General features: G+C 69.8%; 86 protein-coding genes and 1 pseudogene (1 of these 87 running past the window's edge). 36 read left to right on the forward strand and 51 right to left on the reverse strand.

Annotated features, from left to right (window positions below; all coding sequences use genetic code 11):
• Positions 1-116: 116 nt before the first annotated feature.
• From ACFQ6X_RS05285 to gmd, 3 genes are read right to left on the reverse strand one after another with little or no spacing between them, the layout of a single operon-like run.
• Positions 117-2,369, reverse strand: a complete 2,253-nt coding sequence (locus ACFQ6X_RS05285; RefSeq protein WP_383176193.1) for a LamG-like jellyroll fold domain-containing protein — start codon at positions 2,367-2,369, stop codon at positions 117-119.
• Complete coding sequence (locus ACFQ6X_RS05290; RefSeq protein WP_383176196.1) at positions 2,366-5,149, reverse strand: DNRLRE domain-containing protein; 2,784 nt, start codon at positions 5,147-5,149, stop codon at positions 2,366-2,368. The genes ACFQ6X_RS05285 and ACFQ6X_RS05290 overlap by 4 nt, the downstream gene beginning before the upstream one ends.
• Positions 5,146-6,159, reverse strand: coding sequence for a GDP-mannose 4,6-dehydratase (gene gmd / locus ACFQ6X_RS05295; RefSeq protein WP_383176199.1), 1,014 nt, complete (start codon positions 6,157-6,159; stop codon positions 5,146-5,148). The genes ACFQ6X_RS05290 and gmd overlap by 4 nt, the downstream gene beginning before the upstream one ends.
• A 113-nt stretch (positions 6,160-6,272) precedes the next feature.
• Between gmd and ACFQ6X_RS05300 the strand changes: the two genes are divergently transcribed.
• Complete coding sequence (locus ACFQ6X_RS05300; RefSeq protein WP_383176202.1) at positions 6,273-7,244, forward strand: GDP-L-fucose synthase family protein; 972 nt, start codon at positions 6,273-6,275, stop codon at positions 7,242-7,244.
• A gap of 50 nt (positions 7,245-7,294) precedes the next feature.
• Here the strand turns inward: ACFQ6X_RS05300 and ACFQ6X_RS05305 are convergent, their stop codons facing one another.
• The 4 genes from ACFQ6X_RS05305 to ACFQ6X_RS05320 all read right to left on the reverse strand — a co-directional run bounded on the left by ACFQ6X_RS05305 (position 7,295) and on the right by ACFQ6X_RS05320 (position 11,898).
• Complete coding sequence (locus ACFQ6X_RS05305) at positions 7,295-8,842, reverse strand: sugar transferase (RefSeq protein WP_383176205.1); 1,548 nt, start codon at positions 8,840-8,842, stop codon at positions 7,295-7,297.
• A 383-nt stretch (positions 8,843-9,225) separates the two neighbouring features.
• The gene (locus ACFQ6X_RS05310) at positions 9,226-9,774 is read right to left on the reverse strand and encodes a GNAT family N-acetyltransferase (protein WP_383176208.1); all 549 of its coding nucleotides are present in this window, start codon (positions 9,772-9,774) and stop codon (positions 9,226-9,228) included.
• A 92-nt stretch (positions 9,775-9,866) separates the two neighbouring features.
• On the reverse strand, positions 9,867-10,163 hold the full coding sequence (locus tag ACFQ6X_RS05315; RefSeq protein ID WP_383176211.1) for a DUF3303 family protein: 297 nt from the start codon (positions 10,161-10,163) through the stop codon (positions 9,867-9,869).
• 196 nt (positions 10,164-10,359) lie between these two features.
• Positions 10,360-11,898, reverse strand: a complete 1,539-nt coding sequence (locus ACFQ6X_RS05320) for a glycoside hydrolase family 43 protein (RefSeq protein ID WP_383176214.1) — start codon at positions 11,896-11,898, stop codon at positions 10,360-10,362.
• A gap of 618 nt (positions 11,899-12,516) precedes the next feature.
• On the opposite strand from ACFQ6X_RS05320, the gene ACFQ6X_RS05325 reads away from it, so the two are divergent.
• The 6 genes from ACFQ6X_RS05325 (at position 12,517) to ACFQ6X_RS05350 (ending at position 22,582) form a co-directional block, all read left to right on the forward strand.
• Entirely contained in the window at positions 12,517-12,966 is a 450-nt protein-coding gene (locus ACFQ6X_RS05325; RefSeq protein ID WP_383176217.1) for a hypothetical protein, read from the forward strand.
• A 102-nt stretch (positions 12,967-13,068) separates the two neighbouring features.
• Positions 13,069-17,769, forward strand: coding sequence for an RHS repeat-associated core domain-containing protein (locus ACFQ6X_RS05330; RefSeq protein WP_383176220.1), 4,701 nt, complete (start codon positions 13,069-13,071; stop codon positions 17,767-17,769).
• A complete protein-coding gene (locus ACFQ6X_RS05335) occupies positions 17,766-18,443 on the forward strand; it encodes a histone-like nucleoid-structuring protein Lsr2 (RefSeq protein WP_383176223.1) in 678 nt (225 codons plus the stop codon). Before ACFQ6X_RS05330 ends, ACFQ6X_RS05335 begins: the two co-directional genes overlap by 4 nt.
• A 939-nt stretch (positions 18,444-19,382) precedes the next feature.
• On the forward strand, positions 19,383-19,946 hold the full coding sequence (locus ACFQ6X_RS05340) for a dihydrofolate reductase family protein (RefSeq protein WP_383176226.1): 564 nt from the start codon (positions 19,383-19,385) through the stop codon (positions 19,944-19,946).
• A gap of 156 nt (positions 19,947-20,102) precedes the next feature.
• Positions 20,103-21,161, forward strand: a complete 1,059-nt coding sequence (locus tag ACFQ6X_RS05345) for a VWA domain-containing protein (RefSeq protein WP_383176229.1) — start codon at positions 20,103-20,105, stop codon at positions 21,159-21,161.
• Positions 21,162-21,364: 203 nt separating this feature from the next.
• Positions 21,365-22,582, forward strand: coding sequence for an FAD-dependent monooxygenase (locus ACFQ6X_RS05350; RefSeq protein WP_383176232.1), 1,218 nt, complete (start codon positions 21,365-21,367; stop codon positions 22,580-22,582).
• 60 nt (positions 22,583-22,642) lie between these two features.
• Here the strand turns inward: ACFQ6X_RS05350 and ACFQ6X_RS05355 are convergent, their stop codons facing one another.
• From ACFQ6X_RS05355 to ACFQ6X_RS05380, 6 genes are all read right to left on the reverse strand, one after another.
• On the reverse strand, positions 22,643-23,389 hold the full coding sequence (locus tag ACFQ6X_RS05355) for an ABC transporter ATP-binding protein (RefSeq protein WP_383176846.1): 747 nt from the start codon (positions 23,387-23,389) through the stop codon (positions 22,643-22,645).
• Between the two features lie 11 nt (positions 23,390-23,400).
• A complete protein-coding gene (locus ACFQ6X_RS05360; RefSeq protein ID WP_383176235.1) occupies positions 23,401-24,273 on the reverse strand; it encodes an ABC transporter ATP-binding protein in 873 nt (290 codons plus the stop codon).
• Positions 24,270-26,411 (reverse strand): ABC transporter permease, encoded by a 2,142-nt coding sequence (locus ACFQ6X_RS05365; RefSeq protein WP_383176238.1) that lies wholly within the window; start codon positions 26,409-26,411, stop codon positions 24,270-24,272. The genes ACFQ6X_RS05360 and ACFQ6X_RS05365 overlap by 4 nt, the downstream gene beginning before the upstream one ends.
• Before the next feature lies 1 nt (position 26,412).
• A complete protein-coding gene (locus ACFQ6X_RS05370; protein ID WP_383176241.1) occupies positions 26,413-27,615 on the reverse strand; it encodes an ABC transporter substrate-binding protein in 1,203 nt (400 codons plus the stop codon).
• Positions 27,616-27,761: 146 nt separating this feature from the next.
• Entirely contained in the window at positions 27,762-28,166 is a 405-nt protein-coding gene (locus tag ACFQ6X_RS05375) for a roadblock/LC7 domain-containing protein (protein ID WP_329206458.1), read from the reverse strand.
• A complete protein-coding gene (locus tag ACFQ6X_RS05380; RefSeq protein ID WP_383176245.1) occupies positions 28,163-30,661 on the reverse strand; it encodes a nitrate- and nitrite sensing domain-containing protein in 2,499 nt (832 codons plus the stop codon). The genes ACFQ6X_RS05375 and ACFQ6X_RS05380 overlap by 4 nt, the downstream gene beginning before the upstream one ends.
• An 861-nt stretch (positions 30,662-31,522) precedes the next feature.
• On the opposite strand from ACFQ6X_RS05380, the gene ACFQ6X_RS05385 reads away from it, so the two are divergent.
• The 4 genes from ACFQ6X_RS05385 (at position 31,523) to ACFQ6X_RS05400 (ending at position 34,828) form a co-directional block, all read left to right on the forward strand.
• Entirely contained in the window at positions 31,523-32,041 is a 519-nt protein-coding gene (locus tag ACFQ6X_RS05385) for a toxin-antitoxin system HicB family antitoxin (protein WP_383176248.1), read from the forward strand.
• Positions 32,042-32,121: 80 nt separating this feature from the next.
• Positions 32,122-32,964: a DUF4097 domain-containing protein gene (locus ACFQ6X_RS05390; protein WP_383176251.1), complete on the forward strand. Its 843-nt coding sequence runs from the start codon at positions 32,122-32,124 to the stop codon at positions 32,962-32,964.
• Between the two features lie 86 nt (positions 32,965-33,050).
• Positions 33,051-34,040 carry an ATP-binding cassette domain-containing protein gene (locus ACFQ6X_RS05395; protein ID WP_383176254.1) on the forward strand — a complete coding sequence of 330 codons (990 nt, stop codon included), beginning with the start codon at positions 33,051-33,053 and terminating at the stop codon, positions 34,038-34,040.
• Positions 34,037-34,828: an ABC transporter permease gene (locus tag ACFQ6X_RS05400; protein ID WP_383176257.1), complete on the forward strand. Its 792-nt coding sequence runs from the start codon at positions 34,037-34,039 to the stop codon at positions 34,826-34,828. Before ACFQ6X_RS05395 ends, ACFQ6X_RS05400 begins: the two co-directional genes overlap by 4 nt.
• A 153-nt stretch (positions 34,829-34,981) precedes the next feature.
• Here the strand turns inward: ACFQ6X_RS05400 and ACFQ6X_RS05405 are convergent, their stop codons facing one another.
• Positions 34,982-35,476: a DUF3237 domain-containing protein gene (locus ACFQ6X_RS05405; RefSeq protein WP_383176259.1), complete on the reverse strand. Its 495-nt coding sequence runs from the start codon at positions 35,474-35,476 to the stop codon at positions 34,982-34,984.
• Positions 35,473-35,937: an ester cyclase gene (locus ACFQ6X_RS05410; RefSeq protein WP_383176262.1), complete on the reverse strand. Its 465-nt coding sequence runs from the start codon at positions 35,935-35,937 to the stop codon at positions 35,473-35,475. Before ACFQ6X_RS05410 ends, ACFQ6X_RS05405 begins: the two co-directional genes overlap by 4 nt.
• An 89-nt stretch (positions 35,938-36,026) precedes the next feature.
• Between ACFQ6X_RS05410 and ACFQ6X_RS05415 the strand changes: the two genes are divergently transcribed.
• Both ACFQ6X_RS05415 and ACFQ6X_RS05420 read left to right on the forward strand, forming a co-directional pair.
• On the forward strand, positions 36,027-36,698 hold the full coding sequence (locus ACFQ6X_RS05415) for a TetR/AcrR family transcriptional regulator (RefSeq protein ID WP_383176265.1): 672 nt from the start codon (positions 36,027-36,029) through the stop codon (positions 36,696-36,698).
• 257 nt (positions 36,699-36,955) lie between these two features.
• Complete coding sequence (locus ACFQ6X_RS05420) at positions 36,956-41,059, forward strand: molybdopterin-dependent oxidoreductase (RefSeq protein ID WP_383176268.1); 4,104 nt, start codon at positions 36,956-36,958, stop codon at positions 41,057-41,059.
• Positions 41,060-41,072: 13 nt separating this feature from the next.
• Here ACFQ6X_RS05420 and ACFQ6X_RS05425 read toward each other — a convergent pair whose 3' ends face one another.
• From ACFQ6X_RS05425 to ACFQ6X_RS05435, 3 genes are all read right to left on the reverse strand, one after another.
• Positions 41,073-43,022 carry an ABC transporter permease gene (locus tag ACFQ6X_RS05425; protein WP_383176271.1) on the reverse strand — a complete coding sequence of 650 codons (1,950 nt, stop codon included), beginning with the start codon at positions 43,020-43,022 and terminating at the stop codon, positions 41,073-41,075.
• Between the two features lie 80 nt (positions 43,023-43,102).
• Entirely contained in the window at positions 43,103-43,903 is an 801-nt protein-coding gene (gene modA, locus ACFQ6X_RS05430) for a molybdate ABC transporter substrate-binding protein (RefSeq protein ID WP_383176274.1), read from the reverse strand.
• Between the two features lie 105 nt (positions 43,904-44,008).
• Positions 44,009-44,404 (reverse strand): helix-turn-helix transcriptional regulator, encoded by a 396-nt coding sequence (locus tag ACFQ6X_RS05435; RefSeq protein ID WP_329206439.1) that lies wholly within the window; start codon positions 44,402-44,404, stop codon positions 44,009-44,011.
• Positions 44,405-44,645: 241 nt separating this feature from the next.
• Between ACFQ6X_RS05435 and ACFQ6X_RS05440 the strand changes: the two genes are divergently transcribed.
• Positions 44,646-45,065: a molybdopterin-binding protein gene (locus ACFQ6X_RS05440; protein ID WP_383176277.1), complete on the forward strand. Its 420-nt coding sequence runs from the start codon at positions 44,646-44,648 to the stop codon at positions 45,063-45,065.
• 21 nt (positions 45,066-45,086) lie between these two features.
• On the opposite strand, the gene ACFQ6X_RS05445 is transcribed toward ACFQ6X_RS05440, so the two are convergent.
• Both ACFQ6X_RS05445 and ACFQ6X_RS05450 read right to left on the reverse strand, forming a co-directional pair.
• Positions 45,087-45,569 (reverse strand): molybdopterin-dependent oxidoreductase, encoded by a 483-nt coding sequence (locus ACFQ6X_RS05445; RefSeq protein WP_383176280.1) that lies wholly within the window; start codon positions 45,567-45,569, stop codon positions 45,087-45,089.
• A 155-nt stretch (positions 45,570-45,724) separates the two neighbouring features.
• Positions 45,725-46,132, reverse strand: a complete 408-nt coding sequence (locus tag ACFQ6X_RS05450) for a molybdopterin-binding protein (protein WP_383176282.1) — start codon at positions 46,130-46,132, stop codon at positions 45,725-45,727.
• A gap of 164 nt (positions 46,133-46,296) precedes the next feature.
• Between ACFQ6X_RS05450 and ACFQ6X_RS05455 the strand changes: the two genes are divergently transcribed.
• A complete protein-coding gene (locus ACFQ6X_RS05455; RefSeq protein WP_383176285.1) occupies positions 46,297-46,575 on the forward strand; it encodes a hypothetical protein in 279 nt (92 codons plus the stop codon).
• A 49-nt stretch (positions 46,576-46,624) separates the two neighbouring features.
• Here the strand turns inward: ACFQ6X_RS05455 and ACFQ6X_RS05460 are convergent, their stop codons facing one another.
• The 3 genes from ACFQ6X_RS05460 to ACFQ6X_RS05470 form a co-directional block, all read right to left on the reverse strand.
• Complete coding sequence (locus tag ACFQ6X_RS05460) at positions 46,625-46,798, reverse strand: hypothetical protein (RefSeq protein ID WP_351172512.1); 174 nt, start codon at positions 46,796-46,798, stop codon at positions 46,625-46,627.
• A gap of 478 nt (positions 46,799-47,276) precedes the next feature.
• A complete protein-coding gene (locus tag ACFQ6X_RS05465; protein ID WP_383176288.1) occupies positions 47,277-48,806 on the reverse strand; it encodes a helix-turn-helix domain-containing protein in 1,530 nt (509 codons plus the stop codon).
• Between the two features lie 218 nt (positions 48,807-49,024).
• Positions 49,025-49,222 carry a DUF4236 domain-containing protein gene (locus tag ACFQ6X_RS05470; protein WP_383176291.1) on the reverse strand — a complete coding sequence of 66 codons (198 nt, stop codon included), beginning with the start codon at positions 49,220-49,222 and terminating at the stop codon, positions 49,025-49,027.
• A 229-nt stretch (positions 49,223-49,451) separates the two neighbouring features.
• Between ACFQ6X_RS05470 and ACFQ6X_RS05475 the strand changes: the two genes are divergently transcribed.
• Positions 49,452-50,252 carry an aminoglycoside phosphotransferase family protein gene (locus ACFQ6X_RS05475; RefSeq protein ID WP_383176294.1) on the forward strand — a complete coding sequence of 267 codons (801 nt, stop codon included), beginning with the start codon at positions 49,452-49,454 and terminating at the stop codon, positions 50,250-50,252.
• A gap of 187 nt (positions 50,253-50,439) precedes the next feature.
• Here ACFQ6X_RS05475 and ACFQ6X_RS05480 read toward each other — a convergent pair whose 3' ends face one another.
• Positions 50,440-50,646 (reverse strand): hypothetical protein, encoded by a 207-nt coding sequence (locus tag ACFQ6X_RS05480; RefSeq protein WP_383176297.1) that lies wholly within the window; start codon positions 50,644-50,646, stop codon positions 50,440-50,442.
• Positions 50,647-50,950: 304 nt separating this feature from the next.
• On the opposite strand from ACFQ6X_RS05480, the gene acnA reads away from it, so the two are divergent.
• The 3 genes from acnA (at position 50,951) to ACFQ6X_RS05495 (ending at position 56,508) form a co-directional block, all read left to right on the forward strand.
• Positions 50,951-53,665 (forward strand): aconitate hydratase AcnA, encoded by a 2,715-nt coding sequence (acnA, locus tag ACFQ6X_RS05485; protein ID WP_383176300.1) that lies wholly within the window; start codon positions 50,951-50,953, stop codon positions 53,663-53,665.
• A 69-nt stretch (positions 53,666-53,734) separates the two neighbouring features.
• Positions 53,735-54,964 (forward strand): ROK family protein, encoded by a 1,230-nt coding sequence (locus ACFQ6X_RS05490; RefSeq protein ID WP_383176303.1) that lies wholly within the window; start codon positions 53,735-53,737, stop codon positions 54,962-54,964.
• A gap of 155 nt (positions 54,965-55,119) precedes the next feature.
• On the forward strand, positions 55,120-56,508 hold the full coding sequence (locus ACFQ6X_RS05495; RefSeq protein WP_383176306.1) for an alpha/beta hydrolase domain-containing protein: 1,389 nt from the start codon (positions 55,120-55,122) through the stop codon (positions 56,506-56,508).
• Between the two features lie 95 nt (positions 56,509-56,603).
• Here ACFQ6X_RS05495 and ACFQ6X_RS05500 read toward each other — a convergent pair whose 3' ends face one another.
• From ACFQ6X_RS05500 to xylA, 5 genes are all read right to left on the reverse strand, one after another.
• Positions 56,604-57,983: a GH1 family beta-glucosidase gene (locus tag ACFQ6X_RS05500; RefSeq protein ID WP_383176309.1), complete on the reverse strand. Its 1,380-nt coding sequence runs from the start codon at positions 57,981-57,983 to the stop codon at positions 56,604-56,606.
• 8 nt (positions 57,984-57,991) lie between these two features.
• Positions 57,992-58,846, reverse strand: a complete 855-nt coding sequence (locus tag ACFQ6X_RS05505; RefSeq protein WP_383176312.1) for a carbohydrate ABC transporter permease — start codon at positions 58,844-58,846, stop codon at positions 57,992-57,994.
• Between the two features lie 5 nt (positions 58,847-58,851).
• Entirely contained in the window at positions 58,852-59,823 is a 972-nt protein-coding gene (locus ACFQ6X_RS05510) for a carbohydrate ABC transporter permease (RefSeq protein WP_383176315.1), read from the reverse strand.
• An 11-nt stretch (positions 59,824-59,834) separates the two neighbouring features.
• Positions 59,835-61,097, reverse strand: a complete 1,263-nt coding sequence (locus tag ACFQ6X_RS05515) for an ABC transporter substrate-binding protein (protein ID WP_383176318.1) — start codon at positions 61,095-61,097, stop codon at positions 59,835-59,837.
• A gap of 138 nt (positions 61,098-61,235) precedes the next feature.
• Positions 61,236-62,405 (reverse strand): xylose isomerase, encoded by a 1,170-nt coding sequence (xylA, locus tag ACFQ6X_RS05520; RefSeq protein ID WP_383176321.1) that lies wholly within the window; start codon positions 62,403-62,405, stop codon positions 61,236-61,238.
• A 318-nt stretch (positions 62,406-62,723) separates the two neighbouring features.
• Here xylA and yicI point away from each other — a divergent pair, with 318 nt between their 5' ends.
• Positions 62,724-64,952, forward strand: a complete 2,229-nt coding sequence (gene yicI / locus ACFQ6X_RS05525) for an alpha-xylosidase (RefSeq protein WP_383176325.1) — start codon at positions 62,724-62,726, stop codon at positions 64,950-64,952.
• A gap of 54 nt (positions 64,953-65,006) precedes the next feature.
• The gene (locus ACFQ6X_RS05530) at positions 65,007-65,633 is read left to right on the forward strand and encodes a histidine phosphatase family protein (RefSeq protein ID WP_383176328.1); all 627 of its coding nucleotides are present in this window, start codon (positions 65,007-65,009) and stop codon (positions 65,631-65,633) included.
• A gap of 16 nt (positions 65,634-65,649) precedes the next feature.
• Here the strand turns inward: ACFQ6X_RS05530 and ACFQ6X_RS05535 are convergent.
• Positions 65,650-66,586, reverse strand: a pseudogene (locus tag ACFQ6X_RS05535) (LysR family transcriptional regulator).
• 134 nt (positions 66,587-66,720) lie between these two features.
• Between ACFQ6X_RS05535 and ACFQ6X_RS05540 the strand changes: the two are divergent.
• Positions 66,721-67,971: an MFS transporter gene (locus ACFQ6X_RS05540; protein WP_383176331.1), complete on the forward strand. Its 1,251-nt coding sequence runs from the start codon at positions 66,721-66,723 to the stop codon at positions 67,969-67,971.
• 19 nt (positions 67,972-67,990) lie between these two features.
• On the opposite strand, the gene ACFQ6X_RS05545 is transcribed toward ACFQ6X_RS05540, so the two are convergent.
• From ACFQ6X_RS05545 to ACFQ6X_RS05555, 3 genes are all read right to left on the reverse strand, one after another.
• A complete protein-coding gene (locus ACFQ6X_RS05545; RefSeq protein ID WP_383176334.1) occupies positions 67,991-68,197 on the reverse strand; it encodes a DUF397 domain-containing protein in 207 nt (68 codons plus the stop codon).
• Positions 68,181-69,026 carry a Scr1 family TA system antitoxin-like transcriptional regulator gene (locus ACFQ6X_RS05550; RefSeq protein WP_383176337.1) on the reverse strand — a complete coding sequence of 282 codons (846 nt, stop codon included), beginning with the start codon at positions 69,024-69,026 and terminating at the stop codon, positions 68,181-68,183. The genes ACFQ6X_RS05545 and ACFQ6X_RS05550 overlap by 17 nt, the downstream gene beginning before the upstream one ends.
• 125 nt (positions 69,027-69,151) lie before the next feature.
• The gene (locus ACFQ6X_RS05555; RefSeq protein WP_383176340.1) at positions 69,152-73,000 is read right to left on the reverse strand and encodes a GH92 family glycosyl hydrolase; all 3,849 of its coding nucleotides are present in this window, start codon (positions 72,998-73,000) and stop codon (positions 69,152-69,154) included.
• Positions 73,001-73,790: 790 nt separating this feature from the next.
• Here ACFQ6X_RS05555 and ngcE point away from each other — a divergent pair.
• The 9 genes from ngcE to ACFQ6X_RS05600 all read left to right on the forward strand — a co-directional run bounded on the left by ngcE (position 73,791) and on the right by ACFQ6X_RS05600 (position 85,966).
• Positions 73,791-75,197, forward strand: coding sequence for an N-acetylglucosamine/diacetylchitobiose ABC transporter substrate-binding protein (gene ngcE, locus ACFQ6X_RS05560; protein ID WP_383176343.1), 1,407 nt, complete (start codon positions 73,791-73,793; stop codon positions 75,195-75,197).
• A 7-nt stretch (positions 75,198-75,204) separates the two neighbouring features.
• The gene (locus tag ACFQ6X_RS05565) at positions 75,205-76,260 is read left to right on the forward strand and encodes a carbohydrate ABC transporter permease (protein ID WP_383176346.1); all 1,056 of its coding nucleotides are present in this window, start codon (positions 75,205-75,207) and stop codon (positions 76,258-76,260) included.
• Between the two features lie 53 nt (positions 76,261-76,313).
• Positions 76,314-77,129 (forward strand): carbohydrate ABC transporter permease, encoded by an 816-nt coding sequence (locus ACFQ6X_RS05570; RefSeq protein WP_383176848.1) that lies wholly within the window; start codon positions 76,314-76,316, stop codon positions 77,127-77,129.
• 266 nt (positions 77,130-77,395) lie between these two features.
• Complete coding sequence (locus ACFQ6X_RS05575) at positions 77,396-78,595, forward strand: ROK family protein (protein WP_383176349.1); 1,200 nt, start codon at positions 77,396-77,398, stop codon at positions 78,593-78,595.
• 119 nt (positions 78,596-78,714) lie between these two features.
• Entirely contained in the window at positions 78,715-79,827 is a 1,113-nt protein-coding gene (locus ACFQ6X_RS05580) for a sugar ABC transporter substrate-binding protein (protein ID WP_383176352.1), read from the forward strand.
• A gap of 192 nt (positions 79,828-80,019) precedes the next feature.
• A complete protein-coding gene (locus ACFQ6X_RS05585) occupies positions 80,020-80,808 on the forward strand; it encodes an ATP-binding cassette domain-containing protein (protein ID WP_329206364.1) in 789 nt (262 codons plus the stop codon).
• Entirely contained in the window at positions 80,805-82,082 is a 1,278-nt protein-coding gene (locus ACFQ6X_RS05590) for a sugar ABC transporter permease (protein ID WP_329206363.1), read from the forward strand. Before ACFQ6X_RS05585 ends, ACFQ6X_RS05590 begins: the two co-directional genes overlap by 4 nt.
• Before the next feature lie 217 nt (positions 82,083-82,299).
• Entirely contained in the window at positions 82,300-84,213 is a 1,914-nt protein-coding gene (gene dxs / locus ACFQ6X_RS05595) for a 1-deoxy-D-xylulose-5-phosphate synthase (protein WP_383176357.1), read from the forward strand.
• A 283-nt stretch (positions 84,214-84,496) separates the two neighbouring features.
• Positions 84,497-85,966, forward strand: a complete 1,470-nt coding sequence (locus ACFQ6X_RS05600; protein WP_383176851.1) for an amino acid permease — start codon at positions 84,497-84,499, stop codon at positions 85,964-85,966.
• A gap of 153 nt (positions 85,967-86,119) precedes the next feature.
• Here ACFQ6X_RS05600 and ACFQ6X_RS05605 read toward each other — a convergent pair whose 3' ends face one another.
• The gene (locus ACFQ6X_RS05605; RefSeq protein WP_383176360.1) at positions 86,120-87,217 is read right to left on the reverse strand and encodes an LCP family protein; all 1,098 of its coding nucleotides are present in this window, start codon (positions 87,215-87,217) and stop codon (positions 86,120-86,122) included.
• Between the two features lie 425 nt (positions 87,218-87,642).
• Between ACFQ6X_RS05605 and ACFQ6X_RS05610 the strand changes: the two genes are divergently transcribed.
• Complete coding sequence (locus ACFQ6X_RS05610) at positions 87,643-88,680, forward strand: hypothetical protein (protein ID WP_383176362.1); 1,038 nt, start codon at positions 87,643-87,645, stop codon at positions 88,678-88,680.
• Positions 88,681-88,758: 78 nt separating this feature from the next.
• Here ACFQ6X_RS05610 and ACFQ6X_RS05615 read toward each other — a convergent pair whose 3' ends face one another.
• The 10 genes from ACFQ6X_RS05615 to ACFQ6X_RS05660 form a co-directional block, all read right to left on the reverse strand.
• Positions 88,759-90,741, reverse strand: a complete 1,983-nt coding sequence (locus ACFQ6X_RS05615) for a glycosyltransferase (protein WP_383176365.1) — start codon at positions 90,739-90,741, stop codon at positions 88,759-88,761.
• Entirely contained in the window at positions 90,738-92,318 is a 1,581-nt protein-coding gene (locus tag ACFQ6X_RS05620) for a stealth family protein (RefSeq protein WP_383176368.1), read from the reverse strand. Before ACFQ6X_RS05620 ends, ACFQ6X_RS05615 begins: the two co-directional genes overlap by 4 nt.
• A gap of 146 nt (positions 92,319-92,464) precedes the next feature.
• Positions 92,465-93,487 (reverse strand): Gfo/Idh/MocA family protein, encoded by a 1,023-nt coding sequence (locus ACFQ6X_RS05625; RefSeq protein ID WP_383176371.1) that lies wholly within the window; start codon positions 93,485-93,487, stop codon positions 92,465-92,467.
• The gene (locus tag ACFQ6X_RS05630) at positions 93,484-94,611 is read right to left on the reverse strand and encodes a DegT/DnrJ/EryC1/StrS family aminotransferase (RefSeq protein ID WP_383176374.1); all 1,128 of its coding nucleotides are present in this window, start codon (positions 94,609-94,611) and stop codon (positions 93,484-93,486) included. Before ACFQ6X_RS05630 ends, ACFQ6X_RS05625 begins: the two co-directional genes overlap by 4 nt.
• On the reverse strand, positions 94,608-96,437 hold the full coding sequence (locus ACFQ6X_RS05635) for a stealth family protein (RefSeq protein WP_383176377.1): 1,830 nt from the start codon (positions 96,435-96,437) through the stop codon (positions 94,608-94,610). The genes ACFQ6X_RS05630 and ACFQ6X_RS05635 overlap by 4 nt, the downstream gene beginning before the upstream one ends.
• A gap of 310 nt (positions 96,438-96,747) precedes the next feature.
• Positions 96,748-98,877 carry a 3-hydroxyacyl-CoA dehydrogenase NAD-binding domain-containing protein gene (locus ACFQ6X_RS05640; RefSeq protein WP_383176380.1) on the reverse strand — a complete coding sequence of 710 codons (2,130 nt, stop codon included), beginning with the start codon at positions 98,875-98,877 and terminating at the stop codon, positions 96,748-96,750.
• Positions 98,874-100,094, reverse strand: a complete 1,221-nt coding sequence (locus ACFQ6X_RS05645; protein ID WP_351180318.1) for an acetyl-CoA C-acyltransferase — start codon at positions 100,092-100,094, stop codon at positions 98,874-98,876. Before ACFQ6X_RS05645 ends, ACFQ6X_RS05640 begins: the two co-directional genes overlap by 4 nt.
• 363 nt (positions 100,095-100,457) lie before the next feature.
• Positions 100,458-101,738, reverse strand: coding sequence for an HRDC domain-containing protein (locus ACFQ6X_RS05650; protein ID WP_383176383.1), 1,281 nt, complete (start codon positions 101,736-101,738; stop codon positions 100,458-100,460).
• 113 nt (positions 101,739-101,851) lie between these two features.
• Positions 101,852-102,514: a response regulator transcription factor gene (locus ACFQ6X_RS05655; protein WP_033300087.1), complete on the reverse strand. Its 663-nt coding sequence runs from the start codon at positions 102,512-102,514 to the stop codon at positions 101,852-101,854.
• 219 nt (positions 102,515-102,733) lie between these two features.
• The gene (locus ACFQ6X_RS05660) at positions 102,734-103,393 is read right to left on the reverse strand and encodes a DUF3000 domain-containing protein (protein WP_383176387.1); all 660 of its coding nucleotides are present in this window, start codon (positions 103,391-103,393) and stop codon (positions 102,734-102,736) included.
• A gap of 89 nt (positions 103,394-103,482) precedes the next feature.
• On the opposite strand from ACFQ6X_RS05660, the gene hemE reads away from it, so the two are divergent.
• Positions 103,483-104,553: a uroporphyrinogen decarboxylase gene (hemE, locus tag ACFQ6X_RS05665; RefSeq protein WP_383176390.1), complete on the forward strand. Its 1,071-nt coding sequence runs from the start codon at positions 103,483-103,485 to the stop codon at positions 104,551-104,553.
• A 52-nt stretch (positions 104,554-104,605) separates the two neighbouring features.
• On the opposite strand, the gene ACFQ6X_RS05670 is transcribed toward hemE, so the two are convergent.
• Positions 104,606-105,988 carry an FAD-dependent oxidoreductase gene (locus ACFQ6X_RS05670; protein ID WP_383176393.1) on the reverse strand — a complete coding sequence of 461 codons (1,383 nt, stop codon included), beginning with the start codon at positions 105,986-105,988 and terminating at the stop codon, positions 104,606-104,608.
• Positions 105,989-106,033: 45 nt separating this feature from the next.
• Positions 106,034-107,047 (reverse strand): DUF4349 domain-containing protein, encoded by a 1,014-nt coding sequence (locus ACFQ6X_RS05675; RefSeq protein ID WP_383176396.1) that lies wholly within the window; start codon positions 107,045-107,047, stop codon positions 106,034-106,036.
• Between the two features lie 127 nt (positions 107,048-107,174).
• Here ACFQ6X_RS05675 and hemG point away from each other — a divergent pair, with 127 nt between their 5' ends.
• Both hemG and hemQ read left to right on the forward strand, forming a co-directional pair.
• On the forward strand, positions 107,175-108,686 hold the full coding sequence (hemG, locus tag ACFQ6X_RS05680; RefSeq protein ID WP_383176399.1) for a protoporphyrinogen oxidase: 1,512 nt from the start codon (positions 107,175-107,177) through the stop codon (positions 108,684-108,686).
• A 4-nt stretch (positions 108,687-108,690) separates the two neighbouring features.
• Complete coding sequence (hemQ, locus tag ACFQ6X_RS05685) at positions 108,691-109,404, forward strand: hydrogen peroxide-dependent heme synthase (RefSeq protein ID WP_383176402.1); 714 nt, start codon at positions 108,691-108,693, stop codon at positions 109,402-109,404.
• A 228-nt stretch (positions 109,405-109,632) separates the two neighbouring features.
• Here hemQ and ACFQ6X_RS05690 read toward each other — a convergent pair whose 3' ends face one another.
• The 5 genes from ACFQ6X_RS05690 to ACFQ6X_RS05710 all read right to left on the reverse strand — a co-directional run bounded on the left by ACFQ6X_RS05690 (position 109,633) and on the right by ACFQ6X_RS05710 (position 114,600).
• Positions 109,633-110,415, reverse strand: coding sequence for a TIGR04222 domain-containing membrane protein (locus ACFQ6X_RS05690; RefSeq protein WP_383176405.1), 783 nt, complete (start codon positions 110,413-110,415; stop codon positions 109,633-109,635).
• A gap of 100 nt (positions 110,416-110,515) precedes the next feature.
• On the reverse strand, positions 110,516-111,559 hold the full coding sequence (locus ACFQ6X_RS05695) for a TIGR04222 domain-containing membrane protein (RefSeq protein WP_383176408.1): 1,044 nt from the start codon (positions 111,557-111,559) through the stop codon (positions 110,516-110,518).
• A 5-nt stretch (positions 111,560-111,564) separates the two neighbouring features.
• Entirely contained in the window at positions 111,565-112,857 is a 1,293-nt protein-coding gene (locus ACFQ6X_RS05700; protein WP_383176411.1) for a DUF692 domain-containing protein, read from the reverse strand.
• A 106-nt stretch (positions 112,858-112,963) separates the two neighbouring features.
• Positions 112,964-113,713: a DUF4142 domain-containing protein gene (locus tag ACFQ6X_RS05705; protein ID WP_351171123.1), complete on the reverse strand. Its 750-nt coding sequence runs from the start codon at positions 113,711-113,713 to the stop codon at positions 112,964-112,966.
• Between the two features lie 149 nt (positions 113,714-113,862).
• Positions 113,863-114,600, reverse strand: a complete 738-nt coding sequence (locus tag ACFQ6X_RS05710; RefSeq protein ID WP_383176414.1) for a peptidyl-tRNA hydrolase — start codon at positions 114,598-114,600, stop codon at positions 113,863-113,865.
• A gap of 72 nt (positions 114,601-114,672) precedes the next feature.
• Here ACFQ6X_RS05710 and ACFQ6X_RS05715 point away from each other — a divergent pair, with 72 nt between their 5' ends.
• On the forward strand, positions 114,673-115,343 hold the 5' portion of the coding sequence (locus ACFQ6X_RS05715; protein ID WP_383176417.1) for an AIM24 family protein. It continues 7 nt past the right edge of the window; the window shows 671 of its 678 coding nt (coding positions 1-671); the start codon lies at positions 114,673-114,675; its stop codon lies off the right edge, out of view.

Raw genomic sequence — 115,343 nt, forward strand, 5'->3', positions numbered from 1 at the left:
CGCGGGCGGCTTGCTGCCCGCGGCGGCCCCCTTGCTCCCGTCGGCGGACGAGCCGCAGGCGGCCAGCGCCGCCGTCGCGATGACGACGACGGCGCCGGCCAGGAACGGATACCTCATCAACCCGTCCTCAGGGCGTAGTGGGCGCTGACCTGCGAAGCGGCCAGCGCGGTCGGGTACACGGCGGTCTCGTCGATCTGCCCGGCGAAGAAGTTGCTGGTCGGGCGGTTGGGCCAGTTGTTCAGGTTGTCCCCGCCGACCCGCCAGTAGCCGGGGTAGTTCTCGTTGGTGGTGTAGAGGAAGTTGGACGCGCGCAGCTGTCCGTCGACGTACAGGGCCATGCCGCCGGGGCCCTGGGTGGCGACGACGTGGTGCCAGGCGCCGTTGTTGTAGGCGCCGGGCGTCGTGATGGTGCGGGTGCTGCCGTTGTGGATGCCGAAGACCAGCCGCCCGTCGTTGGTCATGTACACGTGCTTGTCGTACCGGGAGCTGTTCTGCATCGTCAGATTGCCGAACCCGATGATCTTTCCGCCCCGGACCGTGGTGGTCTTGATCCAGGTCTCCACGGAGAACCGGGTGGGCTGCGCATGGCGCTTGTTGCTGTACGCGTACTCGTCGGAGCCGTTGAAACCGATCGCGGTCGAGGCACCCGCGACGGCGGCGGGTGTCTGACGATAGGCGGGTGCGTTGCGCAGGAAGCCGCTGTTCAGCCCACCCGTGGTGTCGGCGGCGAAGGTGGACGTGCCCTCGTCGTAACGCCAGTAGAGCGAGGCGCCGTCGGCCAGCACACGCGCCGGATAGCTCTCCGTCGTCGCCGCCACGGTCGCGGACTGTGCCGGGGACTTGGCGCTGGTGTTGGTGCCGTCGCTCGCGGTGATGCGGTACGAGTGGGTCTCGCCCACCGCCACATCGGTGTCGGTCCACTTCAGCTGGGGCCGGTCCCAGAAGAGCGAGTACCCGGTCGTCGTGTGTACGGGTGTGCTCGCCCCGTCCTTGTAGATCCGGTAGGTGAGCTCACCGTCGTCGGTGTCGAAGCTGGTCTGCCAGTTGACGTCGATCTGCCCCGGAGCAAGCGTGGAGAGGCTGACGTTGGGCACCCACGGCGCCCCGGTGTCCGGGCCGTCGGCGAACCGGGTCAGGCCCTGCTGCGCGGCGCCGTTGACGGTGGTGAACTCCCCGCCCACCCACAGGTAGTGGCTGCCGCCCTTGTCGGTCTGGGCCATCACCCGCGGCCCGACGGGCTCGCCGATGCCGTCGTTCGTGTCCGGGAACCAGGGCAGCAGCTCCGGATCGTCGACGGACTGGGCGAGCAGATGCCTGCGCGGCTGGTCGGAGAACCCGCCCATGCTGGCGCAGTCATGGGCGTGGCTTCCGCTGTACAGCACGCCCGAGTGCACGAGGACGGCCTGGGTGGCTCCCAGGCAGGTGTCCCGCCACCGCTGTTGGAAGTCGTCCAGGTCGATGGCGATACGGCCGTCGAAGACACCGCCGCCGGTGCCCTCGTTGGCGGTGTACAGGCCGGTCGCGTCCGTCGTGAGGTCCTGCACCGTGGAGGTGTTGGGGATGAAGCCGGGGTAACTCCTGGTGAGTGCACCCGTGGTGGCGTCCACGACGGCCAGTGCGTGCGACGTGGTGCCGTTGACGGTGAAGAAGTCACCGCCGAGCACCACGTGCTGTCCGTCGGGAGTCACCTGGACGGCGCGGGCGACCTCGTCGGCGTCGGCCGCCCACGGCAGCAGGTCGGCGTCCGTGGTGACGGCGGCGAAACTGTTCCGGGTCTGCCCGCCCACACTGTTGAAGTCACCGCCCAGGTAGACGGTGTCCGCGGTGACGTCCAGGGCCCGCACGGTCGCCGAGACGGAGATCTTGAAGTCCTGGCGCGGAGTGCAGGTCGCGGTGTCGATGGCGGCGATATTGCTCACGCCTTCACCGTTCACCGCCCCGAACTGGCCTCCCGCGTACAGGGTCTGCCCGTCCGGCGACAGCGCCAGCGCGCGAACGGTGGCCGTGCCCGACGAGAGCGTGAACGACAGGCTGCACCCCGTCGGTGCGCCGGTCGCCGCGTCGAAGGCGGCGAAGTTGACCGCGGGCTGCTCGGAGGTGCCGGCCGCGGCGTCGGGCGGCCGGACGGTGGAGAAGGTGCCGCCGGCGTACACGACGCCGTCGGTCGCGGCCATCGACCAGACGATGCCGTTGGTCTGCCAGGTGGTGAGGTCGTCCGCGGTGAGAGACACCGGAGGTGTCAGTGCCGCCGTCGGGGATGCCCCGGCCGCCGCGGCGGTCAGGGCGCCGGCGAACAGGCAGAGAGCGGTGGAGACGGCCCGCACACGGCCGCGTCCTCCGGCTCTGTGCCCCGTACTTGCGTTCATCATTCAGCTCCGAAGGTGAGAACGAGCTGCGGCCGGTAGGCCGCGGTTCCTGCCTCGCTCGACCAGACGCGGAGACTGTCCGTCCCGCTGCTGGTGAGGGCGAGTGAGTAGACGGAGCCCAGGGCCCCGCCCAGTGCGGACGCGTTCAGCTCCACCGTGTCGTCGGTGGAGACCGAGGTCGCGCCTGTGATGGTCCCCAGCACGGTCGCGGCGAGCGCCGGCCGGGTGTTGTAGGTGACCGTCGACTCGGTCCACGTGCCGGTGACCGGCACGACGCTGTGGCTGTCCAGGGATCCCGCCGTCGAGTCCGACGACGTGCGGAAGGCGAGGCGGGCGCTCTTGAGCACCTGGCCGGACGGGGCCGGCGGAACGGTGAACCGCAGATAGCTCAGATAGGCCGTGGAGCCCCGGGAGGCGAGCTGGCTGTCGTTGTAGTTCGTGTTCGCCGACACGCTGTTGACGTACGCGTCCTCGTCCGGTGCGACGCTCAGCGTGGTGTCGCCGGGGCCGGGCGCGGTGTCCGCGAGCGCGTGGTGCGCGGCGACCTGGGCGGCGGTGAGCGCCGTCGGATAGACCGCGGTCTCGTCGACCTGTCCGGCGAAGTAGGTGCTCGTGGGCCGGTTCGGCCAGGCGTTGTTCATGGCGTCCCCGCCCACCCGCCAGTACCCGTTGTACGAGCGGTTGCCGGTGGCCGCGTTCGTGCCGACGGCCGCCCCGTCCACGTACAGGACCATGCCGGACGGCCCCTGGGTCGCGACGGCGTGGTGCCAGGAGCCGTCGTTGTACGTGCCCGCCGTGGTGATGGTGGGCCGGGTGCTGCTGTTGCCGGACTGGACGCCGAACGCGAGGCGCCCGTTGTCCGTCAGGTACAGCAGCTTGTCGGAGATGCTGCTGGTGTGGCCCTGCGCGGTACCGATGTTGTTGCCGTAGCCGATGATCCGTCCGCCCGTCGTCGAGGTGGTCCGGAACCATGTCTCGATCGAGTACGGCGTGGGCGAGGTGTACCGGTGCAGACGGTCGCTGTAGACGTACTCGTCGACGCCGTTGAGGGAGAGCGCCGCCGAGCCGGCCACCGCGGACGGCGTGGAGCGGTACGCGGGGGCGTTCGTGTACACCCCCGAGTTGTCGTCGGCCGAGGCGTCCGCCGCGAAGGCGCCGCCCGCCTCGTCGTAGCGCCAGTACAGGCCGGCCCCGTCGGCGAGCACCTTCTCCTGGTACGGGGAGGCCGAGGCGGCGGCCGTGACCGAGGCGGCGGCGGACAGCCCGCTGGTGTTGGTCCCGTCGCTCGCCGTGATCCGGTACGAGTACGTCCGGCCCGCCACCACGTTCGTGTCGGTGAAGGTCAGCTGCGGCCGGCTGAAGAACAGCGAGGAGCCGGTCGCCGTGTGTACGGGAGTCGCGCCGCCGTCGCGGTAGACCCGGTAGGTCAGCGCACTGTCGTCCAGGTCCAGGCTCGAACGCCAGCGGACCTTCACCTCGCCGGCCCGCGGTGCGGACACGCTCACGGCCGGAGCGGCGGGCGCACCCGTGTCGGGGGTGTTGGCGAACCGTGTCAGGGCCTGCTGGGACACCCCGTTGACCGTGGTGAACTCGCCGCCCACCCAGAGGAAGTCGCGGCCGCCGCGCGAGGCGACCGTCAGGGCCCGGGGCCCGACCGGCTCCCCGATGCCGTCGTTGGTGTCCGGGAGCCAGCCCAGCAGCGCCGGGTCGTCGACGGACTGGGCGGTGAGGTGTTTGCGGACCTGGTTGGGGAAGCCGCCCATGGACGAGCAGTCATGGACGTGGCTGCCCGCGTACAGGACACCCTGGTAGACCCGCAGCGCCTGGGTCGCACCCTGGCAGGTGTCCCGCCACCGCTGGTCGAAGTCGTCGAGGCCCATGGCGAGCCTGCCGTCGAACGACGAACCCCCGGCCCCTTCGCCCGCGACGTACCAACCGTCGGAGGCGGCGTCCGTGACGATGTCCTTGATCACCGCGGACGACGGGATGAAGTTGCCGGTGTAGGCGCGGGTCAGCGCACCCGACGATGCGCTCGTCACCGCGAGCGCGTGCGAGGCGGCGCCGCCGACGGTGAAGAACTCGCCGCCGATGAGCACACTCGCCCCGTCGGGGGTCACCTTCAGTGTCCGGCCGGGCTCGTCCGCGTCGGGGTTCCATGCGGTCAGGGCGCCCGTGGAGGTGACCGCGCCGAAGAAGCGCCGCGTCTGGCCGTTGACCGTCTGGAAGTCACCGCCCGCGTACACGGTGCCGTTCGCGGCGACGTCCAGGGCGCGCACCGTCGCGCCGAAGTCGGGCGAGAAGCCCGGACGCAGCTGACAGGTCGCGGTGTTGATCGCGACCAGGCCGTTCGCGGCTGTCCCGTTGACGGCATTGAAGTAGCCACCCGCGTACAGGGTGGACCTGTCCGCGGAGACCGCGAGGGCCCGGACCGTGGCCGTGCCGCTGCTGCGGGTGAACGAGAGCGAGCAGCCGGTGGGCGCTCCGGTGGCCGCGTCGAACGCCGCGAAGTTCACGGCGGGTCTCGTGTTGCTGCCCGCGGGGGAGCCCGCCGGGCGGACGTTGGAGAACGTGCCGCCCGCGTAGACCACTCCGTTCGCCTCGGCGAGCGACCAGACGATGCCGTTCGTCTGGTAGGTGGACAGGTGGTCGGCCGTGAAGGCGACCGGCGGAGTCAGTGCGGCGGCCGGGGGAGCGGTGCCCGCGCCGAGCGCGCCCGCACCGAGGGCGAGAACCGCGGCGAACACGGCGCTCCGGGTGCGTCTGAGGCGTCCTGGCCCTCTCATCGGTCCACCCGCACGGCCGCACCCGTGAGCTGGTCGGTCAGCAGCCGGATGTCCGCGTCGACCATGATCCTGGCCAGCTCCTGCGACGTCACCTCGGGCTTCCAGCCGAGCAGTTCCTCGGCCTTGGAGGCGTCACCGATCAGTGCGTCGACCTCGCTGGGACGCTCGTACTTGGGGTCGTAGCGCACGTACTCGGCCCAGTCGAGGCCCGCGTGCTCGAAGGCGTACTCGAGGAACTGCCGGACGCTGACCCCCACGCCGGTGGCCACCACGTAGTCGTCCGGGGTGTCGCACTGCAGCATCCGCCACATCGCTTCCACGTACTCGGGGGCGTACCCCCAGTCCCGTACGGCGTCGAGGTTGCCCAGATGCAGCCGGTCCTGGAGCCCGGCCTTGATGCGTGCCACCCCGCGGGTGATCTTGCGGGTCACGAAGGTCTCGCCGCGCCGCGGTGACTCGTGGTTGAACAGGATCCCGTTGACGGCGAACATGTCGTACGCCTCGCGGTAGTTGACCGTCGCCCAGTACCCGTACACCTTGGCCACGCTGTACGGGCTGCGCGGGTGGAAGGGAGTGCTCTCGTTCTGCGGGGGCGGGCTGGCGCCGAACATCTCGGACGACGAAGCCTGGTAGATGCGGGTGTCGATACCGCTGGCGCGAACCGCCTCCAGAAGCCGCATTGTGCCGAGACCCGTGACGTCCCCGGTGTACAGGGGCGCGTCGAACGAGACCCGGACGTGCGACTGCGCGCCCAGGTTGTAGACCTCGTCGGGACGGATGTCACGCAGCAGGTTCACCAGGGCGACGCCGTCGGACAGATCGGCGTGATGGAGCACGAACGAACGATTCGCCTCCTCGGGCCCCTGGTAGATGTGGTCTATTCGCTCCGTGTTGAAGCTCGACGATCTGCGTATCAGACCGTGGACCGTGTACCCCTTCTCGAGCAACAGCTCCGCCAGGTACGAACCGTCCTGACCGGTCACGCCGGTGATGAGTGCGGACTTCGCCATGACTCCCCCCTTCTGTGGTCGCCCGATGGGCGGTTGGTTCACCGAAATATCAACATCTGAGCGCTTTGGGCAAAAGCTCACCCGGACGCGGTGCTGCTGGCACAATCCGAGCCATGACGACCGATATCCCCGGCCCGCCCCAGGAATCCGTCCGCCCCCTCCTACGCCCCGGCTCCCGCATATTCGTCGCGGGGCACCGCGGTCTCGTCGGCTCGGCGCTGGTGCGCCGCCTCACCGCCGACGGCCACGAGGTGGTCACCCGTGACCGCGGCGACCTCGATCTGCGTGACGCGGCACCGACCGAGGCGTTCCTGCGCGACGCCCGTCCGGACGTCGTCGTACTGGCCGCCGCCAAAGTGGGCGGGATCATGGCCAACAGCACCTGGCCGGTGCAGTTCCTGGAGGACAACCTGCGCATCCAGCTCAGCGTGATCGCCGGAGCGCACGCGGCGGGGACGAAGCGGCTGCTCTTCCTCGGCTCGTCCTGCATCTACCCCAAGCACGCCCCGCAGCCGATCCACGAGGACTCGCTGCTCACCGGCCCCCTGGAGCCGACCAACGAGGCCTACGCGCTGGCCAAGATCGCCGGAATCGTGCAGGTCCAGTCCTACCGCCGGCAGTACGGCGCCTCGTTCATCAGCGCCATGCCCACCAACCTCTACGGTCCCGGTGACAACTTCGCCCTGGAGACCTCGCACGTCCTGCCCGCCCTGATCCGCCGGTTCCACGAGGCGAAGAGGGACGGTGCGCCCGAGGTCACCCTGTGGGGCTCCGGCACGCCCCGCCGTGAATTCCTGCACGTCGACGACCTTGCCGCGGCCTGTGTGCGACTGCTGGAGTCCTACGACGGGGACGCGCCGGTCAACATCGGCTGCGGCGAGGACCTGACCATCAGGGAACTCGCCGAGACCGTCCGGGACGTGACGGAGTATCACGGCAGCATCGGCTGGGACACCTCGAAGCCGGACGGCACCCCGCGCAAGCTCCTCGACGTGTCCCGGCTCTCCTCCCTCGGCTTCAAGCCGCAGATCCCCCTGCGCGACGGCATCGCCCGCACCTACGCCTGGTGGCTCGGGCAGGGCTGACCGCCCCGCCCGCCGCCCATGGGCTCCTCGTCCGAGTTCCTCCATCGCGATCAGTACGCTCCGCGGCCGTCGGTGACGGCGCGCACCGTACGGGCGAGGAGCCCCATGTCCGTGACCACCGACCAGTTGTCGACGTACCAGAGGTCCAACGACACGGTCTCCTGCCACGAGAGGTCCGAGCGCCCGCTGACCTGCCACAGGCCGGTCAGTCCCGGCTTCACCGCGAGCCGGCGCCGCTCACGTTCGTCGTAGCGCGACACCTCCTCGGGCAGCGGCGGACGTGGACCTACCAGGGACATGTCACCCCGTAGCACGTTGAGAAGCTGCGGGAGTTCGTCGATGGAGGTCCGGCGCAGCGCATGGCCGATCCGGGTCACCCTCGGGTCGCGGCGCATCTTGAACATCGGGCCTTCGCTCTCGTTCGCCCCGGTGAGCTGCGCCTTACGGGTCTCCGCATCCGCCACCATCGTGCGGAACTTCCACATGGTGAAGGGCCTGCTGTGCCGTCCGTGCCGGATCTGGCGGTGGAACACCGGGCCGGGTGACGAGAACCGGACCGCCAGGGCGACCACGAACAGCAGCGGGGCCAGCACCAGTAGTCCGAGCGCGGCACCGCTCCGGTCCACCACCGTCTTGAGCCAGGGCTGCGGACCGCGCCGCAGAGGCGGCGCGATGTGCAGCAGGGTCAGCCCGGCGGCGTCGGTGGGCCGCACGCGGCTCGCCGAGACGCCCGACAGCTCCGAGAGCACGCAGAGCGCGAGGCCGCTGTCGTGCAGGCCCCACGACAGCGGGCGCAGCCTCTCGTCGCCGAACTGCGGCCCGGGCACCACGAGTACGAGGTCCGCGTCATGGGCGAAGGCACCGCCGAGCACCGTGGACACGTCGTCGTCCGCCGGCTCCGGGTCGAGCCGTCCCGGTACCGGTGTGTCGCAGCTCAGCTGCGCGGGTCCCACCGGCACGGCGGCCGCCACGGTGTACAGGTGGTCCGCACGGGAGTTGAGCATTGTCACCGCCCGGTCCACCCCCGCGGCCCCGCCGACCACCAGCACCCGGCGTGACGCCTGCCGCTGGCGTGTGGAACCGGGTCTGCCCCGCAGACCCGAGGCGAGCACGGTCACGGCCAGGCCGGGCACCAGCGACAGGACCGCGGTCGCCGGGTCGAGGGATCCGCCCGCCGCCGCGCAGAGCACGGCGAGCAGTCCGACGAGCACCAGCCAGTCGCCGACGGCACCGGGCGCCCCACCGGAGTCCGCCGGCAGCCGGTCCGTGTACCGGCCGCGCGCCAGGCGCACCCCGGTCCAGACGAGTGTCACCAGGGCGCCGATGATCAGTGGTCGCGGCTGATCGTCGGCGCTCAGGACGAGCCAGGCCGGGATTCCGAGCCCCAGCGCGTCGGTCAGGACCAGGAACGGCAGGCGCCGGCCCGGCTTCTTCTTCGTCCGCGCGCGGTCCGCGTCGTCGCGCTGTGCGGTCGGAGCTCTCCACAACTGCTCGAGAGCCGCGGTGCGGTTCCGGGACGCAGCGGTACGCGGCCGTGGTGCGCCCGCCAGTCCCACCGGCCCGGATATGTCTGATTCAGGTATTTCGACATGCCCCATGAACCCCCCAGCCACAGTTGCATCCCCACAAACGGGACGCATCCGCCGATCCCATGGACTGACGGATGCGCCCTCGCTCGGTGCACGATATCCACACACGTGCCATTTCGCTGGAGTTCTCGTGAAGTTCAGACACCGGTGGAGCGCCCGGCTCCGCGGCATTCCGGACCGGATCTCGGGGTCTGTGCGCAGTTGTTCGGGTCTGATGGCTTTGGGCAAGCGCTTGCGACCGGGCGGGGATCAGGTCATATGCGCTTAGCCCACAGATATATGACGTTCTGTCAAATCTCTGCAATGGAAGGTGAGTTGACTGACCTTGCTTACCGGGCCTGCCACCGATCACGACCTCGCCACCCGATGCCGCTACTCCGGAACGGGCTCCTTCAGGGCGCGGCAGGGGGCTGGATGCGCCAGATCACGTTGATCCCCGACTCGCGCTGAGTCTCCGGCCCGCCGTGTACCGGTACGCGCTCGACCTCGGTGAAGCCCAGACGGCGGGGGACGGCTTCGCTCGCCCGGTTCGCGGCATCGTGGTGGATCTCTATCCGGTTGGTCTCCGCCAGGGCGAATCCCTGCCGGAGGAGGGCGGCAGCGGCCATGGTGGCGAGGCCCCGCCCGGTCCACCCGGGGTGGAGCCAGTACCCGATCTCCAGCCCGCCGGCGCCGATCCGTCGCATGAGGCCGCAACTGCCGATCACCGCGCCGTCCGAAGTGATCGCGTAGCTGTAGGCCCGGCCCGACTCCCACTCGCCCTCGCTCCGGGTCAGGTAGTCGGCGATCGTGGTGTGGTCGTAGGTGGACGCCCAGGGCATCCACGGAATCAGGTGGGGGAGCGATTCGGTGACCACCCGGTTCAAGGTCTCGACGTCGCTCGCGCGCCACCGGCGCAGTTCGACCTGGTCGAACACGAGGGTCTCAGCAGGCTGTTCCATGCACGGCATGCTTCCATCCCGATGCCGTTGAGGGCATCGGGACGGCCCGGGGCGGCGCTGCGGTACGCGCGGGCTGCCAGGGCGGAAGCGCCTCAGCCCCGCTTCACCGCGGCAAGACCCTTCTGCAGGTCCTCGCTGTTCATCACCGGCTGGATCTCGATCCTCGCGCCGAGTCCGTCGAAGAGCGGCTCCGCGATGCTGGGCAGCTGTGAGCTGTCCTGCATGTCGAAGACGAAGGTGCAGCACCGCCCGCCCTCGCCCGGGCCGAAGTAGGCCGCCTCCGGCTTGAGCTGTTCGGCCATCGACTGCATGATCTTCTGCAGGCTGCCGTTCTTGACGGCTTCGTTCGAGATCTGTGTGTCCATGTACGCCCGCAGCATGACCCTCATGGCATCGCTCCTTCCGTCCGCCGCGACCGGCGCGGGCCCGTCCGCGCTCTCTGGGACCCGGGGACATTCGGCTCAGCCTTTCCCCGAGTGATCGGGGCGGCAACATTTCGTCCGCCATCCGTGCCGCAGGCGTCCGGCGCCCCTGCGCGGCCCGGTCCCGCCGAGGCGGAAGCCGGGCCCCGCGGGGACCGGTCGGTCAGGCAGGCCGCAGCTCGAACCAGTCGAAGGCCGCACTGCCGTGGGTGGCGTACATGCCGATGACGCGGCCGGTGAAGCCTCCGGCGACCTCGGTGGTGAGGTAGCGGCCGTCGAGCTCGGCCAGGACCTCGAAGGCGCCGTCGGCGGTCTCGTACCCCAGACGAAGGGTGTCGGGGCCGCCGACGCGCAGGCCGGGCGGGACCGTGGCCTCCGGATCCGTGGGGCGCACGGTGACGGTGGGAGGCAGGACATCGGTGGTCGTGACATCGATCCGAAGGGTCACGGGGCCCGGTGCGAGGCTCCGTTCGGCGACGGTCTGTCGCAGCGGGCCGATCCTGGCGACGGCGCGGACCGTGCCGTCGCCGGTCTCCACCTGGTAGTGGTGAGCCTCGTCCAGGCGTACGGCGAGCCCGGCACGGCTGCCTTCGTCGACAGCGACCAGGGTGCGCGCGCTGAAGTCGGGATCGCGCTGCCGCTGTCCCACGAAGAGCGCACCGGGCTTGTCGAGACCGTCCGCGCGGGCGTGCAGCACGAGGTGGCCCGGCCGCTCGTCGAGGCGGACGGCGGCCGGGTCGTGCCGTCGGAGCGTCACCCAGCGGGGTGCGAGCGCGGAGGAGTCGAAGTCGTCCCGCTCCGGCTCGTGTTGCCAGGGGTGCGGCGGCAGCGCCGGAGCGGCGGCGTGCAGTTCCAGCGGCCCCGGCAGCGGCCACTCGTCCTCCCAGCGCACCGGGACCAGGAACGTCTCCCGGCCCATTCCGTGGTACATCGGTGTGTCACCGCGCGGCCGGGTGCCCAGCAGCACCATCCACCACGTGCCGTCCTGCGCCTGCACCAGGTCGCCGTGGCCGGTGTTCTGCACCGGGTGGCCGGTACTGCGGTGGGACAGCACGGGGTTGGCGGGGTGCGGCTCGAACGGCCCCTGCACCGTCCGGGACCGCGCCACCGACAGCGCGTGCCCGCGTTCCGTGCCGCCTTCCGACAGCAGCAGGTACCACCAGTCGCCGATCCGGTACAGGTGCGGCCCCTCCGGATACTGCAGACCGCTTCCCGACCACATCGCCACCGGTTCGCTCAGCAGCTCGCCGGTCTTCGGGTCGATGCGCACCCCGCGGATCCCCTCCGACGAGAACACGCACCAGCAGTTCCCCTCCTCGTCCCAGGCCAGGTCGGGGTCGATGCCCGGTATGCCGACCGGGACCGGGTCCGACCACGGCCCCGCGGGGTTCTGTGCGGTCACCAGGATGTTGCCCCCGCCGGCGACCACGGTCGTGATCATCCAGAACAGGCCGTCGTGGTGGCGGAGCGTGGGCGCGTACACCCCTGTCGAGGCAGGGGCGGTGTCGGGCAGGTCCAGCTGCGAGGGCCGGTCCAGCGCGTGCCCGATCAGCTTCCAGTGCACCAGGTCGCGGCTGTGCCACAGCGGCACTCCGGGTACGTACTCGAAGCTGGACGTCGCCACGTAGTAGTCGTCGCCGGCCCGGCAGATGCTCGGGTCCGGGCTGAAGCCGGGGATCACCGGATTGTCGAAGAACGTCATGCTCGTCCTGAGGGTCGGTCCGGGCAGGGAAGTTCCCTGTGGGGTTATGAAGTCCGCCGCGTCAGGGAGGCGACGTGCGGGTGCCAACGGTCGCGCATGACGGGTGTTTCCCACCAGTTGTTTGTCGGTGCGGTCATGATCGGAGTGAGCGGTCTCTCGGCGGCGCCCCGTAGCCGGGGCGCCGCCGAGCCCTGTCTCTGAATCCTTGACATCCCGGTGTCGGCGTCGAAGGGGAGGGCCGCCACCGTGGAGCCACCTGGTTGCCGTCAAGGTGATCAGGACGGCGGTGCTCGACGAGGACACCCGGGCGAGGTTCGTGTCCGAGGCCGACAGCCCCAAGGTGGTGTAAAGCCCGCTCGTCGCCGCGTTCGTTGCTGCCGATGCCCACGCCGAACACCCATGGCTCGCCGTCGAGTACGTCGCGGGACCCGACCTGCGTACGTACGTGACCGGACACGGGCCGCTGCCTCCGGCCGAGACCGTCGGCCTCGGCGCACTGCTCGCCGATGGTCCCGGCACCATTCATGAGGCGGGGCTGTTACACCGCACGCTCTGGGTGCCTCGCTGCTCTACGCGGAGACCGACCACTACCCCTACACGGGGCCCAGCCGGCAGGCGGTGGCGCTGCGCATCGAGGATCCGGCCGCCGAGCCCGATCTGGCGGGGCTGGAAACGGAGTTGAAGCCCGTGATCGCAGCCTTGCCGGCCAAGGACCCGGATCACCGGCCGGCACCGGAGAAGGTCACCCGGCAGCTCGTGGCCGTGATCCGGGGCTTCGGCCTCGCCCCGGGCGGGGCCATGCCCACGCTCACTGCCCGCACTTCGGCGGTGCCTCTCCCGGACATGCAACGGGAGCGGTTCCGGCCCGGCAGGCATGGTTGCGACAGCGCGCCACCGCACCGGAGTTTTCCGCAACTGAATGCACCGACGACGATCGTCGCCACGCCCGCCCTCTACGGCTGGTACCGGTGGCCCGACATCGCCGCGCACTGTGCGACCGACCCCGACGACGCTCTCGACCTCTACGGGACACGCCTGTGTTGTTACGCGGTAAAGCGCAGCTCGTGAACCTGAGGGCGGAGGGAGATTCTCCCATGATCACCTCGTGGCATGCTGGTCAATCGCATTATGGGTTGAGCTGATGAGCCGTGAACCGGGGGATGTTGCTTCGTGGGGTACACGATTCCTGAGGGCGTCGACACGATGCTCGATGTGGTCGGTGTGGGCTGGCCGAACGTCGATGAGGACGCGTACCGCGATATGGCGGACGCACTAAGGGAGTTCGGGGATGACGCGGACGACGACGCGTACGCGGCCTACCAGCACATCCAGAAGCTGCTCGCGAGCGGGCAGAGCGAGTCGCTGACCGCGCTGGACAAGCACTGGTCGAAGGTGCAGGGCAAGCACAAGGACCTGGCGAAGGCGGCGCGGCTCGTCGCCGGTGCGCTGGACAGGGTCGCCGACATCATCGTGGCCCGGAAGATAGCCGCCGTGGCTGAGCTGGCGGACCTGGTCGCGACCGTGGGAATCACCTTGGCGTTCGCCCCGGTGACGGCCGGTCTGTCGGCTCTCCTGGCCGGCGCGAAGATCGCGGCGACCCGTATCGCCTTCAAGCGCATCCTGAAGGAGATGGCTGAGGCTGCTGTGTCGGAGATTGTCGCGACGCTCACCGAGCCGGCGGTTGCCGCGATCGAGGACATCGTGGCGGACTTGGCTGTTCAGACGGCGCTGAACGTCGCGGGTGTGCAGGACGGTTACAACACCGGCCAGACGGTGCAGGCGGGCAAGGACGCGCTGCAGATCAACTCGGTGGGCGGGTCGGGCGGTCCGGGTCCGGGTGGCGGCCCGGTGATCGACCACGATGCGCACAGCAAGGCCGGTATGCACCTGGCCGGTGTGCAGATCACGATGCGTGAGAAGACAGGCGGCAAGCTCGGCAAGGCCAAGGGGCACCACGGCCGGGCCAAGGGCAAGGATTCCCTGACCGCTGTGCTCGACACCACGATCGAGGGGGTGGTGGAGAAGTTCGGTAAGGCGCTCGGTGACCTCGGCGACCACGTGGGCAAGACAGTGCCCAACGGCATTGCCAGGAGTTCCAGGACCCACAAGGATACCGACCACGATATTCGTGACGGACTGAACAAGGTCACCTCGGGCGACGGCAAGGGTGACGGCAAAGGCGAACGGCGTGTGGACGACGGAGGGGGACGTCGCCGCCCACCACCCTCGATGCGCAACGCACAGGAAGACCCGCGAAGCAATGCGGTCTCCCTGTCCAAACGGCGCTGCGCGACGGACCCCGTCGATGTCGCCAGTGGGCAGATGGTGCTGCCACAGACTGATCTGGCACTGCCCGGAGTTTTGCCGCTTGTGCTCCGGCGCACCCATATATCCGACTATCGCTACGGTCACTTCTTCGGAATCAGTTGGGCATCCACTCTGGACGAGCGTCTGGAACTTCTCGGCACGGGTGCCGCCTGGGCGCGCGAGGACGGTTCCGTACTCCTCTACCCGGCCCTGCCCGACGAGGACGCGGAGCTGTGTCCCGTCGAGGGGGAGAGGCTTCCGCTCACGCATGGGGGCACCACGGCGATGGGCGATACCACGTACGTGGTGACGGACCCGCTCACGGGGCTGATCCGCAGATTCGCCGGCAACCCCTACCGTGGCGGCTTGTACTGGTTGTGCGAAGTCGAAGACCGCAACGGCAACGCCATCCGGATTCACCGCGACGAGCACGGCCTGCCCGCTGCCGTGCTGCACGAGGGTGGCTATCGAGTGCGGGTCACTTCCGACTTGCAGCTCGGGCGCGTCACCGGTTTGTCGCTCCAAACTCCGCAGGGCCCTGTCCCCGTGGTGGCTTTCGGCTTCGATAGCGACGCAAGCCTGGAAACAGTCACAAACTCCTCAGGACTTCCCCTGAGTTTCACCTATGACCAGGACAAGCGGATCACTTCGTGGACCGACCGGAACGACTCGACCTATCGGTACGTCTATGACGATTCAGGACGTGTGATCCGCACGATCGGCCCCGAGGGGTTCCTGTCATCCTCCTTCGCCTACGGGTCCCGTACCGAGACCGGTGACCGGATCACCCAGTTCACGGACGCAACCGGTGCCACCGCGGCTTTCCACCTCAACGACCGCCACCAGGTCGTAGCCGAGACTGACGCCTTGGGGAACACCACCCAGTACGCCTTCGACTCCTACGACCGGATGCTGACGGTAACCGACCCGCTCGGCCACACGACGAGGCTCGATCGCGATGAGGCCGGCAACATTGTTGCCATGACCGCGCCGGACGGTGAACGCACCACTGCGGTCTACAACGAGCAGCGTCTGCCGATCGAAATCGTCGAGCGTGGCGGACGATGCTTCCGGTACGAGTACGACGCGGCAGGCAACCGCACCGCCGTCATCAACCCGGTCGGCGAGCGAACAGATTTCGTGTTCGACAGCACAGGCGCTGTTACCGAGGTCCGCCCAGAAGCAGGCGGAGCGGTCCTTGTCTCGAACAATGCGGCAGGTATACCGCTGGCTGTCACAGCGGCCACCGGGGCCACAGCCACCAGCACCCGGAACTGTTTCGGCCGCATCACCGCGGTCACTGACGCGGAGGGCGGCACCCTTCGCCAGGAATGGACCGTCGAAGGCCATCTGTCCTGCCGCGAACTGCCGGACGGCACCCGAGAGGAGTGGAGCTGGGACGGTGAGGGCAACCTTCGGACCCATACCGACCGCATGGGGCGCACCGTTACCCACAACTACACCCACTTCGATCTACCGGTCAGCTCCCGCAGCGGCGACGAGCCCGGCTACAACTTCACCCACGACAGTGAACTGCGTCTGACCAAGGTCACCGACACCCGCGGCCGGGAGTGGACCTACGTCTACAACCAGGCTGGACGGCTCGTGAGGGAGACCGACTTCGACGGACGCACGCTGACGTACCAGCACGACGCGGCCGGCCGCCTGACGAAGCGAACCAATATGGAAGGGCAGAGCCTTGTCTACCGACGTGACGCCCTCGGCCGAGTTGTCCAGGTGTCCCACGACGACAACGTGGTCTCCTCCTTCTCCTACGCGTCGACGGGCAGCCTCCAGGAAATAGCCAGTCCTGAGGCACGCATCACCCTCGAAACAGATGAAGCCGGCCGGATCGTTGCCGAGACGGTCAACGGGCGCACCTTCCGATATGCCTACGACGCACAGGGCCGACGCACGTGGCGGCGTGCCCCCAGCGGTGCCGAGAGCAGCCTTGAGTACGGGCTCGAAGGCCTCAGCGCCTTCACCGTCGGAGAGCACACCTTTCGCTTCCAACGCGACGCACTCGGCCGGGAAACCTCCCGAAGCCTGGACGATTCACTGGCTGCGCGGCAGGAGTGGGACGAGGTCGGACGGCTCACGCGGCACAGCGTCAGCATTCCCGAGGCTGAGATCCTCGAGAGAGTCTTCACCTACCAGCCCGACGGTGCACCGGTCGGTATCGACGACAGCATCACGGGCCGCCGCACATTCACCCTCGACATGGCCGGTCGAATCACAGGTGTGCAGGCCCGGGGTTGGAGCGAGCAGTACTCCTACAACATGGCCGGCGACCAGACCCGGGCCGATCTCCCCGCGCAGGCCCCTGGGCAGGACAGCGGCGGTGAACGTCGCTACGACGGCACCCGCCTGTCCCGATCGGGAAGAACTCACTACACCTACGACGCGCAGGGCCGACTGACCTCGCGCAGCGTGCGAACCCTCAGCGGAAAACTGCAGACCTGGACCTTTGAATGGGACGCCGAAGACCATCTGGTAAAGGTGCACACCCCCCAGGCAACTGTCTGGCGCTACTTCTACGACGGCCTCGGTCGCAGGATCGCCAAGGTGGCACAGGATCCGGACGGGGCTCTCCTCGAACGCATCGAATACAGCTGGGACGGCGCCCAACTGGCAGAGCAGCGGACCGGAAACACCGTACTGGTGTGGGACTACGCCGGCCTGTACCCGCTCGCGCAGCGTGAGACGAAGCACCACGGCGACAATCAGGAGGACGTGGACCGCCGCTTCTTCGCCATCGTCAACGATCTGACCGGCAGCCCGCACTACATGGTCTCCCCTGACGGAGCGGTGGCCTGGCGGGCGCGCTCCACGGTCTCGGGCGCCACACAGTGGAACAGCGACGCCACCGCGTACACACCTCTGCGGTTTCCGGGGCAGTACTTCGATCCGGAGACCGGACTCCACTACAACGTCCACCGCTATTACGACCCGCAGACAGGGCGCTACATCAGTCCGGACCCGCTGGGGCTGGCGCCGGCGGCGAACCACTATGCCTACGTACCCAACCCGTTCACCATGGCTGACCCCTTGGGGTTGGCGGGCTGCTCGCCGGACCACACTTGGGGCGGCAAAGTCGTATTCGCCCAGGACGAGCACGGTCGGCCGAACGAGATGCATGCGACCGTCACACGCGACATGCTGGATCAAGGCACCCATGCCAACAATGGGCTGAGGCCACCAGGCTTTCTCCACGGCAACGATTACAACCAGGCACGCGGGCACATGCTGGCTCGAATGCTGGGAGGCACCGGCGACAGCCTGGACAATCTGTTCACCATCACGCAGAACCCGACCAACAGTCCCCATATGCGTGACCTGGAGCAACAGATCTACGATGCTGTAGCCGGCGCCCCCTCTCAGGGCGTCGCCGGCCAGACGGTTCAGTACAGCGTCTACCTCGAGTACACCGACGACAAAGCGAACTCCGTGCCATCGCGCATCTACATGGCGGCCGATGGCTCCAACGGCTTCAGGCTCGACACCGACTTCGTCAACCCCGACCACGCGGCGCAACAATCCCGTCGTCGTCAAGGAATCCAATGACCGACCTCAACGACCTCACTCGGCTCTGTCCGCCCCCTGACCAGGCCGTCTCCATTCGCTGGGACAGGATTGAAGCCGACCTCGGCACGGCGCTGCCGCGGGACTACAAACAGCTCGCTGACCGCTACGGGCCGGGGGCGTTCAACGACTACCTTCGCCTCTTCCACCCCCACGGCGTGACCGAGTTCGTCAACATCACAGGCCCCATGCCGGGCCGTATCCGTGCGCAATTGCAGAAGGACCACGACCGGGGCACACACCCCGTCCCTTATGATCCCGATACGCTCTTCACCTGCGGCGCGACGGACAACGGCGAGTACCTCTTCTGGATCACCGACCCCGCAACCGAACCCGACCGCTGGCACATCGCGGTCAACGAGGCTCGTGGCCCCGGTTGGTTCACCTATGAGGGAAACGCCACAGCTTTCCTGGTCGCAGTTCTTGGCAGGCAACTTCAGGTGCCGCTGTTTCCGCCCAGTTTCGTCGAGGGCCCTGCGTACTTCACACCCTCACGGCCGACCCTCTGGAAGCCTCCACCCTTTTCCGACGCACAGCCCGTCGATACCGGAGCGATCCGATCCTGGGCACGTGCCAACGGCTACGACGTGCCGTCACGGGGACGGATCCCGCCCGAGATCCGCGAAGCCTGGGAACGGGCGACTTCGGGAGAATGAGGCTTTGACCTTGCGGTGATGGCTGACCGCGCTGCTCGGTTCAGGACGCCGAGCCGTTCACGCGCACCTGCGCATACGTACGCCCACCCACCGTACGGCTCGCTGATCCGGAGACCCGTACCGGACCGCGCCACCTTGGCCCCATGACAACCCCCGCCACCCCCACGGCGCCCAGTGACCGGCCACTGCGCGATGCCCACGCGTTCACCCAGCGCGTCACTCCACCCAGTGCGGAGCCCGGCTCGCCTGGAGTCTGGCCGTGCTCCGTCTCGGTGCTGACCGCGCTCCCGGGTCTGTCCCGCGGATCGAGGTGTCAGAGCGCGCGGTGAGCGGTGGCCGCCCGCACCGGGCAGCGTCGGCCGGTCCGGGGCCGCTGAGGACTCAGGCAGGGGGCTGCTCCTCGTGGAGGCACTGGTCGACCGGTGGTCGGTGCTCGACCGGGTGCCCGTGGGGAAGACCGTACGGGCGGAGATGGACCTGCCGCGCCGTCCATGGGGCGAGTTCGCCCCGTTCATCGAGGGGACGACGGACGCGTTCCACGCGTGCTTCCGGCGGGAGGAGCCGGGCATCGTCTTCGCCGGTCCGGACTCGGGCGTCGAGACCAGCGGGCGGCGCGACAGCGCGTCCATCCTCGACGAGGTGTGGGCGGCCGCTCCGTTCACCTCCCCGGGCCGCGTTCCGCGGGCTGCGCGTGCAGTCGGTGACGGCCCGCTGGGTGGGCGAGGGCCTGATGACAGCGGCCCAGAGCCGACGTGTCGAGGAGACGGCCGGGCGCGCCACCTTTGGAAGCGCCGGAGCCGCCAGCCGAGCCGCGCCGGTGGCCCTCGCCGTCGATCGCGTCCCGCATCGGGGTCGCCGTGGCGGAATCCCGCGAGCCGCGATGAGTTCTGCGGCGTCCGGCGGTCATACTGTCGAACCCGTTCCCGAGGAGGACCTCCTATGCGCAGCGTGACCTATGCGATGAACGTCTCACTCGACGGCTACATCGTCGGGCCGGACGGCACCTTCGACTGGTCGGCACCCGACGAGGACGTCTTTCGCTTCTGGACCGACGAGACCCGAAAGCTCGGCGTGCACCTGCTGGGGCGACGGCTGTACGAGACGATGCTGTACTGGGAGTCGGCCGAGCAGAACCCGTCGCTGGACGACGCGGACCGCGAGTGGACCGCGGTCTGGAATCGGCTCCCGAAGGTGGTGTTCTCCAGGACGCTGTCGGCGGTGCAGGGCAATGCCCGACTGGCCTCCGGTGGCCTGGCGGAGGAGATCGAGCGGTTGCGGGCCGAGCCGGGCGAGGGTGACATCGCGATCGGCGGCGCGACCCTCGCCGCCGAGGCCGCAGCGTCGGGGCTGATCGACGAGTACCGGGCGGTGGTCTACCCGGTGCTGGTCGGCGGCGGCATTCCGTTCTTTCCCCAGGGCGAGCGCCGGGTGGACCTCGAACTCGTCGAGACGCGCACCTTCAACTCGAAATTCGTCTACCTCCGCCACCGCGTGGCGCGCTAGCCGGCTCGGTTCGTACCGCCGCCGGGGGCGTTCCCGCGGTCCCGCTCGGGTGATCGTCCGACGTGGTTCACGGTGATCGTCCGTCAAACCCCGTTGTCAGTGCCTCCCCCTAGGTTGGAAGCATCAGTCGGGGAGCCTCGGAGGGGGAGTGGACGCGTGTCCGCCAACAAGATCCAGCACAAGGTCAATCACGTCGCGCTCGTAGTGGACTGCTCGGGTTCGATGCATCAGCACCAGAGTCAGCTCATCCGCGTGGTGGACGAGTTCGTGGCGGGTCTGAAGGCCGAGTCGGACAACCTCGGCCATGAGACCCGGATCAGCCTCTACTCCTTCGACCACAGGGTCGAGAACCTGGTGTGGGACATGGACGTGAAGCACCTGCCGTCCATGCGAGGTCTGTACAAGGTCAACAACGGCGCTACTGCCCTCATCGAGGCGTCCCTGAAGTCCCTGGACGACCTGGGGCACATCTGGGAGGAGTACGGCGAGCACAGCTTCCTCCAGATCGTCGTCACGGACGGCGAGGAGAACGCCTCCGGCGGCGACAGGCGGCACGACGGCGACATGACCATCCTCGGGCCCTGGCTCGACAGGATCGCTGCGAAGATGGGCGCGCTTCCGGGCCACTGGACCTCCGCGATCCTCGTCCCGAACTCCCTGGCGAAGCGCACCGCCCAGAACTACGGGTTCCCGGCCGGGAACATCGCCATCTGGGACGCGGATTCCAAGGAGGGCGTCGAGGAGGCGATCGGCACGGTGCGCGCTGCCGCCACCAGCTTCCTCCGGGGCCGTGAGCAGGGTGTGCGCGGCACGAAGAACCTGTTCGCCGTCGGTCAGGACATATCGGTCGACGACGTGCGGGCGAACCTCGAACCGGTCTCGGCCGACAAGTACCGGCTCCTGAAGGTCGACAAGGAGGTCGAGATCCGGGCCTTCGTCGATTCGCATCCGGGCGTCACCTACGAACGCGGTTCGTGCTACTACCAGTTGGGCAGCAGGGTCCAGGTTCAGCCCGACAAGGAAGTCATCGTTGTCGAGAGGGACACCGACCGCGCCTACACAGGTGAAGCCGCCCGCAGCCTCCTGTTCGGCACGGGTATCCACGGGACCGTCTCCGTGAAGGCCGGCAACAATCCCACGTTGGAGGTCTACGTGCAGAGCCGTTCGGTGAACAGGAAGCTCAAGGCGAATACGCGTCTGCTCATCATGCTCTGAGGGGCGGGGGTCGCCGGTGAGGTGCCCCGCATCCGTCCCGTGCGCCGTTCGTGGGCCGGGCGCTCCTCGATAGGGTTCCGTCCGGGTCCTGACCGCAGGGATCGGGACAACGGGCGCCGTTTCAGGCGGAGTTGTGGCCGGTCATGTCGGCGCGACAGCACCCGGAACGGCGCCCGGAGAACCGAGTGAGTGGAGAACCAGTCATGCGTGGAGGCAGCATCGCCGTGGTCGGCGGCAGCATAGCGGGGTGTGCCGCGGCCCTGGCCGCGTCCCGCGGCGGAGCCGAGAAGATCACCGTATTCGAGCGTGCCGACGCCCGACTCCGTGACAGGGGCGTGGGTATCGCCCTTCACAGCGACCGGTACGACGAACTGAGGGACGCCGGGTACGTGGCCCCGGAGATGCCCTGGGCGCCACTGACCCGGCGGGTATGGAGCGCACGCGACGGCGAGGCGGACCACGGACGGGCCATCGGCGAGCAGCCTTTCCCGTTCCGCGCCTACAGCTGGGGTTCCCTGTGGAGCGAGCTGCGCCGTCGGGTGCCGGAGGAGGTCTCCTACCGGTCCGGTGCGGTGGTCACCGGCGTGGAGCCGGACGCCGACGGCGTGACGCTGCGGCTCGCGGACGGATCCGAGGAGCACTTCGACCTCGTGATCGGGGCGGACGGGTACCGCTCCGTCGTCCGTGAGGCCATGTTTCCCGGCGCCGACGCGACGTACGCCGGCTACATCGGCTGGCGCGGTACGTCGAGGGACGTCGCCGATCTCCCCTCCGACGGCAACGACGCCTACAACATCGTGTTCCCGGGTGGCCACTGCATGATCTACCGCATCCCGGACGGAGTCGGCGGCCACCTGCTCAACTGGGTCCTCTACACCGCGCCCCCGCAGACCGAGGGCCTCCACCCGGACCTGCGGACCCCGACCTCCCTGCCGCCGGGCCGGCTCAACTCGGAGCTCACCGCGCACCTGCGCGCCCTCGTCTCCGACAACTTCCCGCCGTACTGGGCGGCCAGAGTGCTCCGTACACCCGCCGAGACCACGTTCATCCAGCCCATCTACGACCTCGAGGTACCGCAGTACACCTCGGGGCGGATGGTGCTCGTCGGCGACGCCGCCAGCGTCGCCCGGCCGCACATCGGCGGCGGCAGCGTGAAGGCGCTCCAGGATGCCACGGCACTGGAGGCCGCCTGGGTGGCCGGCGACAGCTGGAAGGAGGTCCTGGAGAAGTACGACGACCGACGCGGCAGTGTCGGGTCGGCCATGGTCGCGCTCGCCCGCAGGATGGGCAGCGCGCAGGTCGAGAACACACCCGACTGGTCGGCCATGGGCCAGCCGGAGTTCGACGTGTGGTGGCAGGACCAGAACAAGGGCTCCGACCGGCGCAGCGGCTTCGGCGGCCACAGCATCAAGGCCGGCTAGGGCAGTGCGGGAAAGGGCCGGTGACCGGCCGCCGCACCGGTCGGTCACCGCCCTCGCGTCTCAGGCCGGCGTCGCGTCCCAGGCCGCCGTCGGCGAGAGTTCGAGCGCGGCGTGCAGCGCGGTGGCATCGGCACGGGCGTCCGCGCCGTCCAGGCGCAGCGTCACCCGCCCCGAGGTGAGGACCGTGAGCGTACGGGCGCATTCGGCCGCCTGGGCCGGGCTGGGGGACACCAGGAGTACGGCGATGCCCTCGTTCGCCAGCGTGGTCACCAGCTCGTGGACCTGCCGGACGAGCACGGGGGCGAGCCCCTCGGTCGGCTCGTCGAGGAGCAGCACCCTGGGGGAGCCGAGCAGTGCGCGGGCCAGTGCCAGCATCTGCTGCTCGCCACCGGACAGGTCCGTACCCCGGTTGCCCCTGCGCTCGCCCAGCCGGGGCAGCAGCTCCAGGACGCGTGCGGGGGTCCAGACGCTGGGGCGCGTGGTGTCGCCGCGGCGCGGCGGACGGTAGGACAGCCGCAGGTGCTCGGTGACGGTGAGCCCGGCGAACACGCGGCGGCCCTGCGGTACGAGGCCGATTCCGGCACGGGCGATCCGGTGTGCGGGCTGCCCTGTCACGTCCCGGCCGTCAAGGCGTACGTTGCCGGCGTGCGGGCGCATCAGTCCGGCGACGGTGTGGACGAGAGTGGTCTTGCCCGCGCCGTTGTGGCCGACGACGGCGTGGACCGTGCCGGCCGGCACGGACAGGTCGAGGCCGTGGAGGACGGTGCCGCCGTGGTAGCCCGCGGTCAGGCCGGTGAGTTCGAGCATGGGGGCGTCGGTCATCCTCTCGCTTCGGTGCTGGACGGGTCTGCGGTGGACACGGCGACGTTCTCGATGCCGGCCTCCGGGACATCGGCCGCTGCCCCGGGCCTGCCGGCCGTCGCGCCGGTGGTGTGGTACGCGTCGCGAACCTCGGGGTGCGCGAGTGCCTCCTGGGTAGGACCGGTGACGAGCACCCGTCCGGCCGCCAACACCGTGACACTCGTCGCGAGTTGGGCGACGACCTCGACGTGGTGCTCGACCAGGATGATCGCGACGCTCTCCGGCAGGCCGCCGAGGATGCCGAGCAGCCGCCCGATGTCGCTGTCGGTCAGCCCGGCCGCCGGCTCGTCCAGGAGCAGCAGGCGCGGGTTGCCTGCCAACGCGGCGGCGAGGTCGAGCATGCGGCGCTGTCCGTGGGAGAGCGCGGAGGCCGGCCGGTGGGCGAGGTCCGCGAGGCCGACGGTCTCCAGATGACGGCTCGCGGCCTCGGTGTGCAGCCGGTAGCGGGACGGGCTGCGCCAGGCGCCCCGGCGCTTCGGGTGGTGCGGCCAGCCGGCCAGCACGACGTTGTCCAGCACCGTCAACTCGGATATGACCGATGGCTGTTGGAAGCTGCGGGCAATGCCCAGGCGGCTGCGCCTCGCGGTGGCCGTACGCGTGATGTCCGCTCCGTCCAGGGCGATGGTGCCGTGGTCGGGCCGGTCGGTTCCGGCGATGAGGTTGAGCAGGGTGGTCTTGCCCGCCCCGTTGGGGCCGATGACGGCGTGCCGGGCGCCGGCGGGGAGCCGCAGGCTGACGTCGTCGACGGCGGTGAGACTGCCGTACCTCCGGGTGAGGCGGGCGAGGTCCAGGACCGGGCGTGGCGCTGCGGCGGTCGGTGCGGGCGTCATGGGGAGACCTTCCCGGCGGTGGGCGGGGTGGGTGCGGAGGCGGGCGAGGCCGGGGGCCGCTCGTCCGGCCGGAACGGCACGTCGGACGCCGGCCCGTTCCGGCCGGGTCCGCCGCGCAGGCCGGCCAGACCCCGGGGCAGCAGGTACACGGCGGCGACGAACAGCGCACCGAGCAGGAGCGGCCCGTGGCCGGGCCATGAACTGGCGACCCAGTCCCGGGTGGTGACGATGAGACCCGCGCCCATCAGGGCGCCGATGACGGACGTCGTGCCGCCGATGACGGCCGCCAGCAGTGCGAACGCGGCGATCTCGAAGCCGACGTCGGCGGGGGAGAGGTACTGCTGGACGGTGACCATCAGCGAGCCGCCCACACCGGCCAGCGCGCCGGCGCAGATGTGCGCCACCAGCAGGTAGCGCCCCACCGGGTGTCCCGATGCGCGCATCCGCGCTTCGGCACCCCGGGTGCCGGTCAGCAGCTTCCCGGCCGGGGAGCGCAGCACGAGCAAGGTGATGGCGACGGCGATGACGGCGACGACGAGTGCGTAGGTGTAGAGCTCGCTCTCCTCGGACATCCCCTCCCCGCCCCACAGCGCCTGGGTGGCCGGGAAGCCGACGAGACCGTCGGCGCCGCCGGTGACGGACTTGATCTGATTGATGACCGCGCCGCTCAGCTCACCGATGGCGAGCGTGATCATCAGCACGGTGGTGCCACGGGCCCGGATCACCGCGGGCCCCGTCACCGCGGAGAAGACCGCGGCCGCGAGAGCCGAGAGGAGGATCTGGACCGGACCCGTCGTCCACCCGGCGTCCGCGAGATTCGCGGTGGCGTACGCGCCGACGGCGAACGGGGCGGTCTGGCCGAGCGTGGGCAGCCCGGCGTAGCCGGTGAGGATGGTGACACTGACCGCGAGCAGCCCCAGAGCCAGGGCGGAACCGGCCAGCGAGATGCTGTACGCGTCGAGTATCCCCGGCAGCGCGATCAGCACCGCGAGCAGCACGAGCAGCGGGGCGGCCTGCCGCCACGCGGTCCCGGGCGGAAGCCACCCGATGCCCGCGAGCGCGCCCCGGCCCTTTCCGGGGGAGAGCGCCGCACCGAACGAACGGCCGCTCTCCGGCGTGGACGTGATGCCGTCCGTCCCGTTCCCCGGGTGCCCGGGCGCCGTGGCGGCCCGGCCCGCCCCTGCCGACCCGTTCGCCCGCCGTCGCAGCCGCGCGGAGAGGTGGCGGCGCAGCCGGGCCACCGGGTCCGCGGCAGGGCCCTCGGCGCCGTGCGCGGTCGCCGGTTCCGAGAAGCGGGAGCGGAGCACCAGCACGGCCGCCATCGCGGCGAAGAGCAGGTACGGCGCCAGCTCGGGCGCCACCGAGATGCCCAGGGTCTGCACCTCGCCCACGGCCACCGCCGCCGCGAGCGTCGCCCACAGCGAGCGAAGCCCGCCGAGCACGACCACCACGAGGGACAGCATCAGTACGTTCTCCGACGTACCCGGCCCGGGACCGATGATCGGCGCCCCGAGCACGCCCGCGGCACCGGCCAGCGCACCCGCCGCCGCGAGCACACCGGTGTGCACCGCCCGGGGGTTGTGGCCGGTGGTCGCGAGCATCTGCGGGTCGTCGGCGGCGGCCCGTACCGCCGCACCCATACGGGTCCGGGTCAGCACCCACGTGCCGAACGACGCGAGCAGCACGGCCATCATGATGAAGCCGAGCCGGTACGCGGGGTACCGGTGGCCCAGCAGCGTCACCGAGGAGTCGAGCGCCTCGGGCACGCGTACCGGGAGCTCGTCCGCCCCGAAGAACTGGATGAGCAGGTCACCGCCGACCAGGGCGAGCCCGAACGTCAGCAGTGCTTGAGCCAGATGCCCACGCCTGGCGAGCGGGGCCGTCGCGGCGGACAGCCCCGCCCCGGCCACGCACGCCGCCGCCGTTCCGGCGGCCAGCCCGAGGGCGAGGCCGCCCCAGGTCCCGTCGCTCAGCTCGGCCCCCGTGTAGGCGCCGATCGCGTACAGCGTGCCGTGCGAAAGATTCAGCACGCCCGCGGTGCCGAAGGCGAGACTCAGACCGGCGGCGACCACGAACAGCAGCAGCCCGTAGGCCACCCCGTCCACCGCCGGTATGAGGTGGGCATCGAGGAGTCCCATGTCAGCCGCCGAGCGTGGCCAGGTCCTGGACCATGACGTTGGCCAGCTGGGCACCGTCCGGCCGTACCTGGCGCAGGTACCAGGTCTGCACCGGCGAGTGGGCCTTGTCGCCGAACTCCCAGGCGCCGCGCGGGCTGTCGATCTGGCCGAGGCCCGCGATGGCCTTGTTGATGGTCTCGGGCGTCACCTCTCCGCCCTTCACCGCATCGGCGATCGCCTTGTCCAGCACGGCGGCGGCGTCGTACGAGGCCATCGCGTACGTGGTGGGCTGCGTGTCGTGCTCGGCGGTCCAGTCGGCGGCGAACTTGCGGTTGGCCTCGTTGTCGAGGTCGGCCGCGTAGTTCAGGACCGAGTAGATGTCCTTCGCCGCGGGGCCCTGGGCCTGGAGCACACTGCCCTCGGTGACGAAGGCCGTGTACAGCGGCAGATCGGCGATGTCGGACTGGGCGTACTGCTTGGCGAAGTCGATCGCGGCCTTGCCGGCGTAGAAGCAGTACACCGCCTTGGCGTCGGTCTTGGCGATCTTGGCGAAGTACGGCATGAAGTTGGTGGTCTTCGGGAACGGCGTCCAGGTGGTCTTGCCGCCCGGGTTGGCGAGTTTGCCCTTGACCCGCTTGAACTCGTCCGTGAAGCCGCGCAGTTCGTCGTAGCCGCCCTGGTAGTCGGGGCCGATCGCGTAGACCGGTCCGTCGACCTTCTCCTTGACGTACGGGGCGATGGCCTTGCCCGGCTCGTCGGACAGGAAGCTCGTCGTCCACACGTACTCGAGGTCCTTGATGGGCGGCCGGCCGTTCGAACCCAGGAAGGGGATCTTGGCCTGGTTGACCAGTGGCAGCACCGCGTTGACCGAGCCACCGCTGACGAGACCCGTCAGCACGTCGACCTTGTCCTTCTTGACCAGCTTGGTGGCCGCGGGAACGGCGGTCGGCGGACCGTCGCCCTCGTCCGCCACGATGAGCTCGACCTTGCGTCCGCCCAGCTTGTTTCCGTGGGTGTTCAGGTAGAGCTCGAAGCCGGCCCGCAGCTCGGTGCCGACCGGCTCGTAGGTGCCGGACAGGGAGGCGACCAGGCCGACCTTCACGGTGTCGTCGTCGGCGCCGCTGTCACTGCTGCACCCGGTGACGGCGGCCAGGCCGAGGGCGAGGGCGGCGGCACCGGCCGGCCGGAATCTGCGGCGGCGGGGAGTGGATATGTCGAAGAACATGAGGGCTCTCATCAGGAGTATCGGGGGCATCGATCGGATCAGGTGGAACGGGCGGGGCCTGCAGTCGAGCGCGCCCGACGCGGGGGTGGCGCCGCCGGTCGTACGCGTGGTGCGGGCGGTGCGGTCGTACGGGAACGGCCCGGTGATCAGCGCGAGGGCGGCAGGCTCGGGTCGCGGACCTGGGGAGTCAGTGAGTCACCGACCTGGTTGATGAGTTCGGACATCATGTAACTGACCTCGCCGATGTCCGCGTCCCTGGTGGTGGTCACGAGCAGGGACGCGCCGCTGGAGACGGCCATCGAGAACATGTAGCCGCCCTCCATCGCGGTGAGGCTGTGCTCGACGGGATCGGTGTTCGTCAACTGGGCTGCGGCGGAAAGCAGGTTGACGACACCGGAGGCGATGGCGGCCAGCCGCTCGGCGTCGTCACGTTCCACACCGGTGTAAGCCAGTGCGAGCCCGTCCACGGACACGGCTATCGCCTGGGTGACTTCCGGGATGCGTCCGGCGAAGCCGCTCAGGATCCAGCTCAGGTCGTTGGGGGAGGTCATTTCTTGGTCCGTTCGGTGTCGTCGTCGGTGGCGGAGCGCCCACGGTTCGTGCTCCTGTTGATCCCCTGGGCGTAGGCCGCCAGGACGTCGGAGACTTGCCGGGAGTCCCGGCGGCGGGGCGACGGCCTCGGCGCCGTGGCGCCGGAACGCTGCTCTGTGCCGTCCCGTTTGCCCAAGGTGGGCCACTGCTGGGGCGTGTTGCGCTGCCGCAGGGGCAGTCCTGAGGAGCTGACTCCCGCGATGCGCGAAACCGGCTCGTCGTGCACGGGATGCGGGGCAGGCGCGGTTCCGCCGTCCCGCTCACGCGTGCCGGGCCCGGATCCGCCGCCGCGTGCCCTGTCGTCGCCGGGAGACACGCCCTGATGGCCACCACCCCGGTTCGCGCCCGGCGTGTAGTCACCGCCGGTGGGTGCGCCCCGCGTGCCGACACCCGCACCGACGGGGGCGCCGTGGCGGTCGGGCCACCCGCCCACTCCGGCCGGCTGCATGCGGGCGGACGGCCCGGGCCGTGTGACCGGACGGGGTGATTCGTAGCGAACATCGTTGTCATGGCTGTCGTTGCCGTGATCGTCGCCGAGCATCCCCGGCTGCGGCGGTGCGGCTTCCTCGGGGGCCGCGGCCAGCACCTTCGCGGGCAGGGTGACCTCCGCGATGGTGCCGGGGCCGGACGAGTCGCGCAGTTCGACGACGATGCCGTGGCGCGCGGCGAGCCGTGCCACCACGCGCAGACCCATGGACCGCACGTCTCCGATACCCGCCTGCGGTTCGAGCAGCGCGGCGTTGTGGACGGCGCGGCGTTCCGCGGTGATGCCCACGCCCTCGTCGACGATCTGCACGACGGCGCGGTCCCACAGCCGCCACACGGCGACCCCGACCTGCTTGTCGGGCGGCGAGAACCGGGTCGCGTTGTCGAGGAGTTCCGCCAGGATGTGCGCCACGTCGTGGACGGCGCGGGCGGTGACGCCGATACCGGATTCGACGACGCCGAGGGACACACGGTCGAAGCGTTCGATCTGCTGGGCCGCGGCCACGACGACTGTGGAACACCCGACGTCGGCCGTGCGCACCCGGGCATGCCCGTAACCACCCAGCACCAGAAGGTTGTTGGTGTTGCGCTCCATGCGGATGGCGAGGTGGTCGAGAGCGAAGAGGGTCCTCATCCGCACGGGGTCGGCCTCGTCGCGCTGCACCGTGTCCAGCTCGGACACCATGACAGCGGTCAACTGCGCGCCCCTTCGGGCGACACCGACCAGCGTCTCGGCGAACTGTTCGTGAATATGGGCCTGTTGGGCCGCCAGACGGACGGCCTCGTGGTGGACGGCGTTGAACGCCTCACCGACCTCGCCGATCTCGTCGTCGCCCGTGGTCCTCACCGGGTTGCCCGTACGCCGCGCCACCTGCTCGGGCGTCGCGCCGCTGAGGGCGCCGGGCTGGGACAGTTCGTTCATCACGGCGGGCAGCCCGGTGTGGGCGACCTCGTGCGCGGCGTTACGCAGATCACGCAGCCGCCTGATCATGACGCGGCCCAGGCGGATGGCGACGACGACGGCACCGACCAGGGTCAGCAGCACCAGGGCGACCTCGGCCCCGGCGAACCACATGAGCGTGGTGCGTGCGTCGGAGACCGTCGCGTAGACGGACTCGTCGATCCGTTTCTCCACGGAACGCAGCATCGTCTGGCGGTCGTCGGAAGCCTTCTGCCACTCCCGCGGAGTGACCGTGATGTCCTTGCCGGCTCCCGTACGCCCGATCTCGTCCTCGAGCCGTCGGGCCTCCAGCGCCCTGGCGCCGGAGAGGGTGCGTTCGAGCCAGGTCCGCCATTGGCCGGGTCCCAGGTCGAACAGGACACCGGTCGACTCGGTGTAGCCCAGCCGGCCGGCGTCGAACGTCCGTTGCGAAGCGGTGGTGAAGCCGCCCGCGGCCTGCGCCCTCATCACCGTGACCTGCTGCTGGGCGGTGTACTCGGCTGCCTCGGAAAGGGCGGCGGCGGCGCGGATCCGGTCCGCGATGTCGGCATCGACACCGTCTGCCTGCGCGATGCCGTCGCGGTAGCCGTTGAGGTCGGCGATCACGATCCGATAGCCGAAGGCGAGCGCGGAGATGGTGCTGCTGCCCGAGCGCACCTGGGCGCGTAAGGCGGGCATCTCGTCGATGAAGCGCTCGATACGGTCCAGGGCGCCCTGTGCGCTGCCGGGCACCTCGGACAGGTGCTCGATCTGACTGCGGAATCTGGTGATGCTCTTGTCGGTCGCGTCCGATGTTGCCCGGAACGCTTCCGCATCACCCTGTTTGGAGACCAGTGCGGTGGCCGCCGCACGCTCTCGCTGTAATTGGTGGGTTAACTCGCCTGCGCCGGTTGCGGCATCGACCATCGCGGTCAGCCGGTTCGCCTGCAGCGCCTGGTTGGTCGCGGGCGCGAGGGCCAGAACCGAGAAGGTGACGGCCACGGTGAGAGGCGCGGTGACGAGGAGGACGAGGCGACGATTGATTTTCACTGCGCGGCTCCATCGCCGGAACCGGTGCTGAGTATCGGTGACACGCAGATACCTGTTAACGGGTTGTGGGGGTGTCGTTGGGGACGTCGGCACATCGTCTGCACCGATGTGGATGGGACAGACGGGGCAGTTGGGGCAGGTGAGGCCCCAGTGGCGCGGCATGATCCTATGCCGTAGGGCGTGGCTACGGATGGGTACAACGTCGAAAATTGTGCGCAGCAACAGCACGGGAGCAGTCCAACTCGGTCACAACTGCTCTGAAAACAAAGGCTCTTGTGCGCGGGTTGCGGGTTCGGCGCGGCTTGAGGGGACCGCGCCTGACCAGCGGTCCGACGCGTGGCGGCAGGTCCGCCCGAGGTTCACGGACCGCTCGTGGAGGGCCCCGGCGCGCCGACTTGACCGCCCGCCCCATGCTCGAATGTCGTTGCGGAAAGGTTAGGTCCATTCGGCCACTGACGGCGGTGGCCGGTGGACTGTCAGTCACGGGTGGCGCCGGTACCGGCCCGGGACGCGCCTGACCTCGCGCACGGCAAGGACCTTTTCTGAAGGGGCAGTGGTGATCTGCGGCGGACGGGTCCGGGGCGCGCCGTGTCCTTGGTGTCTGTCATCCCTATCTGCCCTCGGGTGGCGCTACCTGGCACCGCATGGCACCACGTGGCGTCGCGCGGTGCGAAGTGGTGCCACTCGGCGCCACGCGGTGCCACTCCGTGCCCATGGGGGTGCGTGAACAGGTGTGGCGCCACAGCTGGCGCAACGGGTGCCCGTCTATCCATGCAGGTCAGAGTCGTTTTCGTAGGCGACGGGGGAAGGGGGTGGCCGCGTGGCTTGCGCGTGGCGCCATTGTGGTGCCATGATGGCGTCATGGACCTCACGCCTTATGTCGACACCCTCCGCCGTGAACTCGCGGTGGCCGCCGAAGCCGGCGGTGACGAAGCACGCGAGCTGGCAGAGAGGCTCACCGCCCCCCTGGAGTCGGCGACCCGGCTGACCCTGCTCAATGTGCTTTCCGCCGCCATGGACGAGGTCACCCGCGAACTCGCCCCCGGTTCGGTCGACGTGCGGCTGCGCGGGCTCGACCCCGACTTCGTGGTGACACTGCCGCCCACCGAGGGCGTCGCCGCCGCCGCGCCGGCCGGGCCCGTCGAACCGCTCAGCCCGCCGGCCCCGGCCGACGGCGACGAGGGCGGCACCGCCCGCATCAACCTGCGCGTGCCCGCCCACCTCAAGGCCCGCGCCGAGGAGGCCGCGAACCGTGAGGGCCTGTCGGTCAACGCATGGCTCGTACGCGCGGTGTCCGCGGCGGTCGACGGCGGCACCCGGCCGCGTACGACGGAGAAGACCCAGACCATCGGACAGAGCTTCACGGGCTGGGTGCGCTAGCCGCGCCCCGCCTGCACCACTCCACCCACACCACGTCCCACCTGCGGGGACGCCCAAAGACCCAAGAGGACGGGACAGCCATGCCTTCTTTCGACACCCCCGAACCGATCTCGGCCACGGCGCACGTGGAGGCCGGTTCCATCCAGTTCACCGCGGGCGACCGCGCCGACACCGTCGTCGGGGTGCGGCCCCGCGACGCGAAGAAGGACCAGGACGTACGGGCGGCCGACCAGACGGAGGTCACGTTCGCGAACGGCGCGCTGACCGTCAGGACGCCCAAGGCCAACCTGCTCGGCCGCACCGGCGCCGTCGACGTGACGGTCGAACTGCCCACGGGCTCGCGCATCGACATGACCGGCTCCTGGGCCCAGGTGCTCGGCGAGGGCAGGCTCGGCGAGGTCCGCGTGAAGACCTCGTCCGGTGACGTCCGCCTCGACACGACCGGCCCGCTGTACCTGACCGCTTCGCACGGCTCGATCACCGTGGACCGGGTCGAGGGCGCGGCCGAGATCACCACCAGCTCGGGCAGCCTCCGCGTCGGCCTCGTCGACGGCCCCGCCGTCCTGAAGAACTCGCACGGCACCACGACCGTCGGCGCCGTGACCGGCGAGCTGCGCGTGCGCGGCGCCAACGGCGACATCGAGATCCGGCGCGCCGAGGACTCGGTCACCGCAACCACCGCCCACGGCACCTTGCGCCTGGACGAAATCGCGCGCGGCACCGTCGAGTTGGACACCTCCTTCGGAGCCATCGACATCGGCGTCCGCGAGGGCACGGCCGCCTGGCTCGACGTCAAGTCCGGCCGCGGGCAGGTGCGCAACAGCCTCACCGCCTCCGAGACGCCGGAGGGGGCCGAGGACACCGTCAGGATCCGCGCCCGCACCCGCTGGGGCAACATCGACATCCGCCGCGCCAAGGTCTGACACCGGCACCACCGGACCGCCTCAACTCACCCACATCCCGAGCCACTTCAGATTTCGAATGGGAGGGCCCCGTGCCTTCGTCTGTCATGCCCGCATCAGGAAACGGTGGCGGCACCGACCAGTCCCCGGCTGCTGTCTCCACCGTCGGGTTGCGCAAGTCGTACGGCGACAAGCTCGTCCTCGACGGCATCGATCTGCGCATCCCGACCGGGTCCGTGTTCGCGCTGCTGGGGCCGAACGGCGCCGGCAAGACCACTGCGGTGAAGATCCTTTCCACGCTCATCACCGCCGACGGCGGGCAGGCCCAGGTAGGCGGCCACGACCTCGCGGCCGAGCCGCAGGCGGTACGTGCCGCGATCGGTGTCACCGGTCAGTTCTCCGCCGTGGACGGGCTGATCACCGGCGAGGAGAACATGCTCCTCATGGCGGACCTGCACCACCTGTCCAGGCAGGAGGGACGCCGGGTCGCCGCCGAGCTCCTGGAACGCTTCGACCTCGTCGAGGCCGCCAAGAAGCCCGCCTCCACCTACTCCGGCGGTATGAAGCGCCGCCTCGACATCGCGATGACCCTGGTCGGCAACCCGCGGATCATCTTCCTCGACGAGCCGACCACCGGCCTCGACCCCCGCTCCCGCCACAACATGTGGAAGATCATCCGCGAACTCGTCACGGGCGGCGTCACCGTCTTCCTCACCACCCAGTACCTGGAGGAGGCCGACGAACTCGCCGACCGCATCGCCGTGTTGAACGACGGCAGGATCGCCGCCGAAGGCACCGCCGAGGAGCTGAAGCGGCTCATCCCGGGCGGGCACGTCCGGCTCCGCTTCACGGACCCGGCCGCGTACCGGTCCGCGGCCCTCGCGCTGCGCGAGGTGACCCGCGACGACGAGGCGCTGTCCCTGCAGATCCCGAGCGACGGCAGCCAGCGCGAGCTGCGCTCCATCCTCGACTGGCTGGACTCGGCCGGCATCGAGGCGGACGAGCTGACCGTGCACACCCCCGACCTCGACGACGTGTTCTTCGCCCTGACCGACGGAACCACCGTCCCCGCCCCGTCCAAGGAGGCTGTCCGATGAGTGCCCTTTCCCTCGCCGTCCGCGACTCGTCGACGATGCTGCGCCGCAACCTCCTGCACGCGCGCCGCTATCCGTCCCTCACCCTGAACCTGCTGCTCACCCCGATCATGCTGCTCCTGCTCTTCGTCTACATCTTCGGCGACGCGATGAGCTCGGGCATCGGTGGCGGCGGGGCGGACCGCTCCGCGTACATCGCCTATGTCGTCCCCGGCCTGCTGCTGATGACCATCGGCTCCACCGTGGTCGGCACCGCGGTGTCCGTCTCCAACGACATGACCGAGGGCATCATCGCCCGCTTCCGCACGATGGCGATCCACCGTCCTTCGGTACTCGTCGGGCACGTCGTCGGCAGCGTGCTCCAATCGGTCATGAGCGTGGTCCTCGTGGGTGCCGTCGGCGTGGCCATCGGCTTCCGCTCCACGGACGCAACCGCCCTGGAGTGGCTGGCGGCCTTCGGGCTGCTCATTCTCTTCGCCACGGCGCTCACCTGGATCGCGGTCGGGATGGGCCTGGTCAGCCCGAACGCCGAAGCGGCCAGCAACAATGCGACGCCGCTGATCCTGCTGCCGCTCCTGTCCAGCGCCTTCACCCCGGTCGAATCCATGCCCGGCTGGTTCCGGCCGATCGCGGAGTACCAGCCCTTCACCCCCGCCATCGAAACCCTCCGCGGGCTGCTGCTCGGCAGCGAGATCGGCCACAACGGATGGCTCGCCGTCGCCTGGTGCCTGGGCCTCGTGGTGCTCGGCTACTTCTGGTCGACCTCGAAGTTCAACGAGGACCCGAAGTAACCGCCATGCCCACGCGGGCCGGTTCCCGCACCCCGTACCGCCCCAGGGCGGCGCACCCCGACACCGCGTCGGCGGGCGCCGCCCCGCCGGGGTTCGCCGGCGCTGACAGATGCGCAGGCAATTCAGGATGCGCGTGAGCGCCCTGAAGTCCCGTCACAGAACCCGCGAGACCTTGTAGGCGATGCCGCCCTCGACGAGGTATCCCGACCCGACACAGACCGTGCCGTTGAGCCAGGCGTAAGGCTCCGCCCCGGTCTCGAAGAGGGGGCCGGTCCGGAAGTAGTAGTGGGCCGGATCGGTCCGGTAGCGCTCGACGGGATCGGCCAGGGCGTCGCGCACCTCGGGCGGGGTGACCCAGCGGCCGCCGTAGGTCATGTGCAGGAGGGCGTCGTCGTGGGTGCGCAGGGTCAGGCGTACGTCCAGGGTCATTGTCCCGTCGGGGTCGAACAGTGCCCAGTCTCCGCCGCCGGGGAGGACGTCGCCGTGCAGTCGGGGGCCGTGGAACGTGCCGCCTGCCGCGCCGAAGAGGACGCGCCGGCCGAACGGGCCGCTGCCGATGGGCAGTCGGGGGTTCAGGTCGACGACCATGTCGAAGAGGTGCGCGGTCCGGATCTCGCCGACGTCCTTCACGCGTGGGTCCGCTGTCATGCTGCCTCGCCTCCGGCGAGTGCGGGGAACAGTCTCTGCCGGACCGCGTCCGTCGAGACACCCGACCGGGCGCACAGTGTCGCCAGGTCGAAGAAGAAGCGTTCGCCCGCGATCAGGTCGTCCTTGAAGGTGAACTGGATGAACACCGGTATCTCGGCCCGTTCCCCGTTGGGGGCGACGCCGAACCGGTTGCCTGTCATGGTCAGCCGCGCCGTACCCCAGCACACGAGCGTGTCGCCGTTGCTCGCGTGGCCCCGCAGGACGACGTCGTAGTCGGGGAACGAGGCGAAGAACCGCCGCAGCGCCTTCTCGTTCTCGGTCAGGCCCCGAGACGTCGTACCGAAGGCCGGGGTCTCGAGCACCATGTCCGGGTGGAAGAGCCGCAGGGCGGTGGGAACGTCCTGCCGGCTCTTGGCGACGGCGAGCGCGTGGGCCAGTTCGATCATGCGTTGTTCGTGCACGGATGCCTCCTCGATGGGCCGCTTCCAGCGTCAAACTAAACGTACGACCGGTCGTATGTTTTAAGCAAGCGCATGGCAGGATGGGAGCGATGAATGAGCGAGCGGAGAGCCAGGGGCGACAAACGGCCGAGTCCTCGGCGGAAGAGGCAGGCGCGACCGTGGAGGACCAGCGCCTCGTACGCGGTGCCCGGACCAGGCGCCGGATCGCGCGCCACGGCGTCGACGTCGCCTCGCTGGAAGGGCTCAACGGGCTCAGTATCGGCCGCCTGGCCACCGACCTGGGGCTGAGCAAGAGCGGTATCCAGACACTCTTCAGGACCAAGGAGAACCTGCAGCTCGCCGTCGCGGAGTCGGCGCGCGAAGAGTTCACCGAGGCGGTCGTCCGCCCCGCACGGACCGCTCCGCCGGGCAGCGCGCGGCTCCGGGCGCTGACGGAGCACTGGATCTCCTACGTCGAGGCGCCGCTCTTCGCCGGAGGGTGTTTCTGGGCGGCCAGCCTCCCCGACTTCGACAGCCGGCCCGGTGAGGTCCGGGACGCCCTGCTGCTCCACCGCCGCACCTGGCTCGCTCTCCTCGCCGGTGAGCTGCGCAACGCCGTCGACGCCGGCGAGATCGCCCGGCTCGACGTGGACCTCGCGGCATTTCAGATCGACGCGGTGCTCAACGCCGCAAACACCGCACTGCGCCTGGGCGAGGACGACGCGGTCCCCATGGTCCGCCGCGTCGTCGACGGGTTCCTGGCACCTGCCGCCTCCAGGTGATCCGACACCGGAGGGGCCGGGGCGGGCGGTCCCCGGTCGCGCGATCCGCAGATGCGATCTGTGTGGCGTACCGGCGCCGCACCTGCGATCACCCCTGAGGGCTTTCCTGGCACGTGGGTGGTTCCGCTCGGACCTCACAGTGCTGGTCGAGCGCATGTGTGACGGGTGTTACCACCCATGATCGGTCGAGGTCACACCGACGTAATGGGCGTTTCGTACCGTCAGGGGCACGCTTCGACCGACAGAGAGGCCCTTCGGTGCCCCCACAGGACTCGTCGACAGCCGTCTCCCCGATACGGACGGTCTGCTCGTACTGCGGGGTGGGCTGCGGCCTGGTGCTCGACATCGCCTCCGGCCCTGACGGTCGCCGCAAGGTCCTCAAGGCGTCGGGCGACAAGGCGCACCCGGCGAACTTCGGCCGGCTGTGCACCAAGGGCGTGACGACGGCCGACATGCTCGCCGCCCCCGGCCGGCTGACCACCGCACTGATGCGTCCCGAGCGAGGCGCCGAGCCCGTACCGACAGCTGTGGACGAGGCGATCACCGGTACGGCACGACGGCTGCGGACGATCATCGACGAGCACGGGGCGGACGCTGTCGCCTTCTACGTGTCCGGGCAGATGAGCCTGGAGGCGCAGTACCTGGCGAACAAGCTGGCCAAGGGCTTCGTGCGGACCAACCAGATCGAGTCCAACTCACGGCTGTGCATGGCGAGCGCGGGCAGCGGCTACAAGCTCTCCCTGGGCGCCGACGGCCCGCCCGGTTCGTACCAGGACTTCGAGAAGGCGGACGTCTTCCTCGTCATCGGCTCCAACATGGCCGACTGCCACCCGATCCTGTTCCTGCGCCTGATGGAACGGGTGAAGGCGGGAGCCAAGCTGATCGTCGTGGACCCGCGGCGCACCGCCACCGCCGACAAGGCCGACCTCTTCCTCCAGATCGAACCCGGAACCGACCTGGCCCTCCTCAACGGCCTGCTGCGCCTTCTCCACGAGAACGGGCACACGGACACCGCGTTCATCGACGCGCGCACGGAGGGCTGGGAGGCGATGCCGGAGTTCCTCGTTGACTACGCGCCCGACACCGTCGCAGGGATCACGGGCATCCCCGAGGCGGACATCCGCCGGGCGGCGCAGTGGATCGGCGGGGCGGGGGAGTGGATGAGCTGCTGGACCATGGGGCTCAACCAGTCCACGCACGGCACGTGGAACACCAACGCACTGATCAATCTGCATCTGGCCACCGGTGCGATCTGCCGCCCCGGCAGCGGCCCGTTCTCCCTCACCGGCCAGCCCAACGCCATGGGCGGTCGCGAGATGGGCTACATGGGGCCCGGTCTGCCCGGCCAGCGATCGGTGCTGGTGGACGAGGACCGCGCCTTCGTCGAAGGGCTCTGGGGCCTGGAACCCGGCACCGTACGCAAGGACGGGTCCGGCAAGGGAACCATCGACATGTTCCGGCGGATGGCGGACGGTGAGATCAAGGCCTGCTGGATCATCTGCACCAACCCCGTCGCCTCGGTCGCCCATCGCCGGACGGTCATCGAAGCCCTCGAAGCGGCCGAGCTCGTCATCACGCAGGACGTGTTCGCCGACACCGAGACCAACGCCTACGCCGACGTCGTGCTGCCCGGCGCACTGTGGAGCGAGAGCGAGGGCGTACTGATCAACAGCGAACGCAACCTCACGCTCGCCCGGCCGGCGGTGGAGCCGCCCGGTGAGGCGCTCGCGGACTGGCGGATCATCGCGCGCATCGCCTGCGAGATGGGATACGCCGACGCGTTCACCTACGGCAGCGCCGAGGAGATCTTCGAGGAGATCAAGGGCGCCGCGAATCCGAAGACCGGCTACGACCTGCGGGGCGTGACGTACGAGCGTCTGCGCACCACGTCCGTCCAGTGGCCCGCGCCGACGGCCGACGGCCCCGACCGCAACCCGATCCGCTACCTCGCCGAGGACGGCAGCCCGGTGTTCCCGACAGCGAGCGGACGAGCCGTCTTCTTCGCCCGTCCGCACGTTCCGGCCGCCGAAATGCCGGACGACGACTATCCGTTCGTCCTCAACACCGGCCGCCTGCAGCACCAGTGGCACACCCTCACCAAGACCGGCAAGGTCGCCAAGCTCAACAAGCTCGATCCGGCGCCGTTCGTCGAACTGCACCCCGAGGACGCGAGGCGGCTCGGGATCGAGGAGGGAGACTCCGTCGAGGTCGCCTCCCGGCGCGGCCGGGCCGTACTGCCCGCCGTGGTGACGGACCGGGTGCGGCCGGGCTGCTCCTTCGCGCCGTTCCACTGGAACGACCTGTTCGGCGAGTACCTGAGTGTCAACGCGGTGACCAGCGACGCCGTGGACCCGATCTCCTTCCAGCCCGGGTTCAAGATGTGTGCGGTGACCCTCACGAAGGTCGCCACCGCCGTCAGCATCTTTCCGGCACCCGTTGTCTCCGCCCCCGCCGCGGAACCGGTCGTGGTCGTGCCGGACACGCACCGGTCCGTCGCCGCAGCCGCGTTCGGGCTGCAGGACACACCGCCGCCCGTACTCGCCGAGCACGAACGCCAGTACCTGGTCGGATTCCTCGCCGGGCTGCCGTCGGGCATGCCCGGTGTCCCGGTGCTCCCGGCCGGTGCGCCGTTCACCACGGAGCACGCGCGATGGGTGAACGGGGTGCTCGCCGGCATGTACTCGCGTGCCCCGCAGACCGCGGACGAACCGGTGGCGCAGGCACCGTCGGGCCGTGACGTGGTCGTTCTGTGGGCCTCGCAGACAGGCAATGCCGAGGAGTTCGCCGCGGCCGCCGCGTCCCGGCTCGCCGAAACCGGACACCGGGCCCGGCTCGTCGGCATGGACGAGGCGGACCCGCGTACCCTCCCGCCCGCAGCCGACCTCCTGCTGATCACCAGCACGTTCGGGGACGGGGACGCGCCCGACAACGGCTCCGGGTTCTGGGAGGCGCTGACCGCTGCCGACCCCCCGCCCCTGGACGGCAGACGGTACGCGGTGCTGGCCTTCGGCGACTCCTCGTACGACGACTTCTGCGGGCACGGCCGGCGCCTGGACCAGCGCCTCGACGAACTGGGGGCCGTACGCCTCGCCCCGCGCACCGACTGCGAACCCGACTACGAGCCCTCCGCCCGTACCTGGCTGGACCAGGTTCTGGCCGGCCTCACCGCACAGCCGACGACCGCCGCGTCACCAGCCGCCACCCTCGCTGCCGCCCCCGTTGCCCCGCCCGTCCGCAGCGCCAGGCCCGTACCTGCCGCGGCGCGGCTGACCGGCAATCGGCTCCTCAGCCTCCCCGGCGCCGGCAAGGAGGTCCGCCGGTTCACCTTCGACACCCGGGACGCCGGCACCCCTCTCGTCTACGAGGCCGGTGACGCCCTCGGCGTACACCCCGTCAACAGCATGGATCTGGTGGCCGAATGGCTGGCCGTCACCGGTCTCGACGCCGCCACCGCCGTCGATGTCGCCGGCCTGGGCGAGATCCCGCTGGCCGACGCCCTGCACGGACACCTGGACATCACCCGGCTCACCCCGGCCCTGCTGGGCTTCATCACCGAACGCACCGGCGACCGTGCCCTGAAGAAGATGCTGCGGCCCGACAACAAGGGCGAACTCGCCCGCTGGTCCTGGGGCCGTCAAGCCGTCGACGTCCTCGCCGAGTACCCCGTCCGCGCCACACCGCAGGAGTGGGCCGGCATCCTCAAACGGCTGCAGCCCCGCCTGTACTCGATATCGTCCAGTCCGCTCACCGACCCCCACCAGGTGTCCCTGACCGTGTCCGTCGTCCGGTACGAGAACCTGCACGGCCGACCCCGCAACGGGGTGTGCTCGCCCTTCCTCGCGGATGCCGCCCCCGGCGCCCCGGTGTCGGTCTTCGTGCAGCGCGCCCCGCACTTCCGGCCGCCCGCCGGCCCCGACACCCCGATGGTGATGGTCGGACCGGGTACCGGAGTTGCTCCGTTCATCGGCTTCCTGGAGGAACGCCGCGCACACCGCCACCGCGGCCCCAACTGGCTGTTCTTCGGCGAACAGCACCGTGCCACCGATTTCTACTACGAGGAGGAGCTGACGGCCTTCCTCACCGACGGCACCCTCACCCGCCTGGACACCGCCTTCTCGCGCGACCAGCGCGCCAAGGTCTACGTACAGGACCGGATGCGCGAGCACGGCGCCAAGCTGTGGTCCTGGCTCCAGGACGGCGCCCACTTCTACGTCTGCGGCGACGCCGCGCGCATGGCGAAGGACGTCGACCAGGCGCTGCGCGACATAGCCGTCACCCACGGCGGACTCGACCACACAGGAGCGGCTCTGTACGTCAAGCAGCTCGCCGCCGACAAGCGGTACGTCCGCGACGTGTACTGACCGGCGGATCGCCTCACAGGGCGACGACGGTTGCCTCCGTGGCCTTGACGCTGGTCCAGACGGGAGTCCCTTCGGCGAGGCCCAGTTCGGCGACAGCCTGCGGGGTGATCTCGGCGACGAGGTCCGGTGCCCGGTCCGAAGTGATCAGGACACGCAGCCGGCTGCCGCTGGTGGTGATCTCCCGGACGGTGCCGGGCCAGACGTTGCGGGGGCTTCCGGTCGGCCTGTCCCGGTGTACGGCGACGGCCTCCGGGGCGATGACCGCGAGGGAGTCCGTGCCGGGCGGGAGCGGCTCCGCCGCCACGAGGGTGCCGCCGCCGGTGAGTCGTATGCCTTCGGCGGTGGCGATGCCGGGCCAGGCGTTACGGCCGAGCATCCGGGCGACCCAGGGGGAGCGGGGGTGGCGGGTGACCTCGGTGGGCGGCGCGTCCTGCAGCGCCCTGCCCTCGTCCAGGACGAGAACCCGGTCGGCGAGCGCGACGGCTTCGACGGGATCGTGAGTGACGATCAGGCATACGCCGCCGAAGCTGTCGAGATGGCGGCGAAGGGTGTGCCGGACGTGGGCGCGGGTCGTCTGGTCGAGGGCGGCGAGCGGTTCGTCGAGCAGGAGCAGCCGGGGGCGGGCGGCCAGGGCCCGGGCGAGCGCGACACGCTGGGCCTGGCCTCCGGAGATCTGCGCCGGTCTGCGGTGGGCGAGATGACCCACGCCGAGGCGGTCCAGCCACTGCTGGGCGCTGTGGCGGGCTTCGGCACGCGGCACACCGTGCGCGCGGAGCCCGTACGCGGTGTTGGCCAGCGCGTTCATATGGGGAAAGAGGGCACCGTCCTGCGGGACCCAGGCCACGCCCCTGCGGTGCGGCGGGAGTGCGGTGACATCGGTGTCGCCCAGCCGGAGTTCGGCGTGTGCGCGCGGGGTGAGGCCGAGGAGTGCGCGCAGGAGTGTGGTCTTGCCCGCGCCGTTGGGGCCGACGACGGCGATGGTGGTTCCGGCGTCCGCGTCGAGGGTGAGGTCGTTGAATCCGGTGACTGTGGCGTGGAGCGGCCAGCGGCCACCGGTACCGGCGGACGCGTGCGCGTCCTCCGGAGCGGCCTGCGCGTCGCCCTGACGGGTGGGCGCTGATTCGGCTTCCGGAGTCCGCGGCTGTGCCGGGGCAGTGTTCGGGGTGCCGGTCCAGCGTCCGCGCAGTGCGATGAGTACGACCATGGCGATGGCCAGAAGCAGCAGGGAGACGGAGGTGGCGGCCTCCGGGTTGTCCTGGAGCAGCAAATAGACCTGGAGCGGCAGGGTTTGCGTGGTGCCGGGGAGGTTGCCGGCGAAGGTGATCGTCGCGCCGAACTCACCGAGGGCCCTCGCCCAGGTCAGCGCCGCTCCCGCGGCGAGCCCGGGGGCGACCATGGGCAGGGTGACGGTGAAGAACACCCGCAGCGGTGAGGCCCCCAGGGACGCTGCGGTCTCCTCGTAGCGGGGACGCAGTCCGCCGAGGGCCCCTTCGAGGCTGATGATCAGGAACGGCATCGCGACGAAGGTGGCGGCGAGGACGGCGCCGGAGGTGTGGAACGGCAGGGTGAGCCCGAACGTGTCCTCCATCCAGGGTCCCAGCAGCCCGCGCCGTCCGAAGGCCAGGAGGAGTGCGACACCGCCGACCGTGGGCGGCAGCACCATCGGCAGGAGGACGAGCGAGCGGACGAATGCCTTGCCGGGGAAGTCGACACGGGCAAGCAGCCAGGCGAGCGGGACCCCGAGGACGACGGAAAGGCCCAGGGCCCAGGCGGACACGACCAGGGACAGCGTCAGCGCTTCGGTCGTCTCGGGGCTGGTCAGATGAGCGCCCAGATCGCGCCAGGAGGTGCGGGCGAGGATCCCGACCAGTGGCAGCAACAGGAAGGCGATGGCCAGCAGCGCGGGGATCGCCAGGGCGATCGGCGCGCGGGGGCCGGTTGCGCGGCGGCGAAGGCGTCTCATCGAAGGTCCCCGATGCTGGAAGTGCCCTGCGGGCGGCCCGGCCCCCCGAACCGGGCCGCCCGCAGGAGGGCGGTGGCCTGTTACGGCTGCTGGAAGCCGGCGGCGGCGAGGATCTTCTGGGCCTCGGGCGTGGACAGCCATGTCACGAACGCGGCGGCGGCCTCGCCGTTCCTGGAGGTCTTCAGGGTCGCCGCCGGGTAGGAGGCGACGGCGTTCTGGGCGTCCGGGATGTCGACGGCATCGACCTTGTCGGTGGCGGTGGCGGCGTCCGTCCTGTAAACGAGACCGGCGTCCGCCTCGCCGAGTTCGACCTTGCTGAGGACAGCGCGGACGTTGGGTTCCTGGGAGACCGGCTTCACCTCGATCTTCTGCGCGTCCAGGATCTGCTTGCTGTAGCGCCCGACCGGAACCTCGGGGGCCGCGAGCACCACCTTCAGATCGGGGTCGGCGAGGTCCTTCAGACTCTCGACCTTCTCCGGGTTGCCCTTGCCCGTGGCGATCACCAGACGGTTCTTCGCGATGACGGTCGGCGTTCCCGTGTCCGACTTCAGGCCGTCCATCGTCTTCGTGTCCGCCGTGACCAGGGCATCGGCGGGTGCGCCCTGCTTGACCTGGGCGGCGAGCTCCTGCGAGCCGGCGAAGGAGAACGTCACCTCGGTTCCGGGGTGCTCCTTCTCGTACGCGGCACCGGCGGTCTTGAAGACATCGGTGAGCGAGGAGGCGGCCAGAACTGTCAGATCGGCCTTCGGCGCCCCGGAGGCGGTGCCCTTGTCGCCGGAGTCCTTCTTGTCGTCGTCGCTGCCGCATGCGGCCAGCGGTACGAGGAGGGCCGCAGTGAGGATCGCGGCCGCGGTTCGGCGGCCGGTGAGAGTGAAGGACATGAGGGAGGGACTCCTTGGGGACGCGGTGGGCCTGGGCGGGTGGTGTGAGCCGCGTCAGGGACGGCGACGCCGCTGGGTGGAGCAGTGGAGCCATGGAGCAGTGGATCAGGTGCGGTCGATGTGCACGCTGGTCGACTTGACGCGGGCGGTGGCCTGCATGCCGACCTCCAGCCCCAGTTCCTCGACCGCTTCCCGGGTCAGGAGCGATACGAGCCTGTGCGGGCCGGCCTGGATCTCCACCTGGGCCGCGACGTCGCCGAGTTTGACGGCGGTCACGATGCCGGGGAAGGCGTTGCGGGCCGACGTGTAGGACGTGTCGTCCTCACCGATGCCCCCTTGCGCGACCTCGATGGCGAACGCGGCCAGATCCCGGCCGTCGATGAGGCGGCGCCCGCTCTCCTCGCGGTGGGTCGCGACCCGGCCGGCATCCGCCCAGCGGCGGGCGGTGTCGGGGCTGACGCCGAGCAGACGTGCTGCCTGGCCGATGGTGTAGGACTGCATGTGCGACAGATTAGATGAACTGAGTTCGTATTTACAAAGCTTAATGCGAAACTCCATGGCATATGCGTGGCACCCTGGAGGATGGTCCGAAAGCCGGTAGGACCGATCCGGGCAAAGGGGTGGACGTCAGCGTCCGCGGCGGGTGGCCGCACGTCCACGCCGAGGGTGTCTACAGTGAAATGACAGACCAGGAAATACCAGGCATTGCATGGTGAATACGACGAATCAAAGGTGCCACGTCATGAGCCTGAGCATCCGTAACCAGTTCCACGGCACCGTCATCGCCGTCACCGCCGGTGCGGTCATGGCCACCGTGAAGGTCCGCCTGGCGGGCGGCCAGGAGGTCACGGCCGCGATCACGCTCGAGGCCGTCCAGGAACTCGGCCTCGCCGAAGGGGCCTCGGTCCGCGCGCTGGTCAAGTCCACCGAGGTGTCCCTGGCCACCGGCGCCGTCGCGGGGCTGAGCATCCGCAATCAGATCCCCGGCACCATCACCGACGTCGCGACCGGCGGCGCCATGGCGAGTGTCAAGGTGTCGGTCGAAGGCGGCGAGCTCACCTCGGCGATCACCGAGGACGCGGTGACGGACCTCGGCCTCGCCCCCGGTATGACCGTTGTCGCCCTGATCAAGTCGACCGAGATCTCCCTGGCGGCGGTCTGATCCCCGGCCCGGACGGGCCGCCTATGCGTCCTCCGGCAGCGCGCGGACCCGCACACGGGTGATGGCGCTGATGTAGCGCGCCCCGCACCGGTCCACCGGCACGACCAGCTGGCTGCCGGCCATGTCCAGATCCTCTCCGTCCATCCGGGTGGCCAGGAGAACAGGGGCGTTCGTGAAATCTGCATCGACCTCCGCCCAGGCCAGCACCGTGTGGTGCCCGTCCCCGCCGGAGACCGACAGGACGAAGCGGGACCGGTCCTTGCGCCGGCGGGCGTCGAACAGCGGATGCGAGTCCAGGACCACCTCGCGCAGCAGCGGTCCTTCGAACCGGTGCCGCCGCGGCCCGCTCGTGGCGCACTCGAACACCACGTCGGCCCGGTGCTGCTCCCATCCGGTCCGCAGGTCGTCCACCGTCAGCGTGGCCGGACGGTCGACATCTCCGAGCACGGCCAACGATGCGAGCTGCGGGGGAGAGGTGCGGGGTTGCGCACGGAGTCGGCTCATCGGATCCCCCAGTCGAACGGCCCGCGGGGCGGCTGCAGGAGGTATGCCCACCAGCCGTCCAGCGGAATCGTGATTGCGAGGCAATACCTGCGATTGGCCTGGCGTCTGTGAGCTGCAACCGGGGTTCTTCTGTCACATCCGGCTGCGGGCGAGGCTCAGCCCCGGCTTCCCGGCCGGTCGATGTGCACGTTCGTCGACTTGACCCGCGCCGTCGCCAGGACCCCTACCTCCAGGCCGAGTTCCTCCACGGACTCGCGGCTGATCAGCGATACCAGCCGGTGCGGCCCCGACTGGATCTCCACCTGGGCCACGATGTCGTCGACCGTCACGGCGGTGACGATGCCGGCGAACGAGTTCCGCACCGACGTCAGAATCTCACCGGGCACCGGATGCAGGCCTGCCGCCCGCTCCGTGGCGAAGCCCGCCAGGCTGACGCCGTCGATCATCCGGTTCCCCGACCCGCCCCGGTCCATCGCGAGGTGACCGCCGTCCGCCCACCGGCGAACCGTTTCCGGGCTTACGGCCAGCAGCTCCGCGGCCTGGCCAATGCTGTACGAAGGCACGCGGGCACTCTAGGTCAAGGGGGGACGGTGCAGTGGCAGAAGGGTGGCTGACGAGCACTCCGGCCCGCCCTCCCGGCCCCGTTCACGGCGCGCGCCGATCGCCGCGGCTACGCTCGATGGGGCGACGCGGAAACTGTGAAGCGCGCCGCAGGGAGGCTACTTCCATGAGGCAGCGCCATCATTTCCACACCGACCATGCGGGCCACTCGGTCACCGCGACCGTCCGGACGGGCCACACGGTGCTGGTGGAGGTACTGGTCGACGGCAAGGAGACGGGCTCCGTCACCGCGCACGGCGACGGCACGATCGTCGTACACGTGGAACTGCCGACCGACCCCCCGGAGCAGGCCACCGTACGCGTGAAGCCGGGTCCCGGCGCTCCCAGCTGCCTCTTCGAGACACCGGACGCCGAACCCCGGATCATGTCCCCACGCGCATACTGACGGCCGGGATTTCCCCTGGCCGCTGGTGAGTTGGCCCGAAGGCCGCTGATCAGTTGTGCCCGAACTTCCGCTCCTTCTTGTGCGAAACGGTCTCCCCGATCGCACGCGCCGCGTCGGGAGTGGTCGCCGACGGCGTCTGTTCCTTCGTCTCCGCGGTGGCGGCGCTGCGCTCATGGCCGCCGGTGCGAGCACCGCGGTTCTGCCGGCTCTGCTTCTTGCTCATGATCGTGCCTCCTGCCATCGTCCTGAACGATGGGGCACCTCCAGATTCGCATATACGTACGAAACGTGCATGTCAGACAGAACCGTGCGCACGGAAATCACGTCCCGAGCCGGGGTGGTCCATGGGTGCGGCTCCCGGTCGGCGTGCCCCCGGCCGGCTCGGCGCATCCGATACGCAGGTGGTTCGCGGCGTAGCAGCCCGCTTCCGGTGCTCACGCGACGCCCCGATTGCACAAGCTGCCCCCACGTACAGCCCGAGGTGGTCACGAAGACGACCGCGGAGGCAGCGTCGGCCTGTACCGGCCCACCGAGGATTCGGGTGATACCGCGGGACGTTGGAGCGGGATCACACGTCAGGACGGAAACTCCCGGCCTCGGGCGAGAAGTCGCTGAAGGGTCCCACGAGTGCCACCGCACCCTGCTTGACCTGTACACATGTAGGTCAGGCAGGGTGCGGTGGACCGTTCGGGCAGGCCTGCTCAGATGTCCCGGAAGATCTCGATCTGCGCACCCACCGAGTTGAGCCGCTCCGCCAGCTCCTCGTATCCGCGGTTGATCACGTACACGTTGCGCAGTACGGACGTGCCCTCGGCCGCCATCATCGCCAGCAGCACCACCACCGCCGGCCGCAGCGCCGGCGGGCACATCATCTCTGCGGCGCGCCAGCGGGTCGGGCCCTCGACCAGGACCCGGTGCGGGTCCAGGAGTTGCAGTCGGCCGCCGAGGCGGTTGAGGTCCGTGAGGTAGATCGCGCGGTTGTCGTAGACCCAGTCGTGGATCAGGGTCTTGCCGTGCGCGGAGGCGGCGATGGCCGCGAAGAACGGCACGTTGTCGATGTTCAGCCCGGGGAACGGCATCGGGTGGATCTTGTCGATGGGCGCCTCCAGCTTGGAGGGCCGGACCGTGAGGTCCACCAGCCTGGTGCGGCCGTTGTCGGCTGCGTACTCCGTCGTGCGGTCGCAGTCGACGCCCATCTCCTCCAGGACCGCGAGCTCGATCTCCAGGAACTCGATCGGGACCCGGCGGATCGTCAGCTCGGACTCCGTGACCACCGCGGCGGCCAGCAGGCTCATCGCCTCGACCGGGTCCTCGGAGGGGGAGTAGTCGACGTCCACGTCGATCTCCGGTACGCCGTGCACGGTGAGGGTCGTCGTCCCGACCCCGTCCACGCGTACGCCCAGCGCCTCCAGGAAGAAGCACAGGTCCTGGACCATGTAGTTGGAGGAGGCGTTGCGGATGACGGTCGTGCCGTCGTGCCGGGCGGCGGCCAGCAGCGCGTTCTCGGTCACGGTGTCGCCGCGTTCGGTCAGCACGATGGGGCGGTCGGGCCTGACCTCGTGGTCGACCTGCGCGTGGTAGAGGCCGTCGGTCGCCGCGATGTCCAGGCCGAAGCGGCGCAGCGCGATCATGTGCGGCTCGATCGTCCGCGTACCGAGGTCGCAGCCGCCCGCGTACGGCAGCGTGAAGCGGTCCATGCGGTGCAGGAGCGGGCCGAGGAACATGATGATCGACCGGGTCCGGCGCGCGGCGTCCGCGTCGATGGCCTCCAGGTCGAGGCGTGCGGGCGGCTGGATCTCGAGGTCGACGCCGTCGTTGACCCAGCGGGCGCGCACGCCGATGGAGTTGAGTACCTCCAGGAGTCGGAAGACCTCCTCGATGCGGGCCACCCGGCGCAGTACGGTGCGGCCCTTGTTGAGCAGCGAGGCGCAGAGCAGTGCGACGCAGGCGTTCTTGCTCGTCTTGACGTCGATGGAGCCGGAGAGCCGGCGTCCACCGACGACCCGCAGGTGCATGGGCCCGGCGTAGCCGAGCGACACGATCTCGCTGTCGAGGGCTTCACCGATGCGGGCGATCATCTCAAGGCTGATGTTCTGGTTGCCGCGCTCGATGCGGTTGACGGCGCTCTGGCTGGTGGCGAGCGCCTCGGCAAGCTGAGTCTGTGTCCAGCCACGGTGCTGGCGGGCGTCACGGATGAGCTTGCCGATACGTGCGAGGTAGTCGTCTTCCATGGCTGCACGCTATCTCACATATGAGATGAAGATCGTGCGGGGGGTGTGGGGTTGGAGTGGACGTCGGGTGCCGGACGGGCGCCCCGGGCGGTTCCGGGTGGTGCGCCGACGGGGCCGGCGGCGTGCCGAACGGTGCCGGACCGCAGGCGGACGCCCGTCTACACGGTCGTTCGCGCCATGCGGTCCGGCACGCGGGGCTCGGCCGAACGGGTGAGCGCTCAGCCGCGGCGGCGGGTGGTGGTCTTCCGCCAGCCGAAGGGGCCCGGCAGGTCCATCGACGTGGTGCGCCGGCCGGTGCTGCTGGTGGTGCGCTTCGGTCCGTGCCGGCCGCCGGTCGTGACGGACCATGAACGACGGTTGATGTTCAGCCGGACGCCCGGAAGGATCTGGAAGCTCTTGCGGAATGTGAGCGGCATCTGCGCCTCCTCTGTCGTCAGGAGTACGGGTATCCCGAAGTCGGCCGTCCATGCCTGTGGTGTGAGCGCGCTCCGGTCGGGAGTGCCTCGCGCTGCCCGGGGTGGCGTGCCTCTCCATCAGGTCGGCCCGCGCAACGCGCTGGTCAGCGGGGCCGGTACGGTCCAGTTGGAGGCCTCGTGCAGTGAGGGCCGGCCCGCGCGGGATCGATGTGGCGGTAGCGTCATCGTCATGACGGCTGAGGGCGAGTCGCTGGTCGGCGGCATGGCGAACGCAGGGGCGGTCTTTCGCCGTGGTGCGCTGGTGGAGCGCCCGGCGCCGCGCAACGCGCACGCCCTGCATACCTACCTCCTTGCGCTGAAGGAGCACGGCTTCGACGCGGCGCCGACCCCTGCCGGCTTCACCGAGGACGGCCGTGAACAGCTGACCTTCATCCCCGGCGACGTGGCTCTGCCGCCGTTCCCGGACTGGGCGATGACGAAGAACGCCCTGGAGTCGGTGGGGAGTCTGCTGCGGCACCTGCACGAGACCAGCGCGGCCGTCGCCGTCGACATCCGTACCGGGTGGCCTGGGGACCTGGCCGACCCGGAGGGGGGAACGATGCTGTGCCACAACGACGTGTGCCCGGAAAACGTCGTGTTCCGCGAAGGTCGTGCCGCTGCCCTGATCGATTTCGACCTGGCAGCCCCGGGCCGTCCCCTCTGGGACGTCGCCATGACCGCCCGCTACTGGGTTCCCCTGGTCGATCCTTCATCCGCAGCCGCCGTCTACCCCTCCGGGCTGGATGCGCCCACGCGGCTGCGGATCCTCGCCGACAGCTACGGCCTCTCGCCGCAGGACCGTGGCGGGCTGGCCGGCGTCATCGAGCAGGCCACCGAGGTCTGCCGGGCCTTCGTCGCCCGCCGCGTGGCTGACGGTGACCCCGTCTATCTCCAGGCGCTGGCCGAGCGCGGTGGATGGGAACGCTGGGACCGGGTGCAAAGCTGGCTGGCGGAGCACCGCGAGAAGTTCACGGCCGCCCTGCAGAACTGACCGGCCCGGACCTTCGAGGAACAGATTCCGCGATACTGCCCGTCGGAGGCACCCGTCGCTCTTTCCCTGTCACCGTCCACCTCGGCCCGCCAGGCGCACGATGGTGGACGGCCCCAGCAGTTCGACCGCCGGCCCCTCGGTGGCCACTTCCTGGAGCCGGAGGAGAGGGAACAAGCCGGGCAGCGTCTCAAGCCGGAACATCCGCCAGAAGCACCGCATCCGGCACTCCGACCCGCTCGAACCCCCACCCCGCCTGGTCGCAGGCCAGGCGGGTGATCTCGGACCGGGCCGTCACCCGGTCCAGCAGCGGACGCCATCGAGGCTCGCGTACAGCATCCACGTACGACAGCTCGACGTACGGCTTGGCAAGATCCACCTCGACGGGTACGCCCACTCGGCACCCCCGATTGAGCCACCTCGTACGCCTGGGTTCGCCGGCAAGGAGCCGCGACGACCGGGTTCGCTGTCAAACGCCTCGAGGGGATGACAGCGGTCACGGGCGCCCGGGCATGACCGCGCGGCGGCGATGTACTAGAGTTATCTCGACATCGAGATATCTGCCGAGGCGCACCGCAGTCGCCGCCGGTAAGGGTTACCTAACTAATCCTTACCTTAGCGGATGGTGGGGGCCGTAGGCGGCGCCGGCCGCACATGAGGCGCGGCGCGGTTGAACGCGCACATTGAAGAAGGAGACTGTCGTGTCGGCGAACAGCTTCGACGCCCGCAGCACGCTGCGCGTGGGCGACGAGTCGTACGAGATCTTCAAGCTGGACAAGGTCGAGGGCTCCGCGCGCCTCCCTTACAGCCTGAAGGTGCTGCTGGAGAACCTGCTCCGTACCGAGGACGGCGCGAACATCACCGCCGACCACATCCGGGCGCTCGGCGGATGGGACTCGCAGGCCCAGCCCAGCCAGGAGATCCAGTTCACGCCGGCCCGCGTGATCATGCAGGACTTCACCGGCGTTCCGTGTGTCGTGGACCTCGCCACCATGCGTGAGGCCGTGAAGGAGCTCGGCGGCGACCCGGCGAAGATCAACCCGCTGGCCCCGGCCGAGCTGGTCATCGACCACTCCGTCATCGCCGACAAGTTCGGCACCAACGATGCGTTCGCGCAGAACGTCGAGCTGGAGTACGGCCGCAACAAGGAGCGCTACCAGTTCCTGCGCTGGGGCCAGACCGCCTTCGACGAGTTCAAGGTCGTCCCCCCGGGCACCGGAATCGTCCACCAGGTGAACATCGAGCACCTGGCGCGCACGGTCATGGTCCGCAACGGCCAGGCCTACCCCGACACCCTCGTCGGCACCGACTCGCACACCACGATGGTCAACGGCCTCGGCGTGCTGGGCTGGGGCGTCGGCGGCATCGAGGCCGAGGCCGCGATGCTCGGCCAGCCGGTCTCCATGCTCATCCCGCGCGTCGTCGGCTTCAAGCTGACCGGCGAGCTCCCGGCCGGCACCACCGCCACCGACCTCGTGCTGACCATCACCGAGATGCTCCGCAAGCACGGCGTCGTCGGCAAGTTCGTCGAGTTCTACGGTGAGGGCGTCGCCGCCACCTCCCTCGCGAACCGCGCCACCATCGGCAACATGTCGCCGGAGTTCGGCTCCACCGCCGCGATCTTCCCGATCGACGACGAGACGCTGAAGTACCTGCGCCTGACCGGCCGCGACGCGCAGCAGGTCGCGCTCGTCGAGGCGTACGCCAAGGAGCAGGGCCTCTGGCTGGACCCGGCCGCCGAGCCGGACTTCTCCGAGAAGCTGGAGCTCGACCTCTCCACGGTCGTCCCCTCCATCGCCGGCCCGAAGCGCCCGCAGGACCGCATCGTCCTCGCGAACGCCAAGGCGCAGTTCGCCCAGGACGTGCGCAACTACGTCGCCGACGACGAGGAGGCGGGCAAGGAGTCCTTCCCGGCCTCCGACTCCCCGGCCACCGCCAACGGTGTCCCGTCGAACCCGGTCACGGTCACGGCCCCCGACGGCACCACGTACGAGATCGACCACGGCGCCGTCACCGTCGCCGCGATCACCTCCTGCACCAACACCTCGAACCCGTACGTCATGGTCGCCGCGGCGCTCGTGGCGAAGAAGGCGGTCGAGAAGGGCCTGACCCGCAAGCCGTGGGTCAAGACCACCCTCGCCCCGGGCTCCAAGGTCGTCACCGACTACTTCGACAAGGCGGGCCTGACCCCGTACCTCGACAAGGTCGGCTTCAACCTCGTCGGTTACGGCTGCACCACCTGCATCGGCAACTCCGGCCCCCTGCCGGAAGAGGTCTCCAAGGCGGTCAACGAGCACGACCTGGCCGTCACCTCGGTGCTCTCCGGCAACCGTAACTTCGAGGGCCGGATCAACCCGGACGTCAAGATGAACTACCTGGCGTCCCCGCCGCTGGTCGTCGCGTACGCCATCGCCGGTTCGATGAAGGTCGACATCACCAAGGACGCCCTCGGCGTCGACCAGGACGGCAAGCCCGTCTTCCTCCAGGACATCTGGCCCTCCGAGGCCGAGGTGAACGACGTCGTCGCCAACTCCATCGGCGAGGACATGTTCAACAAGTCCTACCAGGACGTCTTCGCGGGCGATGCCCAGTGGCAGGCGCTGTCGATCCCGACCGGCAACACCTTCGAGTGGGACTCCGAGTCCACCTACGTGCGCAAGCCCCCGTACTTCGAGGGCATGACGATGGAGACGACCCCGGTCGAGGACATCACCGGCGCCCGGGTGCTCGCCAAGCTGGGCGACTCGGTCACCACCGACCACATCTCCCCGGCCGGTGCGATCAAGGCCGACACCCCGGCCGGCAAGTACCTCACGGAGCACGGCATCGAGCGCCGTGACTTCAACTCCTACGGCTCGCGCCGTGGTAACCACGAGGTCATGATCCGCGGCACGTTCGCCAACATCCGCCTGCGCAACCAGATCGCGCCGGGCACCGAGGGCGGCTTCACCCGCGACTTCACCCAGGCCGACGGCCCCGTGTCGTTCATCTACGACGCCTCCCAGAACTACCAGGCCGCGGGCACCCCGCTCGTCATCCTGGCGGGCAAGGAGTACGGCTCCGGCTCGTCCCGCGACTGGGCGGCCAAGGGCACCGCGCTCCTGGGCGTCAAGGCCGTCATCGCCGAGTCCTACGAGCGCATCCACCGCTCGAACCTCATCGGCATGGGCGTCCTCCCGCTGCAGTTCCCGGAGGGCCACACCGCCGAGTCCCTCGGCCTGACCGGCGAGGAGAGCTTCTCCTTCACCGGTGTGACCGAGCTGAACAACGGCACCACGCCGCGCACGGTCAAGGTCACCACCGACACCGGTGTGGAGTTCGACGGCGTCGTCCGCATCGACACCCCCGGCGAGGCGGACTACTACCGCAACGGCGGCATCCTGCAGTACGTGCTCCGCAGCCTGATCCGCAAGTAGACGCACCGAGAAGTGAGCGAGGGCCGCACCCCCGGGGTGCGGCCCTTCGCCGTTAGGCTCGAAGGTCAGATGAAGAACACCCTCACCTCGCCCGCTGCCAAGGCCGGGCACGAGTCCGTGCGGCGGCACAACCTGAGCCTGGTCCTGCGGACCGTGCGCGACGAGGGCGAGGTCACCCGGGCCAAGGTGGCGAGCCTCGTCGGGCTCACCAGGGCCGCCGTCTCCTCGCTCGTCGAGGAACTGCTCGCACTGGACTGCCTCAGCGAGTCCGGCAAGACCTCCAGCGGGGCGGCCGGGCGCCCCGGCACCGTGCTGAAGCTGTCCCGGACCGGTCCGGCGGGCCTCGGCGTGGAGATCAACATCGACTACGTGTCGGTGTGCGCCGTCGACCTCACGGGCACCGACCGGGTCCGCGTCACCGAGCACACCGACCACCGGGGCGTCCCGGCCGCCGACGTGCTGGCCCATGCGGCCAGGCTCACCAACCGGGTCATCGGCTCCACCCGCGAGCAGGAACTGCGCGTCGTCGGCGTCGAACTGGCCCTGCCCGGCCTGGTCTCCGGCGGCGTGGTCCGCCAGGCCCCCAACCTCGGCTGGAACCGGGTCGCGGCCGAGGGCATCTTCGGACAGGCACTCAGCACACTGCGCCCCGCCGGGCGGGCCCTGGCCGTGGGCTCCGACAACGAGGCCAATCTCGCGGCCCTGGCCGAGCTCTGGTTCGGCGGGCTCGGCGGGGTACGCACCTTCCTCTATCTCACCGGTGAGATCGGCGTCGGCGGAGCCCTCGTGCTCAACGGCGAAATGCTGCGCGGCGCCCACGGGTTCGCGGGCGAGATCGGGCACATGGTCGTCGATCCGCAGGGCCCGCTGTGCCGGTGCGGGGCGCGCGGCTGCCTGGAGCAGTACGCGGGCCGGGCGGCGCTGCTGGAGGCCGCCGGGATCGACCCGGACACGGGGATCCGGGGGCTCGGCGAGCTGGAGCAGCGGGCCGCGGCCGGGGAGACGCGGGCCGTTCAGGCGCTGCGGACGGCCGGGGACCGGATGGGTGTGGTGCTCGCCGGTGCGGTGAACCTCTTCGACCCGGAGGCGGTCGTCCTGGGCGGGATCTACCGGAACCTGATGCCCTGGCTGGAGGAGTCGGCGGACGCCCAGCTCACCGCGCGGGTGGTGTCGGGCCGCTGGCACGAGAACGGCAGCCGGCTGCGGGCCTCGTCCGTCTCCGGCGACGCGGCGCGGGGCGCCGCCGCGCGCGTGGTGCACGACGTCATGGCGAACCCGGCCGCGTACGCGGCGCGTTGACCCGTGATCGCGCGCCCGCTCCCGTCCGCGTAGGCGCCCGCGGCCGATTCACGCGGCCGGTGGTTTCGCCGGTGCGCGCTCGCCGGTCCCCGGGCACCGTCGGGGGTGAGGGCGGGCGGACGGCCCGCCGGCAGGAGAGAGGCGTGCTCATGATCATGTGGCGCACAACCTTACGGCTGGTGGTGGTCTCCCTGGCCACTGTCGTTCTGGGCACGGGTGCGACGGCGACGGCCCTGCCCGCCGAGGCCGCGGACCCGGCGGCCCGCCGCGTCAGCACGGCGGAACCACGCGTGAGCGGCCCGGTCGCCGGCTCCCTGCCCGGGGACCCGAAGGCACACGACGTGGCCGACACCTATCCCTGGCTCTCCGCGCCCGGACTCGCCCAGGCCGGTTACGTCGAGCAGGAGTTCTACCTGTCGGGGCGGGCGGACGCCTACACCCCCGACGGGGAGAAGGCCGCGGACGACGTGCCGTACACGACCCGCATCGTCGTGCGGCGGCCGGCCAATCCGGCGCGGTTCAACGGCACGGTGCTGACGGAGTGGCAGAACGTCAGCGGCGGCTACGACCTGGACGCCCTGTGGGCGCCCGACCAGATCACCCGCGCCGGATACGCCTGGGTGGGAGTGTCTGCCCAGCGCGTCGGCGTCGAGCAACTACGTGGGTGGAGCCCCGCGCGCTACGGACGCCTCGACGTGACCGGACAGGGGCGCTTCACGGCCGACGAGATGTCGTACGACGTGTACGCGCAGGCGGCCGCGGCGCTGCGCGCGGGGACCGGAAAGGTGCTCGGACCGCTCCGGGCGCGCACACTGCTGGGGATCGGGGCGTCGCAGTCGGCGGGCCGCATGACGGTCTACTACGACCGGGTGCTGCCCCGGACCGAGCCGGTGTTCGACGGGTACGGCTTCGTCGTCGGCCCCGCACCCACCCGCAAGGGCGGCGAGCCGGTGTTCCACGTGCTGTCGGAGACCGATGTACGCACCCCCCTCAGGCGGGACGACGACAACGGCTACCGACGGTGGGAGGTGTCCGGGGCCGCGCACTCCGGCCGGTACGGGCAGGCCTACCGCGAGCCGCTGCTCACCCGTGACCTGGGTGCGGCGCCGACGTTCTCCTGCGCCCGGCCTCCGTACAGCGAGGTGCCGCTGCACCACGTGATCGCAGCCGCCTACACGCACCTGGAGCGCTGGGTCGAGCACGGCGTGCTCCCGCCGGCCGCGCCTCCCCTGGAGTTCGCTCCCGACGGCACCAAGGCCCGGGACTCCCTCGGACTGGCCCGGGGCGGTATCAGGCTCTCGCAGGTCGAGGTTCCCACCGCCCTGAACACGGGGGACAACACGGGAGAGACGTTCTGCGTGCTGTTCGGGACCCATGTGCCGTTCACCGGGGAGCAGGTGGACCGGCTGTATCCCACGCACGCCGGCTACGCGGCGCGGGTCGCGGCGGCCGACGCCCGTGCGGTACGGGAGGGCCATCTCCTGCCGGCCGACGCGATCGCGAACCTGCGGGACGCGCTGTCCTCGGACGTGGGCCGGGACTGACGCCGCGCGGGTGCGCCGGGGGCGCGCCACGCACGCACACGGCCGGGGGCGTACACGCATTCCCGCACGCGTACGCCCCCGGTGTGAGGTGATGATCAGGCCTTGTGCGCCGCGATCAGCTGCTGGTACCAGCGGTAGCTGTCCTTGGGCGTGCGCTCCAGGGTGTCGTAGTCGACCCGGATGATCCCGAACCGCTTCGCATAGCCCAGCGCCCACTCGAAGTTGTCCAGCAGCGACCAGACGTAGTAGCCCTGTACGTCGACACCGGCGTCCATGGCAGCCCGCAGCGCCGTCAGATGGCCGCGCAGGTACTCCACCCGGTCCGAGTCGTGGACGGAACCGTCCGCCTCGACGCTGTCGAACTCCGCCGAGCCGTTCTCCGTGATGTGCACCGGCGGCAGGGCGTCGCTGTACGTCTGCTTCAGGACGGTCAGCAGGTCGGTGAAGGACTGCGGGACGACCGGCCAGTTCATCGCGGTCCTGCGGACGTCCGGGTAGCTCCCCTCCGCGTACCGGTTGTCCGTGGCGACGCGCAGCGCCGGGTCCGGCTCGCGGTGCGGGGCGGCGGCGATCACGATCGGCCGGTAGTAGTTGATGCCCAGGAAGTCCATCGGCCGGGAGATCAGCTCCAGGTCGCCCTCGCGGCGGAAGTCCTGACCGGTGATCAGCTCGCCCCAGGTCTCCTCCTCGGTGACCGGGTAGCGGCCCGCCAGGAGCGGTTCCGTCCACACCAGGTTGTGCTGGGTGTCGGCGCGGACGACGGCGGCGAGGTCGGCGTCCGACTCGGTGGCCGGGACGTTGCGGTCCAGGTTGAGGGTGATGCCCGCCTCGCGGACCCCCGCCGCACGCAGCGCGTTCATCGCGTGGCCGTGGCCGACCAGCAGGTGGTGCGCGGCGGCCAGTGCCCCGCGGCCCTCCTGCGCGCCCGGCGCGTGCCGTCCCACGGAGTAGCCGAGGAACGCGCTGCACCACGGCTCGTTGAGGGTGATCCAGCGCGGTACCCGGTCGCCCAGGTGCTCGGCCATGATCGCGGTGTACTCGCCGAAGCGCTCCGCCGTCTCCCGTACCCGCCAGCCGCCCCGGTCCTCCAGGGCCTGCGGCAGGTCCCAGTGGTACAGGGTGGCGGCCGGCTCGATGCCCGCCTCCAGGAGCGAGTCGACGAGCCGGGAGTAGAAGTCCAGCCCCTTGGGGTTGACCGCCCCGCTGCCCTCGGCCTGGATGCGGGACCAGGCGATCGAGAAGCGGTACGAGTCCACGCCCAGCTCGCGCAGCAGCGCCACGTCCTGCGGGTAGCGATGGTAGTGGTCGCAGGCGACGTCACCCGTGTCGCCGCCGTCGGTCCTGCCGGGCGTGTGGCTGTAGGTGTCCCAGATGGACGGGCCGCGGCCGTCTTCCTCCACGGCGCCCTCGATCTGGTACGAGGCCGTGGCCGCGCCGAAGACGAAGCCGGGCGGGAAGACAGGGAAGTCACTCATGGAAACCCTTACTTGACCGAGCCACCGGTGATTCCGGCGGCGATGTACTTCTGGGACAGGACGAGGAGGACCGCGGCGGGCACCGCGGAGAGCACGGACGCGGCCATGACCGAACCCCAGTCGCCGACGTGGGCCCCGATGTACTGGTAGATGCCGAGCGTGATCGGCTTGACGTCGTCCGTCGTGTTCAGCGTGAGCGCGAACATGAAGTCGCTCCACGCGTACAGGAACGAGAACAGCCCTGCCGTGATCAGGGAGTTGCGGCTCATCGGCAGGACGACCTGGATGAACGTGCGGATGCGGCCCGCGCCGTCGACCTCGGCGGCCTCGATGACCTCGCGCGGGATGGACACCATGAACGAGCGCATCAGCACGATCGCGAACGGGATGCCCAGCGAGGCGTCCGCCAGCATCAGGCCGAAGTAGGAGTTGACCAGGCCGAGGTCCACGTACGCGCTGTACAGGGCGTTGGCGATGACGATGCCCGGCACCATCTGGGTGATGAGCGTCCCGAAGACGATCGTCCTGCTGCCGCGCAGCTTGAACTGCGCCAGCCCGTAGGCGGCGGGCGCCGAGATCGCCAGACAGATGGCCACGGCGCCGAGCGCGACGGCCAGCGAGGTCAGCAGGTTCGTGCCCTGGTCGGTGATGGCCGAGGTGAAGCCGGAGAAGTCGATGCCCGTGGGCACCGGGGCCACGTCGACCAGGCTCGCGTCCGGCTGGAGGGCGGTGTTGACCATCCAGTACAGCGGGAACAGCATGACGGCGAGGACGACGACGCCGAACACGGTCGCACCCCAGCGACGCTCGGGCCGGTGGATGGCGGGAGCCGGGGCGGCGGGGATCTGGGTGGTGGTCGCCATGCCGGTCACTTCCCCTCGTTGCGGTTGACCCGCAGGTAGAACACGGCGAAGACGGCGGAGATCAGGATCAGGATGTTGCCGACCACGGCACCGGCCCCGAAGTCCATCTGGACGAAGGAGTTCTGGTACGTGAGCGTGCCGAGCGTCTGCGTGGAGTCGGCGGGTCCGCCGTCGGTGAGGGCGAGGACCAGGTCGAGGATCTTGACCGTCGACATGAAGCCGAGCACCAGCACCACCGTGATGACGGGCTTGAGCATCGGCAGGGTCACCGAGCGGAAGGTGCGCCAGGCGGAGGCGCCGTCGAGCGAGGCCGCCTCGTGCAGTTCCTTGGGGACTTCCTGGAGGCCGCCGTAGAGGATCACCATGTTGAACGGGATGCCGATCCAGATGTTCACCAGGATCACGGACACGAGCGCCATGCTCGTGCTGGTCAGCCAGGGCGTGTCGCCACTGAGGCCGATGGTGCCCAGGAAGGAGTTGAGGACGCCGGTGTCCTGGTCGAAGATGCGCCGCCAGACGATGCCGGAGACGACCATCGGGACCAGCCACGGCAGCAGGATCAGGGAGCGCAGGACCCCGTTCAGCGGGAAGCGGCGGCTGAAGAAGACCGCGAGGGCGAGCCCGATGCAGAACTGGCCGACGAGTGATCCGACGGTGAAGAGGATCGTCTGCCACAGGGCCTTGCCGAACAGCCCGTCGTCGAAGACGTTGCTCCAGTTGTCCGTGCCGTTGAACGGCGCCTCACCGGTGAAGAACGTGGACGGTGAGTAGTCCTGGAAGCTCATCACGATGTTGCGGACGAGCGGGTAGCCGAAGAACAGCGCCATGAAGATCACGGCGGGGGCGATGAAGCCCCACTGGGCGAGCTGCCTGCGGCGCTTGGCGCGCTGCGGGCTCACGGGCTTCTTGGCCGTTCCGGCCGCAGGGGCTTTCGGTTCGGCGTGCGGAGCGGCGGCGGAGGCTGTGGTGGATGACATGGTTCGGTACCTCAGTTCCCGCTCGTGACCTGCTGCTGGGCACGCTTCAGAGCGGCCTCGCTGGACTCGCCGGTGAGGGCGGACTGGAAGGCGCTCTGCAGGGCGAGCGACACGGACGACCACTGCGCGCCGACCTTGGCGGTACGGGAACGGGCCGTCGAGACCTGACCGGCGAGGGCCGCCAGCTCCGGGGCCTTCGTACGCCAGACCGCGGCCGCCTCGGCGTTCGCCGGGACCATCCAGCTGTTCAGGGCGTACGTGATCTGCTCCTGCTCACCCGCCATGCAGCCGATGATCTTGGCGGCCGTCCTCTCGCGCTCACTGTCACCGGTGTTGGGCACCGTCAGCACACCGCCGCCCAGCGGACCGACCGAGTCGTCGCCCGCCTCGGGGACGGGGATCTCGGCGATGCCCCAGTCGAGACCCTTCTTGGCGTTGAGGGTCTCGACCTGCCACGGGCCGTTGATCATCATGGCGGCGTTGCCCGCCATGAACTGGTCGTTGACGTCGGCCTGGGTCCAGTTGACCGTGGACTTGGAGAGCGAGCCGTCCTTCAGGAGCGCCTTCCAGTAGTCCAGCGCACCGGCGACCTCGGGGGTGTCGAGCTTCGACTCGTCACCGCCGTTGGACCACATGAACGGGGTGAACTGGAAGACACCGTCCTCCGCGCCGCCCGCGCTGAGCGCCAGACCGTAGCGCTTGCCCTGGGTCAGCTTCTTGGCCGTCGACTGCATCTCGGCCCAGGTGGTGGGCACCTTCAGGCCGGCCTTGTCGAGGGTGTCCTTGTTGTAGAACAGCGCCAGGGTGTTCACGGTGCGCGCGGCCCCGTAGTACTTCCCGTCGAACGAGCCGAAGTCGACGATCCCCTCGGGGATGTCCGTCGTGGTCAGGCCGAGGTCCTTCAGCGGGATCAGCCCGCCGGCCTCGGCGAACGTCGGCATCTCGGAGGCATCCAGCTGGAGGACGTCCGGCAGTGACTTCGACGACGCCATGCGCAGCGCCTTCGTCATCACCTGCGAGGCCGGCACGCTCTGCTGCTCGATCGTGATCCCGAGCTGCTTGCTGCAGCGTGCGAGAGTGTCGCCGTCCCAGCGGTGGTACGACTCGTCGGTCGAGGAGTTCATGACGGTGTAGACGTCGTCGTCCCGCTGCTGACCGCATCCCGACAGAACGGCGCCGGTGAGGATCGCGGAGACGACGGTGAGGGGGACGACGATCCGTCTGGTGCGGCGGCTGGGGCGTCGGTCCGTTCCGTCCGGGCGTATTTCAGTCACGGTGGTGCCCTTGCGTGAGGGGGTGGCCGAACCATGGGAACGCTCCCACGGGCTGATCGTCAAGACCGTGCACGGATTCGGCGAGGCCGCACGCGGCGGGCCGGGTGCCCGGCGGCGGACCGCCGGGCACCCGGTGCGTCAGCGGACGCCGAGCAGGTGCTCCATCGCGAGCTGGTCGAGGGCCTCGAAGGCCATCGAACGCTCGGCGGCGGCGTTCACGTCGAACTCCTCGTACGCCGAGCGGTCCGCGAGCAGGCTCTTGAGCCCGTCGGCGGCGGTCGGCTGGGCCAGCTCGTCCAGGCGGGAGGCGGTCAGGGCCTCCTGCACGGCCGGGTCGGCGCGGAAGGCCGCGGCGCGCTCCTTGAGGATCAGGTAGTTGCGCATGCAGTTCTTCGCGGACTCCCAGACGCCGTCGATGCCGTCGGTGCGCACCGGCTTGAAGTCGAAGTGGAGCGGGCCCGCGTAGTCGGAGTTCTCCAGCAGGTCGACGAGCCAGAACGCCTGACGCAGGTCGCCCGCGCCGAAGCGGAAGTCCTGGTCGTACTTGATGCCGGACTGGCCGTTGAGGTCGATGTGGAAGAGCTTGCCCGCCCACAGGGCCTGGGCGATGCCGTGCGGGAAGTTGAGGCCCGCCATCTGCTCGTGGCCGGTCTCCGGGTTGACGCCGACCAGCTCCGGGCGCTCCAGGCGCTCGATGAAGGCCAGCGCGTGCCCGATGGTCGGCAGGAGGATGTCGCCGCGGGGCTCGTTCGGCTTCGGCTCGATCGCGAAGCGGAGGTTGTAGCCCTGCTCGGTGACGTAGTCGCCCAGCAGGTCGAAGGCCTCCTTCATGCGGTCCAGCGCCACGCGGACGTCCTTGGCGGCGCCGGACTCGGCGCCCTCGCGGCCGCCCCAGGCGACATACGTCTCGGCGCCGAGCTCGGCGGCGAGGTCGATGTTGCGGATGACCTTGCGCAGCGCGTAGCGGCGCACGTCGCGGTCGTTGGACGTGAAGCCGCCGTCCTTGAACACCGGGTGCGTGAAGAGGTTGGTGGTGGCCATCGGGACCTTGAGCCCGGTGCGCTCCAGTGCCTCCTTGAAGCGCGCGATGTGGGCGTCGCGCTCACTGTCGGAGGAGCCGAACGGGATGAGGTCGTCGTCGTGGAACGTCACACCGTGGGCGCCGAGCTCGGCCAGGCGCTCGACCGACTCGACCGGGTCGAGTGCGGGACGGGTGGCGTCGCCGAACGGGTCGTTGCCGCGCCAGCCGACGGTCCAGAGACCGAAGGTGAACCTGTCCGCGGCGGTGGGGGTGAAGCGTTCCGACATTGATCAGCCTCTTGTCGACGAAGGCGCGGGCGGCGGATCAGCCGCCCGACCAATTTGTTTGCTTGCAGTACTAATACTCCATCGGGCCGTTGGTTTCCATACCGTTTCCGTGACGTATCGGTCACATGGCGGCAGCATGTCTGATCTGCGGCCTTCGTCGGCACTCCAGTTATTCGGGCAATCCGGGTGTTCCTGTTGCGTACGGGCCCTGGTGCGCACATTTGTTTTGTGTACGATCAAAATCGAGAGGACCCGTTGGCGCGCTCGCCCCAGGCGCCCTGGCGTCCCGCACTTCCTGAACGGCTAAGGACCCCCCCCATGAAGTTCACCGACGGCTTCTGGCAGTTGCGCAGCGGTGTGCACGCCTCGTACGCCACCGAAGTCCGCGACGTCCGCCTCGACACCGACCGTCTCGCTGCCTACGCGGCCGTCAAGCGTGTCGAACGGCGCGGTGACACCCTCAACGCCCCGCTGATCACCGTGGAGGCCCACGCCCCCGCCGAGGGCGTCATCGCCGTACGGCTCACCCACCACGCGGGCAGGCGCCGCAAGGGCCCGGACTTCGAACTGGTGGGCGCTGCCGCTCAGTCCGCCGCCACAGCACGCGACCTGGGTGCCACCGCCGAGCTGACCAGCGGCCCGCTCACGCTACGCCTGCCCACCGAGGGTGCCTTCGGTCTGGAGTTCCTCGACGGCGACGGCCGGCTCCTGACCTCCGCAGGACGCAAGGGGAGCGCGTTCGCCACCCTCCCCGACGGCAGCCACCACATGGTCGCCCAGCTCGCTCTCGGCGTGGGCGAGACCGTCCACGGCCTCGGTGAGCGCTTCACGCCGTACGTGAAGAACGGCCAGACCGTCGACATCTGGCAGGCCGACGGCGGCACCAGCAGTGAACAGGCGTACAAGAACATCCCGTTCTACCTCTCCTCGCGCGGCTACGGCGTCTTCGTCAACCACCCAGGCAAGGTCTCCTTCGAGGTGGGCTCCGAGGCCGTCGGCCAGGTGCAGTTCAGCGTCGAGGACCAGACGCTCGAGTACTTCGTCATCGCCGGCCCCACGCCGAAGGACGTCCTCGCGCGCTACACCGCACTCACCGGCCGCCCGGCCCTGCCGCCGGCCTGGTCGTTCGGCCTCTGGCTGTCCACGTCGTTCACCACCTCCTACGACGAGAAGACCGTCAACTCCTTCGTCGACGGGATGGCCGAACGCGGAATCCCGCTCAGCGTCTTCCACTTCGACTGCTTCTGGATGCGCGAGTACCAGTGGTCGGACTTCGCCTGGGACCCGGCCGCCTTCCCCGACCCGGTGGGCCAGATCGCCCGGCTCAAGGAGAAGGGCCTGCGGATCTGCGTCTGGATCAACCCGTACATCGCGCAGAAGGGCGCGCTGTACGAGGAGGGCGCCCGCAAGGGCTACTTCGTCGAGACCGCCGAAGGCGACATCTGGCAGTGGGACAAGTGGCAGGCCGGCATGGCGCTGGTCGACTTCACCGACCCTGAGGCCACCGCCTGGTTCCAGGGCAAACTCAAGGGACTCCTCGACCAGGGCGTCGACGCCTTCAAGACCGACTTCGGCGAGCGCATCCCCACGGACGTCGTCTGGCACGACGGCTCCGACCCGGAGCGCATGCACAACTACTACACGCACCTGTACAACAAGGCCGTCTTCGAACTCCTGGAGAAGGAGCGCGGCCAGGGCGAAGCCGTACTCTTCGCCCGCTCGGCGACCGCCGGCGGCCAGCAGTTCCCGGTCCACTGGGGCGGCGACTGCTGGTCCTCCTTCGGTGCCATGGCCGAGTCGCTGCGGGGCGGCCTCTCGCTGAGCCTGTCCGGGTTCGGCTTCTGGAGCCATGACATCGGCGGCTTCGAGGGCACCCCCGACCCGGCGGTCTTCAAGCGCTGGCTCGCCTTCGGCCTGCTCTCCTCGCACAGCCGGCTGCACGGCTCCTCCTCCTACCGGGTGCCGTGGGAGTTCGGCGAGGAAGCGGTCGACGTGGCCCGGCAGTTCACCCGCCTGAAGCACCGCCTGATGCCCTACCTGTACGGGGCCGCCGTCGAGGCCCACCGCACGGGCGTCCCGACGATGCGCCCGATGCTGCTGGAGTTCCCCGACGACCCGACCGCCCGCACCGTTGACCGCCAGTACCTGCTCGGCCCGGACCTCCTGGTCGCGCCCGTCTTCAGCGAGGACGGCCAGGTCGAGTACTACGTCCCCGAGGGCACCTGGACCCACCTGCTGACCGGCGACACCGTCACCGGCCCCGGGTGGCGCCGCGAGACCCACGGCTTCGACAGCCTGCCGGTCCTGGTCCGCCCGGGTGCGGTCCTGGCGCTGGGCGCGGACGATTCGCGCCCGGACGGGGAGTGGCTCGACAACCTGGAACTCCGCGTCTTCGCCCCGGCCGGAACCGGCGACTTCACCCGCACGGTGACGGTCCCCGACCTCACGGGCGCACCCGCGGCCACGTACGAAGTGGTCCGCAAGGGCGGCGAGGTCCGGGTCGCGACGGACACGGACCAGCCGTACACGGTCACGGTCGTAGGCTGATCCTTTGAGCCGGCCCCGGCCCGGGGCCGGCTCCTCGGCGCGAAGGTGGAGTCCATGGGCGAGCTGATCCTGATCCGGCACGGCGAGACGGAATGGTCCCGCTCCGGACAGCACACGAGCCACACCGACCTGCCGCTCACGGACCTCGGCGAACGCCAGGCCCGCGCGCTGGTCCCCCTCCTGGCCGGCCGGCGCATCGGCCTCACCCTGGTCAGCCCGCTGATCCGCGCCAGGCGTACCGCGGAGCTGGCGGGCCTGCGGACGCCCCGCGTCACACCGGATCTGCACGAGTGGGACTACGGGGCGTACGAGGGCGTGACCACGGTCGAGATCCACCGCACCCGGCCCGACTGGAACCTCTGGACCGACGGCGTCGCCCCCGGACCCGAAGGACACCCGGGCGAGACGCCGGCAGAGGTGGGCGCCCGCGCGGACCGGATCCTGGCCGAGGTCCGGGCAGCCGCCTCACGCCTCGGCGACGCCGACATCGCACTGGTGGCGCACTCGCACTTCCTGCGGGTCCTCACGGCCCGCTACCTGCGACTGACTCCGGCGAGCGGCGCCCTGTTCCAGCTCGCCACGGGCGCGGTCTCCCGCCTCGGCAAGGAACACGGCCTGCCGGTCATCACGGCACTGAACCTCGCGCTCCCGGAGAGCCTGTACGAGGCGGCGCGCGCCTGAGCGCGCGGCCGGGGCGTCAGCGCGGGATCACCCAGCTCGGCGCCCAGGTCCCGGCGTCATCGCCGGTCGCCGTGGCGGCGAGGTGGGCGCGCAGGGTGGCCAGCGCCGGGTGCGGGTTGTCGCGGTGCCAGAGGAGCGAGTGCGGGTACACGGGCGTCGGGTCGGTCACCGGGATGAGGCGCAGGCCGTGGCCCACGGGCCAGACGAGGCGGGTCTTCGCGCCCATGAAGGTGGCCAGGGCCGGGGTGTCGGCGATGGTGTCCAGGAGCGCGTCGGAGCCGAAGTTGGGGCCGGTCGCCTCGATGGTGAGACCGAACTCGGCGACGAGGTCGTCGTAGTAGGCGGTCCACTCGGTACCGGGGACGATGCCCGGCATCCAGATCCGGTGCCCGGCGAGCCGGGCGAGGGGTACCGAGCGGGCGCCCGCCAGCGCGTGTGCGGGGCCGGCCGGTGAGGAGCTGGAGCGGCTCGTCGAGCACCCGGACGGACTCGATGTCCTCGGGCAGGGGCCGGCCGGGCACGGCGACGGCGCGGAAGGACGCGTCGATCTCGCCGGACCGGATGGCGGCGACTGCCGTCTCGATGTCGAAGAGCCACACCACGTCGAGCTCGATCCCGGGGTACGCGTCGTGGAAGCCGCGCATCAGGCCGGACGCCGCGCCGCGCGAGGCGATCACGTCGACGCGCAGCGGACGGTGGCCGGTGCGTACGGACGCGACCGCGCGCTCGGCGACACGCAGCAGCTCACGCGCGTGGGGCAGGAACGCCTGCCCGTCGATGGTCAGCTCGGCGCCGCGCGGTGTGCGGGTGAACAGGCGCACGCCGAGGTTGCGCTCGAGTGCGGCGATGCGCTTGGAGACGGCCTGTTGGGTGACCGCCAGTTCGGCGGCGGCTTCCTGGAACTGACCCGCGTCGGCGGCGGCGACGAACGTCCTGACGGTGTCGAGGTCCACATCGACACCCTACGGCCACAACTGTTGGTTGTGGCAGGACGGCCCTTCGGTTGTTTGATCCCGGGGTGTCGTTCTCGCTTTGATGCTTCCGATCGCGGATCGGTTGTGCAGATGGGCGGAGAGGGGCGTCGGGCATGAGGAGCGGACACCGGCTCGGCAGGCCGTTCGGATGGCTCTGGGGAGCGTACGGGACCAGTGCGCTCGGCACGTGGCTCGCCTTCGGCGCGTTCCCGCTGATCGCCATCCAGGTGCTGCACGCCGGTCCGGGCGAGGTCGCCGCGCTCTCCTCCGTGGGTGCCGCCGTGGGCGCGGTCGTGGCGGTGCCGCTCGGCCCGTGGGTGGAGTTCCGCCGCAAGCGGCCGGTGCTGATCGCGATGGACCTGGTGCGGTTCTCGGCGTTGCTCACGGTCCCCGCCGCGTTCGCGCTCGGCGTGCTCACCTTCCTCCAGCTCCTGCTGGTCTCGGTCGTCGTCGCGGCAGCCGACATCACCTTCCGCGCCGCCTCGGGCGCGTACCTGAAAACGCTGCTGCCGCCCGAGGACCTGCTCGTCGCCAACGCCAGATTCGAGTCCACGGCCTGGACGACCACGATCATCGGACCGCCGCTGGGCGGCGCCGCGATCGGGCTCCTCGGTCCGGTGGCGACGCTGGTGGCCGACGCGGTCAGCTACCTGCTCTCGGCCCTGGGCATCCGTGCGATGGGCGGGCACGAACCCCGGCCCGAACGCCGGGAGGCCGCGCGCCTGCGGGCCGGGGACCTGCTCGACGGCTGGCGGTACATCCTCGCCGACGCGACGCTCCGCCCGCTGTTCGTCAACACCGCCCTGTTCAACGGCCTGGTGATGGCCGCCTCGCCGCTGCTGGCCGTCCTGATGCTCGGCCGGCTCGGGTTCGCGCCGTGGCAGTACGGCCTGGCCTTCGCCCTGCCCTCGATCGGCGGGCTGCTCGGTTCGCGGCTGGCCCGGCCGCTCGTCACCCGGTTCGGGCAGCACCGGGTCCTGGTCGTGGCCGGGACGCTGCGTGCGTTCTGGCCGATCGGCCTGGCCTTCCTGGGGCCGGGCACCGGAGGACTGCTGCTGGTGATGGGCGTCGAGTTCGGGCTCATCCTCTGCTGCGGGGTCTTCAACCCCGTCTCGGCCACCTACCGCCTCCAGCGCACCGCGACCGACCGGGTCGCCCGCACGCTGTCCGCCTGGGCGGTGACGACCAAGGCCTCGACCGCGCTTCTGACAGCCGTCTGGGGCGTACTGGGTGGCCTCCTCGGCCCGCGTACCGCCATCGGCCTTGCCGGCGTGCTCCTGCTGGCGACCCCGCTGTTGCTCCCCCGCCGGACGGCAGCGCCTCTCGCCGAGCAGGACCCGGAGCGGGCGCCGAGCCGCACCTGACAGGGACCAGCAGGCCCTGTCAGAGGGTGCCGTTCCTCAGGGCGTCGACGAACGGGGTCCAGCGCGCGGCGGTGAAGGAGAGTGCCGGGCCGGCGGGGGTCTTGCTGTCGCGGACGGGAACGAGACCGGGGAATCCGTCGGCCACTTCGACGCAGTTCCCGCCGTCACCGTTGCTGTAGGACGACTTGCGCCAGGCCGCTCCGCACAGGTCATGTGAGGTGAGCATCGGTCGTATGACCCTTCGCCGCCGACTTGATCAGGGACAGGGACGTCTCCGGGGACAGCGCGGAAGCCCTGGCCAGATCGTATGCGGAACAGAATTGGTCCACCAGTGGTGAATCCTCGACGAGTTGCCCGCTGTAGGCGCCCTCCGTGTATACGGCGGGCGGGGCGTCGTCGAAGTACATCAAGGTCACCGACGTGTCGAGGAAGGGGTGAGCCCCGGCTGAGAACGGCAGTACCTGAGTCACGACCCGAGGGCGGGAGGCTGACTGCTCGGCGAGGTACGTGAGTTGCTCGGCCATCACGGCGTCACCGCCCACGGTCACCAGCAGGGCGGCTTCGTGAATCACCACCCAAAGTACCGGCGCAGTGGGTGAGTCAAGCAGTCGGCCGCGTTCCATCCGCGTGCGTACGTGATCTTCGATGACGCCCTGGGCGGCGAACGGATGCGCGGCCCGGGTGAGGGCTCGCGCGTACGACTCGGTCTGAAGCAGTCCCGGGACCACCATGGATGAGTATTCCGCGATCGACGCGGCGCGCTGCTGGAGCTCCGCCGCATCCGCGAAGTACCCCGCCACCTTCGACTTCCGCGCCAGCAGGCACAGCCGCTGCAGATGCTCGCCGCTCCCCAGCAGCTCGTCCAGCGCGCTCGACAGCTCCAACTGGGGCCGCCGTTCCGCTGCTTCGAACAGGCCGATGTACGTGCCGGAGCAGAAGACCTGCTCGCCCAGCTGGTTCTGCGACAGGCCCGCCGCCTCCCGCAGGCGGCGCAACTCCGCGCCGTAGAAGGCGCGCGGGTTCGCGTAAGGGTCGAGCTCCTTGGGCTGCGGCATGGTCGGGAACCTAGTGGTTGCCCCGCCCCCGTATGCACCGGTCCTCCCGCCGTCACCCGGACGGGTAAGCGCGAAGCGGCCGGCACCCCTTCCGGGGTACCGGCCGCCGTGGACAGACCGTCAGGTCAGGAGATCAGCTCGATCTCCGCCAGCGTCGCCGCCGTCGTGCTCACGAGCCGGTACTTGGTGTACGAGCCCGGCGTGTGCACCGAGAACGCCCGGGTCTGCTTGTCCCAGGCGAACGTCTGGCCGGACCGCTTGTCGAGGTCCTTCCAGGTCGTGCCGTCCGAGGAGCCCTGCAGCACCCAGCCCGTCGGGGCCTTCGCCGCCGCGGAGGACGTCAGCGTGTACTGGATCGCCTTCGTCGCCGAGGCGACCGGCAGGTCCACCGACTCGACCGCGGCCGAGGTGGCCGAGGAGTTGTCGTACAGCGCGCCGTCGCCCTTGAGCACGTCGCCCTTCGGGGCGGGAACCTTGTCGTCCTGGGTGATGGAGACCGGGGCCGCGTCCTTGCCCGTGCCCCACGCCGAGGGCTTGGAGCCCATGTCGAACTCCAGCACGCCGCCCTTGGCCAGCAGGTCGTGCGGCAGCGAAGTGGACGTCCACTTCTTGCCGTTGACCTTCAGGCCCTGGACGTAGATGTTCTTCGCGCTGTTCTTCGGGGCCTTGACCACCAGGTCGCGGCCGTTCTCCAGGTGCACGGTCGTCTTCGTGAAGAGCGGCGAGCCGATCGCGTACTCACCACTGCCCATGACGAGCGGGTAGAAGCCGAGGGAGGAGAAGAGGAACCAGGCCGACTGCTCGCCGTTGTCCTCGTCGCCGTGGTAGCCCTGGCCGATCTCGCTGCCCGTGTACAGGCGGCCGAGGACCTCGCGGACCTTCTCCTGCGTCTTCCAGGGCTGCGAGGCCGCGTCGTACATGTACGTGGCGTGGTGCGCGACCTGGTTGCTGTGGCCGTACTGGCCCATCCGTACGTCACGCGCCTCGGTCATCTCGTGGATGACGCCGCCGTACGAACCGACGAACTCGGGTCCGGCGGTCTCGGGGGTCGAGAAGTAGGTGTCCAGCTTCTTCGCCAGACCGTCGCGGCCGCCGTACAGGTTGGCCAGGCCCCGGCTGTCCTGCGGGGCGGTGAAGGCGTAGCCCCAGCCGTTGGTCTCCGTGTAGTCGTAGCCCCACACACGGGGGTCGAACTTGTCGGAGGGCACGCGCCAGTCGCCGTTCGGCTTCTTGCCCTGGAAGAAGCCGGCCTTGTCGTCGAAGAGCTTGACGTAGTTCTGGGCGCGGTTGAGGAAGTACGCGGACTCCTCCTTGTAGCGCTCGTTCTTCGTCTTCTTGTAGAGGGCCTGGCCCATCTGCGCGATGCCGTAGTCGTTGAGGTAGCCCTCCAGCGACCAGGAGAGACCCTCGTGCGTCTCGGTGTTGGCGTACCCGGTGAAGACCGAGGTCTCCATCCCCTTGCGGCCGACACCGGAGGACGGCGGGGCCACCGTGGCGTTCTTGACGGCCGCGTCGTACGCCGCTTCCGCGTCGAAGTCCACGCCCTTGACGTACGCGTCGGCGAAGGCCACGTCCGAGCTCGTGCCGGTCATGAGGTCGGAGTACCCGGGGGAGGACCAGCGGGAGATCCAGCCGCCGTCCTTGTACTGCTGGACGAAGCCGTCGACCATCTTCCCGGCCTGCTTCGGGGTGAGGAAGGAGTAGGCGGGCCAGGTCGTGCGGTAGGTGTCCCAGAAGCCGTTGTTGACGTACACCTCACCCTTGACGATCTTCGCGCCGGTGTGCGTGGGGGTGTTGGTGCCGGTCTGCGGCGAGAACGGGCTCGCGTAGGTGCTCTTCCCGTCGACCTGCTCGAAGCCGGAGTTCGGGTAGAGGTACAGCCGGTACAGGCTCGAGTAGAGCGTGGCCAGCTGGTCGGCGTTGGCGCCCTCGACCTCGACCTTGCCGAGGATCTTGTCCCAGGCCTTCTGCGCGTTCTTCCGCACCGTGTCGAAGGAGGTCTTCGCCGGCAGCTCCATGGCGAGGTTCTTCTTCGCCTGGTCGACGCTGATCAGCGAGGTGGCCAGGCGCAGGTTGACCGTGCGGTCCTTGCCCGCGTCGAAGCGGAAGAACCCGGTCACATCGTCACCGCCGCCGCCCTTCAGCTTGCCGCTGTCGGTGACCGGTGCGTCGAAGGAGCCGTACACGAAGAGCCGGGTGGCGCCGGTGGAGCCGCCGCTCTTCACATCCGAGAAGCCGGTGAAGGAGCCGGTCTTCGCGTCGAGGGTGAGGCCGCCGTCGTTGGAGACGTTGTCGAAGACCATGCTGGCGTCGGCGGACGGGTAGGTGAACCGCATCCGCGCCGCGTGGTCCGTGGGCGTCATCTCGGCCTTGAGACCGTTCTCGAACGTCACCCCGTAGTAGTGGGGGTTCGCCGTCTCGTTCTCGTGGCGGAACGGCAGCCCGCGTGCCGTACGGGAGGCGTCCGGGGTTCCGGAGGCCGCCGACGGCATCATCTGGAAGGTCTGGCGGTCGCCCATCCAGGGACTCGGCTCATGGCTGGCGCTGAAGGCCTGCAGCGTCGGCAGGTTGTCCGCGTTGTTGCCGCGCGAGTAGTCGTACAGCCAGCTCGTGGAGCCGGCGTTGGTGACCGGCGTCCAGAAGTTGAAGCCATGCGGGACGGCGGTGGCGGGGAAGTTGTTGCCGCGCGAGAAGCCGCCGCTGGAGTTCGTGCCGCGCACCGTCGACGCGTACTCCGAGAGGTGCGCCTTGCGCTTCTCCGGGGCCTTCGGGGCGATCTTGATGTCGTCGAGCCAGCCCTGGAACTTCGCGGGGCCCTTGGGGGAGTCGTACGCCACCAGGATCCGGTCGACGGTCTTGCCCGCCGCGACGGTGCCGATGCGCGAGGCGACCTTGTTCCACTGGTTCACGTACAGCCGCTTGGCGTCGGCCTGGCCCTGCGGGGTCAGCAGCCCGCCGTGGCTGTCGGTGGCCTTCAGCTCGCTCAGGTAGCTGCCGTCGGTGAAGGCGAGGTCCACCGCGACGTGGGTCGCCGGATAGTTGAGATCCGTCTGGCCCATCTGCGGGTAGACCAGGTACGAGAGCTCGGTGTCCTTGGTGACGGCCGTGTCGACGTCGAAGACCTTGTTGTAAGAGTAGGCGTGGCCGTCCGGCTTGTGCGTGCCGGCGTAGCGCAGGGCCTTCTTTCCGGTGAATCCCGCGCCCGCCTTGGCGGTGGGGGAGCCGGAGGGACCGCGGTCGATCTGACTGCGCATGTCGCCGGGCGCCGGCGGGGAGGCATCGCCGTTGGAGAACTGGACGTCGGCGAGCTGGATCGCGTCCCCGGCGCCGTTGTTCTTCGTGATGTCCAGACGGAAGTGCTTGTAAGCCGTATCCGTAGTGAAATCGTACGACTTGGTCTGGAAGCGCTCCGAGAAGGTCTGGCCGGTCCGGGTGTCCAGGTCCGTCCAGGTCTTGCCGTCCGCGGAACCCTTCAGGGTCCAGTCCTTGGGGTCGCGCTCGTCGTGGTCGTTGGCCGAGGTGAGTGCGTATGTCACCACCTTGGTGGGTTCGACGAGATCGAACTCGACCCAGCCCGACGACTGGAAGGCCAGCCACTTGGTGGCGGACTCCACGTCGACGAGGTTCTCCTTCCCCTCGCCGCCCCCGGAGTTCTCGCTGCTGGCCCGCACATCGGTGACCTGATCGGTGACATTGCCCGGTATTCCGGCGGAGAATCCGCCATCGATACCCGATGCCCTCTTCTTTCCGTCAGAGCCGTCTTCGACGGTATTGCGCCAGTCCGGCTGCTTTTCGTCCTCTTCGAAGGAGGAGCTGAACGAAAGCTCCCCGGAAGGCTTTTGGGACGGTCCGGCCGGTTGTGCGAAGGCCGCTGTAGGGGCCGCCGCCACAAGGACGAGAGAGGCCGCGATGACTGCGGCCGAGGTGCTGTGTCTCTTGCGAGGGCCTTGCTGAAGACCACGTAGGGGCTGCATACGGAGCCGATCCTCCCGGGGGGCGTGCTTGGACAACGTTGTCATTACGGGACTCGGGTACCAGTAGGGAGCCAAGTGGCCGGATGTGTCAAGAGTGTTGCGAGGTGTCGGCCTGCCGAATCGGCCGCAATCCGGAAATGTGGGTTCCGGTGCGAGGGCGCACGGTGCCGAAGTGTCCGCGAGGTCTCAACTCGGGAAAGACTGCCGCTCAAACCTGCATTCGATCTTGCTCAGTTGGCGACAAGTGGACTATACCTGTCGGCACCTGGACGGCCGTTCCGCGCGTCACGGGCAAGGGGGACGGGGGACGTCCGCGGGGCCGCTGTCAGCGACTTCGCCGTACGGCTCCCGAAAACCCCCACTGCACGGAAGAACTGCAATTCCGCATGACCCAAGCGCAACTGATTGCGGTGGCGGGACCCTTCGCCTGAGGCGATATCGACGGGTGACCGGTACACCGCCTGAGTCCTGGAGAAGGCGAGGACTTGAGCATGGGATCCACCCCCGGCGTAGGCCATTGCGATCTGATCAAGCGGAGCGCGACTGTCGCGCGGGCCACGGCTACGGCGACCGCCTTTCCGACATCGTTCAGGTGATCACCATCGGTGCCGCTGAGCGGCTCCGAGACGACGGCTGAACGACCCGATGTGCATCTCCGCCGACATCGCAGGCGGACACCCACATCAGGACGCGCTCAAAGAGAAGTGCGGCAAGCACGGGGCCAATCCGGCCCGGCTGCCGAACACGCAGCAAACCCGTAGAGATCCAATTGATCAGTGAGGATGCAGAGATGACCATTCGTGCCGGCTCTCTTGACAGGCGAACGCTCCTGCGCGGGGCGATCGCGACGGCAGCCATGGGTTCGTTCGCGGTTGCGTGTGGCTCTCCCTCCAGCAAGGACAACGGTGGCGGCGGCCCGAAGGGCGAGAAGGGTGCCAAGAACCCGTTCGGCGTCGCCAAGAACTCCAAGGTCGAGGCGGCCATCTTCGACGGCGGCTACGGCACCGACTACGTCCAGTTCGTCAACACGGTCATCGGGGCCCAGATCGCCGGCACCAAGGTTGACGTCAAGCCGGTCGTCGACATCGGCCCGGAGCTCCAGCCCCGCTTCGTCGGTGGCAACCCGCCGGACCTCATCGACAACTCCGGTGAGGACCAGATCGGCTTCCTGGGCATTCTCGACCAGCTCGAGGAGCTCGACGACGTCTTCGAGGCCAACACCTACGAGGGCAAGAAGATCGCCGACATCGTCTACCCCGGCGTCAAGGACCCCGGCACGTTCAAGGACAAGTTCGTCGCGCTCAACTACGTGATGACGGTGTACGGCGTCTGGTACTCCAAGACGCTGTTCGAGGCGAACGGCTGGACCCCGCCGAAGACGTGGGACGAGGCGCTCGACCTCGGCCAGGCGGCGAAGAAGAAGGGCAAGTACCTCTTCGTCCACGGCAAGGAAGCGGCGACCTACTACCGGACGCTCCTGATCGACTCGGCGATCAAGGAGGGCGGCGACGAGGTCCGGATCGCGCTGGGGAACCTGGAGAAGGGCTGCTGGTCGCACCCGGCGGTCCAGGGCGTCATCAAGATCATGGAGACCATGGTCAAGGAGAAGATGTTCGTCCCCGGCGGCTCCGGCACCCAGTTCCAGAAGGCGCAGGCGATCTGGAGCAACGACCAGAAGGCGCTGCTCTACCCGTCCGGTGGCTGGATCGAGAACGAGATGAAGGACGCCACCAAGGCCGACTTCCAGATGACCGGTGTTCCGGCGATGACGCTCACGGCCAAGCCGAAGATCCCCTACGAGGCGCTCCGTGCGGCCGCGGGCGAGCCGTTCATCGTTCCCAAGCAGGGCAAGAACCCGGCCGGCGGCAAGGAGGTCCTGCGGGCGATGCTGTCCGAGAAGGCGGCCGCCAACTTCTCCAAGACGAAGCTGGCCCCGACGATCGTCAAGGGCACCGTGCCCGCCGACGGTTACGGCTCCACGGCCCTCGTCTCGCAGACGAAGATGCTCGAGGCCGCGGGCGAGAACATCTTCAACTACACGTTCGTCGAGGCCTACGGTATGAACACCGACCAGCTGGTGCCGTGGAACTCGTTCCTCGCCGGTGACATCGACGGCAAGGGTCTGACCTCGGCTCTGCAGAAGATCTCCGACAAGATCCGGGAAGACGCCTCCATCGAGAAGATCAAGGTCAGCTAGTAGCGCGATGAGTGACACGATCACCAAACCCGAACCCACGAGCGGCCGGCTCAAGTCGGCCGCTCGCGGCGGGCGTCCCGGGCGCCGCAAACTCACCTTCGACCGGGTGACGTTCTTCCTCGCGTTCCTCGGTATCCCGCTGGCCGTCTTCATCCTTTTCGTCCTGATGCCGTTCGTCCAGGCGATCTACTGGGCGATGACGGACTGGCGCGGCTTCAGCCCGGACTACAACTTCGTCGGGCTGGACAACTTCATCAAGATGTTCGAGGACGACATCTTCCTGAAGGCGTTGCGCAACGTGGCGCTGCTGGCGGCCGTCGTACCGCTGGTGACGTTGACGCTCGCCCTCGGGGTCGCGGTGGCCATCACGCTGGGCGGGCCCAGCAAGGGCCCCGTCCGGGGGATCCGGGGTGCGTCGTTCTACCGGATCATCTCGTTCTTCCCCTACGTCGTGCCGGCGATCATCGTCGGCCTGATCTGGGCGCAGATGTTCGACCCGAACGCCGGCCTGGTCAACGGCTTCCTCACCAAGATCGGTCTTGACGGCTTCGTGGCGTTCGCCTGGCTGGGCGAGGTCTCGACCGCCATGCCGTCCCTGATGTTCGTCTTCGTCTGGGGACTCGTCGGGTTCTACGCGGTGCTCTTCATCGCCGCGATCAAGGGAGTTCCCGCCGAGCTGTACGAGGCGGCCAGGATCGACGGGGCCGGACGGTTCCGGACCACGATCTCGATCACCCTGCCGGAGATCCGGGACAGTGTGCAGACGGCGTACATCTATCTCGGCATCGCCGCGCTGGACGCGTTCGTCTACGTACAGGCACTGTTGCCGAACGGCGGGCCGGCCAACTCGACCCTGACGATCAGCCAGCGGCTGTTCAACGTCGCCTTCGCTAAGCAGCAGTTCGGATACGCCACCGCGATGGGTGTCGTCCTCGCCGTCGTCACCCTGGTGTTCGCGGCGCTGGTGTTCACCGTCTTCCGCCTGACCGGCGGTGGCGAGGGCAAAAAGAATGCGCGTGGGTTCAAGGCTCGGCGTGCTGGAGCCAAGGGAGGTGCTCAGTGAGCGCCATAACCGCCGACCGGAAACTGGTCAGAGTCACCGCAAGCAGCGACCGCATGTTCGCCACGATCTCGCACGTCCTGCTGGGCATATGGTCCGTGGTCGTGATCGTGCCCATGCTGTGGATACTGATGTCGTCGTTCAAGTCGACCGGCGAGATCCTGTCGTCGCCGTTCTCGCTCCCGGACCACTGGAGGGTCGAGAACTACGCGAACGCGTGGACCGACGCGAACATCGGGAAGTACTTCCTGAATTCGGTGATCGTCGTTGTCTCCGCGTTGTTCCTGGTGATGTTGCTGGGTGCGATGTGCGCCTACATCCTGGCCAGGTTCCAGTTCCCCGGGCGCCGGCTGATCTACTACACGATGCTGGCCGGACTGACGTTCCCGGTCTTCCTGGCGATCGTGCCGCTGTTCTTCCAGTTGCAGAACTTCGGGTTGCTGAACACGCGTCTGGGACTGATCCTCACCTACGTCGCGTTCGCGCTGCCGTTCACGATGTTCTTCCTCTATTCGTTCTTCCGGTCACTGCCGCATGACGTCTACGAGGCCGCGTTGATCGACGGTGCCGGTGACTGGCGGGCGTTCTTCCAGGTCATGCTGCCGATGGCCAGTCCGGGCATGGCCGCGGTGGCGATCTTCAACTTCCTGGGGCTGTGGAACCAGTTCCTGCTGCCGGTGGCGCTCAACACCGACCAGGACATGTGGGTCCTGACCCAGGGGATGGCCGCGTACGCGTCCTCGCAGGTCTACGACGTCGACTACGGTGCGCTGTTCGCGGCGATCGTGGTCACGGTGGTGCCTGTACTGGTCGTGTACGTCATCTTCCAGCGCCGGATCGCCGGTTCGGTGTCACAGGGCACCTTCCGCTGACGCCCACCGTCGCGCCGTACGGCCGGCCGGGCCGCTTCGCCGGTCCGCCGGCCGGCGCCATCACGTAACCGCTGCTTCACCCGTTGCACACAGGGGTCGAGCCCCGGAGAGACAACTCTCCGGGGCCCGACCCCTTTGTAAGGGGCAGGAGCTGATTTCCGTCAAGGGGTTGACGGCATAGGTATCCTCAGCGGAGCTTTGGAGTTCATAACTTGTACAAGGTTCGGTCACCCAGGGTGACGCGGGCCACGGATAAGGGTGGGTCAATGGAGACTCCGGGGTCGCAGACATCTCTGCATCGCGCCAACCTCGAGCGGGTTGTGCGCGCCGTGCGTATGGCGGGTTCGCTCACCCAGGCGGAGATCGCCAGAAGCACCGGCCTCTCCGCGGCCACTGTCTCCAACATCGTTCGCGAACTGAAGGACGGCGGCACGGTCGAGGTGACCCCCACCTCGGCGGGCGGACGCCGCGCCCGGAGCGTCTCCCTCAGCGGGGACGCGGGCATTGTCATCGGGGTAGATTTCGGACATACTCACCTTCGCGTGGCCATCGGTAACCTCGCCCACCAGGTACTGGCCGAGGAATCCGAGCCGCTGGACGTCGACGCTTCGTCGGCGGAGGGCTTCGGCCGGGCGGAACAGCTGGTCAACCGCCTGATCGAGACCACCGGGATAAGCCCCGGGAAGGTGATCGGCGTGGGTCTGGGCGTTCCGGGACCGATCGATGTCGAGTCCGGCACGCTGGGCTCCACCTCGATCCTGCCGGGCTGGACGGGCATCAATCCCAGCCAGGAGCTCTCCGGCCGCCTCGGCGTGCCCGTGTACGTGGACAACGATGCCAACCTCGGGGCCTTGGGGGAGCTGGTCTGGGGCAGCGGCAGGGGGGTCAAGGACCTCGCGTACATCAAGGTCGCCAGCGGTGTCGGCGCCGGTCTGGTGATCGACGGAACCATCTACCGCGGGCCCGGCGGCACGGCCGGCGAGATCGGGCACATCACGCTCGACGAATCGGGCCCCGTGTGCCGCTGCGGCAACCGCGGCTGCCTGGAGACCTTCACCGCCGCCCGGTACGTGCTGCCCCTTCTGCAGCCCAGCCACGGGCCCGAGCTCACCATGGAGCGGGTGGTCCAGCTGGCCCGTGAGGGCGACCCGGGGTGCCGCAGGGTGATCGGGGACGTGGGACGGCACATCGGGAGCGGTGTGGCCAACCTCTGCAACCTGCTCAACCCCAGCCGGGTGGTGCTCGGCGGATCCCTCGCCGAGGCGGGCGAGTTGGTGCTCGGACCCATCCGCGACTCGGTCTCCCGGTACGCGATCCCCAGTGCGGCACGACAGCTCTCGGTGCTGCCCGGAGCACTCGGCGGCCGGGCCGAAGTACTGGGGGCGCTGGCCCTCGTTCTCAGCGAGATGGGCGATTCAACCCTTTTGGAGAGCACGGTCCCTGCCGGGACGCCTGCCTTCACTTAGATAACGAATGGCACCGTTGTCATCTCGTTAAGGATTTACTCCTTGACGCTGACGGCGCGGCCGAGTTGACTCCAACCCACCTCGGCCGCAACGTCGCGGCCTCGTCAGGGAGGTTCGAAATGAACACGCGTATGCGTCGTGCCGCCGTTGCCGTTGCCGCCACCACGATGGCCGTCTCGCTTGCTGCTTGCGGGAGTGCCAAGGAGTCGGGCGACAAGACCACGGACACCGGCTCCGGCAAGAAGGGCGACGATCTCAAGATCGGTCTGCTCCTTCCCGAGAGTGAGACGGCTCGTTACGAGAAGTTCGACAAGCCGATCATCGAGAAGAAGGTCAGCGAGCTGACCGGTGGCAAGGGCGAGGTCGTCTACGCCAACGCCAAGCAGGACGCCACGCTGCAGGCGCAGCAGGTCGACACCATGATCACGAACAAGGTCGACGCTCTGATCGTCGACGCCGTCGACGCCAAGGCCATCGAGAACAGCATCAAGAAGGCCAAGGACGCGGGCATCCCGATCGTCGCCTTCGACCGCCTCGCCGAGGGCCCGATCGACGCCTACACCTCCTTCGACAACGAAGAGGTCGGCCACGTGCAGGGCAAGGCCCTGCTGGAGGCCCTGGGCGGCGCCGAGAAGCCGACCATCGTGATGATGAACGGTGCCATCACCGACCCGAACGCAGCGCTCTTCAAGAAGGGTGCGAAGGCCGAGCTCGACGGCAAGGTCACGTACGGCAAGGAGTACGACACCAAGGAGTGGAAGCCGACCAACGCCAACGCCAACATGGAGGCGGCGATCACGGCTCTCGGCAAGGACAAGATCGCCGGCGTCTACTCCGCGAACGACGGCATGGCGGGCGGCATCATCACCGCCCTCAAGGCCGCCGGTCTCTCCAAGCTCCCGCCGGTCACCGGTCAGGACGCCGAACTCGCCGGTGTGCAGCGCATCGTCACCGGTGAGCAGTTCATGAGCGTCTACAAGCCGTACCCGCAGGAGGGCGTCGTCGCCGCGGAGATGGCCGTCGCGCTGGCCAAGGGTGAGAAGCTCGACTCGATCGCCACGTCGAAGATCGACAGCGCCAGCACGAAGGGCATTCCCACCGTCCTCGTCCCGGTCGTCTCGCTGACCAAGGCGAACATCAAGGACACCGTCCTCAAGGACGGCATCTACACGATCGACGAGATCTGCACGGCCAAGTACAAGGCCGCCTGCGACGCCGCCGGTCTGAAGTAGGCCCCACCGCGAGACCGCCCGCAGGGCGGTCCCGCGCGGTCTGCCCCCGAAGCCTGTCCGGTGCCCCGCCCACCAACTGTCCCGCTACCGGGCGGGGCGCCGGACGGAACGCTTCTTCTGTTCATACGCTTCTGCTCGACCACCGCGCCTTCCCCCAGGCGCGGCATCCCCGCCGGTCAGGCGGCGAAGGAGATGGTTCACGTGTCCGCTACGCCCGTGTTGGCGTTGCGAGGGGTCTCCAAGCGATTCGGTGCCGTCCAGGCGCTCACCGATGTTGAGCTTGAGGTCCACTCCGGCGAGGTGGTCGCCCTGGTGGGCGACAACGGCGCCGGTAAGTCAACGCTGGTCAAGACGATCGCCGGAGTCCACCCCATCGATGACGGAGTCATCGAGTGGGAAGGCCGGCCGGTCAAGATCGACAAGCCGAACGACGCACAGACGCTGGGCATCGCGACCGTCTACCAGGACCTCGCGCTCTGCGACAACATCGACGTCGTCGGCAACCTCTACCTCGGCCGGGAGATCCGCAAGTTCGGAGTCCTGAACGAGGTCGAGATGGAGCGCCGCTCCCGCGAGCTCCTCAGCACGCTGTCGATCCGCATCCCCAGCGTCCGCATCCCGATCGCCTCGCTCTCCGGCGGTCAGCGCCAGACCGTCGCCATCGCCCGTTCGATGCTCGGCGAGCCCAAGCTCGTCATCCTCGACGAGCCCACCGCCGCCCTCGGCGTCGAGCAGACCGCCCAGGTCCTCGACCTCGTCGAGCGGCTGCGCGAGCGTGGCCACGCGGTCATCCTCATCAGCCACAACATGGCCGATGTGAAGGCCGTCGCCGACAAGGTCGCCGTGCTCCGGCTGGGCCGGAACAACGGGGTCTTCGACGTGAAGACCACCTCGCAGGAAGAGATCATCTCCGCCATCACGGGCGCCACGGAAAACGCCGTGACCCGTCGTGCGGCGCGCAACGCGGAGGTCCAGAAGTGAAGACCGACAAGACGTCCACCGCAGTGATCAACCCGGAGGCCGCCAAGGGCGCGGACACCGCGGTCGACCCGCGGCTGCTCGTGCGCGAGCAGGGCTTCGGCGGATACCTCACCGAGTTCAAGCGCAAGATGCGCGGTGGAGACCTCGGGTCGATTCCCGTGGTCATCGGCCTGATCATCATCTGCGTGATCTTCCAGAGCTTGAACTCCGAGTTCCTCTCCGCGAAGAACATCAGCGACATCGCCGTGACGATGGTGGCCACCGGCATGATGGCCGTCGGCATCATCTTCGTGCTGCTGCTCGGCGAGATCGACCTCTCGGTCGGCTCGGTCAGCGGTGTCTCCGGTGCCGTCGTCGCCGTACTCAGTGTGACCAACGGAATGAACGAGTGGCTGGCCGTCCTGGTCGCCATCGTCAGCGGTGCGGTCATCGGAGCCGTCCACGGCTTCTTCTTCGCCAGGATCGGCGCACCCGCGTTCGCCGTCACCCTCGCGGGCCTGCTGTTCTGGCTGGGCTTCATGCTCCAGCTCCTCGGTGACACGGGCACGATCAACCTGGACGGCGACGGTGTCGTCGGCAAGCTGACCACGTACTACTTCACGGACGTCGCAGCCGCCTACGGCCTCGCGGCCCTCGCCGTGATCGGCTTCTTCCTGTCCGCGTTCCTGGACAGCCGCCGCCGCGACGCGGCCGGCATCCCGGCCCGGCCGCTCACCGACATCGTGGTGCGCACCGCGGTGCTCGCGGTGTTCGCCTTCGCCGCGGCCTTCATGTTCAACCAGTACCGGGGTCTGCCGCTGGCGCTGGTCCTCTTCCTCATCGTGCTGGTGGGTTCGGACTTCGTCCTGCGCCGCACCTCCTACGGCCGGAAGATCTTCGCACTCGGCGGCAGCGTCGAGGCCTCGCGCCGCGCCGGTATCAACGTCACCGCGATCCGTATCTCGGTCTTCTCGATCGCCGGTACCTTCGCGGCGATCGGCGGCCTGTTCTGGGCCTCCAAGATCGCGGCGGCGAACCAGGGCTCCGGCACCGGCGACCTGCTGATGAACGTCATCGCCGCAGCCGTCATCGGTGGCACCAGCCTCTTCGGTGGCCGTGGCCGCACGTGGAACGCGCTGCTCGGTGTCATGGTCATCGTCTCGATCCAGTACGGCCTGTCGCTGGAAGGCATCGCCACGCCGGTCCAGTACATGATCACCGGTGGTGTGCTTCTCGCCACGGTCGTCATCGACTCCGTCACCCGCAAGACACAGAAGACCGCAGGCCGCGCCTGACCGCGGATCCGCACACGTGCCCGGCATCCCTCGTGGTGCCGGGCACGTGCGCGTACTCATGTCCTGCCACGGCACGGCGCGGAACGCGCCCGCGGCACGAGGCCGGACGCACCCACGGCAGCACGCGGAATGCGCTGCCCGATGACCGATGCCGCCGACGGAACATTAGACTCATCGGATCGGCACGCTCGACCAGCTCAAACGCAAGGAGGCACGGGTGGACCTGCTGACCCGCATCGGGGGACCGCGCGACCTGGACCGGCTCAGCCTCGAGCAGCTGGACCAGCTCGCCGAGGAGATCCGTACCTTCCTCGTCGACGCGGTGTCCAAGACCGGAGGCCACCTCGGCCCGAACCTGGGCGTGGTCGAGCTGACCATCGCCCTGCACCGGGTGTTCGAGTCCCCGCAGGACAAGGTCCTTTTCGACACCGGCCACCAGAGCTATGTGCACAAGCTGCTCACCGGCCGGCAGGACTTCTCGAAGCTCAAGAGCAAGGGCGGCCTCTCCGGATACCCGTCCCGCGCCGAGTCCGAGCACGACGTCATCGAGAACTCGCACGCCTCGACCGTCCTCGGCTGGGCCGACGGCCTCGCCAAGGCCAACGAGGTACTGAAGAAGGACGACCACGTCGTCGCGGTCATCGGCGACGGCGCGCTCACCGGCGGTATGGCCTGGGAGGCGCTGAACAACATCGCCGCCGCCAAGGACCGCCCCCTCGTCATCGTCGTCAACGACAACGAGCGCTCCTACGCCCCGACCATCGGCGGTCTCGCGAACCACCTCGCCACCCTGCGCACGACCGACGGGTACGAGAGGTTCCTGGCCCGCGGCAAGGACCTCCTGGAGCGCACGCCGGTCGTCGGCAAGCCGCTGTACGAGACCCTGCACGGTGCCAAGAAGGGCCTCAAGGACTTCATCGCCCCGCAGGGCATGTTCGAGGACCTCGGCCTGAAGTACGTCGGCCCGATCGACGGCCACGACATCGAGGCCCTGGAATCCGCGCTGACGCGTGCCAAGCGCTTCGGCGGCCCGGTCATCGTCCACTGCCTCACGGAGAAGGGCCGCGGCTACACCCCGGCCCTCCAGGACGATGCCGACCGCTTCCACGCCGTCGGCAAGATCCACCCCGACACCGGCCTGCCCATCTCCACCTCCGGCCTCGACTGGACCTCGGTCTTCGGCGAGGAGATGGTCAAGCTCGGCCACGAGCGCGAGGACATCGTCGCGATCACTGCGGCCATGCTCCAGCCCGTGGGCCTCGGCAGGTTCGAGGAGGCCTTCCCGGACCGGATCTACGACGTCGGAATCGCCGAGCAGCACGGCGCGGTCTCCGCGGCGGGCCTCGCCACCGGTGGACTCCACCCCGTCTTCGCGGTCTACGCGACCTTCCTCAACCGTGCCTTCGACCAGGTACTGATGGACGTCGCCCTGCACAAGTGCGGTGTCACCTTCGTCCTGGACCGGGCCGGAGTCACCGGTACGGACGGCGCCTCGCACAACGGCATGTGGGACATGTCGATCCTGCAGTGCGTGCCGACCCTGCGGATCGCCGCCCCGCGCGACGCCGACCAGGTCCGCGCCCAGCTGCGCGAGGCCGTCGACGTCGACGACGCGCCGACCGTCGTCCGCTTCTCCAAGGGTGCGGTCGGCCCGGCGGTCAAGGCCGTCGGAACGGTCGGCGGCATGGACGTGCTGCGCCACGCGGGCACGGACGCGCCGGACGTCCTCCTGGTCTCCGTCGGCGCGCTCGCCCCGATGTGCCTGGAGATCGCCGCGCTGCTGGACGCCCAGGGCATCTCCACGACGGTGGTCGACCCGCGCTGGGTCAAGCCCGTCGACGAGGCGCTCGCCCCGCTCGCCGCACAGCACCGCGTCGTCGTCACCGTCGAGGACAACAGCAGGGCGGGTGGTGTCGGCTCCGCCATCGCCCAGAACCTGCGGGACGCCGGGGTGGACGTACCCCTGCGTGACTTCGGGATCCCGCCGGTCTTCCTCGACCATGCCTCCCGCAAGGAGGTCATGGCCGAGATCGGCCTGACCGCACCGGACATCGCCCGTCAGGTCACCGGACTGGTCGCCAAGCTGGACGGCCGGTACGAGAGCCGGGCCGTGGAGCCCGTGCGCGACTGACCCCGCGCGCCGGCCGGTACCGCGACTGCGCCCCCTCGCTCCGCAACGGAGCGAGGGGGCGCAGTCATGTGGTCGCCGGGAGGGGCTCGGCGGGGGCGCGAGCGTGTGCCGTGTGTGCCCCCGATACTCCGTTCGGCCGAGATAACTTCCCTCTCCCGTGCCCCATCGGGTGAATCGCCCTCTTCCGCCGCCCCTCAGCCGCGCGTCGTCTCGATCATGACCGTGATTCGGGTAACGCGAGGACGCGGCGACGGACGATCACGGAGGCAGACCGGTGAACACACTGTTTCGGACGAAGACGGTCGAACAGTCGATCAGGGACACGGAGGAACCGGACCACGCGCTCAAGAAATCCCTCTCCGCGCTGGACCTCACGGTCTTCGGAGTGGGTGTCATCATCGGCACCGGAATCTTCGTCCTCACGGGCAAGGTCGCCAAGGAGACGGCGGGTCCCGCGACCGCTCTCGCCTTCGTCGCCGCCGGTGTCGTCTGCGCCCTGGCCGCACTCTGCTACGCCGAATTCGCCTCCACCGTTCCCGTGGCGGGATCCGCGTACACGTTCGCGTACGCCTCCCTCGGCGAACTCGTCGCCTGGATCATCGGCTGGGACCTGGTACTCGAATTCGCCCTGGGCACGGCGGTGGTGGCGGTCGGCTGGTCCGGCTACGTCCGCTCGCTCATGGACAACGTCGGCTGGACGATGCCCGAGGCGCTCTCAGGTCCCGACGCGACGGACGGATTCGGCTTCGACATCCTGGCCTTCGCCCTGGTCCTGATCCTGACGGTCATCCTCGTGCTCGGGATGAAGCTCTCCGCCCGGGTGACGACGGTCGTGGTCGCCATCAAGCTGGCCGTGGTCGGCATCGTGATCGTCGCGGGCCTGTTCTTCATCAAGTCGGCCAACTACTCGCCGTTCATCCCCGACGCCCAGCCACAGGAATCCGGTTCGGGCCTGGACGCCCCGCTGATCCAGCTGATGTTCGGCTACGAACCGACGAACTTCGGCATCATGGGCATCTTCACCGCCGCCTCCGTCGTCTTCTTCGCCTTCATCGGCTTCGACGTCGTGGCCACCGCGGCCGAGGAGACCAAGGTCCCCCAGCGGGACATGCCGCGCGGCATCCTCGCTTCGCTCCTCATCTGCACAGTGCTCTACGTCGCCGTGTCGCTCGTGGTCACCGGCATGCAGCACTATTCCGAACTCTCCGTCAGCGCCCCGCTCGCGGACGCCTTCAAGGCCGTCGGCCACCCCTTCTACGCGGGAGTCATCAGCTTCGGCGCCGCAGTCGGCCTCACCACGGTCTGCATGATCCTGCTCCTCGGCCAGACCCGGGTGTTCTTCGCGATGAGCCGCGACGGGCTGCTCCCGCGCTTCTTCTCGGTGACGCACCCGCGATTCGGCACCCCGTACCGCCCGACCATCCTGCTCGGTGTGATCATCGCGATCGTGGCGGGGTTCACGAGCATCAACGAGCTCGCGACCCTGGTGAACATCGGCACACTCTTCGCCTTCGTGGTCGTCGCCCTCGGCGTGATCGTCCTGCGCCGCACCCGCCCGGACCTGCACCGGGCCTTCCGTACCCCCTGGGTCCCCCTGCTCCCGATCGTCTCCGTCGCCGCCTCGGTGTGGCTGATGCTGAACCTGCCGGCCGAGACATGGCTCCGGTTCGCGATCTGGATGGCCATCGGAGTGGCCGTCTACTTCCTGTACGGGCGCCGGAACAGCCGTATGCAGAAGGACAAGATCTCCTGACCCTGCCCGGCCCCCCCACATGACGTGGCAGCGGCCGCAGCCGTACGCGGACCCGTACACCGGGTCCCGTACGACTGCGGCCGCTGCCGTTCCGGGACCGGCCGGGCCGGACCGCGGTCGGTCCCCTGCCGGTCCCTCGAGGACGAGGCGGGATCAGCCGCCGGTAGCGGGGGACTTCTTGGCGGACTCGGGGATCGTGGCGTCCTGACGGATCGCCTTCCAGAGCTCGCCGGACTGGGGCTCCGAGGCCACCACCCGGTTCGGGTCCTGCTTGTCGTAGGCCACCGGCAGCATGATCGTTTCCATGGAGGAGGGGTCGACGCCGTTCATCGAGCGGGCGAACTCGGTGAGGGAGGTCAGCGAGGCCAGCCCCTCGTCCGTCGTGAGCGACTTGGTGGCCGAGTTGGCGATCTTGTACGCGGTCGTCGGACTGCCGAGCAGGTCCTGGGACTTGATCTCGGTCAGCAGCGCGAGCAGGAACTGCTGCTGGAGCCCGATCCGTCCGAGGTCGCTGCCGTCACCGATGCCGTGCCGGGTCCGGACGTAGGCGAGGGACTCGGTGCCGTTGAGCTTGTGGGAGCCGGCGGTCAGGTCGAGCCCGGACGCCTTGTCCCGGATCGGTTCCTCGACCTCGACGGTGACGCCGCCGATCGCGTCGACCAGATCCTTGAACCCGGCGAAGTTGATCTCCAGGTAGTGGTCGATCCGGACCCCGGACATCTTCTCCACGGTCTTGACCACACAGGCCGGACCGACCTGGGAGTACACGGAGTTGAACATCACGCGCTCGGCGGACGGCATCTTCGAGCCGTCGGCCTTGTTGCACTCCGGCCGGGTCACCAGGGTGTCGCGCGGAATGGACACGGCGACGGCCTCGGTCCGGCCCTCGGGTATGTGCACCACCATGGCGGTGTCGGACCGGGCGCCGCCGACGCTGCCGCCACCGCCCAGCTCCTTGTTCTCCGCCCCGGCCCGCGAGTCCGATCCCAGCACCAGCAGGTTCTGCCCGGTGGTGGGGAGCTTCTCGGGACGGTCCTTCTCGTCGAGCGCCTTGTTGATGTCGACGCCCTTGATGTTGCCGTCGAGCTGGCTGTACATCCAGTAGACCGTGCCGCCGCCGGCGAGCAGCAGGACGAGCAGGACGCCAAGAGTGATCTTGAGGCCCCGGCGGCGCTTGCGGGGCTTGGGTGCTCGTCTGGACCGGGTCTCGTCGGGTATCCCGGATCCGGTGCCAGTGGTCTTGTCTGTCATGGGCTCGTGTGGTCTTCCGTCGGGACGCGCTCGGCGCGTGCGAGAGGAGAGGAAGGGGAGGGCGGACGGTATCGGTCCGTGTGTGCCGAAGTCGTCCCTGTGCCGCGTATCATCCAGGCGCCGTTCACACCTTGAAGTCGCATTCTGTGATAGGAAGCACTCTGAAATCGACCCCTGTCGAGTATTATTGTGACACCAGTTGACGCTGTGAAAGCGAACCGGTCACTCGACAGAGCAACCACGGGACTCCGCCCATCGCCGTTCGGCACCGGAGGAAGTACTCGGTGAAGAACGGGCGGAGAGCAATGGTTTTGCGTTCAGGGCGCAGGCGTGCCGGTCATCCTGTCGGGGGGGTCTCTTCCGGACCCGTCACGCAGTCCGCCGCCGCACCACGAGCCGCCGCGCCGCGCACGACCGGATGGCTCGTGCCGGACGGCGAAGGCCGCCTCACCGCGTACGCCGTCGGAAGGACCGGCGGCATCGTGCGCTGGACCGAGGACCACGCGCAGTCCGGCGGCTGGGCACGCCCCGAACTCCTGCTTCCCGACGCCGGGATACTCCCGTATCTCTCCGTCGCACGGAGTCAGCAGGGCTACGCCGACCTCTTCGCCGTGCGACGCAAGGGCAAGGGCCCTCAGGCACCCGTCGAGATCGTCTTCGCGTCCCAGTACCAGGCAGGCCGCCCGATGACCGGATGGCACTCGATCGGCAACCCGCACACCGAGGCCGCGCAGGCGGGGGCCATCGGCGCCCCGGTGGCGGTCGTCGACGGGAGCGACACGGTCCACGTCTTCGTCCGCAGCGCGACCGGCGGGGTGTTCACCCGTCGGCGCGGCGGCGCAGGCGCCTGGGGCAAGTGGACGGCTCTGCCGTGCAAGCGGGTACGGGAGGGCATGTCCGCCGTCGTGACCCCGTCCGGCCGGGTCGAAGTCTTCATACCCGCCGACAAGGGCGTGTACGTATGGCGCCAGGAGAAGCCGGGCGGCTCCCTGGACCGCGCGCCCAACCTGGTCTTCATCGCCCGCCCGGAGACCGCGTCGGGCACCGGGTCCTACGAGGACCGGATCACCCACTTCTGGCGTGACGACGCGAGCGGCGAGGTCGTCGCCTACCGGTTGCCCGCACCCGGCGGTGACGACGTCGCCCCCGCTCCGCTCGCCGGCCGGTCGGGTCGTGGCCCCCTCGCCCTGTCCCGCTGCGTCGTGGACGGCTACGACTGCACCGTACTGGCCCAGACCGAGGAGACGGGCACCCTCGGGGTGACCGCCTATCCGACCGAGATGGAATCCGCAGGTGCCTGGTGGGCCGATACCCGCGAACCCTGCGAAGGCGTGCCCGCACTCGCCCGTGACCGTGCCGGCCGGCTCGTCGTGGCGGTGATCGGCCCGGACGGTGGGATGAGCGTGACCAGGCAGCGGACGGATCAGCAGGGGATGGCCCTGGAGGCGTGGCTCCGGTACTGAGACCGCACCCCCGCCCCACGCGAAGTGCGCGGGGCGGCCCGGGTCGGCCGACGGCTGGATCATGGCCATGTGTGCCCGCTACTCCGCCTTCTCGGAGACGCGGACCGAGAGTTCGGTGCCCGCGGTGTAGTACGGCTTGACCAGGACGTCAGGTCCGTCGTCGGCCGGCACCACTGCGTTGGGGTAGGCGAAGACACCCTTCACGTCGACCACGTCGGTGAGGAAGCGGCCCAGCCGCGCGACCACCGGGTCGTACCGCCGGCCCACCCACAGGTCCCACAGCTCGTGCCGGCCGATGAGCTGTTCGGCCAGGTCCGACGCGGGAAGCGCGAAGGAGAAGTCCGCGGCGCCCGACGAACTGCCGGAGAGCCAGAACTGGTGCCCCTCGCCCCCGCGTCGGCGCATCAGCAGCAACGGCTCCGCGTCACCGAAGTCGCAGCCGTACAGGACGCCCCGCAGATGGATGACTCCGTCACCGACCCAGACCTCGGTGGCCTCGGCGTGACGTTCCCGCGTCCATGTGCGCAGCACCAGGTGGCCGCTCTCGGACGCGTAGGGGAGCTGGACCACGGTGCAGTCGGGGCCGGTCGCCACCGGACCGAAGCCGCGCAGGTCGAGGATCCCCGGCTGGACCTTCGAGGGCTTGCCGTCACCGCTGTCCAGATGGACGTCCCAGCGGCCCTCGGTGAGAACCTCGGGCCCCGGCGGGACGACCGCTGTGTAGAGGTGCGGTCCCAGGCCGTCGGCGGGAAGCAGCGGGAGCCGGACAGGCCGCTCGTCGCGCGCAGCCTTGCGTCTGCGCAGTACCAGGTGCAGATCCTCGCGGCCTTCTCGTACCCCCGCCAGGCGCAGGCCGATCAGGCCGTCGGGCTCCACCGTGCACCCCACCGAGACCTCGGCGGCGGGACGGGACTCCCGGCGGGCCTGCCGGGACATCCTGATGACCTTCTCGAACCGGCCCGCCGCCGCTTCCGGACCGTAGCGGCGGGAGTCCTGGAGCGCCTGACGGCCCATCGCCGCACAGGAGGCCTCGTCCTCGACCAGACGCAACAGCGCGGCGCCGAACGCGTCGACGTCGTCGACCGGCGTGAGCAGGCCGTTGACCTCGTGGCGGACGATCTCCGGCGGCCCGCCTGGGCAGTCGGTGGAGACGACGGGGAGGCCGCACCGCATGGCCTCCGCCAGCGCGAGCCCGAAGGACTCGCGGTCCGACGTGCCTGCGGCTATGGCGGAAGCCGCCCAGTGTGCCTCCAGCCTGGGTTCCTCCATCATCAGGAAGACATGGTTGTACAGGTCGAGATCGGCGACGAGCGCACGGAGCGAGCCGTACTCGGGGCCGGTGCCGAAGATCCGCAGCTGCCAGTCGGGATGATGCCCGCACACCTGCGCGAAGGCCTGGATCAGCAGGTCGAAGCGCTTCTCGGGGACGAGCCGTCCGGCCGCCATCACGGTCCGGGACCGTCCGTCGGCCGGACGCACCCTCGGGTCGGGTACACAGTCGGGGTGCGCATACACGGCCACACCGCCCGGCAGACCCGCTTCCGTGATGGCCGCGGCCTCGGCGCCGCTCGGTACGATCACGGCGTCCAGCCGTCCCAGCCCCGCCCACGCACGGCTCTGCTCCTGGGCCGACAGGACGGTGCTCAGCAGATGCAGCTGGCCCAGCCGCAGCGCCCTCGGACGGCCCCAGCGCGAGACGTAGGCCGCCAGCTCGAGGCTGGTGCCCACCACCACCTGGGCCTGGGTCTCGCCGAGGTACTCCTGCACCTTGTCGTCGGTCAGCTGGCTGTAGCGCCAGGACATCTCCTGCGTGCGCGGGATGACCCTGGACGGGGTGAGCCTGCGGATGTCCTGCTTGTCGGGGCGGCGGCCCTCGCGGAGGTCCAGCAGGGAGATGTTCCGTACGCCGTGGGCGGGCGCGATCGCCGGACGGTCGAGCCAGCGGAACACCGAGACGACCCTGACCTCGTGCGTATCGGCCAGGGCGCCCGCCAGGTTGAGGACCGCACGGGTCGCCCCGTCCGCCGCGAAGGCGTTCTGAACCAGAAAATCGATCTTCACCGCGTCGCCGTCTTCTCATAAGGGCTGGGAAGAGGGAAGTACGCCTCGAAGAACGGATGGATCAGGGCCTCCTGATCAGCCACGTCGTCCTCGGTGCTGAAGGAGTCGTTCACACAGAAGACGGCCGCGTCCCGCCGCTTGAGCAGCCGGTCGAGCTTCTTGGAGAGCTGGACCATCGAGAGGTGGAGATAGGCGTACGGGATGGTGTCGGGCACCCCGCGCTCCGTGAAGTACGAGTAGTACGGATACATGCAGGTGCCGACGTCGATATCGGTCCGGCTGCGGAACCGGGCGGCAGCGGTCGCCCGGAACACCTCAGCGAACTCCCGTTCCATCTCCTCCAGCACACTGCGCCGCAGCGGCACGGGCGTGTGCTTCATCGCGTCGATGATGGTGCGGCCGAACCGCCCCTCCAGAAGCGCGCGGACGTTCTTGCGGGCCACCTCGTGCGGAAGGTCGTCCGGGCGAACGGGGCCCATCGGGATGCGGACCGTGTCCGGGTAGTACTTGGACGCCCCGTTCGGCAGGAAGAACTCGTGCGGCGTGATGGGCCTGCCCACGAAAACGTCGTCGTTGAAGTGGATGAAGTGCTCGGAGAGTCCGGGAACGCGGTGCAACTGTGCGCTGATGGCGTGCGAGTTGAACACGGGGAGGCGGTCCGTCTCCCGGAAGATCTCCCGGTGCGACACCACGGTGATGCCCTCGGCGGTCTCGTCGAGCCAGTGCGGCACCTGGTCGTCCGTGACCAGGAAGATGTGGCGGACCCACGGGGCGTACATATGCAGGGAACGCATCGAGTAGAGGAGTTCGTCGCGGTTGATGTAGCGCCCGGCGCTCGCGGACTCCTCGTGGAAGACGTCGCCCGAAGCCTCGGCCCTGCGTCGCTGCCAGGCCGGGTCGTCGCTGTCCACCCAGGTGTAGACGACATCGATGGGAAAGGTGATCTCGTCCGGCCCGGTGCAGACGAACTCCCGGCGGGTCGGCAGACCGGTCGCCTCAGCCTTGCGGCTCCAACGCCGTTGCTTGGGCGCGGGTTCCGTCCGAATCGGCGGCGCCAGCCGGGAGAAGCGGTGCGGGGACACGAGAGTCATCTCGCCCTCCACAGGGAGGAAGCTCGCGCCCCGGTTGATCCGGGGCGGCAGCAGGCGTCCCTCCTCCTCACGCCAGAACTCGATGTCGCAGCCGTACTCGGTGCCGTACACGAGCTCACCCGACGGGTCGGCCTGGAACCAGATGGCGCGCAGTACGTCCACGGTCTCCAGGCCCTGCCAGGAGGACTCCCGGGCGCCCGGGTGCAGCAGCTCGCTGGTGCGCTGGACGGGGACCCGGCGCTGGATGTACCCGGGGCTCCGGCCGAACAGCGACCGCAGGGTCTGGGCGACCCGGCCGCGGTGGGTGTCCCGTACGCCGACCGCCGACGACGTGTCCTCGGTTCCGGGCACCACGAAGTGCTCCACGCCGGCCTGGGTCAGCGCGACGGACACCAGCTGAAGGTGTTCGGCGCGCACCCCGAGAGGGGTGAGGCCCGGCCGGACGTGAGCCAGCCGGCGGTGCATGCCGACGGGAATCTCGTGCATGCCGACGGGCAGGGCACGACTCGGCCGTTCAGCCGTTGCGTTGATCGGATGGATCACCGAATACTCCAGAACATCAGTGCGCCGCGAGACGCCGGAAGAACTCCGCATCCCCGGGTGGCCCGCTCCGGGCCACCCGGGTGATCCGGTCAGACGGAAGTCACCGGCAGACCGGGCCCCACGGGGACCCCGGTCCGCTTCGCGGCGGCTTCGAGAACGGCTTCGGCCACGGCCACGGTGCCGGTGGCCTGTTCGAGCGTGACGATGTCGGCCTCCTTGCCCAGCACGGCGTCACGGAAGGTCTCGTGCTCGACCAGCAGTGGTTCGCGCTTGACGATCGCGAACCGCGTGACGTCGCCCTCGGACACACCGCGGAACTGGCGCAGGCCCTCCCACTCGGTGGGCTGCGAGCCGTTGGCGTAGAACCACAGGTCCGCGGTGAGGGTGTCCGCCACGAAGCAGCCGTGCTCACCGGTCACGATGGTGACGCGCTCCTTCAGCGGGGACAGCCAGTTGACCAGATGGCTGGTGACGGCTCCGGAGGCCAGGTGCCCCACGAACGCCACGAGGTCCTCATGGACCCGGCCGCTGCGCGACACCGTCGCCGAGGCGACCGACTCGTAGTGGCTGTTGGTGAGCCACGCGGTCAGGTCGATGTCGTGGGTGGCCAGGTCGTAGACCACCCCGACGTCCGCGATCCGCGCCGGGAAAGGACCCTGACGCCGCGTCACCACCTGGTAGACCTCGCCCAGTTCGCCCAGGTCGAGGCGGGCGCGCAGCTCGCGGAGGGCGGGGTTGTACCGCTCGATGTGCCCGACACCGGCCACCAGGCCGGCTTCGGCGAAGGCGCGGGTGATGATCCCGGCCGACCGCACCGACGGAGCGATCGGCTTCTCGATCAGGGCGTGCACCCCGTGGGCCGCCAGCTCCAGCGCGACCTCTTCGTGCAGGGCGGTGGGGCAGGCGACGACCGCGTAGTCGATGCCCTCGGCCAGCAGCTGCTCGACATTGCGGAACACCGCTACGGACCCGGGCGCGCCGTCCTCGGCTGCGACGGGGTCGGCGACCCCCACCAACTCGACGCCTTCGAGACCGTGCAGCACCCGGGCATGGTTGCGGCCCATCGACCCGAGGCCGATCAGCCCGGCCCGCAGAGACTTCTCCCGGCTCATGCGCCCTCCTCCACGACCTCGTTGACGGTGACCGTCAGACGGTCCAGCTCCTGCGGAGTGAGCATCGGGTGCACGGGTATGGAGAGCGCCTGCGCTGCGGCCAGCTCCGTCTCGGCCAGGTCCCCGCCGACGTAGCCGAGGGCCTTCTCGCCGCTCTGGAACGGCTTGAGCCGGTGGACCGGGGTGGGGTAGTAGACGGCGTTGCCGATGCCCCGCTCCTGCAGCTCCCGCGAGACCGTGTCCCGGTCCTTGCCGGACGCGGAGTCCACCCGGATCGTGTACTGGTGGTAGACGTGGCGCGCGCCTTCGGCGACCGGCGGGGTGACGACGCCCCTCAGGCCCGCGTCGAGCACCGCGGCGTTGGCGCGGCGGCGTTCCGTCCAGGCGTCGAGGCTGCGCAGCTGGACCCGGCCGACCGCTGCCGACACATCGGTCATCCGGACGTTGAAGCCCACGATCTCGTTGGCGTAGCGCTGTTCCATGCCCTGGTTGCGCAGCAGCCGCAGCGTGCGTGCGAGAGCGGCGTCACCCGTGGTGATCATGCCGCCCTCGAGGCTGTGCATGTTCTTGGTCGGGTAGAAACTGAAGCAGGCAGCAGCACCGAAGGCACCCACCGGTGTGCCGTCCAGGGCGGCGGCATGGGCCTGGGCCGCATCCTCGACGACGGCGAGTCCGTGCCGCTCGGCCACCGCCATGAGCTCGGCCATGGCGGCCGGGTGCCCGTACAGGTGCACCGGCATGATCGCCGCGGTGCGCGGAGTGACGGCGGCCTCGGCGGCGCGCGGGGAGAGACAGAAGCTGTCGCGCTCGATGTCGGCGAACACCGGGGTCGCGCCCACGAGCCGGACCGCGTTGGCGGTGGCGGCGAAGGTGAAGGACGGGACGATCACTTCGTCACCGGGGCCGACCCCGAGCGCCATCAGCGAGAGGTGCAGGGCGCTGGTGCCCGAGTTGACGGCGACACAGTGCCGGCCGTCGACGAACTTCGAGAACTCCTCCTCGAAGCCGGCGACCTCACGCCCCTGAACGACCATGCCGCTGCGCAGCACACGTACCGCGGCCTCGATCTCGTCCTCTCCGATCACCGGGGCTGCGGCGCGTATCACCTGGGGGTCACTAGTCATTGGTTCCACTTCACAGAGTTCGGGATGTCGAAAGCAGGCTCCGGCCGGGTGGCGTCCACCAGGTGGGAGGAGCGCTGCGGGTTGTCCGGCCCGGGCCGTTCGTAGGGGCTGGGCACGGGAAAGTAGGTCTCCAGGAACGTCCTGAGCATCGCGGTGCGGGCTTCCGCCGTATCCGGGTCGTCCACCGTGTCGTTGATGCAGAACGTGTGGTAATCGCGCTGGGCGAGAAGCCGGTTGAGATGCCTGCCGGTGTTGGGGGCGGCGAGGTCCAGGTAGGTGTAGCGGATCCTGCCCGGGACCGAACGGCTCGTCTGCTGCCCGTAGTAGTGGTGCAACGACGAGGTGATCGACAGGTCGGTCGGGCTGCGGAAGTGCGAGTGCTGCGTCTGCCGGTGCTCTGCCGGGTAGCGCTCCTCGATCTCCTGGAGGATGTCGCGGCGCAGCGAGTGCGGTACGTGCTTCATCTTCCTGGTGAGCACCCGGTCGAACGTCCCCGCGATGACGACGCGGTTGTTCTTCGCGGCGATCTCCGAGGGCGGGTCCTCGGCGGAGGGCGGGGTCATCGGGACGAGCGCGTTGGAGGGGAAGTACTTCGAGAGCCCGTTGGCGTGGAAGAACTCCTCGGGGGTCACGCTGCGGCCGAGGAAGACGTCGTCGTTGAAGTACAGGAAATGGTCCGAGAGCCCCGGGATGTGGTGCAGCTGGCTCTCGATGGCGTGGGAGTTGAACGTGGGCAGGGCCGCGTCGTCGGTGAAGATCTCGCTGTGGGGGACCACCTTGAGCCGCGGGTGGGCGGTGTGGAGCCAGGCCGGCACCTGCCCGTCCGTGACCAGGTAGATGGTGCGCAGCCACGGTGCGAACTGGTGCAGGGAGCGCAGCGAGTAGCGCAGCTCGTCACGGCTGGTGAAGCGAGCGGCGCTCACCGCCTGCTCGTGGTAGTCGGTCCGGCCGAGCGCGGTGGCCCGGCGGCGGATCCACTCGGGATCCGCGCCGTCGACCCATGTGTAGACCGCATCGACGGGGAAGTTGACCTCGTCAGGAAGGGACAGGGTGAATTCGGACCGTGTCTCGACCTGCGGCGGTGTGTCCACCAGGCCGCTGACGGGACCGGTGAAATGGCTGACCGGCACGCGGACCGGGTTCTCGGCGGCGACCACGGCGGTCGCGGTGAGATTGGGCACCGGGGCGAGGAGCAGTCCGTTGTCCTCGGTCCAGTACTCGATGACACACGCGTGATTGGGCCCGAGCGTCCAGCGCCCCATGGGATCGGTGAGGAGCCACCAGATCCGCAGAATCGATTCCTCTGAGGCCTGGGACCAGGAGGCGCGCTGATCGGCGTGCAGTGGCTTGCCGCCGGCCGCGCCACCCGCCAGGAGCGCACCCGCCGCGAGCGCGCTCACCCGCAGCGCCCTTTCGGCGCGTTGCCGTTCGCCCGTCGGGATCGCCACCGCGGTCATGGTGACGGAATTGCCGCGTACGCAGAAATAGGGGATGCCGTGACGCTCCAGCACGTCGGTCACACGCAGGAGGTTGGTGGCACGGGCGACGGACGGTGTCAGACCTTCCGTCACCTCGGCGGCGCGTACCCCTCGCGCGTACCAGACGAGCTTCATGCCCGGCCGGCGGGCGTCGCGGCGCAGCCGCTTGTTCAGCCGAACGCTCACCTGCTTGCGCAGGGTGCGCCACGTGGTGCCGAGCCCGGACAGGCCGTGCTGGAGGATCAGCCGGTTGCGGGCGGGCAGGAGCCGTACCAGGAATTTTCTCAGGGAGTGCGGCAGCATGCGCCGGTAAAGGCGCAGCAATGTAGACGCTTCCGGGTTGCCCATTGCTTGTCTACTCCGTGTTCCCCCGCTCGGCCTCACGGCGAGCAACCAGCACGCATCACAGCAACAGTTCGCCGATCTCGGCAGGCGGAACGCGGAGGTGGGGATCCGCCGAAAGGTGCAGCCGAGTGAAGCAAACGTGTCGCAGAGGTGAAGAATAACAAGAATTTAAGGTTGAGTCTGCAATTAAATGGTTCCGATTTGGCTACATGACCGACCTTTTCGTGCATGCGAAAGCGGGCCGTACGGTGATCCGTACGGCCCGCTGCCCGCTGTTCATGCGGATTCGGTGCAGATGCTGTGCGGTGCTGCCTCAGGCAGGAACGCTCGCCACACCCTGCGCCAGGAACTTCTTGCCCGTGACCCGCTCGGAGACGCCCTCGCGGTCCAGGTACGGCGTGATGCCGCCCAGGTGGAAGGGCCAGCCCGCGCCGGTGATCAGGCAGAGGTCGATGTCCTGGGCCTCGGCGACGACGCCCTCGTCCAGCATCAGGCCGATCTCCTGCGCCACCGCGTCCAGGACGCGGTCGCGGACCTGCTCCTCGGACAGGACGGTGTCGCCCTGCTTGAGGAGGGCGGCGACCTCGGGGTCCAGCTCCGGCTTGCCGGAGTCGTAGACGTAGAAGCCGCGCTTGCCGGCCTTGACCACCGCGGCCAGGTTCTCGGAGACGGTGAAGCGCTCCGGGAAGGCGCGGTTCAGGGTCTCGGAGACGTGCAGACCGATCGCCGGGCCGACCAGCTCCAGGAGCACCAGCGGGGACATCGGCAGACCGAGGGGCTCGATGGCCTTCTCCGCGGTCTCGACCGAGGTGCCCTCGTCGATGATGTTCTGGATCTCGCCCATGAAGCGGGTGAGGATGCGGTTGACGACGAACGCCGGGGCGTCCTTCACCAGGACCGCGGTCTTCTTCAGCTTGCGGGCGACGCCGAAGGCCGTGGCCAGCGAGGCGTCGTCGGTCTGCTCGCCGCGGACGATCTCCAGGAGCGGGAGGATCGCGACCGGGTTGAAGAAGTGGAAGCCGACGACCCGCTCGGGGTTCTTCAGCTTCGACGCCATCTCGGTGACCGAGAGGGACGAGGTGTTGGTGGCGAGGATCGCGTGCGCCGGGGCGACCGCCTCGACCTCCGCGAACACCTGCTGCTTGACGCCGATCTCCTCGAAGACGGCCTCGATGATGAAGTCGGCGTCGGAGAAGCCCTCGGCCTTGTCCAGCACACCGGAGACCAGGCCCTTGAGGCGGTTGGCCTTGTCCTGGTTGATGCGGCCCTTGCCGAGCAGCTTCTCGATCTCGGCGTGGACGTAGCCCACACCCTTGTCGACGCGTGCCTGGTCGATGTCGGTCAGGACGACCGGCACCTCGAGGCGGCGCAGGAAGAGCAGAGCGAGCTGCGAGGCCATCAGGCCCGCGCCCACCACGCCGACCTTGGTGACCGGACGGGCCAGGGCCTTGTCCGGGGCACCGGCCGGGCGCTTGGCGCGCTTCTGGACCAGGTTGAAGGAGTAGATCCCGGAGCGCAGCTCGCCGCCCATGATCAGGTCCGCGAGGGCCTGGTCCTCGGCGTCGAAGCCGGCGCTCAGGTCGCCGTCCTTGGCCGCGGCGATGATGTCCAGCGCGCGGTACGCGGCCGGGGCCGCGCCGTGCACCTTGGAGTCGGCGATGGCCCGGCCGCGGGCGACGGCCTGGTCCCAGGCGTCCCCGCGGTCGATCTCCGGGCGCTCCACCGCGAGCGAGCCGTTCAGCACGGACGCGGTCCAGATCAGCGACTGCTCGAGGAAGTCCGCGCCCTCGAAGAGTGCGTCGGCGATCCCGAGCTCGAAGACCTGCTTGCCCTTGAGCTGGCGGTTCTGGTTCAGCGAGTTCTCGATGATCACCGAGACCGCGCGGTCGGCGCCGATCAGGTTGGGAAGCAGCGCGCAGCCGCCCCAGCCGGGGACCAGGCCGAGGAAGACCTCGGGCAGCGAGAAGGCGGGCAGCGCCTTGGAGACGGTGCGGTACGAGCAGTGCAGACCGACCTCGACACCGCCGCCCATGGCCGCGCCGTTGTAGTACGCGAACGTCGGGACCGCGAGGCCGGACAGCCGGCGGAAGACGTCGTGGCCGCCCTTGCCGATGGCCAGCGCGTCCTTGTGCTCCTTGAGCAGCTCGACACCCTTGAGGTCGGCGCCGACCGCGAAGATGAACGGCTTGCCGGTGATGCCGATACCGGTGATCGTGCCCTCGGCGGCCTCCTTCTCGACCTGGTCGATGGCGGCGTCCAGGTTCGCCAGCGACTGCGGTCCGAAGGTGGTCGGCTTGGTGTGGTCCAGGCCGTTGTCCAGCGTGATGAGGGCGAAGTTGCCCGCACCGGCCGGAAGTTCCAGGTGGCGTACGTGCGCCTGCGTGACGACCTCGCCGGGGAACAGCTCGGCCGCACCCTTCAGAAGCTCAGTGGTGGAGCTCACTTGTTGCCTCCGTTGAAGTTCGGGTTCTCCCAGACGACCGTCGCGCCCATGCCGAAGCCGACGCACATGGTCGTCAGGCCGTAGCGGACCTCCGGCTGCTCCTCGAACTGGCGGGCCAGCTGAGTCATCAGGCGGACGCCGGAGGAGGCCAGCGGGTGGCCGTAGGCGATCGCGCCGCCGTACTGGTTGACGCGCGCGTCGTCGTCGGCGATGCCGTAGTGCTCAAGGAAGGCCAGCACCTGCACGGCGAAGGCCTCGTTGATCTCGAAGAGACCGATGTCGGAGATCGAGAGGCCCGCCTTGGAAAGGGCCTTCTCGGTCGCCGGGATCGGGCCGTAGCCCATGACCTCCGGCTCGACGCCCGCGAAGGCGTACGACACGAGGCGCATCTTGACCGGGAGACCCAGCTCACGGGCGACGTCCTCGGCCGCGAGCAGCGAGGCGGTGGCGCCGTCGTTCAGACCCGCGGCGTTACCGGCCGTCACGCGGCCGTGGGCGCGGAACGGGGTCTTCAGACCGGCCAGGGACTCCATCGTGGTGCCCGGACGCATCGGCTCGTCGGCGGTGACCAGGCCCCAGCCCGTCTCCCCGGCCTCCGCGTTGGTGCGGCGCACGGAGACCGGCACCAGGTCCTGCTGGATCTTGCCGTTGGCGTACGCCTTCGCGGCCTTCTCCTGCGAACGCACCGCGTACTCGTCGGCGCGCTGCTTGGTGATCGTGGGGTACCTGTCGTGCAGGTTCTCCGCGGTCATGCCCATGAACAGGGCGGACTCGTCGACCAGCTTCTCCGACACGAAGCGCGGGTTCGGGTCCACGCCCTCGCCCATCGGGTGGCGGCCCATGTGCTCGACACCACCGGCGACGACGACGTCGTACGCGCCGAACGCGATGGAGCCGGCCGTCGCGGTGACGGCGGTCAGGGCGCCCGCACACATGCGGTCGATCGAGTAACCGGGAACCGACTGCGGCAGACCGGCCAGGATTCCGGCGGTGCGGCCGAGGGTGAGGCCCTGGTCGCCGATCTGGGTGGTCGCGGCGATGGCGACCTCGTCGATCTTGGCGGGGTCCAGGTCCGGGTTGCGGCGCAGCAGCTCCCGGATGGCCTTCACGACGAGATCGTCGGCGCGGGTCTCGTGGTAGATGCCCTTCGGGCCCGCTTTGCCGAACGGGGTGCGGACGCCGTCGACGAAGACGACGTCCCGGATGGTACGAGGCACGGTGGCTCTCCTCCAGGGTGCGGGATGGCACTGCTGCGGGGCACGCTCAGGAGCGCGCCGCCACCCTCATGCTACTTGCGGGTAACCAGACTGCCCACCCCCCACGGCCGGAGCGGCGAAGGTCACATGCCGGAAGTCCGCGAACCGCGGTGGGCGGACGGGCGCGAGGGGAGCTGTACGGCCGCGATCCGGGCCGGGAACGTGGCGTGAATTCGCTCCTCGCCCCGTGCGGTCCGGCGGCCTCCGCGGGGTGCGCGGCCACCGAAGCACCCGTAGTGCCAGAGGTCCCCGAAGCCGGCGTGGCCAAACAGAACACCCCCGGCCCGGAGGCCAGGGGTGTTCAGGAGTGCAAGGGGTGAGCGGTCAGGCGCTCGCGCCGGCGCCCAGGGCGCGCAGCAGCAGCGGGCCGACCTGCTCGATCTGCCAGTGCCTCGCGCCGTACCCGGCGAGGGCGCTCTCGACGGCGTCCGGGGTCAGGTTCCTGGGCGGCTCCCAGCAGACCCTGCGCACGGTGTCCGGGGTGATCAGGTTCTCCTGGGGCATGTGCAGCCGCTCGGCGAGCTCCGACACCGCGGTGCGGGCCGCGGACAGCCGGGCCGCGGCGGCCGGGTCCTTGTCCGCCCAGGAACGGGGCGGCGGCGGGCCCGCGGGCTGCTGGCCGGGCTGCGGGAGCTCCGAGTCGGGCAGTTCCTTGGCCCGGTCGACGGCCGCCTGCCACTGCTCCAGTTGACGGCGGCCCATGCGGTGGCCGAAGCCGGGCAGCGCGGTCAGGGCCTGCACATTGACCGGCATGGCGAGGGCCGCCTCGACGATCGCCGCGTCACCGAGCACCTTGCCGGGGGAGATGTCACGGCGCTGCGCGACCTGGTCGCGGGCCGTCCACAGCTCCCGTACGACCGCGATCTGACGGCGCCGGCGCACCTTGTGCATGCCTGAGGTGCGGCGCCACGGGTCCTTGCGCGGGGGTGCGGGCGGCGCCGAGGCGATCGCGTCGAACTCCTCCCGCGCCCACTCCAGCTTGCCCTGCCGGTCCAGCTCCTCCTCCAGGGCGTCGCGCAGGTCGACCAGCAGCTCGACATCGAGCGCGGCGTAGCGCAGCCACGGGTCGGGCAGCGGGCGGGTGGACCAGTCGACCGCGGAGTGGCCCTTCTCCAGGGCGTAGCCGAGCACGTTCTCGACTATGGCGCCGAGGCCGACGCGCGGGAATCCCGCCAGCCGTCCGGCGAGCTCGGTGTCGAAGAGCGAGGTGGGAACCATGCCTATGTCACGCAGACAGGGCAGGTCCTGGGTGGCGGCGTGCAGGATCCACTCGGTGTCGGTGAGGACCTCGCCGAGGCCCGACAGGTCCGGGCAGCCGACCGGGTCGATCAGCGCGCTTCCCGCACCCTCGCGGCGCAGCTGCACGAGGTAGGCGCGCTGCCCGTAGCGATAGCCGGACGCACGCTCGGCGTCGACGGCGACGGGGCCGGTGCCCGCGGCGAAGGCCGCGATGACCTCGGCCAGCGCGTCGTCGGTCGCCACCACCGGGGGAATGCCCTCGCGCGGCTCGAGCAAGGGGATCGGCGCCGGGGCGACGTCGTCCGGGGGGGCGCCCCCGGTGGTTCGCAGTGAGGTGTCTGCTGCGGTCTCTTGGGCGTCGGTCACATGCCAAGGGTATCTGTGTATGTACAGCGCCCGCCGACGGAACCTTCCGCCGACGGGCGATGATGCACGTAAACCGGCCTGGTACGCATCTGCGCACGCACCGCGGACCGGGGTCAGTGGATGATGCCCGTCCGCAGGGCGACGGCGACCATTCCCGCTCGGTCTCCGGTGCCGAGCTTGCGGGCGATGCGGGCGAGGTGGCTCTTGACGGTGAGGGCGGAGAGGCCCATGGAGACGCCGATGGCCTTGTTGGACTGGCCTTCGGCGACCAGGCGGAGTACCTCCACCTCACGGCCGGACAGTTCGCGGTAGCCGCCCGGGTGGCTCGGGGAACCGGGAGGCCGACGGTGCATACGGGCGGCATTGGCGCCGATCGGGGCGACGCCGGGGCGGGTGGGGTGACCGATGTTGGTGCGGGTACCGGTGACGACGTAGCCCTTCACGCCGCCCGCGAGGGCGTTGCGAACGGCGCCGATGTCATCGGCGGCGGAGAGGGCGAGGCCGTTCGGCCAGCCGGCGGCTCGGGTCTCGGACAGCAGGGTCAGCCCGGAACCGTCGGGCAGGTGGACGTCGGCAACGCAGATGTCGCGGGGGTTGCCGACGCGGGGGCGGGCCTCCGCGATGGACGACGCCTCGATGACGTCACGTACTCCGAGTGCCCACAGATGGCGGGTGACGGTGGAACGGACGCGCGGGTCGGCCACGACGACCATGGCCGTCGGCTTGTTCGGGCGGTAGGCGACCAGGCTTGCGGGCTGCTCGAGGAGAACGGACACCAGGCCTCCTGGGGAGTGGCGGGACGGGCCGGCTCGGGGATGAAGCCGGGGCGAACCGTGCTTGAAGGGTCATTGACCTCTTCGGCAGCAGACCCGTCCTCCTTTAGAGGAAGATCACGATTTGATGAGTAACAATTCGGGCAAATAGGACGCGCGATCGATTGTACGAAAAGAGAGCCGGTCTCTGAGCGACCGGCTCTCCCTGGGGCGACGCGGTGTTTACGACACCTGTGGGCCGCGCCGCTGAGGCAGGGTCACCACCCCCGCGTCGGACGTTCCCGACGGTGGCAGGCCGGCGATCTGGCAGAGCAGATCGCCCCACGCGACCAGGTGCGCAGCCACGTCGGGCACCCCGCCGCGCCCCTCGCGCGGCGTCCAGGAGGCCCGGATCTCGATCTGGGTCGCCGGACGGCGCTCGGCCAGCGCGCCGAAGTAGTGCGATCCCGCACGGGTCACCGTGCCGCCCGCTTCGCCGTACGACAGGCCGCGCGCGTCCAGCGCACCCGTCAGCCAGGACCAGCACACCTCGGGCAGCAGCGGATCGGCCGCCATCTCAGGTTCCAGTTCCGCCCGTACGAGCGTCACCAGGCGGAAGGTGCCCTGCCAGGCGTCGTGCCCGGACGGATCGTGCAGCAGCACGAGGCGGCCGTCGGCCAGATCGTCCTCTCCGTCGACGACCGCGGCCTCCAGGGCGTACGCGTGCGGGGCGAGCCGCTGGGGCGGTCGTGTCGGCTCGACCTCGAGTTCGGGTCGAAGACGCGCGGAGCGGAGCGCATCGACAGCCGACCGGAACGCGGGTGGGACGGAATCACCCTCCGCACTCTTCTTGGTGTCAGCGCCATCGGAATGATCGGAGAATTGTCCCTGAGCCGGAGCCATGCGGGGAAGAGTAGGCGGAACCGGAGCCTCGCGCAGGGAGGGACACCCGGCCGGGGCAGCTCCATACCGCTTCATGCGAAGATTCTGGTGTGAGTGCCAACGACGGCCCCTCGGGCCCGCAGACGACATCCGCCACCCATGAGTCGGCGTTCCTCAAGGCGTGCCGGCGCGAGCCCGTACCGCACACGCCGGTCTGGTTCATGCGCCAGGCGGGGCGTTCGCTGCCCGAGTACCTGAAGGTCCGCGAGGGCATCGCGATGCTCGACTCCTGCATGATGCCGGAGCTGGTCACGGAGATCACGCTCCAGCCCGTGCGCCGTCACAAGGTCGACGCCGCCATCTACTTCAGCGACATCGTCGTCCCCCTCAAGGCCATCGGGATCGATCTCGACATCAAGCCCGGCATCGGCCCGGTGATCGCCGAGCCGATCCGGACCCGCGCCGATCTTGCCCGGCTGCGCGACCTCACGCCCGAGGACGTCTCGTACGTCACCGAGGCCATCGGCATGCTCACGGCCGAACTGGGTGCCACTCCGCTCATCGGTTTCGCCGGTGCGCCGTTCACTCTCGCGAGCTACCTCGTCGAGGGCGGTCCGTCGCGGAACCACGAGCGCACCAAGGCCATGATGTACGGCGACCCGGAGCTCTGGGCCGATCTGCTCGACCGGCTCGCGGAGATCACCGGGGCGTTCCTGAAGGTCCAGATCGAGGCGGGCGCCTCGGCGGTCCAGCTCTTCGACTCCTGGGTCGGCGCGCTCGCCCCCGCCGACTACCGCCGCTCCGTCATGCCGGCCTCCGCGAAGGTGTTCGACGCCGTCGCCGGATACGGCGTCCCCCGCATCCACTTCGGTGTCGGCACCGGTGAACTGCTCGGCCTCATGGGTGAGGCGGGCGCGGACGTCGTGGGCGTCGACTGGCGCGTGCCGATGGACGAGGGCGCGCGGCGGGTCGGCCCCGGCAAGGCACTGCAGGGCAACCTCGACCCGGCGGTGCTGTTCGCGCCGACGGCGACGGTGGAGGCGAAGACCCGTGAGGTGCTCGACGCCGCCGCCGGCCTCGAGGGCCACGTCTTCAACCTGGGCCACGGAGTCATGCCGACGACCGACCCGGACGCGCTGACGCGGCTCGTGGCGTACGTGCACGAGCAGACGGCGCGCTGACTCGGGCGCGGTGCTGCCCCGGGTCCCGGACCCGGGGCCGTCCGTCCGCGGTTCAGGCCGTGCCCGCCTCCCGCACCGCGGTCACCGCCTTGCGGGCCGCCACCAGCACAGGGTCCCAGACCGGTGAGAACGGCGGGGCGTAGCCGAGGTCGAGCGCCGTCATGGCCTCCACCGTCATACCGGCGGTCAGCGCCACCGCCGCGACGTCCACACGCTTGGCAGCCCCGTCGCGGCCCACGATCTGAACTCCCAGGAGCCGGCCGGTGCGGTACTCCGCCAGCATCTTCACCGTCATCGGCTGCGCTCCCGGGTAGTAGCCCGCCCGGCCCGTCGACTCGATCGTCGCCGTGACGTAGCGCAGCCCGACCGCGCGCGCGTCCTTCTCGCGCAGCCCGGTCCGGGCGATCTCCAGGTCGCAGACCTTGCTCACCGCCGTACCGACGACACCGGGGAACGTGCCGTAGCCGCCGCCCACGTTGGAACCGATGATCTGGCCGTGCTTGTTCGCATGGGTGCCCAGGGCGATGTGCCGGGTGCGGCCGGCCACCAGATCGAGCACCTCGACGCAGTCGCCGCCCGCCCAGATGTTGTCGTGGCCCACGACCCGCATGGACAGATCCGTCAGCAGCCCCCCGTGCGGACCGAGCGGCAGACCGACGGCGCGGGCCAGAGTGGTCTCCGGCTGGACGCCGATGCCGAGCACCACCACGTCGGCGGGATAGGTGCCGTCCTCCGTCGCGACCCCCGTGACACGGCCGTCCTCGCCGGTGAGGATCCGGGTGACGGCGGCGCCGTTGACGGTCGTGATGCCCAGGCCGTCCATCGCGTCGTGGACGAGGCGGCCCATGTCCGGGTCGAGCGTCGCCATGGGCTGTGCGCCGCGGTTGAGCACCGTCACCTCGAAGCCGCGCTTCAGCATCGCCTCGGCCATCTCGACGCCGATGTACCCCGCGCCGACCACGACGGCCCGGCGCCCGGGGGCACGGTCCAGCGAGTCCAGGAGAGCCTGTCCGTCGTCGAGCGTCTGCACCCCGTGCACGCCGGGGGCGTCCATGCCCGGAAGCCCGGGGCGGACGGGCCGGGCTCCGGTCGCGATCACCAGCTTGTCGAAGCCGGTCCAGTACGTCTCGCCGCTCTCGCGGTCCAGGGCCCGCACCCGTTGGCCGGCGACGTCGATCTCCGTCACCTCGGTGCGGGTGCGCAGATCGATCGAGCGGGCCCGGTGCTCCTCGGGCGTACGGGCGACGAGGTCGTCGCGCTTGCCGACGTCGCCGCCGACCCAGTACGGGATGCCGCACGCGGAGTACGAGGTGAAGTGGCCCCGCTCGAAGGCGACGATGCCCAGTTCGTCCGGACCCTTGAGCCTGCGGGCCTGCGACGCGGCGGACATGCCCGCCGCGTCGCCCCCGATGACCACAAGTCGCTCCGCTGCCATGCCGGGTCCCTTCGCCGTGGTGTCAGGGAGCCCACGCTACGGCGCTCACGGGGCCGGTGGGACCTCCGGACCTGATGCCGCCCCCGGCGCGGCCGCGGGGGCCTGTGCGGGCGCCCGGGCCGGCGTACGGCGGCGCGGCAGACGCCCGCGCAGAAGCCGCCACAGGAGCACCAGGACGGCCGCGGCGGCCAGGAACGGCGCGGTGGCGCCTATGGCCACCGCGATCCACCGCAGCATCGTCACGAACGCGTCCCAGCCGCCGCCCAGCGCGTCCAGGAAGCCCGTGTCCTCGTCCTCGGGATCCTTGTCCCGCCCGTACGGCTCGCTGAGTTCGAGCGTGATCGTCGCCAGCGAGGTGCGGTCCTTGAGGGAGGCCTGCTGGGCGAGCAGCGACTCCAGGGCGGCCTGGCGGTTGCTCAGTTCACCTTCCAGAGTCACCACATCGGTGAGCCTGGTGGCCTGGTCCATCAGCGCGCGGACCCGGTTGACGCTCGCCCGCTGGGTGGCGATACGGCTCTCGACGTCGACGACCTGTCCGGTGACGTCCTTCGCGTTCGACGTACGGGACAACAGCTTCCCGGAGCCCGCGAGTTTGCGCAGGACCGCGTCGTACTCGTCCTGCGGGACACGCAGGACGAGATGGGACACGTCGTGCGTGTCGTCGAGCCGTTCCGTGGTCTCGTCCGCGACGAGCCCCCCGGCGCCCTCCGCGGCGCCGCGGGCGGCGGCGACCGCCTTCGGCACGCTCTTCACCTCGACGACGAGCGTCGCCGTGCGGATGACGTGCACGGCGATCGCGCTGCCCGGCTTCGGCGCGGAGGAAGCCCCGTCCGCGGACTTCCCGCCGTCCGCGTCCGCCTGGGCGGCCCCCTCCGCGCCCGGCGCCCCCTGCTTCTGGTCGGCCGCGACGCCCTTGCTCTGCGAATCGGCACCGCTGCCGGCACCGCACGCACCGGTGCCGAGCAGCACCACGAGCAGTCCGGCGGCCAGGGCCGCGCGTGAGCGGCGTCGGAGGACATGGGCGGGTGGATGACTGTCCGTGTGGCGTTCGATATGCATAACGCGTCCCCCCAGGGCCGTTGTTGATGGTGCCGGTTCGACGTACGGGGGGCCTGGGAGGGTTGCCTCTCAGCGGTTTCGAAGCGGTCACGGTCGGGACTCGGTCCGGGTTTGAGAGAGTGGACCCATGCAGGGTTCTCTTCAGCGCGACAACACGCGTACGGGTCATGTCGTCGTCATCGGCGGCGGCATCGCCGGACTGGCCGCCGCCCACCGGCTGCTCTCCACCGGTCTGCGGGTCACCCTCCTGGAGGCGACGGAGCGGCTCGGCGGCAAGCTGATGACCGGCGAGGTCGCGGGCACCCGGGTCGACCTCGGCGCCGAGTCGATGCTCGCGCGGCGCCCGGAAGCGGTCGAGCTCGCCACCGCCGTCGGCCTCGGCGACCGGCTCCAGCCGCCCGCCACCGCCACCGCGTCCCTCTGGACGCGTGACGCCCTGCGGCCCATGCCCAAGGGCCACGTCATGGGCGTGCCCGGCGACCCGGCGGCCCTCGGCGGTGTGCTCTCGCCCGAGGGGCTGGCCAGGATCGCCCAGGAGCGCGACCTCACCCCCACCGCCGTCGGCGACGACGTCGCGGTCGGTGCGTACGTCGCCGACCGGCTCGGACGGGAGGTCGTGGACCGGCTCGTGGAGCCGCTGCTCGGCGGGGTGTACGCGGGCGACGCCTACCGGATCTCGATGCGTGCCGCCGTACCGCAGCTGTTCGAGGCGGTGAAGGAGGGCGGCTCGCTCCTCGACGGCGTGCTCCGCATCCAGGACAGGGCCGCCGCCCGGAAGCAGACCGGACCGGTCTTCCAGGGCATCGACGGCGGCATCGGTACCCTGCCGGACGCCGTGGCCGACGCCGTACGCGCCGGGGGTGCGGAGATCCTCACCGCCACCCCCGTACTCGGGCTGACCCGGAGCGCCCGGGGCTGGGACATACGCACGGACACCCGGGTGATCTCCGCCGACGGCATCGTCCTGGCCACACCCGCCTGGTCCGCGTCCACGCTCCTCGCCGCCGAGTGCCCGGCCGCATCCGTCGACCTGGCCGCGGTCGAGTACGCCTCGATGGCCCTGATCACCATGGCCTACCGGCGCTCCGACATCGCCGGGACCGAAGCACTGCGCGGGCGCTCCGGATTCCTCGTTCCGCCCGTCGACGGGCGCACGATCAAGGCATCGACCTTCTCCAGCAACAAGTGGCAGTGGGTCGCCGATGCCGACCCCGGCCTTTTCGTGCTGCGCACGTCCGTCGGCCGCTACGGCGAGGAGGACCACCTGCACCGTGAGGACTCCGAGCTTGTCGACGTGTCCCGGAGCGACCTCGCCGCCGCGACCGGGCTCACGGCCGTGCCCGTCGACACGGAGGTCACCCGGTGGATCGGCGGCCTGCCGCAGTACCCCGTCGGACATCTGACCCGCGTCGCCCGGATCCGCGACGAGGTCGCCAAGCTGCCGGGACTGCGGGTGTGCGGCGCGGCGTACGACGGGGTCGGGATCCCCGCCTGCATCGCCGGCGCCCGGCGGGCCGCGGACGAGATCGTCCAGGACCTCACGGGGAGGACCGCCGGTGCGACCACGCCGGGGAGCGCGGGGGAGATCATTGCCACGCCGCCCCCGGTTCAGGGCACTCGGAGCGAGGCGGGACAATAGCCGTATGAGTGCGCCAGAGAAGCTTCCGAACGCCGGTAAGAAGGCCAAGGACCTCAACGAGGTCATCCGCTACACGCTGTGGTCCGTCTTCAAGCTGCGAGATGTGCTCCCCGCCGACCGCGCCGGCTACGCCGACGAGGTCCAGGAGCTGTTCGACCAGCTCGGAGCCAAGGACATCACGGTCCGCGGCACGTACGACGTGTCCGGTCTGCGCGCCGACGCCGATCTGATGATCTGGTGGCACGCCGAGACCTCCGACGAACTGCAGGAGGCGTACAACCTCTTCCGGCGCACCAAGCTGGGACGGGCACTGGAGCCGGTCTGGTCGAACATGGCGCTGCACCGGCCCGCCGAGTTCAACAAGTCGCACGTGCCGGCGTTCCTGGCCGACGAGACGCCGCGCAACTACATCAGCGTGTACCCCTTCGTGCGCAGCTACGACTGGTACCTGCTGCCGGACGAGGACCGCCGCCGCATGCTCGCGGACCACGGCAAGATGGCCCGCGGCTACCCCGACGTGCGTGCCAACACCGTCGCCTCGTTCTCGCTCGGCGACTACGAGTGGGTCCTCGCCTTCGAGGCCGACGAGCTGTACCGCATCGTCGACCTCATGCGTCATCTGCGGGCCTCCGAGGCACGGTTGCACGTGCGCGAGGAAGTCCCGTTCTACACCGGGCGCAGGAAGTCCGTCGCAGACTTGGTGGCCGGGCTCGCATAGCCAGCGTTCCCGATCACCCGACCCGGAAGATCAGTTGGCGGGCAACGGCGTGCAATGACGCCGCCCGTCGTTCCAGCGACACCGGGTCCGGTTCCGGGGCCACTTCGGCCCCGGACCGGCGAACTGCGGTGGTCTGCGGGGGAGTCAGCCATACCTCCCCGCAGGCCGCCGCTTCTCGTTCTCCACGGTCGATGAGCGGTCGATGAGCGGCCGGTGCGTCCGGGGCCCTCAATGGCCCGAATGCGCCGTGCGGCCGCTGCGCAGAGCCGCCCGCAGCTCCGGGTCCTCCACGGCCCCCACCCCCCGTACCGCCACCGCCGCGAGCAGATCGCGGTCCGCTCCCTGCGCCGGGGCCGGCAGCGAGTCCAGCCACTGCTGCCCGGACGGCGAGGCCCACGGGCTGTACGGATGGTTCTCGACCCGGGCGATGGCCAGGCAGCCCAGGGTGAGGACGAGCGGCAGCCCGAACCAGGCCACCACCGGACCGGCGTACCCGGGGTCCTGACCGGGGATCAGCGCGGCGGCAGCGGCCAGCACCACCACCAGCGCGGCCGCACCCCGCACGGCCCGCACCGCCGACTCCAGGGTCGTCCGGGTCCCGTGCGGTACGGCGAGGCCCGCCGCGACCAGCCGGTCGGCGAGGGTGCGTACGGCCTCGGCTGCCGCGGCAGCGGCCCGTATCGGGGCTATCCGGGACTGCCCCTCCGGGCCGATCGCACGGATCACCGTGCGCTCGACCTCGTCCCGGCCCTCCGGGTCGACGACCGTCGCCCAGCCCGTGTGGGCGAGCAGCAGCCGGCGCCGCAGGTGCATGGAGACGAGGGCCAGATCGGCGACCCGGTGCGGGCCGCCGGCCAGGAAGGCCGTCTCGTACAGGTTGAGTTCGTGAAGGGCGGGTCCGCGCGCGGCCTCGGACGGCCGCTGGGCCGCATTTGCGGTGACGAGGCAGAGCCGGATGCAGGAGATGGCCGCCGCGCCCCACGCGACCAGAAGGAACAAGACCCAGAGCATGGCGGAGTTCTATGCGAGACGGGCATGCGAGCGCCATGGGCTGTTCACGATATGGACGTTTTGTGGTCACGGACGGTCATCGGTGGCCGAAACCGTGCGTTCAGGAACTGCTGCCGCAGCTCGAACCCCCGCTGCTGCTGCCGCAACTCGATCCGCTGCTGCTGCTGCAGCTCGACCCGCCACTCGATCCACCGCAGCTCGATCCGGAACTGCAGCTCGATCCGGAGCTGCAGGAGGATCCCGACCCGTGGCCGCCACCGCCGCCGGAACTTCCGCAGCCGCCGCCTGGGCTCGACCCGGCGCACCACATCACCGGCAGGAGCGCGGCGCTCGAGGCGTAGGAGTCCGTCGAGGGGGAGGACGACCGGGAGGACGACGAGGAGCGCCCGGGCCGATGGCGCGCGGCTGCGAGCAACTGCCCCTGGAGTGCCGGGTCGGGGAGTGCGCCCAGCCCCCGTGTGGCCACCAGGTGGGCCGGGTCGCCCACATAGGCGTGGGCGGCCGCGTAGCCGTCGGCGGCCCGGCGCCCCGCCCTGGTGATCCGCGCCTTGGCCGATGCGGCCGTGAGGCCGCCCACCAGGGCCCCGCCCGCGAGTGCGGGCAGCACCTTCACGATGAACGGGAACGGCATGTCCGCGTAGCCCTCGTGCAGGACGTACTGGAGGAACGTCAGCAGGAGGCTGACGGGGCCGGCCACCAGGCACACCGACAGCTGGGCGATGGCCCAACGGCGGCGGGTCCGGTTCTCCTGCGGTGCGACCAGCAGCCCGCGCGCCGCCAGTCCGTCGCCGATCTCCTGCACCGCAGGATGCCGCATCACGGCCTGCCGCAGCGTGTGCAGGGCGCCGTTCGGGGCGGCGCCCAGCTCCTGGAGCACGGCACGCTCCACCGCGTCCCGGGCCTCCGGGCGCTGTACGGCGACGATGCCCGGGCCGCCGATGGCCAGACGCCCGTCGGTGTGCAGGGCGGTGAGCGCGGTGTCCACGACCCTGGCCGGACCGCCGTTGAGGAAGGCGGCCTCGGAGAGGTCGTGCACATGGGCGTCGGGGCCACCGCCGAGGCGGCCGGCCTTGCGGGTCGCGACGATGAGGAGCGTCGAGGAGACCACCGCGGCGAGAGTCATCAGAAGGGCAAGGGCGTTCATCGGGGTCACCTTCCCATGAGAGCGGTACGGGCCGCCCGGACCAGGCGGGTGCCGCGGCGCGGCGGACGGGCGGCCGCGCGGTCCTGCCACCAGTGGGTCAGCCTGCGACGGGCCGCGTCGTCGGCCGGAGCGCCCGCGACGAGCAGCTGCTCGGCGAAGGCAAGGGCGTCACGACGGTAGCCGCCGGACATGGGCCGGGTCCTGGCGTACGCGAGGAACGCGCTCCGGTAACCGTCGCCGAGGATCTCCGGGAGCTCCGGTGCCACCTTGGCGACGACTTCGGCCCGCTTGGCGGCCAGGGCGCGGCTCTGCACCCCGAGCCGCCGGTGGTCGAAGCCCTCCGGCGCGGGCGTACCCGCGACCAGGGACGAGAGCAGTGCGGTCTGGGCGACGGCGGTGCGGTCGCGGGCACCTGCGGCGCGGCCGGCCGGCTCCGGGGAGCGCGCGGGCGGTCGTCGCAGGGGTGCCGGCACGTCGGCCGCCCCGGCCAGCGTGGCGCGGATCGCGGCCAGTTCGCCCGCCAGTTCCGCGGTCGGCGGGAAGTCGTCGTCGCGCTCCAGCAGGACGCCCGGCGGATCGACCCGTGAGCGGAGCTCGGCCAGCACGTCCAGGACGGGCTGCGTCACGGGATGGGCGTGCGTGTCGTGCCAGACTCCGTCCTTCTCCATGCCGCCCGCCACATGGACGTACGCGATGGCCTCGACCGGCAGTTCGTCGAGGGCCGTCGCCGGGTCCTCGCCCCGGTTGACGTGATTGGTGTGCAGATTGGCGACGTCGATCAGCAGCCGCACGCCCGTCCGCTCGACCAGCTCCGCGAGGAACTGCCCCTCGGTCAGCTCCTCGTCCGGCCAGGAGATCAGCGCGGCGATGTTCTCCAGGGCCAGCGGCACGGGCAGCGAGTCCTGGGCGATCCGCACGTTCTCGCACAGCACCTCCAGCGCGTCCCAGGTCCGCGGCACGGGCAGCAGGTGCCCCGCCTCCAGCCCCGGCGACGCGGTGAGCGGCCCCCCGGCCCGTACGAACGCGATGTGCTCCGTCACCAGCGGCGTGCCCAGCAGCGTGGCCCGCGCCGCCAGGTCGGCGAGGCGGCCCGCGTCGGGGCGGTCGCCGCCCCCGAGGCCCAGCGAGACACCGTGCGGGACGACGGTGACGCCGCGCTCCCTGAGGCGGGCGAGAGACGCCGGGAGGTGGTCGGTGCAGATGTTCTCCGCAACCGCCTCGACCCAGTCGATCCCGGGCAGCGCTTCGATGGCGTCCTCGATCTCAGGCCGCCAGCCGATTCCTGTTCCCAGCTTCATCCGTCCCCCTCCTCGGTCCGTCGCTTCGTGCAGGGGTCATGGCCCCGCCACACGGCGGTGAATCCGAAAAGGGGGACGTTCAGAGCTTGATTTGAGGTTCCCGGGGCTACGGCTGCGGGAGGGGCTCCATCGTGGGTGGCACCGGGCGTGAGGTGAACGACTGGTCCCCGGTCGGCGTCACCGGCACCGGGACCTGCGGGACTCCGCCGTTCGACGCGGGCGGGCCCGAGGGGCTGGCCGTCGACGCGCCCGCCGCCTCGCGGGCCAGGCCGTCGAAGTCGACGAACCCGGTGCGCTCCAGCATGGTGATGTGGTCCAGGACGGTCTGGTTGGCGTCCGAGGCAAGCTGCCTGATCAGCGAGTTGCGCGTGGTGTGCCGGACCTGGGCTATCAGCGCGAAGACCTTGCCGTGCGCGTTGCGCAGCAGGTTGGCGAACTTGCGCTCGTACTCCTGGCCGCTCGCCGCCGTCAGCTCGCGCAACCAGCCCTGCTGGATGTCCGACGGCTGGTTCGGCAGCTCCACGCCGAGCTTGGCGGCCACGTCCCGCGCCCGCCGGTCCAGATCCGTGTGCCCGACCACCAGGTGGTCGCCCGCCTCCTTCATCGCCTCGCTCGGGGCGCGTTCGATGGCCTGCTGTCCCGCCGGCAGTTCCCACAGTCCGGCCAGGCGCACCTTGACCAGGAAGTCCCGGTCGGTCGCGGAGAGCGGGCCCCACTGGGTGGCGACGCTGGACGCGTTCAGATTGGCTTCGCCGGTCCCCGAGCGGTCGGCGTACGACCAGACGGGATAGGCGAGCGCGCCGAGTGTGGCGACAAGTGCCGCGATGATGAGGGCCGTTCCGTTGATGCGTCGCAACAAGAGTGTCTCCCGGGCCGATACGTGGCAGCTCTGAACCAACCGCCAACTGACTCGTCATTCAACCTACTCGTCGGTAATGGCGGTGCGGCAGTACCCGGAGGTACGTATTTCGGCGCAGGGATGTTCAGCAGGAGGGCGAGCGACCTTCAGCGGCGCAGTGCCGGATGGTCCGCGACCACCGTGCAGGATCCCGGCGCGATCTCGGTGAACCCGGCATCGCGCACCACCGGCAGTCCGCTCACGGTGAGTTCGCGCCAGCGGTCCGGGGCAGGGGCGGCCACGGAGAGCGGGAAACCCGCCTCCCGCCACGCCTTGCGCTCGGTGTCCGACAGCTCCCACCAGGCGAGCTGCGCGCCGTGTCCTGCCTGGGCCATCGTCTTGCCCGCCGACATGCCGAGCTCCGGATTCAGCCAGAGCACCGGGCCGGCACCGTCGGGCGCGGCCGGCGGCTCCGGATCGTCGAGGTCCGTGCCCGACACCTGGAGCTTGGCCAGCTCCTTCGGCCAGCCGTCCAGCGGCACCGGCGGGAACACCCGCACCTCGGCCTGCTCACCCGTGACCGTGATCCCGGGCAGCGCGGACGCCTTGCGCCACTCCGCACCGCGTGCGCGCCGCACCACCTTGCGGATCCGGGCGTCCTGCCAGTCCCGCATGAGCTGCGCCCACTCGCCCTCACCGAGCGAGCGTTCGTCGGAGAGCATCGTGAGCACCGCGCGGGCTGCCGTCCGAAGCGCGTCGGTACGTGCCGGGGGATCCGTCTTCTCGATGTGCACCACCAGCGGCAGCACGAACTGAGGTGCCTCGTCGCGTGCCGTCGGCTCGGTGCGGAACGGGCTGTCCGCAGGATCTGCGGGAAGGGTCTCGGGAAGGTCGTCGCTGCTCACGGAGTCCAGTCTGCCAGGCCCCCGCAAACCGGTTCTTGGCGGAAGGCAAGGCTCCGGGTGAGGATGCACGGCATGAAGAGCGACCTCTTTTCCAGCGAGAACATGGCCCAGCAGGCCACCGCCCCCGGTATGTCCCTGCAGAACGCCAAGTCCATCAAGTACGCCGTCAACGGTGAGATGCACGCGCGTCAGGGATCGATGATCGCCTTCCGCGGCAGTCTCCAGTTCGAACGCAAGGGCCAGGGCATCGGCGGCATGCTCAAGCGCGCGGTCACCGGCGAGGGACTGGCGCTCATGGCGGTCCGCGGCCAGGGCGAGGCGTGGTTCGCCCACGAGGCCGCCAACTGCTTCATCGTGGACATGGAACAGGGCGACGTCCTGACCATCAACGGCCGCAACGTCCTCTGCTTCGACGCGAGCCTCTCGTACGAGATCAAGACCGTGAAGGGTGCCGGAATGACCGGCGGCGGCCTCTTCAACAGCGTCTTCAGCGGCTACGGCAAACTCGGCCTGATCTGCGACGGCCAGCCCATCGTGATACCCGTGACCGCCCAGCAGCCGGTGTACGTCGACACGGACGCGGTCGTCGGCTGGAGCGCCCAGCTCTCCACGTCGCTGCACCGCTCGCAGAGCTTCGGCTCCATGGTGCGCGGCGGTTCGGGCGAGGCCGTCCAGCTGATGCTCCAGGGCGAGGGGTTCGTGATCGTACGGCCCAGCGAGCTCAAGCCGGAGAAGGCGTCGGC

It is taken from the genome of Streptomyces sp. NPDC056452 (genome assembly GCF_042796085.1).
Classification (GTDB): domain Bacteria; phylum Actinomycetota; class Actinomycetes; order Streptomycetales; family Streptomycetaceae; genus Streptomyces.

What these genes read in the sequence shown, in the direction of transcription:
- ACFQ6X_RS05425 (WP_383176271.1), bottom strand. Translation starts at nt 43,022, where the DNA reads ATGAGACGCCTTCGCCGCCGCGCAACCGGCCCCCGCGCGCCGATCGCC.
- modA (WP_383176274.1), bottom strand. Translation starts at nt 43,903, where the DNA reads ATGTCCTTCACTCTCACCGGCCGCCGAACCGCGGCCGCGATCCTCACT.
- ACFQ6X_RS05530 (WP_383176328.1), top strand. Translation starts at nt 65,007, where the DNA reads ATGGGCGAGCTGATCCTGATCCGGCACGGCGAGACGGAATGGTCCCGC.
- ACFQ6X_RS05690 (WP_383176405.1), bottom strand. Translation starts at nt 110,415, where the DNA reads ATGCTCTGGGTCTTGTTCCTTCTGGTCGCGTGGGGCGCGGCGGCCATC.
- ACFQ6X_RS05360 (WP_383176235.1), bottom strand. Translation starts at nt 24,273, where the DNA reads ATGACGCCCGCACCGACCGCCGCAGCGCCACGCCCGGTCCTGGACCTC.
- ACFQ6X_RS05400 (WP_383176257.1), top strand. Translation starts at nt 34,037, where the DNA reads ATGAGTGCCCTTTCCCTCGCCGTCCGCGACTCGTCGACGATGCTGCGC.
- ACFQ6X_RS05405 (WP_383176259.1), bottom strand. Translation starts at nt 35,476, where the DNA reads ATGACAGCGGACCCACGCGTGAAGGACGTCGGCGAGATCCGGACCGCG.
- ACFQ6X_RS05365 (WP_383176238.1), bottom strand. Translation starts at nt 26,411, where the DNA reads ATGGGACTCCTCGATGCCCACCTCATACCGGCGGTGGACGGGGTGGCC.
- xylA (WP_383176321.1), bottom strand. Translation starts at nt 62,405, where the DNA reads ATGTCGGAACGCTTCACCCCCACCGCCGCGGACAGGTTCACCTTCGGT.
- ACFQ6X_RS05340 (WP_383176226.1), top strand. Translation starts at nt 19,383, where the DNA reads ATGCGCAGCGTGACCTATGCGATGAACGTCTCACTCGACGGCTACATC.
- ACFQ6X_RS05510 (WP_383176315.1), bottom strand. Translation starts at nt 59,823, where the DNA reads ATGTCATCCACCACAGCCTCCGCCGCCGCTCCGCACGCCGAACCGAAA.
- ACFQ6X_RS05460 (WP_351172512.1), bottom strand. Translation starts at nt 46,798, where the DNA reads ATGAGCAAGAAGCAGAGCCGGCAGAACCGCGGTGCTCGCACCGGCGGC.
- ACFQ6X_RS05635 (WP_383176377.1), bottom strand. Translation starts at nt 96,437, where the DNA reads ATGGGCAACCCGGAAGCGTCTACATTGCTGCGCCTTTACCGGCGCATG.
- ACFQ6X_RS05350 (WP_383176232.1), top strand. Translation starts at nt 21,365, where the DNA reads ATGCGTGGAGGCAGCATCGCCGTGGTCGGCGGCAGCATAGCGGGGTGT.
- ACFQ6X_RS05320 (WP_383176214.1), bottom strand. Translation starts at nt 11,898, where the DNA reads ATGACGTTCTTCGACAATCCGGTGATCCCCGGCTTCAGCCCGGACCCG.
- ACFQ6X_RS05385 (WP_383176248.1), top strand. Translation starts at nt 31,523, where the DNA reads ATGGACCTCACGCCTTATGTCGACACCCTCCGCCGTGAACTCGCGGTG.
- ACFQ6X_RS05620 (WP_383176368.1), bottom strand. Translation starts at nt 92,318, where the DNA reads ATGCACGAGATTCCCGTCGGCATGCACCGCCGGCTGGCTCACGTCCGG.
- ACFQ6X_RS05335 (WP_383176223.1), top strand. Translation starts at nt 17,766, where the DNA reads ATGACCGACCTCAACGACCTCACTCGGCTCTGTCCGCCCCCTGACCAG.
- ACFQ6X_RS05310 (WP_383176208.1), bottom strand. Translation starts at nt 9,774, where the DNA reads ATGGAACAGCCTGCTGAGACCCTCGTGTTCGACCAGGTCGAACTGCGC.
- ACFQ6X_RS05455 (WP_383176285.1), top strand. Translation starts at nt 46,297, where the DNA reads ATGAGGCAGCGCCATCATTTCCACACCGACCATGCGGGCCACTCGGTC.
- ACFQ6X_RS05505 (WP_383176312.1), bottom strand. Translation starts at nt 58,846, where the DNA reads ATGGCGACCACCACCCAGATCCCCGCCGCCCCGGCTCCCGCCATCCAC.
- ACFQ6X_RS05670 (WP_383176393.1), bottom strand. Translation starts at nt 105,988, where the DNA reads ATGGCAGCGGAGCGACTTGTGGTCATCGGGGGCGACGCGGCGGGCATG.
- ACFQ6X_RS05285 (WP_383176193.1), bottom strand. Translation starts at nt 2,369, where the DNA reads ATGATGAACGCAAGTACGGGGCACAGAGCCGGAGGACGCGGCCGTGTG.
- hemQ (WP_383176402.1), top strand. Translation starts at nt 108,691, where the DNA reads ATGAGTGCGCCAGAGAAGCTTCCGAACGCCGGTAAGAAGGCCAAGGAC.
- ACFQ6X_RS05675 (WP_383176396.1), bottom strand. Translation starts at nt 107,047, where the DNA reads ATGCATATCGAACGCCACACGGACAGTCATCCACCCGCCCATGTCCTC.
- ACFQ6X_RS05375 (WP_329206458.1), bottom strand. Translation starts at nt 28,166, where the DNA reads ATGACCTCCCCCAACGACCTGAGCTGGATCCTGAGCGGCTTCGCCGGA.
- ACFQ6X_RS05370 (WP_383176241.1), bottom strand. Translation starts at nt 27,615, where the DNA reads ATGTTCTTCGACATATCCACTCCCCGCCGCCGCAGATTCCGGCCGGCC.
- ACFQ6X_RS05445 (WP_383176280.1), bottom strand. Translation starts at nt 45,569, where the DNA reads ATGAGCCGACTCCGTGCGCAACCCCGCACCTCTCCCCCGCAGCTCGCA.
- gmd (WP_383176199.1), bottom strand. Translation starts at nt 6,159, where the DNA reads ATGGCGAAGTCCGCACTCATCACCGGCGTGACCGGTCAGGACGGTTCG.
- ACFQ6X_RS05355 (WP_383176846.1), bottom strand. Translation starts at nt 23,389, where the DNA reads ATGCTCGAACTCACCGGCCTGACCGCGGGCTACCACGGCGGCACCGTC.
- ACFQ6X_RS05470 (WP_383176291.1), bottom strand. Translation starts at nt 49,222, where the DNA reads ATGCCGCTCACATTCCGCAAGAGCTTCCAGATCCTTCCGGGCGTCCGG.
- ACFQ6X_RS05580 (WP_383176352.1), top strand. Translation starts at nt 78,715, where the DNA reads ATGAACACGCGTATGCGTCGTGCCGCCGTTGCCGTTGCCGCCACCACG.
- hemG (WP_383176399.1), top strand. Translation starts at nt 107,175, where the DNA reads ATGCAGGGTTCTCTTCAGCGCGACAACACGCGTACGGGTCATGTCGTC.
- ACFQ6X_RS05300 (WP_383176202.1), top strand. Translation starts at nt 6,273, where the DNA reads ATGACGACCGATATCCCCGGCCCGCCCCAGGAATCCGTCCGCCCCCTC.
- ACFQ6X_RS05495 (WP_383176306.1), top strand. Translation starts at nt 55,120, where the DNA reads ATGTGGCGCACAACCTTACGGCTGGTGGTGGTCTCCCTGGCCACTGTC.
- ACFQ6X_RS05695 (WP_383176408.1), bottom strand. Translation starts at nt 111,559, where the DNA reads ATGAACGCCCTTGCCCTTCTGATGACTCTCGCCGCGGTGGTCTCCTCG.
- ACFQ6X_RS05660 (WP_383176387.1), bottom strand. Translation starts at nt 103,393, where the DNA reads ATGGCTCCGGCTCAGGGACAATTCTCCGATCATTCCGATGGCGCTGAC.
- ACFQ6X_RS05490 (WP_383176303.1), top strand. Translation starts at nt 53,735, where the DNA reads ATGAAGAACACCCTCACCTCGCCCGCTGCCAAGGCCGGGCACGAGTCC.
- ACFQ6X_RS05395 (WP_383176254.1), top strand. Translation starts at nt 33,051, where the DNA reads ATGCCCGCATCAGGAAACGGTGGCGGCACCGACCAGTCCCCGGCTGCT.
- ACFQ6X_RS05435 (WP_329206439.1), bottom strand. Translation starts at nt 44,404, where the DNA reads ATGCAGTCCTACACCATCGGCCAGGCAGCACGTCTGCTCGGCGTCAGC.
- ACFQ6X_RS05555 (WP_383176340.1), bottom strand. Translation starts at nt 73,000, where the DNA reads ATGCAGCCCCTACGTGGTCTTCAGCAAGGCCCTCGCAAGAGACACAGC.
- ACFQ6X_RS05290 (WP_383176196.1), bottom strand. Translation starts at nt 5,149, where the DNA reads ATGAGAGGGCCAGGACGCCTCAGACGCACCCGGAGCGCCGTGTTCGCC.
- ACFQ6X_RS05585 (WP_329206364.1), top strand. Translation starts at nt 80,020, where the DNA reads ATGGTTCACGTGTCCGCTACGCCCGTGTTGGCGTTGCGAGGGGTCTCC.
- ACFQ6X_RS05440 (WP_383176277.1), top strand. Translation starts at nt 44,646, where the DNA reads ATGAGCCTGAGCATCCGTAACCAGTTCCACGGCACCGTCATCGCCGTC.
- ACFQ6X_RS05605 (WP_383176360.1), bottom strand. Translation starts at nt 87,217, where the DNA reads ATGACAGACAAGACCACTGGCACCGGATCCGGGATACCCGACGAGACC.
- ACFQ6X_RS05550 (WP_383176337.1), bottom strand. Translation starts at nt 69,026, where the DNA reads ATGCCGCAGCCCAAGGAGCTCGACCCTTACGCGAACCCGCGCGCCTTC.
- ACFQ6X_RS05415 (WP_383176265.1), top strand. Translation starts at nt 36,027, where the DNA reads ATGAATGAGCGAGCGGAGAGCCAGGGGCGACAAACGGCCGAGTCCTCG.
- ACFQ6X_RS05540 (WP_383176331.1), top strand. Translation starts at nt 66,721, where the DNA reads ATGAGGAGCGGACACCGGCTCGGCAGGCCGTTCGGATGGCTCTGGGGA.
- ACFQ6X_RS05545 (WP_383176334.1), bottom strand. Translation starts at nt 68,197, where the DNA reads ATGCTCACCTCACATGACCTGTGCGGAGCGGCCTGGCGCAAGTCGTCC.
- ACFQ6X_RS05305 (WP_383176205.1), bottom strand. Translation starts at nt 8,842, where the DNA reads ATGGGGCATGTCGAAATACCTGAATCAGACATATCCGGGCCGGTGGGA.
- ACFQ6X_RS05475 (WP_383176294.1), top strand. Translation starts at nt 49,452, where the DNA reads ATGACGGCTGAGGGCGAGTCGCTGGTCGGCGGCATGGCGAACGCAGGG.
- ACFQ6X_RS05500 (WP_383176309.1), bottom strand. Translation starts at nt 57,983, where the DNA reads ATGAGTGACTTCCCTGTCTTCCCGCCCGGCTTCGTCTTCGGCGCGGCC.
- ACFQ6X_RS05465 (WP_383176288.1), bottom strand. Translation starts at nt 48,806, where the DNA reads ATGGAAGACGACTACCTCGCACGTATCGGCAAGCTCATCCGTGACGCC.
- ACFQ6X_RS05315 (WP_383176211.1), bottom strand. Translation starts at nt 10,163, where the DNA reads ATGAGGGTCATGCTGCGGGCGTACATGGACACACAGATCTCGAACGAA.
- ACFQ6X_RS05565 (WP_383176346.1), top strand. Translation starts at nt 75,205, where the DNA reads ATGAGTGACACGATCACCAAACCCGAACCCACGAGCGGCCGGCTCAAG.
- ACFQ6X_RS05390 (WP_383176251.1), top strand. Translation starts at nt 32,122, where the DNA reads ATGCCTTCTTTCGACACCCCCGAACCGATCTCGGCCACGGCGCACGTG.
- ACFQ6X_RS05575 (WP_383176349.1), top strand. Translation starts at nt 77,396, where the DNA reads ATGGAGACTCCGGGGTCGCAGACATCTCTGCATCGCGCCAACCTCGAG.
- yicI (WP_383176325.1), top strand. Translation starts at nt 62,724, where the DNA reads ATGAAGTTCACCGACGGCTTCTGGCAGTTGCGCAGCGGTGTGCACGCC.
- ACFQ6X_RS05625 (WP_383176371.1), bottom strand. Translation starts at nt 93,487, where the DNA reads ATGAGCCGGGAGAAGTCTCTGCGGGCCGGGCTGATCGGCCTCGGGTCG.
- ACFQ6X_RS05570 (WP_383176848.1), top strand. Translation starts at nt 76,314, where the DNA reads ATGTTCGCCACGATCTCGCACGTCCTGCTGGGCATATGGTCCGTGGTC.
- ACFQ6X_RS05630 (WP_383176374.1), bottom strand. Translation starts at nt 94,611, where the DNA reads ATGACTAGTGACCCCCAGGTGATACGCGCCGCAGCCCCGGTGATCGGA.
- ngcE (WP_383176343.1), top strand. Translation starts at nt 73,791, where the DNA reads ATGACCATTCGTGCCGGCTCTCTTGACAGGCGAACGCTCCTGCGCGGG.
- ACFQ6X_RS05700 (WP_383176411.1), bottom strand. Translation starts at nt 112,857, where the DNA reads ATGAAGCTGGGAACAGGAATCGGCTGGCGGCCTGAGATCGAGGACGCC.